Genomic DNA, 115,343 nt, shown 5'->3' with positions numbered 1-115,343 from the left:
AATTATTTGACAGCGCGAATACGGCTCCAGTGGTTCACTGCTCTCATCGAAGCAACCGATGGAGTATCGACATGCAAGCCACAAGCATCATCACCTCTTCCGAACAGGTCCACGCCTTCCGCAAGATTCGACGCTCATTTTTCTCGTCGTTGCTGGACCTTGCACGTACGGTCGTACGCAAGATGGTTGAGCGCAGGAACCGCAATGCGCTTCTGGGACTGTCGGACGATCAATTGAAAGACATTGGCCTTTCCCGCGGCCAGAATGGAAGCGATGTCCATATTTATAGCCGCTACTAAAAAGATGGCGCAGGATGTGTTAGGCTTCACTGGTGTGGCGGGCGTCAACGCCGGGATGGGGAAGTTCGGCATGTCAGAAATTACGACCGCCTTGCTGCTGAAGACGAAAACTGTCCTCATCCGCGATATCGTCTGCAATGGCGAATGCCGGCATAAGAGTGGTGAGGAATGCGCCCACAAGACGAGTCTCGTCTATCCCTATCGCGGCGTTTTCAAGCGCCACGTCGACCAGAGTGATGCCGTAGCGGAAGCAAATCAGGTGCTGTTTTTCAATAAGGGACAGGGATATCGAATCAGTCATCCTGTTGACGGCGGTGATTCCTGTCTCGATCTCAGTATAGATGAGAGCGTCCTTCACGAGCTCGCGCCAAAAGAACAGGTTCAGTCCGGCGAAAGCGTCATCTTCCGTCGGCAGCACCGACGCATCGATCCGCGCGCGCAGGCGCTCGTGGCGATGCTTCGCCACGGGCTTAGCCGCAATATAGCCGAGAGCCTCGAAGGCGAAACGCTGGCATTAACCCTGGTGCGCCGCTCTCTCGGCGAGCGGACATCGCATGCGGCCGGCGCAAGTTCCGGCCGGCAGAAGCTCGTCGATCGGGCAAAGCTCGTTCTGTCCTCCGATCTCGCACGACGCTGGACGCTCGCGGAGATCGCGAAAGACGTGGGAGTCTCGCCCGTTTATCTGACGCAAGTCTTCCAGCAGGTGGAAGCCATCCCTCTTTACCGCTATCAGCTACGGCTTCGGCTGGCACGCGCGCTCGATCTCCTCGCTTCCTATGACGACCTGACCATGCTCGGGCTCGATCTCGGTTTCTCCAGCCATAGCCATTTCAGCGCCGCGTTCAAACAGACCTACGGGCAGACCCCGGCGGAATTTCAGCGTTCGGCGCAATTGAAGCCGAAGCGCTACGCGGTTCGCTAAAGATTCCGACAGCGCCGACATGATGATCGGTGCTCTTATGATCCTGCCCCGGCAAGGGGATCGATCAGGAAAGGATCACGAGATGAAGAGAACCACATGTGCGGCTTGCGACTGCGAACTCGGCGCCGAGACCATCAAGGTCAATCTCGGCGGCAAATCGGTGGAGGTGTGCTGCGAGGAATGTGCGGTCGCGTTGAAGGAGGCGGATCAATCGACATCTGCTGCTTCCGGAAGCAGGGAATAGCAAACACCGTGGAGAGAACTGTCGCCGAGCGACAGCTCTCTCCATCTACGACCTGCGATTAGCCCCACACGCCGCTTGTTGTTACACCAGAGGCGAACTTTAAGGCGACAATAGAGGAAATTGTAATGAAGCATTGCTGTCAGGCTATCGGCAAACTTCGTTCGCAATATTCCCCTCGCGGGAAAAGTTAAGAAACATATCGACGTATTGCATTCATAAGGCCCCATTAGCTTTTGCTGCAGTTACTCGTAGCGAAGGCATTGATTATGAAGAAACGACTTATCGTCGCGGCTTTATTGGCAACAGCAATTGGCGGCGCAACCGCTTCGGCTTATGCAGCCGGTGCAGAAATCGCATCCGACCAGCAAAAGCCCGCAGGCGCCGAGACCGCGCAGCCGGGTCCGGTCGGCCCACCATCGGACGGCTGGTATTTCCAGGACCGTCATCCCGAAGGGCCGATGATGGCCTTTGGCGGCGGCATGCCCATGCCGCCGGGACCTCCGCACAGACCGAACCCGGCCCTAATGATCGCGGAAAAATTGTCGGCGCTCGAAACCTTGATCGGTGTCCGCAGTAACCAGCTCGATGCCTGGCGAGATTATACCAGCGCCCTGGTCGATCTCCTGAGGCCTGCGAAGAATGAGCTGCCAGACCCGCCGCCTATCGATGACGCCGCCGCGCCCCAGGCCGCCCGTCAGGGCGACGGGCAAGCTCAGCTTTTCGGAGAGCGCCTGGCCGATCGCGTACTGGATCGCGCCGCCAAGGCCAAGGCTCTCAAGGACAGCGCCGTCGCTCTGCACAACGTGCTGAACGCCGATCAACTCACCAAACTGGCGGACGCGGAGCGATCGCTCGTTCCCGGCCCGCATCCGTTCCACTGATCACCACGACAGACCATTTCCCCTCCGCTTCCAACCAACCGAGATCCCCCCGGACGCCCCTGTTGGTTGGAAGGAGCGGCCCTTCGCCGGGCCGAATGGTCCGGGAACGCCCCGCCCGGCGCTCCCGGACCGATGGCGTGTGCGCAGCGCCATCCTTCTTCGCAGAGGAAAAGCGATGGTCTTCCTCATGCTCCATGCCTTCCTGGCCTCAATCGAGGCCAGCGCATAGGATCAACAAGCCAGGGATGGAAATCTTGCCGATATGTTTGCGCTCAAACACGGGACCGTCGAATATTGCCATTGCCGCCATAGTCGTCGGAACATTGACAGGCTGCGTCGTAGGACCGGATTATAAGACGCCCGACCTTGCCGTGCCGGCGCATTGGGAGAGTAAGACGTCGAAGAAAATACAGCCGCCGCAATTGTCGCAATGGTGGAAACGGCTTCGTGATCCCACGCTGGATGCTTTGATTGAGGAGGCCGTCGCAGGCAGTCTCGATGTTGCAACAGCGAAAGCAAAGATACGCGAAGCTCGCGCGACCTATCGCGAGCAAAGTGGCGCACTTCTTCCGACCGTTGAGGGGACAGCATCGGCAACGCGCAACCGAACGGCTGCCTCTGACGGCACCCCTGCCAGCGTCTACAATGAGTACGAGCCGGGATTCGATGCAAGCTGGGAACTCGACCTGTTCGGCGGCAACAAACGTGCCGCCGAAGCTGCGAAATACGGCGTCGATGCCGCGGAAGAGGATTTACGCGATACGCTGGTAACGCTCGTCGGGGATGTTGCTTCCTATTATGTTCAGGCCCGTGAGTATCAGGCTCTGCGTGACCTGGCGCAGCGCACCGGCGTCTCACAGCGAAGGACGGCGGAACTGACACAAGCTGAATTCAAGGCCGGGACAGCGACAGCCATTGACGCTGCGAAAGCAGCAGGCGAGGCCGCCAGCACTGAGGCGGATATTCCAACCTATGAAACCTCCTATGCGCAGGCAGTTCACAAGCTTGCCGTACTCCTTGGCAAACCGCCAGCAGCCCTCGACGAACGTCTAAAGACCGGCGGTGCCATTCCCCGACCGAAGCTTGATGTCTCGACAGGTATTCCCGCCGATATCCTCTTGTCCCGCCCCGACGTTCGCAGTGCCGAGCGCCAACTCGCACAATATACCGCCAAGATCGGTCAGGCCGAGGCAGATCGCTATCCTTCAGTCTCGTTGACGGGCAGCATCTCATCATCTGCCACAAGCATTTCGGACCTTGGCAAGAAGTCAACGATCGGCTGGTCGTTCGGCCCATCGCTCACCGTACCGATATTCCAGGGTGGTCAGCTCAAGGCTGCGGTGGATATCGCCAAGGCACAACGCGACCAATATTATATCGCCTACCAGTCGGCGGTCTTGACGGCTATGCAGGATGTCGAAGATGGCATTGTGTCACTGACGCAAGAGAGACTGAAAAACGCCAAGCTTGTCGTTTCCGCCGCATCTTATCGCAAGGCGGCAGACTTGTCCCACGAGCTAAATCAGGCCGGCGCAGTCGATTACCTTAACGTGCTTGATGCGGATCGCTCAGTCTACAGCGCCGAAAGCTCGCTTATCCAAAGCACTGCAAATATTGCTTCAAATTACATTTCCCTCAACAAGGCGTTGGGTGGAGGCTGGGACGGACAGGTCGATGTCTCCGCGCCTGTCGTCGTTGACGCCGATATGGGTCCACATCTGGCCAAGGCCAAATAATCTCATGCTGAACACCCTAGAACACAATGCACCAGCGACCGTCAGCCCGAAACGGGCCAAGGACGCAAGCTCTCTTCCCGCCAGAGTGCTTCCAAAGCGGAGCATCAGACCGCGGCACATGCTCTATGCCGGTCTCCTTGCCCTTGCCGCAATCGGCATTCTCTCCTTCCGATACGGCTATTTCGACCGGCAGGCGACATCGGCCATCACGGCGCCGGTGACGCGAGGCAATGTCGAGGAAGCCGTGCTCGCATCCGGTACCTTCAGGCCGATCAAGCTGGTCGCGGTCGGCGCACAGGTTTCCGGTCGGATCACGGCACTTCATGTCAAGCTTGGCGATACCGTCAAGAAGGACAGCCTTGTTGCCGAAATCGACTCGACCACACAGAGCAACGACCTGAAGACCGCTCAAGCCTCCCTGGCGAACGTTAGGGCACAGCGCCAGGAAAGCGAGGCCGATCTTGAAAACGCGCAGACGACGCTCATTCGCCAGCAGACGATCTTCCATAACCAGGCAGGCTCCAAGGCGGACCTCGACAGTGCGCAAGCGAGCGTCAAGAAGATTACTGCCCAAATTGCCGCTCTCGACGCGCAAATCACATCGGCCGAAGTCGCGGTGGAAACCGCGCGCGCCAATCTTTCCTACACGCGCATCACGGCGCCGATGGACGGCACGGTGCTCGCCATCGTCAACCAGCAGGGCCAGACGGTGAACGCGGCGCAATCGGCGCCGACGATCGTCATCCTCGGACAAGTCGATACGATGATCGTTCGCACCGAGATCTCCGAAGCCGATGTCGTCAAGGTCAAGGTGGGGCAACCGATCTATTTCACCATACTTGGCGATCCGAGCAGCCGGTATGAGGCCACATTGCAGTCGATCGAGCCGGCACCTGAATCGATCACCAGCGACAGCAGCATCACCTCGTCGTCCACCGCGACGTCATCGAGCAGCAGTACGACGTCGTCATCTTCGACCTCGGCGATCTACTACAACGGTGTGTTTGCAGTGCCGAACCCCGATAATTACTTTCGCACCTATATGTCGGCGGAGGTTCACATCGTTCTCGGACAGGCCAAGAATGTACTCACCATCCCTTCCTCCGCATTGGGCGCCAAATCAAGCGAAGAATCCCGCATCGTTCAGGTCGTAAACGACAACGGCAAGAGGATCCGACGTAATGTCATGGTCGGCCTCAACAACAACGTCTCTGCGGAAATCCTGTCCGGCCTCTCTGAGGGAGAGAATGTCTTGGTCGGCGAGGCGAGCAATGCAGCCACCAAGAGCAGCAGTGGCGGCCCTCCCCCTCCAATGGGGTTCTGATGCATGCCTTCTCCGATTATCGAATTGAAGCGCGTGCGCCGCGAATATCAATCCGGGGATCGCACGATCGCGGTCCTGCAGGATGTCGATCTATCCATCGCCGAAGGCGAAATGGTCGCGATCGTCGGGCCTTCCGGCTCGGGGAAATCCACGCTGATGAACATCATCGGTCTATTGGACCGTCCGACTGCCGGCACGTATGCGATCGCTGGCGAAGAGACGCATCGCCTAGACAGCGATGCGCTATCCAAACTGCGCAGAGAGCATTTCGGCTTCATCTTTCAGCGCTATCATCTGCTTTCCGAGCTGACGGCGATCGGCAATGTCGAGGTACCGGCCATCTATGCCGGGCAACCGAGTGAAACAAGACGAGCGGGCGCGGCAGCGCTTCTTGAGCGGCTCGGCATGAGCGAACGAAACAGCCATCGCCCGGGCCAGCTTTCGGGCGGCCAGCAGCAGCGAGTTTCGATCGCTCGCGCCCTGATGAACAATGGCAACGTCATTCTTGCCGACGAGCCCACGGGCGCCCTAGACCGGCAGAGCGGTGAGGAAGTCCTGCGTATTCTGGGCGAGCTCCATGGCGAGGGCCACACGGTCGTGATCGTCACTCACGACATGAACGTCGCCGCGCGCGCCGATCGCATCATCGAGATCTCCGACGGACGGATCGTCGCCGATCGACGTACGCGCAGCGAAGTTCCGGCATCGCGGACTTCCGCTACCATGGCCAGCTTCGGCAAATCCGGCTGGCGAGAGATGGTCGGCCGGCTGACGGAGGCTTTCCGGATGGCGCTCCTTGCACTCAAGGCCCATCGGCTGCGTACGTTTCTGACGATGCTCGGTATCATCATCGGCATAGCCTCGGTCGTCAGCGTCATCGCGCTCGGCGAAGGATCGCAGCGCAAGGTTCTGGAAAATATCAATAGCCTCGGCACCAACACGCTCGAAATCTTTCCCGGCAAGAGCTTCGGCGATACGCGCTCGGGTCGCATCAAGACTCTGGTGGTCGCCGACGCCGATGCATTGGCGAAATTGACCTATGTCGCCGCCGTTACGCCGACCGTCTCGACGAGTAGCACCGTGCGGTTCGGCTCGACGGAGGCGAACGCCCTCATCAATGGCGTGGGAGATGCGTATTTTTCCGTGAAAGGATCGAAACTTATCACAGGAAGATTCTTCGATGCGGATAGCGTGACGCGCTTGTCGCAGGATGCGGTCATCGATCAGAACACTGCGACGACCTTGTTCGCCGACCGCGGGCTCGATCCGCTCGGGCAAACCATTCTCGTCGGCAAGGTTCCCGTGCGCATCATCGGCGTCATCGCCTCCCAGCAAGGCGGCTTCGGCTCAAGTGACAATCTTTCCGTCTATCTGCCCTATACCGGCGTCCAAGCCCGCCTGCTGGGCGACATGTCCCTGCGCAGCGTTACGGTACGGGTCGCCGACAATACCGAAAGTTCTGCGGCGGAGGCGGCCGTCACACAGTTTCTGGAGCGGCGCCATGGCACCAAGGATTTCTTTATCCTCAATACAGACGATATTCGCCAAACCATTACCAGCACGACCCGAACGATGACCCTGCTCGTCTCGGCAATCGCCGTCATATCGCTGCTGGTCGGAGGTATCGGCGTCATGAACATTATGCTCGTCTCGGTGTCAGAGCGTATCGCCGAGATCGGCGTGCGCATGGCAGTCGGCGCGAGACGCCAAGACATCCTCCAGCAGTTCCTGATCGAAGCCGTCCTCGTATGTCTGCTGGGTGGTGCTTTCGGCATCGCGACCGCGCTCGGCTTCGGCTTTGCTTTCAACTATTTCGGATCGAACTTCACGCTCGTTTATTCCGCAAGTTCGATCATTCTGGCCTTCGCATGCTCTTGCGCGATCGGCCTGACCTTCGGCTACCTGCCGGCCCGCAACGCATCGTTGCTGGACCCTGTCGCGGCATTATCAAGAGACTGATATTCTGGGAAAAAATCAACGACGGAGCCGGAAAGCAATCCGGCTTCGCCATTCGTGTTGGGGGCGTCATGGCGAAGCCGGGTATGCGGGGCGACCAAAGCCTGCTCGAGCCAAGCTACTGATCGATCACGATTTTACATCAGTTGCCAGCACTGACATTTCTGAATGTTGCTGAAACAAGGCATTTTGAGGAAATTTAATGTCTCGGCTTTTCCGCCGGCGCGAACTATTTGGTAAGTTCTGTAACCTTACTTTCAATATTGGTTTATGTAGAACTTTCGACAGTTCTACGCAAGTAAAGCCTGTTTGATCGCACGGACGTTCCGTCAGCTGGACCCCGTTCCTGCAAGGGACGGCCAAGCTGTTAAACCACGATGGTTTGGATAGCGTCGCTCGTGCTAGCTTGCGACCTTGGCTTCGGCGCTCTTGAACGACACGACCTGCTCCAATCCACGCGGCTGACGATTACGCACAGTGATCTCGCCCCCGAATCGGGTGACGATCTCACGCGCAATGGCCATGCCAAGGCCGGCTCCCGGAAAAGACCTTTGCCTTGCGATGTCGATCCGGAAGAAGGGTTCGAAGACCTGATTGAGCCGATCCTCCGGAATGCCAGGCCCGGTATCGACAATTCGCACAACGGCTCTATTGCCAAGATGCGTCACCGTCACCATCGCCGACTGGCCGTGCGTTGCCGCGTTGATGAGCAAATTTCGCAAGGCTCGGGTAACCGCGAGAGGCCCTGCGCTGATGGTTGCCTGCTCCAGTTCGCCGCTCGTGACGTTCATATCGATCGCTTTCAACTCGGTGACGATATCGCCGACGATCTTATCGAGCCTGACCTGCTCCAGACTGTCCTTGGAAATCTCTTCCCGAACCAGCCCTATCGCGCTGTCGGCGATCCTGTCGAGCTCCTCGAGGTCGGCAAACCACTTACGTCGCTCTTCATCATCCCGGATGAACTCGGCCCGCAGACGCATCCGGGTCATCGGCGTTCGCAGATCGTGTCCGGCGGCAGCAACGAGCCGCATACGGCTTTCCGTGGCGGCCTTCACCCGGGCCGACAGGCCATTGAGCGCCTGCGCGGTCGCCCGAATTTCTCCCGGTCCGCTTTCCGCTATATGCGGCAGGGTGCCGTCGGGATTGATCGCCGCCGCCGCCTCCTCCAGCAGACGCAGCGGTTTCATGATCTTCGAGGCGGCAAAGATGGAGACGAGCACGCTGCCGATGATAATGAGACCGAGCCACCCCACAAGGATTTTCCACCCGCCCGGCGGCGGGCCATGGTCCGGCATCGGCATGATCAGCCAGCTGCCGTCGGAGAGCTTCAGTGACGCGATCATCTCGCCCGTCGACTGGCGTACTATGGCGGCCTCGCGCATGCCTGATCTTCGAAGCAAGGCTTCCATCAGGAAGCGCGACAATTCTTCGTCACGTTGGCCTTCAGCAGGCCCAGGGGTAACCACCAATCCCGCCGATGCCGCGGTGGTTCTGTCCTTCTCTGCGAAAGTGGCAAGAATGGAAAGCTGGTGGGCCATCCGTTCGATCGTCATGTCCGGCCGCGGTCCGCGCATGACGAGGCTTGCCACGAAAGACGAGGAAATGACGACCAGAACGATGGCGGTCATCAAAAGTAACGCCAAGCGCGCGCCAAGCGACCTCATGAATCGCCCTTGATGGCCGTCACCGGAACGACGAGCTGATAGCCTCCATTGCGGATCGTCCTGAAGATGGGCTCCTCTACCGTTTCTCCAAGCTTGCGGCGCAGCCGGCTCATCAGGACGTCGATCGAGCGATCAGCCGGATCGCGGTCGCGCCCCTGGGTCAGATCGAGCAACTGATCACGCGACAGGAGCCGACCGGCACGTTCCAGGAACGCCTTCAGAAGGTCGAATTCAGCGCCCGTCAGCGAAATCACCTCGCCACTGTCTCTGCTGACCCGACGAAGCTGTGGGTCGAGCATCATGCTCGCGAACTGATAGCGCCTCTGCTCGGGCTCCAACGAGGAATCCTCGTTCGTGCGGCGCAGGACCGCACGGATGCGCGCGGCCAGTTCACGCGGGTTGAACGGCTTGCCGAGGTAGTCGTCGGCGCCGATCTCGAGACCGAGAATGCGATCTATGTCTTCTTTCAGGGCAGTCAGCAGAATGACCGGCACACGAGGGCGGCGGTTTCGCAGATCGCGGCAAAGATCGAGGCCCGACCCGTCGGGAAGCATGACATCCAGGACGAGAAGATCCGGATGACGTCGGTTGAGCGCATCGTTACATCCGCGCAGGTCGCTTGCCGTCGACACACGGAAACCCTGTTCCTCGAGATATCTGCTCAGGAGAGAGCGTATTTCGTGGTCGTCATCGACTATCAGAATATCGGGTGCGGCGCTCGCGTTCATGGGATTCATTCCGTTTTCTCAATTCTTATACAAACTATAGTTTGCCTGAAAAGAAGGGTTTTGCGGCGCCAATACGGAAAAATCCCACCGGGAAACATTCATTTACAAAATTCCCGACGCTGGAAATGTTGGGTAACAAAATAATGCGCAGAAGATGGAGTCCGCTGCCGATGACGTGTCAACGCGTCGAAGGGCGTTGCTCACCCGTGGTCATCAGAGCCACTCCGTCACCCGGCTATCAAGCCGCTCGCAGCCATTCGACGCTCCAGGCGGAAAGCCGCCCTTCAATGGCACCGCTGTCCATCATCAGCCGAATTTCGATCGGCGCACGTGGGTCGATAATATTGACCGGTACTGCCGCCTCGAAGGAGCCGGTGCCTTCGGGGCAGACACGCAGGCTCCCTAGCAATTCGGCAGCATGCACCTCCAGGGTGAAGATCTGCCCCTGACAATCTTCGTCGACATCGAAGGCAAATTTCGCATTCCACCGACCTGGCGGCAAGTGAAGATAAGGACCATAGATCAGGCACCGGGCTCCCCCGGTGAGGTCGACAAGATCGTCCAGGGCCTGCCCCAGGCTGTCGCCTGACAGAAATGTCTCCTGCGGCCAGAAAATCGTGGCGCGCGAGCTTTCCCGACGGTCGAATTCCAGAGGACGAAGAACCTTCCTTGCCGTATCGCGCAGTGCCTCGCTGACCTCCGGGACAGCCTCCTGCGGCATCAGATATCCTGCGATCACCGCCGCTGCAGCCTCCTCCAGTTTCGGCGGCTCGGCATGCGACGGCTGTCCGGCGGGCGCCATTCCGACATGAAGAAGCGCATTCGCGATTTGCTCAAATTTGAGATCAGTGCTGAAATGCCGGTCTATCGTCTTCAGAAGCAGATCTATGCTGCCCTTTTGAGCGATGTCGTTGCGACGTAAGACCAGCGCTCCGGAAGCGCCCGCCAGCGGCTCGAGGCAGGCAAGGCTGGCCGAGACGGCCCTGACCAAGCCGATATCCCGCTGCTCGGTCGCCCGAGCCAGATATGAGACCGCATCGAGCGGATCCTCGAGAAACAACAGAAACGGCACATTGACCCTGAGAATCAATTCCGAAAGCCGGGTTTCCGGAAATTGCGAGACGAGAACGGCATGCATGCCCTTTCGCGCCACGACATGCTGTTTGAGGTCCTCCACCGTATCGGTTGCAATGACCGCATAATCGCCGAAGGCTTCGCGAGCCAGGGCATGCACCGCGGCAACGCCCCAGGAGGACATGACGCCCGGCATCCCGAATGCAAAGAGGATGGTCATGATCCGCCCTTTCTGCGGTTATCCGTTGAAGAGGCTGTCATAAAGCGCGCTCACCTTCTGTTGATATCGATCCGTCGAAAAACGGGCGGCCTGCCTGGGGCCAGACTTGGCAAATGAGGTGCACAGCCCGTCGTCCTGATCCAGACTGACGATCGCCTTGCGCATCTCCTCCGTGTCATAAGGATCGACCAGCAGCGCGGCATCTCCGGCTATTTCGGGGATCGATCCCTCCGTGGAGCTCAGGACAGGCGTTCCAAGCTGCATGGATTCCAGCACCGGCAGCCCGAAGCCTTCATAAAGCGAAGGAAACAGCACCGCCCGCGCCCCCCTGATCAGGCTGATCAGCAACGGATAGGATACGAAATCGAAGCGCTGGATCTGCCGCTGCGGCAGGATGCGGTCTTCCGCGCGAAGATAGAAGCGAAACCGGTCGTCATCAATGAGCTGCTGCGTTTCCGCTCCCTTCCATCCCGGAGCACCCACGATGATAAGCGGCTTGGAAGTCTTTGCGGCGAGATAGGCCTCGATCAGACGTGAGATGTTCTTCTTCGGCTCGAAAGCACCGAAAAAGAGGAAATAGCCCTTCCAATCGAGATGGAAGATGCCGGCAACCTCATCGGCGACCACATCGGCCGGCTTCTCGCGAAGTCGCTCCGGCACGTGAACGGCCTGATAGGTATTGCTGACGCGCGCCTCGTCGACCCCAAGAACCTTGATGATATCGGCCCGCGACGTTTCGGATACCGTGACGATGTGATCCGCTCGCCGGACCAGGGAGCGCAGCATCTTGTAGTGATAGCGCTTGTCGTCCTCGGTCAGATAGGGCAGCCGCAAGGGAACAAGGTCATGGATCGTGTAGATATTCAGCGCCTTCCCAACCGCAATCGGCATCGGATAGGTGCAATGGAGAAGATCCGGCTGTGCCTCGAACTTCATTGTGAGATTATTGCCGTAGCGCTTAAAATGATGGCGCGCGAGATGGAACAGGTCGCTGGAAGCATAGGCCAGGGCTGCATCGCCGAGCTGCGTCTGAAGAGATTTAAGAATAACCGTTCCGCTGAGTGGAATCGGAACCGGCTTCACACCAAAGGGCGCGGCGATGCGACGACGCAGCCAATGCCGAACTTCGGATAATGCTCCGCGCGGGCGGGCGCCGGATGCATCGAAGAGAACAACCTCCCGCAATACCGGGTCCTTCGGAACCTTCCCCGGAATTCCGTAAACAACTCCGGTCTGATAACCAAGCGAACGGGCCGCCGACATCAGACTGCGGGTGTAGGTCGCAACACCCGTGCCCTTTTGCAGAGAAAGATTGAGGCCGTCGTAAAGGATCGTCTGGCTCACTCCCATCTCTCCTTCAGCATCTGGAAATCCCTCGTCGCTATCAAGCCGGCTTGTCGCGCGACAAGACGAGCAGCGAATCATCGGCCGCATATTTCGAAAGCAGGTCTTCGCTGGTGATGGGAACCGCCTCGCCGCTAAAATCGAGGCGCCGCATTGCCCCGTAGATGCCGACGAGCCGTTCGAGAAAACTGGATGCGTCGGCATAGCGGGCAGGATTGAATTCGACCACGAGCATCGGCTTATGGCGGGCAATGGTCTCGGCCATTCCTTCGAGTATCACCTCCTCCGCCCCCTCCGCGTCGATTTTTATGAAGTCGACGCGCGAGCAGGAGGCGCTCATCCCGTCGAGGGTCGTCACGGGGACCTTTATGACGACACCGTCCTGTGGGCGAGGTTGAAACACGTCCGAAACGATCTGCGCGTTCTTCGGTTCGCTGTGGGGAACATATAAAGACGCTTCTCCCGATATCGTTGCACCAAGCGCTGATGTTTCGATCCGCGTCCGTCCGAGCAACCCGTTGAGCTCGACGCTGCGACGCAGGAAATCGGCGGCATGGGGATTGGGCTCGACGGCGATCAATTCGCCCCTGATACCGACGAGTTCGGCAAGCAGAAGGGAGTAATAGCCAAAATTCGCACCGACATCGATCGCGGTCATGCCGCGCTTGACGTTGCGCGCGCAGAACAGCGTCAGCCAGATTTCCCAAAAGCCGTCCAGAAGAACATGGGATCCGAAACCTCTATCTCGGGTGTCTACATAAAGCTTGTAGCGACCGAGTACACGCACCAGGGCCGTGTGGTTTCCGAGGTAGGCGCTGTTCACGCGCTGCAAGATGGCGGTTTCGGCCTGATGCCGATCGAACGCCATCAATTCATGAAGATGTAGCAGTGCCGAAGAACTCATTGTACCTCTCTCGTTCCAGCATGCCCGTAACGCATTCCGCAGGCCGGGCAACATCAGGAAACTCCCTCGATCGCCGCGAGATTATCCGCCTCCGGCCTGTCCCTCGCCTTTGCTCCGCCGTTTTCAGTTTGCCGCCGACGCGGAGATGCCGACCGACGCCGCCGACAGAGCCGTCCCGGTAACCCCTTGGAAGAGGCCCATGAACTTCTGGATATCGATCGACGAGGCATTGGAGATATAAATTATATCTCGCGGCTGAACCTCGAAGTTCTGCATCGCAAGCAGCGTCGAGCCGTTTTTCAGGTTGAACCGATAGACGATCGGGACAGGTCCGCCACGGCGCAGCAACGGATTGCTCGGCGCAACAATGCGGCGGGCGACCTCAAGCGGTTCGTATCGGAAAAGGAAGACGCCCGAAGCATCGGCGCGGCTATCCTGCAAGCCTCCCGCCCGTGCAACGGCGTTCGCCATGGTCAAATGCTGAACGCTGAAGGGGACCTCGCCGCTCTGACCTGAGGCGCCAAGAATCGTATAGGTAACCGGCTCGCGCACCACAGTGACCACGTCTTCGGGCCGCAATCTCACGTTTTCGCGCGGATTTTGAACAATGGCCGTAAAAGGCAGATGCATCGTTCGCCCGCCACGCGTCAGGTAGACGACGCTGTCGTTGACGCCGGCGCGCAATCCTCCCGCCGCGGCAATAGCATCGAGTATTCGGCTGCCGGCGGGCGAAAGTGCGACGCGTGCACCACCGGCCACCTCGCCTGTAACCGTAACGGTGTTCGACGAGCTTTGCTGGACGGTCACCAACGCCTGCGGCTGCACCGCCTTGCCCGTCAGGCCGGAAACCACCGCCTTTTCGACCGACGCCGGAGTGCGGCCTGCAGCCGTGATCCGGCCTACATAGGGAATACTGATCGTGCCATCGCTGTTGATGGTTTGCGGCGGGATCGTCACCGAACTACCGGTCGCCTGTTGCTGCCCCGAAACGCTCGAGGCCATCCCGAACAGACTGCCGGGAGGCGCCTCCCAAAGGCTGACGGAAACGACATCGCCAACCGCGATCCTGAGGCCGGGATCCCGTGCGCCCTCACCGAAATATGCCGCAAAGCTGGCTTCCGGTCGCGCGACGCTCCTGACCAACGCCGTCGATGTCACATCGACCACCGCGAATGGCGGCATGGCACGCGCGGCCGCTTCCTCTAATATGCGGGAGGCCTTGGGGCCGGCCTCCGGTAATCCACAACCAGTAAGAACGCAGGCAAGAACGCACAGTAGTCCGAACTTCAACGGCATCGATGATCCTGATTGGCATGGAGGCAGTTTTGACGAGGCAACATCGTGCCAAGCAGGCTAGGCCGTTCCGGCATCGTCGCTACGCTCCCGGGAAAAACGAAGGATCGACGATGGGCTGGAGCCGTAGGCATGTTTGTAGAGAACGGAGAATCGCCCGGGGTTGGAGAATTGCAGGCTCATGGCAAGATCGGTGATGCTTTCGGCCTGACCACCCTTGATGGCGCCATGTGCTGCGGCCAGCCGGTAATTGCAAAGGATTCCCATCGGCGTATCGCCACGATAGGTCTTGAACATACGTTGCAGCGCGCGCGGGCTGCAGCTCGCCGCATGTGCGAGATCCTCCAGCATGATGGCATTATGCAGATTGTCGCGCATGAATGCCTCCGCCCGCAGGAGCTGCCGCGGCGCGTTATCCAAGGTGCCTCGATTGAAGGCGTCGGACAGATTGTGCGGCAGCTTGGCAAACAGCTTGACCAGCAGAAGCTCGCTGTAAGCCTTGGCGAGCATCATCCGCTCGGTTTGACGAGCTGTCGTCAAATCTTTCTCGGCCTGGCGCAGTGTCTGATAGAGCCCTTGTGCGCCGCCTTGACGAAAGCTCACCGGTGCAAGCGCAAATTCCTGCACATAGGGTTTCCCGGTCAGCTCCTCGAAATGCTGGCGGATTACCGATTCTGGGATCTGAAACAGCAGCCAGGAACTGCGCGGCTTGATCTCCAGCCGCTTTCCCGCCCGGTCGCTGATGCTGGCGACGTAGTTGGCAGGAATGCGCAAGGATTTGCGCATTCGCCGATGATTGATCTCTATTTCACCTGCGAGGACGAATACGATGCTGACGCGCGGCAAATCCTGCTTCGCTATCCCCTCGAGGCTGGCCGAATGCTCGGCGCTTATGATCGAGGCCGACTGAAGCGGTTGCTTGCTGAATTTGAAGGAATAATCGCCTGATGTTTCCGAGGGAACCGCCCATTTCCAGTTTGGTTCAAGCATGTCAAGGTTGCGAATGATTGCATCCCGGGAATACACCTCGAAAGTGCCAACGCATTGCTCGACAACTCTTTCCAACATCGCCATCCGCTAATCCTACTCAAAATCTCAGGTTGTATATTAGCCATCGCTAACGCTCGATTTCTATCTAGGCTACATTTTTCTAGCGTTCGTTTTTGACGACTCCATTACTTTGCTCCCGTGCCCACTTCGGGATGCAAGACGTTCATCGTAAGTTGCATTACCTATATTTAAATTAGCACGACGAATTTTAGCACGACAGTACAGATAGTGACGATGTTATACAGAATCCTACCTCTTCGTAGCGCGGCCACAGGTTGAGTATCCCGAGCGACGATATCGGACAAAATAATCGCTGCCGGCAAATATATTCGACATGCTTACGGGCAAAGGTTGCAAAAGTAGTTACTAATTTATCTTGATCGAATTATCGGAGGTTCGTTGCGTGCACAAGGCCTGCTGGTAAAATTGAGAAGTCATGCGACTACCCGGACTTGTGGCTGAAACAATCTGCGCGCTACGTTCATTTTAATTATTCTAATGCATGGTGAGGCTTAGGTAGGAGCCTGCGTCAGCACCCGGAATGCCGCTGTCCGTATATAGCCGGGTCCGGCAAAGCACAGAGACGCGGTGCATTCTATCGTTCTATATTGTGCCAATTTGCAAATACAGCGTGCACTATTGTTGCCGATCTACACGACCAACAGACGGCGGCTTTACAATGTGGAGTAGATACGAAACGCCGTTTCTATGTCGTCGAAGACGCGGCCGCGACCATTCTTCAATACGAGCGCCGACTTGCACAGATCACCGATCATATTGAGATTATGTCCCACAATGATCATCGAGCGATCCTTGCGCTTGACGAAAAGCTCTTCGAAACAACGGGATTGGAAGCGTTTGTCGCCAACGGCCAATACCTCGTCGATGAGATAGCAATCGAAATCGATGGCAAGCGACATGCCGAAGGCCAGCCGCGCCCGCATGCCCGAGGAATAAGTCCTGAGAGGCATGCGCAGATAGCGGCCAAGCTCACTGAAATCCTCTACCACATCGCGAATTTCATCGAATGGCTTGTCATAAATGCGCGATAGGAAGCGCATGCAGTCGTAGCCAGTCATCGAACCGCCGAAGCCACCGCTCAAGGCAATGGGCCACGACATCGACATGTTGCGTACGACCTTGCCCGACGTTGGCTCCTCTATCCCTGCGATCATGCGCACAAGCGTTGACTTGCCGGCCCCGTTGTGCCCAAGGACGGCAATCTTTTCACCGCGACCGATCTTGAATGTCACGCCGTCGACCACGCGACGCATCCGGCCATGCACCTCATATTCCTTGACGAGATCGAACACGCCGACAATGCCATCTTCATGCCAGGGTATTTCGCTCTTCGGCGCCAGCGTCCCCGGGGAGGCAATCTGCGTGAGACTGGAAGGGAGACCCGTCATTGCTGAGCCGCGTGCTCATATACCTGGATCGTGAAGAAGCGCACGATCCAGAATGTCGCGAAGCAAACCGCAAGCAGCATCAGAAACGAACCGAGGCGTTTCGGGTACAACGCATGATCGGGCAAATTCGGATCGGCGATTCGTTCCAGATACAATTGTTGCCGCTGCGCATCGATCCTGGCATTTTCCAGGGAGGTGGTCGCCGATGTCAGCATCTTCGCTGCCATTTCCCTCTCCAGCAGCAGCTGCTCATATTGCGCGATACGGGGCGCCATCGAGCCGTCATTGCCTACGATACGAGCCCGTTCATCGCTGATCTGCCGTTCCATCGCCGCCACGCGCGCTCTCAACGCCTCCCCTTGCGGACTTTGCGGCGCCTGTTCTTGCAGCGCCGAAAGACGCGCCTTGCTGTCGGCCAGATCATCCGAAAGCCGGGCAATCATGTCCAAGGCGGCAGACGATTGCTTGCTCGGGTCGACAAGCGCCTCCCGATTGCGAAAATCGGTCAGGCTTGTCTGCATCTTGGAGAGTCTCGTTTGGCTGTCATTTACCTCGATCTGAGCATAGCGAATGGCATCCTCACGGGCGCGATCGTTGAGCCGGTTGATGAGCTCTTCCGCATGCTGCACCAGGGCATTGGCCAAGCGATAAGCATCATCGGCGCGAAATGCACGCACATCCAGCGTGGTCACGCCGCTGCCGCTATCGGTGTGGACATTGATGGAACGGAGATAGTGCTGATACAGCTCCTCATTATTGGCTTCGGCCCAGGGTAGCGGATAGCGGCTGAGGAAGTCGCCTTCCGGCCGGGAAAGAATAGCTTTCAGATCGTCCCTGCTCACCAGCGCGTCGACAGCTGCGCGTGACTTGATGAACTCGGTGACGATGTAGCTATCATCCTGTGCGCGGACGAATCCGGTGCTCTGAAGGAAACCGCTGAGCAAGCCGGCTGCATTTCTATTAGGGCTGCGCACGACAAATTGCGTTTCGGAAGCATACTGATCGGAGCAGATGAAACCGTAATAGATCGCCCCGAACAGGCCAGGAACGACGACGATCAGCAATAGCAGCAGTTGAGATCGAGTCCATCGCGCGACAGAACGCGGCCAGGAAACCGGTTGACCTATGACGACACCGGATGAGCGTGCACTCACCAGCCTAACGAAATCAGTGAATTCCTTATTATTCTCGATGCGGCTCATTTGGGACCATCAAATCTCTCTTGGAATGGTCAGAACCACCCCACAGCTGCCCTTCCGGAGCTCCGATAAAGCAACCCCAGTCCGCCGGCCTCCATCGTTTCGGCTCGTCGTTCCGAACAACGCACATGACGATTTCGACGGCAATTTACTTTGCAAGAGATTCTCATATATCCTTTGAAAGTCAAATATATTTCTGGGATTTCGAAATTTTTACATACGGAAATAAGAATAATTTGCCTTATGTCGCAATTAATACTTTGGCGACGCGATCCGTATGGCGAGGCCGAATTGCGGCGGCAATAACTGCCATTCGATTAGCCGTTTCACCCTCATTGCTGGTTCAAGGAATTCGGTATGGGAAAGTTCGGGGGTATCTTGAAGCACGTCGGCAGTAACTTTGCCTCGGATGGTCGTGCAGACCTGTTCATCGGCCGTTTTTGCCGAAGCCTCTTGAAATTTCTCCTGAGTAGGCGTCGCAACCTCCCATTTTCGATACCGGAAGATGTCATCCAGCTACCGTTGCCCTTCATGCCCCAAAAGGCGGTTCCGCTCATGCAGCCAGCCGTGAGCGGACATGGCAGGCAGTTTCGTTCAGGCGCTAGTCATCGCTCCTAGCGGACATCTTTTTGGGGGGACTTGTATGCACATAGATTCGATGATCTTTCCCCAGGAGGCGCGGTCCTCGGCAAAGACAGACGAGCAGCCATCCTGGTTGCCCCCGACCAACGCGCGGCTGCTTGCTTTTCTTCCGACACGTCAGCGCTTTCCCCTCATCGGCCCAGCCTTCTCCGCATCCCTCAAGCCGATCGAATTGACGATGGGTGCCGCAGATGGCGTCGTCAGTTGGGGAGACGGGCCGCTTGCCCGCCTGGCACGCCTCTATGCTCAGGTGCTACATCTGCCCTTCTGGACAGTGGCGGGCGGCTTCCTACAATCGACCGGTCAGGACGCCACATCGCCCATCTCCATCGTCGCCGACGATCTCGGTATTCATTCTTCTGCCCGCCAGCCCTCGCGATTGGAGGCGCTGCTTCACAATGCGCCATCCGACACGGAGATTCAGCGCGCCCGCGACCTGCGTCGATGGATCATCCACGAGCGGTTGTCCCAAGACAATCAGCTGCGGGACGAGACCATTTCGCTTCGCCGAAGCCGTCGCAGGCGCATCCTGCTTGTCGACGAGGTGATGGGAAGTCACGCTGTGCAAAGCGCCGGTGCCGATGCAGCGACCTTCGCAAGAATGTGGACGGCGGCTCTTGCCGAGGAAAATGCCGATATCATCGTCAAATGCCATCCCGACGTCATCGCAGGCCAGGCCCAGGGCTTTCTTCAGTCCCGCGCCCGAGCGGCAGGCGTGCAGATTTTGGATCGCCCTGTCTCGACACACTCCCTGCTGGATATGGTGGATGAGGTCTGGACCGTATCTAGTCAACTCGGGCTGGAGGCGCTTCTGCGCGAAATACCCGTCGTCACCTTCGGCATGCCCGCCTATGCCGGCTGGGGACTGACTGCGGACCGCGCCGTGGGCGCGGTCGCAACGACGGCGCGCTCTCGTCGTGGACGCCGTGTCAGCATAGACGAATTTGCTGCAGCTGCGCTCTTTCAATACTCCCGTTATGCCGATCCCGTCTCGCGTAGCCCGATCACGGCCGAGCAGGCAGTCGAACGGCTGCTCGAATGGCGCACGCGCGCCCGAGCGCTCTCCGGCCGTTACCTTTGCGTCAATTTCTCGCTTCACAAGCGCGCGGTCATGCGCCGCTATCTGAGCGGCCCCCGGTCGCAGGTGCAGTTCGCCACCAATCCGAGCGCGTCAGAGATCCAGGGTGCCGACACCATCGTCCTTTGGGGGAACACCACTGCTCCCGATGAATCCATTCTGTGGAAGCAGGGCAAGAGATTGCCGATCATTCGGGTTGAAGATGGCTTCATTCGCTCCTCCGGCCTCGGCAGCTCGCTGGTGCCGCCATCTTCGCTCTGCTTCGATGACCAAGGCATCTATTTCGATGCCTCCGCTCCAAGCCGGCTGGAGACGATCCTGAAAGGGACGAATTTCGACGATGCGCTTCTTGCGCGTGCAAAGCGCCTGCGGCAAGCCATCGTCTCGATGGGCATCACCAAATACAATCTGCCGCCGCAGCCGGCGCCGGATTATCGCGCTCTCGCCGAAGGCCGCGATATCGTCCTCGTGGCCGGACAGGTGCCAAACGACGCCTCGCTGCGGTTCGGTATGGCAAGTCATCCATCCGATATCGAACTGCTCAAGGCCGTTCGGCGGGCGAGACCGACGGCATTCATCATCTACAAGCAGCATCCCGATCTTCTGGCGAAGGCGGCTGGCCGTCATCCGCCTCCATTGCCACCGGCGGAGGCTACCGATCTCGTCATCGGCAATGTCGATCTGGATAATCTCCTCGGCGTTGTCGACGAGGTTCACGTCGCAACATCCCAGATCGGGTTCGAAGCGCTGCTGCGAGAAAAGCCGGTATGGTGTCATGGTCTCCCCTTCTATGCCGGCTGGGGCCTCACGCAGGATTCAGTCGTTTCGTTGCGGCGAAAGCGCGCTTTAACGCTAGACGCACTCGTCGCCGGCACGCTCATCCTCTACCCCCGATACTGGTCGAACATCACCAATCTTCCGTGCGAAGCGGAAGACGTGGTCGCCGAACTCTATCGCTCCCGTCTGGGCACGGCTCCCAATCCATCACGGAGGCGCTGGCTGGCACAGGCCATCCACATGCTCGAGGCTAGAAAATTATGACCAAGCCCATCATTATGGATATTTCCAGATTGATGGAACGGGCGCATTGCCCGACGCCCACCGGTATCGATCGCTATGAGCTTCATTATGCGAACTGGTTGAACGAGCGTCGCAAACGGACTGCCTTGACCGATCTCGATGCGTTTCCGCCACCGTCGTGGTTTGTCGAAACTGGCCATAACGGCGCCGTCGCCATTCCGTCCGAGCGGGCGGACAAGTTGGTCTCCATGCTCAACAGCCGCTGGTCGGCAACAGAAATCTCGCCCGCGCAGGCCGCCCTTCTCGAGCGGATTTTCGCCGCCATCGATGGCAAGATCAGGTGGCAGGCTGCAGCGGAAGTGAAGGCAGGCGAAGCACATACGCAAAAACTGCGCAAGATCGTGCATGCTGTTGCCAATCGCTTCGCGCACGGTCTGATGCTACCGCCCAAGGCTTCCTTCGTCCACGTATCACACAGCCGCCTTGATCGGACTTCCGCTTTTTCCTGGCTGGGAGAAACCGGCCGTAACGGCGTCTTCTACGTTCACGATCTCATCCCGCTATCGCATCCGGAATTCGTCCGGCCGGAAGAGCCGGAGCGGCATCGCCGCAGGATGGAGACGGTGCTGAAACACGCATCGCTAGTGCTGTGCAATTCGCAGGTAACCGCACGTGCCCTGCGCACGTTTGCCCAGCAGAGTGACAGGACGCCCCCCTCCATCGCTGTGCTGCCTCCAGGCATCGAGCGCTGCTTCCTGTCTCCGCCAAACGACACACCGCGCCCGCGGACGCCCTACTTCGTGACGCTCGGAACGATCGAACCGCGCAAAAACCACATGTTGCTGCTGCACCTGTGGCAACATCTGGCCGAACGCGATGGGGCGACGGCTCCGCGGCTCGTCATCGTCGGCAAGAGGGGGTGGGAAAACAGCCACATCCTGGCAATGCTGGAGCGATGCCCTGCCCTGCCGGGACTTGTCATCGAGGTGCCGGGGCTGGAGGATGCGGCTTTAGCGCAGCTGGTCGCTGGCGCAGCTGGTCTTCTGGCTCCATCCTTCACCGAGGGTTATGGCATGCCTGTCGCCGAGGCCATCGCGCTCGGCACGCCCGTCATCGCCTCCAACATCAGTGCCCATCGCGAAGCCGCCGCCGGACAGCCCGCTATCTTTCTCGACCCGCTTGATGGGCTGAGCTGGAGAGCCGCGTTGGACATGATCACCGCAACGCCGCAACGCCGAATGAAGCCCGGCCTATCGAGCGGGTGGGATACGCATTTCGATGATTTGGAGGCGTTGATCGAGGCCGATTTTTCGGCCCGACGCCATGCTGCCCAGCGGGCTCCGAGGCGCATCGGGAGAATATCGACCTTGCCAGTTTTGCAGTGAGACGCAGCAGTGCAGGCACAACAAATAACAAAGTTGGTCAGCAGGACGTGGGAGCAGCGATGTGACAAGCTTTTACGACATCGAGAATTGCTACAAATTCATTCTCGGCCGTCCGATCAACGACGATGAGCGAAATGTCATCGGCCACCATCTCCTGCAAATCACCGACCTTCCGCTGGACGACCACCGCAGACGCTTTCTGACTTCTAACGAATTTCACCAACGTCATAGTGAATTGCTGTTTCACAATTTCGTGCCGAGGTCGATCGTCGTCCTTTTTGAAACCCGATACAATTTCAAATTGTATCTGGACCTTCGCCAATATCATATTTCTTTCGGTATCATGAACGGTGAGTATGAGAAGTTCGACCTCGAACTCGTGAAAGCCATCGTGCCCGATAACGGGCAATTCATCGATGTCGGCGGCAATGTCGGGTACTATTCCCTCTCTGTCGCAGCCCATCATTCGCCATTTAGAGGAACGGTTCTCGCCTTCGAGCCTTTGCCGAAGCTCTGCGAGTTGTTCAACCGATCGATCGCGGAGAACGGATTTGGAGACCGAGTGAGCGTTCACCAGCTCGCTCTTGCCGATGTTCCGGGAGAATTGCCGCTTGATGACGCGGGCGAAACGGTCAACGCGGGAGCCACGCGACTGATTACTACCCGCGCTGAAGCCAAGACCGATCGCATGGCCAAAGTCGAAACACTGGATCGTGTTATCGGCAATCTGCGGCCTGATGTCATGAAAGTCGACATACAGGGAGCGGAAGGCTTGTTCCTGAAAGGGGCGCAAAGAACCATCGCCAGATGTAAGCCTTCTCTATTGATGGAGATCAATCACCATATGCTCTCCATTGTCTCCAAAACCGCTCCAGGCGCGATCCACCGTCAGCTCGCAGATTTCGGCTACCACATCTGGACAAGTTCCGGGCATCGCCTGACGCGAATGGCGACATCCGAGGAATTCAACTCAAACTTCTCGGCCGGCACCGTGGCAAACATATTTGCGGTTCATGAAGATCGTGCAGAGGACGTCGACCGGCGGCTTCAGCAGCTGGAGTTACAACGCTCCCACGCTCCTTGGAATTCCAGAGCCAGGTGACAAACTATGCCAAACGTTAGCGCGCCCGCCGCAGCGTCATTCGAACTTGATGTGATTGCGTGCCACGTTGATCAGGAAGAGCCCGACAGCCGTCGTAAACAGGCAGCACTTCGCAAGGTAATCGATGTCATAGAAGGTTTGCACCGAATCGCCGAAGACGCCGGCGCGAAAAAGCTCGAAGCAATGAACGAGAGGGACATAGAGCGCCAGCTTCTGGGCGCCACTGGGAAGCCAGGCCACCATGAAGAACATGCCACAGATCGGCAATGTGAGATATTGAAATGGCGGCACCAGCTTCTCAACAAACTCGAACCGTTCCGAACCGGCGGCAAAGATGAGCGCCACCGCGAAAGAGAGCCAGGCCATGAACAACCAGCCCGCCAGCACCAGAGCGAGATTCTGATAGGGCGGAATGATGTTTGCCAAACGCGCAACCGTGTAGACGAGGATGAGAGCGGCGGTCGTGCCGGCGGTCTCCAGAAGCGCACGGGCGATTATGGCATCAGCCAGGCGGATTTGGCGATGGTACATCAAGGGCATGTTTTGACGCAGGCAAGAGACCGCGTGACCGGTTATGTGACGCCAGAGTGTCAGCGGCATGTAACCGCTCAAAACGAAAGCCGCAACCGTCAATCCGTGCGCCTCGTGATTGAGCAGCGTCCACATGATCATGACACCCGTGGTCAGGATCATCGGTTCCAGCGCAAGCCACAGGAAGCCGATGTTTTCCCGCCCGTAGCGTATGAGCATTTCGCGCATGATCAGCGCACCAAGGACGCGGCCCTGAATCTTCAATCCGGTAATGAACTGCGAACCCCCGCGCGCGTTTGCCGAGACCTGATGCATCCGAAGCCCTCCTGCTCGCCATCCCATCTCCATCGGACGGTCGGTCAACGATACCGGCGAAGGGCAACCGCTCAATCTTCATTGCGCCGGGCTTGGACAATTAGCGTCCATGGCGTCCGCTCGCAGATCTGCAACGGCAGACGATCACCAGAAAGGGCATGATCATGGCTCTGATTAACTCCGAGACCCAAAACAAGAAAGTCGATGCAGAGCAGCGGCCGCAGCCTTTCCGCCGCATGATTGCAACTTCGATTGCCGGACCTGCAAAAGCCCGAAAGCGTCGCAAGCGTTACGGCCGTCTAAGCGTTTATCTGCTAACGGTTATTGCCCCTACCCTGGCAGTCAGCGCCTATTACGCATTCATCGCCGCTCCAATCTATGTGTCCGAATCCTCCTTCGTCGTCCGCATGGCCGCCCCGCCATCCTCCAATGTCTTCGGCTCTCTGCTGCAGAACAGCGGGATAACGCGCTCGCAGGACGATACTTTTTCCGTGCAGGAATATATCCGCTCCCGTCAGGCGCTGAAGGAACTTGCCGAACGGCTTCCCGTACGTGCTATTTTCGGCAGTCCGCAAGCGGACTGGCTGACGCGCTTTCCGCGCTTCTGGGAAAACAACAGCGAGGAACAGCTCTTTAATTATTATTCGAGCCGTGTCTCCGTCATTCACAACGACACCACAGGCATCACCGTCCTGCGGACGACAGCTTTTCACGCGCAGGATGCCGCGGACTTGAACACCTCATTGCTGGCACTCGGCGGCGATCTTCTCGACCGGCTCAACAATCGCGCCCGCGGCGATGCGGTTCGCTTTGCCGATGGCGAGGTGCAGCAGGCGCAGCAGCGGGTCATCGACGCGCAGAGAAACATAACGAACTTCAGAAACAAGGAGCTGATGGTCGATCCGAATGCCAGCTCCATGTCGATGATCGATCTCATCAGCAATCTGACGTCCACTCTCGCCAATAGCCGGGCGCGGCTTGCGGAAACGCGCAAGACTGCGCCGGATAGCAGTTCCATTCCGTTTCTGACGAGCCAGATCGCTGCACTGGAGCAGCAGATCGAGAACGAACGAGCTAAGATGGTCGGATCGGATAAATCCGTCGCGCCCAGAATTGCGGATTACGAAAGTCTCGTCCTGATGCGGGAATTTTCCAACAAGGCGCTCGTTTCCGCTCTTGATTCGCTCGAAGCGGCCCGAGCCGATGCCCGCCGCCAACAGCTTTATCTTGAGGTCGTCGTTCCACCGCAGATGCCCGACGAGGCAGAGATGCCTTATGCGCTCAAGAACATTACAGTCGTTTTCCTGTCCTTGAGCCTTTGTTATCTGTTGGGCTGGCTCATGGTCACCGCCTTCAGGGATCATGAAAGCGGCTGACCTTGCCGGAGCTATGATCGAACCCGAATATGCCGACCTCGATATTAGTGCCTCTGAGAGGGTTGTCTAATCGCAGTTAGGCGTGCCGCATCGCTTTTGCAACCCATGCATTTATTGAAGTTCACTATCACATAGAAACGGAAATGGAGCACATTGTGATCGAAGAGCAATCGAAAACAAGCAATGCAAAGGACGTCATCATCGCGGCATATAGAGGCCTTCTAGGAAGAGATCCTGACAAGAACGGCATGAGTTCTTATCTCGATTTGCTGGAGAAGAACTCAATTTCATATGAAGATCTTATACGGCAAATCAGTGGTTCTGATGAATTTAAGACCATACATGGATACATTCACACATATGGTTCCTCCAGAAGAGAGGCAATGGATGTATTTCGGCAATTCAGAAAGTATGAGGGTCCGGGCCGAGCAGGCTTTGTGACCAACTTTCTCGGTTGCGTTTCCAACGTGAACCATGTCGGTCTTGCAAGCCATTCGGGACTGGTTGAATCATTTCCGTTTCCCGGTAATTTTCATGGGGCCGCCTTGGAATGGATCGCGGTATTGCGTTCAGTTCTCGACGCTCGGGAGCGATTCAGCATGATCGAGCTCGGCGCCGGATGGGCACCTTGGTCGGCAATCGGCTATGCGGCCGCCAAACAGAAAGGCTTAAGCGCTCACGTGATCCCGATCGAAGGGGATCGCGGTCATATCGATTATATTCACCATTCGTTTCGTGAAAACTCCATCCTCGATAGCGATGCCGACGTTATCCATGGGGTCATCGGCGTTGAGGACGGGATAGCCAGGTTCCCTCGGGCAGCGCAGGCCGGGCATGTCTATGGCGCCGCCGCTGCTTTTTCTGGCGAGGGCAATGATGGCGATGCATTCGGGACATTCGTGAGGCACCATGGCGGCCTTGTCGCGGAAATTGAAGAGGTTACATGTTATAGTCTCGCAACGATCCTGAACGGCAAAGGGACCATTGATCTCATCCATTGCGATATTCAAGGTGCCGAGGGCGACCTCTTTGAACACCATATCGATGTGGTGACGAAGCAGGTGAAGCGCGTATTCATTGGCACGCATTCCGCTGACTTGGATCGACGCCTCATCAGCTTGTTTCCCAAGCATGGCTGGGTCTGCGAAGGCATCGTTGCCGCAAAGATGAGGGACGATTCGCACGGAGATCCGATGCTTGTTGCGGATGGTGATCAGGTATGGCGCAATCCGGCGTTTTTCTGATCCAGGTCCTGGGACGGTGTTTCGAAGCCTACCTCGTGTCGGCGTTTTCGCAAGGATGCTTGATCATTCGGCATGCAGGCAGACGATCAGTGACCTGGCACAGCGAATTGATCTTCATCCATCATCACGACCGCTTTTGCGGCGAGGACACCACGTCGCCGCCAGGCGACAAGCTCACCTAAAATCGAAAATACATCGTAATGCTAGAGACCGATAACATTCACCCAGGCTACTGAGCTTTATTGCACTCAACGTCGAACTGAATTTGAGAGCTTGTGGTGAAATTGGCATCCGTTAGGACAACTTGACCAACGCTTGCATACTGGGTCAAGACGACGGTCGAGTCCGAGAGCATCTGCGCCTGTACACTGCTCACCAGCCCAGACATGTTGAGCAGGACCATCGGCGTGCCGCCACCTGGATCTCCTACGCCGGAGGTGCTGCACAGGTATGGGGAGCCGGACACATTGAAGCTCCCCGTCGCCGCGCCTCCTGCTTTTGCTGAGAAGGTGATCTCGCCATGCAACTTGAAGCCGCCGTTTGGCAACCTCGCCGCAAATCCGCTCGATGTATAGGTCCAGCCCGTGCTACTGCCGCCGCTTCCGCCAAACTTCACGACGGGAGTCCAGGCAATTTGCCCAAAACCGGATGCACTGATGTTCCCCGTCGCAGTGTCTGCTAGTCCGCCTACCATGTTGTCGGAGTTGACCAGATTGCCCCACGTCCCACTCAGCGTGAGTTTGCCGATGTCCGTGTTTTGATTGAGGAAAAGCGATGTGCTCGATCCTCCGGCCCACGAGACCGTTCCGCACCAAGTGTTATGCGTGAAGAAATTTGCCTCACCATAACTGGTCGATGCAGAGAAATCGATGCTTGTCCCGCTGCAGTTCCATGTGGTGTCCTTCATATGGAATTCTTGCAATGCGGTCGCTGAGTTGAAATTGAAGAGTCCCCCGGTCAAGCCGTTATCACCATCGACATTGTCAATCCAAAGCGCACGAATGGTGGGAACTGTATTATCGGAGCAGAAAAAGCCCTTCGCGTTCGATCCCGTGTAGGTGTGATATTCGACATGCGAGTTCGTGATCTTGAAAACTTGTTGCGCGCCGCCGGAGCCTGTATATCCGCCCCATTTGAAGGCGCAGCCGACGCCACCCACGCCCGGATTGAACTGAATGCCGTCTAGAATGACCGTATTTGGGCCGCCACCAGCACCGACAACCGTCGTCCGCGTGAACAGAACAAAATCGTCAGAGTTCGTAAAATCCCCAGCATTATTCATCCCCCAGCGGCCGCCATAAACATAGACCTCGGGAAAACCGTCAACGACCGAATAATGCGTCCGGCATCGGCCTTGGTTTAGGTTGTAGACATGCGCCGCAATGCCAGCAATGGTCGGACCCCATTTCGTGCAGGTATCGAAGTTAAAGACACTAAGATCTCTGATGGTTATGTTGTAGCCGTCCGTCATCTGATAACCGACCGCACCGGAATTCGGCACCGATGGCGAACCGACGATCGTGATCCGCTCAATTATTCCGGGGCTATGAGAGCCATCGGAAGCAGCCGACAGGACGCAAGTCGAGTTAGCAACAGCTACGCATTTTATCCATGACGTGCCGGCATATCCCGCGTTATAATTTCCAGGCGCGGTAGCGGAGCCTCGTAAGCATCTGCCCTGGGGGATCGTCAAAGCATCCACATAAAATCCGTTTGTCGAGGGCGGTACGAGGACACAGATATTTCCGGCAGCAAACGCGGCGTTGAATGCGGATGTAGCAAGGGTAGATCCGTCGGCTTTCGCCCCCCATTCTCGAATATCTGCGCCTTCTGCCGGAAATGTAGCGACCCAGCATTTCCCATCGGCACTCGGTACTTGCGCACCACCATCGCCGGAACCGGAATTCATCGAGCAGGGTGAAGATGATGCTATGTAAAGAAGGGCGGAGCATCACCTGCCGCTGCATAGCCGAGACGCATGACAGCAGGAGGCCCATCCGACACACTCATCGCCGACAGAGCAGCGGTATTCGTTGCTGTCTGCACGTTGTCGGCCTGCGCTGCGGTGGCAATCAGCAGAAATGCAATTACGTGTAAGATATATCCATGGATGCGGTTTCGCATTTTATAGTCTCCATTGACCAATAGAGATGACGCCGCCGCTGTTCCGTAGGGTTTATAGTTTTGTGATAATAAGAAGAACGGATGTGGCAACAAACCCTTGCATATAGAGTTTGATGTGATCGCGATTATGCATTCCGTACGGCGGATAATCGAACAAGCGATCTTCGTCGTCGTCTCCTAGCCTTAAATCCAATGGCGCAACATCAAATCCATTTTCTTCCAGCGTCTTCTTTAGGCGCCGCAGATCTTGGCCTCGATAAATCACGTCGACTGCATTATCGATCGTGATCTCGTCAGACAAGCAATTGAACTCCGTTGTATGAACGGCAACGCCGCCTTTTCGAAGCAACTTTGACGATTCTTCTACGAAGTTAATTCCAAGCGCCAAGTTCCCTAGATGCTCAAACGAGCAAGAGCTCCAAATAAAGTCGTAACTATCCGGAGTGAACCCCGACAGATCCCGCATATCTGCCGGGTGGAAAGATACTCTGCGTTGGAATAGTTCTTTGCTTAGCAAATAATCTTTATAAAGAGCGTCGAGACCGCTCGCATGCTGATTGGTTCCGGTCCAGTGATCGGCCTCCTCTCCGACAAAAAGATCGGTTGCCTCGATGGTTGCTCCTTGGCTGGCAAAAAGCGAGGATAGAGGTTCAGTTCCGACAGCGAAGCCGAGGCCCTTGGAGCCCTCAATGAGCTTCTTCCTCTCTTGGAGAGCCTGTATTATCGCACACCATTCCCAGAGCTTTCTGTGATGCTTCAGCTCGTAACTCCAGTTGGGGTCAATCGCCTTCGCCCATCTTTCGAACCAATCTTCATGGAAGTGCTCATGTCGACAAACCACAGAAGACGGAAGCTGGAATTGATAGAACGTTTCTGTGTCTCCACCCATAAAAACTCTCCATACACAGCATTAATCTCCGAGATCGAGATACTGATCAATTTCGGAATTGAAGCGGACCAAGCCGCCTAACGGGACGGCATCGATCAGTTTCGGCCTAGCTGCGATTGGAGCATGACTTTCTCCAACAAACCCACTCGTTCCAGTGGATCCGCCCCATCGCAGTACGCAACGGCTGAGAGCCCGAGATGGCATGACCGATCGCCGGTATCACCAAATCTGCCCCGCGTCAGCAGATTGACCGTAACTCTCCCGCGTGGCCCGACGATGCCCTCGAACGAAATATAGGTCGACCGATCGACGAGCTGGAAAGAACACGTTTCTCCCCCGGCATCGGCGATAACGGCGATATTCTCGCTGAGAGGCGGACATTTCACCTCAAGATAGACGCGCACGCTCTCGCCCTCGGCGAGTTCGCTATCGAACACAAGCCGCGAGCGGCGTTGGCTTGCCCAAACGCCCCAATCCTCCATAGCGAACCAGCCTGAATCCCGCGCTGCGCGAAACGTGAGAATCCGCCGGCCTTCGGCAGCGATGCGCAACAGTGCCTTGTCGCCACCTTCGATGATCGTGTTGCGAGGCAAGCGGCAATTCAAAAGCCCAGGCTGGTCTCCCAGACCAACGCTCATGTCGATCGCCGTCGAGAACAGCTCGGAGCAGAACGAATCCCATGATTTTGGCACGAAATTCTCTTTGATATCGCGCTGCCAGTCGGCCAGCTCATTGCGATCAACAATGACCTGTTTAAAGACGTTATAGCCGTCCTCGACGTTGTACGGATTGATGTAACGCACGAAATGCCCCCCAACCTCTGGCATCGAGGTGGCGTTGGAGGCGATGCAGGGCTTGCCGTAGTTCAGGCTCTCGCCAATGGGCAGGCCAAAGCCTTCGGCAAAGCTTGTATAGGTCGTAAACAGAGAATGCCGGTACAGATATTCCAGCTCGTCATCCGAAATGTCGTTGAAAATGTAGAGCCAGTCCCCGACATAGCCGTGAGTGGCCAGATGGTGGCGCAATTCGTCGATCTGCCAACCCCATTTGCCCACCCAGACGAGTTTCGGTGCCTTCTCCCCCAGTTCGCGGATCAGGCGTTCCCAGATGCGGATCTGGTACATATGATTCTTGCGAACCTCGATCGTTGCAACACAGAGGACATATTCCTCCTCTGCCATGCCGAGGATGTTGGTATTAAGGATCCTGCTCTTCTTCTGTGTCTTCCGCAGCTCCGTAGCAAGCGGAATTGCCTTGACGGGCAGCTCGAAGTTGAGACGCTCCTTGAAATAGGCCCTGATTTCGGATGCGACGAACTCCGAATTCGCCAGAACGAAATCGCAAACCGACAATACGTCGATCAGCTGTCTTTGAAACTTGTCGACGGCGGCCTGCTGGACATATTCCGGATTCCGGATCTGAATGAGATCGTGAATGAATACGCAGAAGCGCATGCCCTTTTCACGAAGCTTCCGCATGACATCGTAGTGCGGATAGATCCAGAAAGCGCCCGCAACGACGAATATATCATCCTGCGTGGGCCAAACTTCGAAGCGGGCGTCGAACACGGCTGCAATTGCCTTATCGACCATGCTGCGATCGACGATCGGGACATCGAACTGACGAACAAGCGTTGCAAGTGCCGCGGGGCTCGCGGCGAGAATACGATGGCGATCATATTCGGGGATTACCGGGATAACGCGGTAATCCTTGAAAATACCGGACTCGATATGAAGGACGAGGTTGGCAACGACGCGTTGAATTCCACTCAGGCTCTTGTTGTGCTGAGCATATTCCATGAGGTCGGTAACATCGAGCCAAATGGTCTTCACCGCTTTTTCGCTCTCGGCGCTGAAATCGGAAAAGACATCACCGGCGGCACCCGCTGCCACGAGTTCTATGACGGCATCGTGGTTGCCGGGGTTGCATTCTACCGAGCGCTTGTAGCTTTCGATTGCTTCGCCCGTGCGACCCATGACCTTCAGCAGGTGCCCGCGCTGCAGGTGAATGTCGGAATCATCCGGGCTGAGCTCGAGCGCCTTCTGGTAGCGCTTGGCTGCCTCACGGTAGTTACCCGCCTCCTTGAGGCAGTTTCCCGCCTGAACCCAGATCCCCGTGTCCTCGGGATTGGTCTGCAGATGCTCGTCATACAAGTCGGCCGCTTTCTGCCACAGTCTCGCATCCCGCGCCACGTCGGCCTCACGGACGACATTTCTCATTTCTTCCTTGCTGCGAAAAATGTTCATGAAATCTCGCCCGGTTTGTTGGGTCAGGTTGATCGCGATGGCTAAGGGGATTTCGGCGATGGTTCGTCGGCGCTCGCAACTCCGCCGGTTCCTGCCGGAGACGGATAGGTCTATCCCATCCGTCTCCGGCTGCTGAACAGCGCCTCACTCAGTCGGCGGCCCAAAGGTGGGCCGCCGCAAGGTGGGCTTTCCTCAAGCGGCGCGGAGCCCCGCGACGTCTGTTTCTTCCGGCGCCACCCAAGGTTGGCCGGCTTCCGCATAACCGGTCAGGCGCAGGATCACATGACCCTTGCAATCGGCCCACAGCGTGGCCGGCAGCTCGAGGTGACCATTGGTCCAGGACCAGTTGCAACCTGCGGCGAGCTCTTCCGGATGAAGGCCGACGAGGCCGTCCAAGGCAACGACATGATCGGTCTTGAGGCCATCCAAGATGCGCAGGCTCTCAAGCCGCACGCCGAGCGCACGAACCTCGCGGCCGGGAGAGAAGGTCCGCGACACCAGGCTCGCCGTCTTGGCGGAAGCGGGGAAGATGAACCGGGCGAGGTCGCCGTCGATTTGCCCCTCCACGCGTTTGCCGTCGACCAGCATGTGCAGGTCCATATCCGCAGCCCGGCTCCAGCCGAGTGCCTCCGCCCGCGCGATCAACCGCTCGCGGATCGCCTCGACGAGGACACCGCGGTCGACGAAGGGGCGGGAATAACGGGTCAGGCTCTCGGCAACACGCTGGGCGGCGTCGACCTCGACAAGGCGACCATAGGCTCTGCCGAAGAAGGCGCGATTGCCCACTTCCATGTAGCTCTCGCAGCCCATGCCCTCGGCCATCAGCACATCATGGCTTTCCAGCTCCACGTGCCAATATGTGACCTCGGGCCACTCCTCGCGCACGATCGTCGCGCCATTGGCCAACTCGCCGACCGGCACGAACACTTCGCCCATCAGGTCCACGCATACCGCATGGCCGCCGGACAGAAGCAGATCGCGAGCGGGCAGGTTATCGCCGAAAGCGCCCGCACGAACCCGGACCGGCCATTCGTTGCGCACCGGCCGTTCGACCTGTTTGCTGCCGATCCAAATGATTGGCCGAGCTTCGCCGGTCGCCGTGATCGCCAGGTCGCCAACTCTCAGATCTTCGACGGCGACCTCGCCGCGGGCGGTGAGGATACGCGTTCCGGAAACGAAGCAGGGTGTTGCCACCGGAGTAATGTCTATCGCCGCACCATTCGCAGTGATTGTCAGCGGACCTGCCTGGCCGGCTGTGAAAGTGCCGGTCGTGAAACTAGTGCCGGCAACGGTGACATTTCCGAGCGGATTGTTGCCGCTGTCGAAAAGGCTGATCGTCTGGGAGCCGCCGCTCGAAGTGATGGTGTAGTGATCGATCGATCCGACCAGCCCCTGGAATTCAATCTTGTCCGTCGCGGCATCGAAACTATTGATGGTCGTCGACGAAAGATCGAGAACAGCCCCACCGGCGTTCGCGACGAAGGTGCCCCCACCGGCTCCGAAGTTGATGGTCGTGCCGTTCAGCGCGCTTATCAAGGCCGTTCCGTTGGTGAACGTGCCGCCATTCTCGATATCGACAGTCAAGCCACTCAGCGCTCCGAGGACCGAGCCGCCGGCAGCGGTGGCGGTGCCGCCGTCAACGATGACGGTCATGCTGCTCAGGGCGCTAATACCGGAATTGATGGTAGCGTTGCCGCCCACATAGACCGTGGACGAGCCTGCTAGCGCAGCGGTAATGTTGACGGTTGCCGTTGCGCCGGGGGCGACCACATAGTTGGTGTTCCCGAGAACCGAGAGGATGGACAGCGAACTGGTGCCATTAACCGGCGTCGCGACATTGCCTGGCGCGATATTGGTTACCGTTGTTGTCGTAGCATCCGGGTTGGTGATGGTGAGGTTGTAATTTGCACCTATCCCACCTATGCCACCAGGGTTGTAGGTCAGATTATATTGTACGCCACTCGCTGTGGTGGCGCTATAATTGCCTTCCGCCATGTTTCTTGCTCCGTTGAAGTAAACGAGTTCAGAACTAGTCTATGCTGACCCTCATCGCGTAGGACGATGGAGCTTCGGTTCGCCCTTCGCACATCTCCTTCAACGCCGTAGCACGAGGAACTCCAGAGCATGCAAAGACCATCAGCACTCTTGTCCAGGCAATCCCGCCCCTGCCACACCATTCCCGTCACAACAGTATAAAACGCGACAAAATCTTTATGATCATAGTTTAACAGAGATTTTTTCTGATTTTCTCCGAAGCGTAATTGACTTTCCAAAGCGGAATCACACTGGTTGTGAGATGGGTGCAGCGTCCGCCGTGATGGAGATTCGGGGCGCCTCGCTTACCGTCTAAAGGCCGCCGATCGATCGTTCGCCAGCTTTTCTCAGCAAGATTTTGAGGTTTGAGAATGGGGTTCGCTCGGATTGAAATCGGCTACGCAGCGCGAGGTATTCTTGCTCTGCAGCAATGCTCGATTATTTCGCCATCGCCGAGCCGCGCACCATCAGGGTACTCGCGGAGATTGTCGTTTCCGATAGTGGGATGGACGTCCCTGAAGGCACCGATGTGCCGAAGTTGTGGCGTTGAGAACCACTGAAGGAAGGCATAGATTTGGCTATTTAACAATCTTAACGTGCATAAGCAGTGAAGATCTTGTGAGCGCATTATAGCCCTAAGATCGACACCTATCGTTATGCCGTCAGGTCGATGGGGAGTTGATGTGTATCCCCTTTGTAAAACAACAGGTAAGGATGAGTAGTCGTGACAATCGGCAGATACTCAAAACAGGGAGAACGCGGGATGGAAAAGGACCCGCGTGTTTTCGAGGCGACCGGTAGCTCTCTCGAAGCTCGTCCATTGACCGGATCCACATCCAGTAAATAGGACGAAACCGTCAGGATGCTTCAGCCTCGCGGACTCGATAGCCCATTTCCTCCGCCCGCCTTTCGATAGACATACGGGCCTGCTGGAGCACTCTGCCGGCATAGACTGGCGGATAGCACCAGTCGTTCCAGGTGCGCGTTGCCGTGCTTGCAAAGGAACCGAACCGCAATACACCAGGCTCAAGGAAAGACATACGACCACCAAGAGCGAGATATGTCTCGGTCTGTGCGCCTTCGGCAAGAATGATCGAATGCTGTTCGAGCTCGATATGGTAATACTCGAACGGCACTAAAGTCGTCTCCTGCGTGATCGTCGTCCCGTTGAGGAGGAACTTTGCTGGAATCAACGATTCCTCCAGAAACATGCAACGGTCCGGCGAAACGTAAAGATCCCGGGACGGGACGTTTTCGGCAAGGGCGCCCGCCTGTATGCGAACCGGAAGGGTATCGCGTGGCTTATCGATCGCCTTCGGATCAATCCGGCGCCGTCCGACCCATCTGATTTCCGCAACGCCTTTGTGGGTGACCACAAGATCGCCAGCCCGCAAATCCTCGACCGGAGTATCTCCCTCGGGTGTGCGGATGAGTGTGCCACGCAGGAAGCAGCTCGTAAAAGTCAGGCTATCCGTGTTGGCATCATAGGTGTAGGTGACACCCATGGGTATAGTATAGGAGCCGAACGGTATCGCATTCAGCAAACCGCCGAAGAAGGTGATGGTATTCCCTGCTTGAGAGACGACGTTCGAGCCTACCACCTCTATCCTGTCTCCTGATTGAACGTTTACGACGTTCGGCGGGGCCGAGAGGCTCAAATTGATGCCGCCTGGATCGTAGGCGAAAAGCCCACTGCCATTTGCATCGGCAAAATCCACGGTAGCTCCGTTCAAAAGATCAACGGTAAGCAGGCCCACATCCGCCGTAATACTCGAATTGGCACCTATCGCATAAGTATAGGTCGAAGCGGCCCCGACATTTGCGAGACCGGCATTGATTGTCACATTCGCACCACCAATCGCTTTGATCGTTGTATTTGAAGCCGCGCCGATGCCGACGATGCTACTGATCTCGACATCAACGCTGTCAACAATCACTGTGCCTTTGGCAACAAGATTGAGTTGGATGCTATCCGAGGGAGTGCCGGCATTGCTACTATCAATCCTGGTCGTGCCGTTGTTGATTAGGTTGATGCCAATCAAAGCCATGTTGTTATCCCCTCCGACAGATTGACATGTTGTATTTTAGGGCAAAGCTGCCGTCAGAACTTGTAGTTCAGACCCACCCGAACGGCATGGAAATCAAGGCTGGCTTTGGAGTTGAGCGCATCCCCGCCCATGTTGCTGCTGCCGAAATCGACATACTGATATTCGAGTTTTGCCGTCACATGGTCAGTGAAAGCATGTTCGACGCCCGCACCTATGGTCCAGCCAGTCTTGGTCTTGTCATCGTCGAAACTTACGCCGGCCAATGCACCCTTGTAATCGACATGCCCATAGGCGAGACCGCCGGTGCCATAGAACAAAGTATTGTCATAGGCATAACCGATGCGAGGACGGACGGTGCCGTACCAGTCGATCTTGGAAGATGCGCTTGCGGTGCCGTTTCTGAAGGAGTCACTGATGTCAGCACCCTGAAAATCGGCTTCGAGGCCGACTACCCAGTTGGGGTCGAACTGATAGTTGTAACCGATTTGACCGCCACCGAGAAAACCGGACCCTTCGAGCTTGCCGTATCTGCCGAGGTAATTTCCGAAGGAATGGAAACCAACATCATCGCTGCCGCCGAAACCGCCGCCGGCATTCACGCCCACATAGAAGCCGGTCCATGAAAATACCGGCGCAGCTTCAATAGGAGCTTGAGGCGGCGTGGAAACCGCAAGGTCTGCTGCATAAACGGTACTCCCCGCAACCGCCGCCATCAGGAAAACGGTGGATCCCAAAAACTTGCGCATTCGAAAATTCTCCTTAAAGGAATTCACGAGATTCAACATGTAACTTGTGAAAGTTCACGTTGAAGCCATAATATCGACGCGATTATAGCTGTAAATACGTAATTGCTAATAAATATTTTTATAAACTATACATTATTTGTATAATACTGTCGCAATATGTATTGAGGTAATTCTGATTCTATACTTTAGCGAGCATCCAAATTCCGGAATCTGCCATTGCCGATCAACGCGATTTAGAATCAGACTGAGGGCTCCGCGTCGCTGCATGCGGACAACTCGCTTCGTCGACGAAAGACCGCCGTCAATTCCGATGACGTAATCGGATGCAACCTGTCGTTTTCGATATAGACAGTCCACGCGCTGTTCTGCAGCTTTCGAGCGCTACCGCAGATACCAATCTGCTGCGCCGGGAGGCCTGACGGGGCGGACCCTTTGAAGGAACGTCTGGCCTCCCAACTGCGCTCAACGCCCTGAGCCATCAATCTTTTCGGAAAGAACCGGTCCGCAAAGCATGCGCTGAAGCAGACGTATATGGGCTGTGCTCGCGCTGCATTCACACGGGGAAGAACTCGGCATATCGAGCTGTAGCATTGCGGGACAAGTGGCGTGCCGGCGTTAGGCAACGGCTTACTTTGAAACCTGCTTTCCAACGTCAGGCGCAATCAGACCTCTACTGTCGCTTTGCGTATGGACGACAGGGCAGTGGCAAGCCACATCTTCGTAGCTGTCGCAACCGCCAATTTGCGATGGACGGGAGGCCCAGCCGCCTTGCTTCAAGAACCGGTTGGGCCTCCTCGTTTGTACCATGCGCAGTTCGCCATGCGCTTGCGTCTTTCTCGCACGCTGCGGGGGTTCTGTGAGTCCACGGGACGGGAAGCTTTGGCAGACTGGCGGCTTAATCGCCGGACGGAATGACGCGTATACTGGCCGCACCTGCTGCTTTGAGGAAAGCAGAGCGAACCCGTTCAGGCGAGGCTCTGCCTTTGACGCCGTCGATACAGGCTTGTAACGCTTCTTCGAAGGCATCTCCGCTACGGATCGGCCATTGCGTCGTAAGATACTCTACGGCTTGACTGATCGAACCGATGAATTGAATCTCGTCACCATCACGCGGTGCGATGCCGATAGGCGCGAATGCCAATTCTTCTGGATCGTTGGAGGCGTCACTTAGTGGCGCCTGATCTTGATCCTCGGTGCTTTCGGATTTGGCGTGTCGCCGTCTCGTCACGAGTGTGGCGAGCAATGTCATATCCCGAGCGATCCGGTCTAGGGCTGCCAGTTTGTCCTCTTCAGCTGGCGCACGACCCAAACTGCTCTCTTCGGCTTGTGTTCGCTCCGGGGGTAAAGCCAGGCGATAATCCGCGTTCGTTTGACGACTGGGAACTTCAACAGGGATCGAATTAACGAGCTGCTCGCCATGATCGAGGTCGGCGCCGCCATTCTTATCATTCCGCCCCATGCCTGTATGTCCCACTGAGCATTATCGAATACATCTCATCTACGGCAGGCGCTGCCGCATTATGCTGTTTCGATAAAAGTACGACTAATAAAACGTATTTGATTGGTACAGGTTAAAGCTTTGAAACGATTTTGACCAGTATCGCTACAGGAGAAAGAGCGATTACCTACAAAATCACACGGATATTGGCTTATTTTCGATGTATAATTACAGAAGTTTTCGCTTAAAAGCCGATAGACATCCGCGGCCGAAATGGGCTCTCTTCGGCATGGAGATCTCCCCTCATGAGCGCATAGCTCTCTTTAGAGCCATCATGCCAAACCGGAGCATGTGTCGCGCCAAAATCTGCAGTGTTTTGCGACGAAAAACCCGTCGGAAAGTTGAAGGGGCGCACCGAAGTGCGCCGCCTGCTCAGACGATGAAGAAAGTCGATGGAGGAACCTGCAATGCGGTAGCAATGCGGCGAAGCTTCGCTGGATCGGCCTCGGCACCAGCCTCGATTTCTGTGATTTCCTCACTGGTGAGGCCACAGGTCTCCGAGAGGTCGTCAATCGTGTAACCGATGGCTTCACGCGCCTGCCGCACCGCAGCAGCAATCTCACCATCAGGAACGGTAGAAACCTTTGAACTATCGATATTATTCGGAGTAATGGACATGAAATTTCTCCTTCCAAAGTCCGCCGGCCAATTCGTTGCCGGGTGAAGGCAGCTATTGCAGCCATGAGGCATATCGACCTAAACAGACACGGCCGAACGCTGCGTCAATATAGGCATCAATACGGCGAGGGCAAGCACGGAAGCGCATAGCTGCCAATCGCCTGGCTCTCGGCTAATGTCGCGATTTAATATTCTGTGATAGCGACAACACGTCACGGTTACAGAGGAATGAACGCTGGTGCGCACCGTCTTCCGACGACGGCCGCCGACCGGCCGACTGCGAACCACCCTGTAACGATGGCGATCACCTCCTGCCCTTTGCCTTGCGCGCCTTCCGCTCGGCCGCCAGCAGGAGCCCCTTGAGTTCCGGTTCACGCACACGATTGGCTGCCTCGATGAAGGAGACCCACTCGACGCGGCGTTGGCCTCGCTCCGGGAAGTCCTGCAAGGTCTGATCAACCTCAAGCAGATGCAGTCCGACAATGCAGGGGACGCGATTGCCGTCGGCAAGCTGTTTCAGATAGGTGAAATAGCCGAAAGGCTTTTTCTTCACTTTGCCGCGCACTCCGGCTTCTTCATAAGCCTCGATGGCAGCAACCTCGTATGGTTTCTTGCCCTTGATCGGCCAACCCTTGGGAACGACCCATCGGCCGCTTTCACGACTGGTGACGAGGAGCATCTCGGCATCCTCGCATTCGGGTACCTTCCTGTAGCAGATGGCCGCATATTGCTCATGGACCTGGCCGTGCAGCAACTCCTCCGCATGAGAGGCAAGCTCGGACAGAAAGCTCCCCGACCGTCGCAAGGCTCTTTGCTGTGCTGAGAGTGAGGAAGCCATGTGCGCTACTCGCGATATGGCCGATCGACGCACACGCCTCTCGAAACTGGCTGGCTGGCGCTCACAAAAATCGTCTGTGACACGCTGCCCTCCTATCCGCTCGGGTTTCGTCGAAATTCACAATTGTCAGTATGATGCTGTGAGCCGTTGCGGTGACAGTTTTATGAAGGCGGCTGTTGATGACACTGGAGGGATCAACCGTCTGGCGGTGGTACATGAAACTGTGATCGAACGGCACGAAAGCGAAAAACGGCCCCCGAAGAGGCCGTTTCATCCTTGGGAGGATGATGCGAAGTTTACTCGGCCGCCTGCAGGGCAGGCACCTCGATCTCTTCGCTCAATTGCCCCGCCATCGCGGCGGCAAACTTGGTCTGGTCGAGCTCGTTTTCCCAACGGGCGACGACGACCGTGGCTACCGCATTGCCAACGAAATTGGTCAGGGCGCGGCACTCGGACATGAAGCGGTCGATGCCGAGGATCAGTGCCATGCCGGCGATCGGAACCGACGGTACGACTGCAAGGGTCGCAGCAAGCGTGATGAAGCCTGCACCCGTGATGCCGGCAGCACCCTTGGAGCTCAACATGGCGACGAGCAGCAGCAGGATCTGGTCGCCGAAAGTCAGCGGCGTATCGGTCGCCTGCGCAATGAACAGCGCCGCCAGCGTCATGTAGATATTGGTGCCGTCCAGATTGAAGGAGTAACCCGTTGGAATGACGAGGCCGACGACGGAGCGCTTGCAGCCGGCACGCTCCATCTTGTTCATCAGGCCCGGCAATGCGGCTTCAGACGACGAGGTGCCGAGCACCAGCAGCAGTTCTTCCTTGATGTAGCGGATCAGCGCCAGGATCGAGAAACCGTTATAGCGGGCGACAGCGCCGAGCACGACGAGCACGAACAGCAGCGACGTGGCATAGAAGGTGCCGATCAGGAAGGCCAGATTGGCGATCGTGCCGATACCATATTTGCCGATGGTAAACGCCATCGCGCCGAAGGCACCGATAGGAGCGAACTTCATCAGCAGGGCAACCATGCGGAAAATCGGCGTGGTCAATGCCTGCAGGAAATCGGTCACCGGGCGGCCGCGTTCGCCGGCAGCGCCAAGCGCAATACCGAAGACCACCGAGAAGAACAGCACTTGGAGAATATCACCCTTGGCGAAAGCGCCGACGATCGTATCCGGAATGATGTTCATCAGGAAGCCGACGACCGACGCGTCATGGGCCTGCGCCGCATAGTTGTTGACGGCCTTCGTATCCAGCGTCGCCGGATTGATGTGCATGCCGGCACCCGGCTGCACGACGTTGGCAATGATGAGACCGACGATCAGCGCCAAAGTCGAGAAGGTCAGGAAGTAGATGAACGACTTGCCGACGACACGCCCGAATTTCTTCAGGTCCGACATGCCGGCGATGCCTGTCGTGACCGTCAGGAAGATGACGGGCGCGATGACCATGCGCACGAGCTTGATGAAGGCATCACCCAGCGGCTGCAACGACGTGCCGAGCTGCGGATAGTAGTGACCAAGCAGGATGCCGGCGGCGATGGCGGTGAGAACCTGCACGTAGAGATGCCGGTAGAAGGGAACTTTGGCGCGCGTTTCCGCGGCAGCGATGGGAGCAATCATGATGTCCTCCGTTAAGCCCAACCGATCTCTCGGCCCTCCGGGCGACGACTAGAATTCAACAGCCTCCGACTGTTTCATCATCCTTTGCAATGACCGTGCCAAATGCCCGCCATGATTTTAACACATTGCTTTTGTTGAGCTTTAATTTCCGGCGCGGATCGAAGATCTTCGATCTGTGCGACTATTCGCACAGATCGAATTGCGGCACGCGCGAAATCATGCACAATACGGCAATGCTGCAGCGCCCGGCCAACGAACGATTTCTAACGCCCGAGCAACTGGGCCGGCGCTCCCGCCGGGTCTGGCTCGTCTTCGCGTTTCTAAGTGCGGCGGTCATTGCGGCTGGTCTTTATGGCGCGAATTTCTATGGTCGGCTCTCGGCGATAGAAGCGCTAAAGCGGCAGGGGCACACGGATGCGAACCTCAAGGTTGCCCTGCTGCGTGCGGTCCTCGAACGTCCGCGCGCCTTGCCCCTCTTGCTCGCTGATGATCAGCAGGTGCGAGATGCGCTCGCCGAGAAGCACATCGACGATGTTGTCGCTCTCGACCGCAAGCTGGAAAGCCTTGTCTCGGGCACCAGCGCATCCGTCCTTTACGTCACCGGTAAGGACGGCGTTGCCATGGCCTCCAGCAACTGGCGCGAGCCCTTGAGCTTCGTGGGCAATGACTATTCCTTCCGTGACTACTTCCGCAAAGCCATGGAAACGGGAACCGCCGAACATTATGCGCTCGGCACGGTCAGCAACCGCCCCGGCCTCTACATTTCCCGGCGCGTCGGCGATGTCGGCTCCGCGCTCGGTGTCGTTGTCGTGAAGATGGAGTTCGATCAGCTGGAGGCTGACTGGAGCGAGACTGGCCGCCCCGCTTACGTGACCGACGAACGCGGTGTCGTGCTCATCACCAGCCTGCCCTCATGGCGCTTCATGACGACTGCACCCCTTGCGCGCGAGGAAGCCAACGCGATTCGAAAAAGCCTGCAATTCGGCGCAGCACCCCTTTCGCCGCTTCCGGTCAGCCATCCCGAAGAAGTTGGCCCGGATGCAACCATCGTGCGCGCCATTCTGCCCGGAAGCAGCGCTGCGGAATATTTGCAGCTGACAGTCGCGGTTCCATCGACGCCCTGGCGGCTCGGCTACCTGATACCGACCGATCAGGCGATCGCCTCATCCGTGCGCGAGACGCGCTTTCTTACCTTGACCGTCCTTCTGCCGATCCTTGCATTCGCCGCTTTCCTGCTGCGCCGCCGCGATGTATCGGCTATGCAGATTGCCGTCAGCAGGATCGCGCGTGAGGAGCTGGAACGCCGGGTTCTCGAGCGCACGGAGGATCTCAGCCAGGCCCGCGACCGGCTGGAGGCGGAAATTGCCGACCACCGTGCGACGGAAGCCAAGCTGCAAGGCGTGCAGCAGGATCTCGTGCAGGCCAATCGCCTTGCCATCCTGGGTCAGGTCGCCGCCGGCGTCGCCCATGAAATCAACCAGCCGGTCGCGACGATCCGTGCCTATGCGGAGAATGCGCATGTTTTTCTCGATAGGCAGCAGACGGAGCCGGTGAAGGAAAATCTTTCGGCTATCGCGGCGCTGACCGAGCGTATCGGCACAATCACCGAAGAACTGAAGGCCTTCGCCCGCAAGGGAAGGACTGCACCGGAGCCGGTTGACCTCAGAAGCGTGATCGAGGGAGCCGTCGTCCTGCTCAGGAGCCGCTTTGCCGGCCGCCTGGATGCGTTGAAGATTGAGCTGCCGCCAACGGGGCTCGGTGTTGTCGGCACCCGCATCCGGCTGGAACAGGTGCTGATCAATCTGTTTCAGAATGCTCTGGAAGCCCTGGAAGGTCGTGACGAAGCCAAGGTGGAGGTATCGGTGCGCGAAACTCCGGATGAAGTCGAGATCGTGGTTTCGGATAACGGTCCCGGTATTCCCGCGGCAATCCTCGACTCGCTGTTTACACCCTTCAACACGTCCAAGGAAAAGGGCCTCGGTCTTGGTCTCGTCATTTCGAAGGATATCGTCGTCGATTATGGCGGCCGGATCGACGTCGAGAGCAATGGCAGCGGCACCCACTTCACCGTCTATTTGCGCAAGGCTACACCATGAGTGAGAGTTCCCCGGTTTTCCTGATCGACGACGATAGGGATCTGTTGAGGGCGACAAAGCAGACGCTTGAACTGGCTGGCTTTGCCGTTTCCGCCTTCTCTGCTGCTGCCGAAGCGCTCCATGCTCTCAGGGCCGATTTTGCCGGTGTCGTCGTTTCCGATATTCGCATGCCGCAAATGGACGGGCAGCAGCTCTTCGCTCGCATCAAGGCGCTCGACGCCGATCTGCCGGTCATTCTGGTGACTGGTCATGGCGATATTCCGATGGCGGTTCAGGCGATCCAGGATGGCGCTTATGATTTCATCGCGAAGCCCTTCGCCACGGATCGGCTTGTGCAGAGCGTGCGGCGCGCGGCCGAGAAGCGACGCCTTGTGCTCGAAAATCGGGCGCTGCGGCAGGCGGCGGAGCAGGCCCAGAGCGATCTGCCGCTAATCGGCCAGACCCCCGCAATTGAACGGCTGCGGCATACGCTGCGACAGATCGCCGATACCGATGTCGACGTGCTTGTCACGGGCGAGACCGGCAGCGGCAAGGAAGTGGTGGCAAGCCTGCTGCATCGCTGGAGCCGTCGCGCAAACGGTAATTTCGTTGCGCTGAACTGCGGTGCACTGCCTGAAACCGTGATCGAGAGCGAGCTTTTCGGCCATGAGCCGGGCGCTTTTACGGGCGCCCAGAAGAAGCGCGTCGGGCGCATCGAGCATTCAAGCGCTGGCACCCTGTTTCTCGACGAGATCGAAAGCATGCCGCCGGCAATCCAGGTGCAGATGCTGCGCGTGTTGGAAATGCGCGAGGTGACACCGCTCGGCACCAATGAGGTCCGCCCCGTCGATCTTCGCGTCGTCGCGGCAGCGAAAGTCGATCTCGGCGATCCCCGCCAGCGGGGCGATTTCCGCGAAGATCTCTATTATCGCCTGAACGTCGTCACGCTTTCCATTCCGCCGCTGCGTGAGCGGCGCGACGATATTCCCCTACTCTTCGGCCATTTCGCCGATCGCGCCGCCGGCCGCTTCAAGCGCGAGGTGCCGGCCATATCCGACACGGTGCGCCGCCATCTGCGGGAGCATGACTGGCCGGGCAATGTTCGCGAACTCTCGCATTTTGCCGAGCGCTTCGTGCTCGGTCTCGAATCGGCAGCAACGGTAAAATCCGACGAAACGCCGGCGGCGGATGAGGGCTTGCCTTTGCCCCTTCGGGTAGAGCGCTACGAAGCCGAACTCATCCGCGAAACCCTGTCGCAGAACAATGGCGACGTACGCCGCACCATCGAAGCGCTCGGCATTCCCAGGAAGACCTTCTATGACAAGCTCCAGCGGCACGGCATCGTCAGAGGCGATTTTGCCGGCTTTGACGGAGATGATCGCCGAGGCTCATGATCCCATTGCCGATGAGCCACCACGCCAGCTGAAGCGCGTTTCCGTGATGCGCTTCAGGCGCTGCGGCGCATCTCCCTGGCATTGGGACCGTCGCTTAGTCGGGCTGCTGCCTCGGCGGTGCGATCCAGAACCAGCATCGCTTGCGCGACCACCGCCCCAAAGGCTTCATCGCTTCTGGAAGCGGCCACGACCAGCGGCGCGCTCAGGCAAATTCTAAGGGCACTCGCCGGCACATCACCAAAATCGGCGCAGCGAACGGGCTGCCCGAGACGCACCAACGCAACTCCATTGCCGCCGGCAGCCAAATCCTTGTAAACGGCAGCCATTTCCGTCGCCGTCAGCATCGCGCCACTCGTGCAATTGCGCAGGTAGAACGAAAAGATGGAGGGAATCTCGTCCCAGCGAAGAGCCGATGATGCGCCCCACAGCGCACGCCGTTCCAATGGCCGGCTCTGCAAAGGCTCGAAAGCCGGATCGTTCGCAAGACGATCAGAGACGGCGTCGGCAAAAGCGGACAAGACGGCAATCATGCGATCTTCGGCTACACCGACGAGGCGTTCGAGCTCGAACAACGCGGCTTTCCAGCGCAGCAGCAGGCCGAGATTGGCGCGGTCCGGCAAGGTATCGCGAGCGGCCCAGTCTTCTGGCCACTCCGCCTTTCCGCAGTAATCCGCCAGAGCGGCGGGCAGCATACGCGACTTGAAGCGCGCCGACATTTGCGGCGGGCACAGAAGCGCGCCGCTGAAAATCGGCCCGGCAAGGAATTTCGAACCCGTGAGCGCGACCATGAAACCATGTGCGAGATAGGCCCGGATCGTTGCCGCCGACAGACGAAACTGGCAGGCGTCGATCATGATATCCAGCACCGTCCCGAACCGCTCCTTCAGACGCAGAACGGTCTCGAGACCTGGCGCTAGGAGGCTGGTCTTCGATACATCGGTTACCACAAGCAGGCATCTGAGGCCGGCTGCGCGAGCAAGCTCGATAAGGCCGCGCAACTCCTCCTCCACCTGGCTATCGGCACGAAGAGAACCATCCTTGTTGCGCACGGCGATCGTGGCGTTGCGCGTGGCATTCCCCGGTCGCAATTCCTCGCCCTTGGCAACAGTCCGTGCGCTACTGACACGGCTCATGAAATGCCGCCCGGCCGACGCCATCATGACGCCGCTGCCCGTTTCGTTCCCCATCAGCGTGATGGTCATTAGGGCACGTTCGTCCTCTCCCGCCAGCAGCGCGGCCGAAAAAAGGTGGATGTCTGTGCCCGATGTGGCCAGGATCGCATCGATTCGGGCGGCCGAGTTTTGACTCAAGCCAAGTAAGCGCAGCAGATCGTCACGCACGTGCCTGATTTCGCGATCGTAGACAGCCGCCGACGATCCCGCTTCCATCGCCCTCATCAGATCCGCGTAATAGGATTCGACCGCGGCGAAGGCGGCGGCGGAGATGGTGGATGCCGTCGACGAGCCGAAAGCGAGATCTTCGGGCCGGGGTGCCGGACCATAGCCGTACATATTGAGCCCGCTGACCGGATCGCAATCCAGCCGTTCATCGCCACCCGACACCAGGTGTTTTAGCAGCGCATCCCTGGCCTCGCCTCGCTGCAGCGACGACGCACCCGCGGTCATGTTCTCATCCAGGGCACGGTCGTCAGCAATTTGCTGCATGGAGAAGTATTCCTCTTTCGCCAAAGTCGAAACGCTTCGCAGGATCGCGCCGCGTTCTATGCCAAGCGGGAGACCCTCGGCAGCCGAACATTACGCTTCACAAGATGGAGCGAGGCTGACTTGCCAAGGCCGGCAGCACCCGCAGTAAGCAAAATAAAAAAGCTCGCGATCCGGAGGGTCGCGAGCTCATTTCTGCAAAGCGAATTGGCGTATCAGCCGGCTGCTTCCAGCTTATCCTGCGTCTTCGTATCGAAGTCGCTGGCATCGTGGCGCTCACGCAGCTGCTCGGACGGATCGCCCGACATGCGGTTGACCATACGGCCGCGCTTGACGGCAGGACGCGAGTAGATTTGCTCGGCCCAGCGCTGCACGTTCTTGTAGTCCTGCACCTGCAGGAACTCGGCCGCGCCATACTGCCACCCCTTGGCCAAACCGCCGTACCACGGCCAGATGGCGATATCGGCAATCGTGTAGTCGCTGCCGGCTATATATTCGCTTTCGGCCAGGCGGCGATCGAGAACATCGAGCTGACGCTTCACCTCCATGGCAAAACGGTCGATCGCATATTCGATCTTCGTCGGTGCATAGGCGTAGAAATGACCGAAACCACCGCCGAGATAGGGAGCGCTGCCCATCTGCCAGAACAGCCAGGAGATGCATTCGGCACGAGCCGGCTGCTCGGTCGGCAGGAAGGCACCGAATTTTTCGGCGAGATACATCAAAATCGAGGCCGATTCGAAAACGCGGACCGGCTTAGGCCCGCTGCGGTCGAGCAAGGCCGGAATCTTGGAGTTCGGATTGACGTCGACGAAACCGCTGCCGAACTGATCGCCCTCACCGATCTTGATCAGCCAGGCATCATATTCCGCGCCGCTGTGACCAAGCGCCAGCAGCTCTTCGAGCATGATGGTGACTTTCACGCCGTTCGGCGTTCCAAGCGAATAGAGCTGAAGGGAATGGCGTCCCACAGGCAGTTCCTTCTCGTGGGTAGGGCCGGCGATCGGGCGATTGATATTGGCGAACTGGCCGCCATTGGCCTTGTTCCAGGTCCAGATTTTCGGCGGCGTATATTCGACAGAACCGGTCATGGGCATCCTCCTTTTTCGGGAATCGAATTTGGGCGATCTTCGATGTAGCGCGCTACATAGGTCGCACATAGGGGCCGCTCTTCATTTTTGCGAGAGGAGAATGCGCACTCTTTAACACGGAAGCGCACTTGCCACCTGGGTTGGAGCGCGGGCTCCTCGGTCAAGTTAGGCCATTGGCAAACGTCTGGAGGTTCATGAAACGAAAAAGCCTGCCGCGGGAGGAGGAGCGGCAGGCTTTTTACAAGAACCGAACAGCGGATGGGAGGAGGAGTTCCGCTATTCCTGCAGCCGTCCCTGGGAGGAGGATAAGGACGTCTGCCAAGCGAAGGGATGCGGGAGGAGGTGCATCGCTTCGATGAAGACAAACATACCAGTCTTTTGCTCAGTTCATAGGCATTTCTTTGCAAGGCAGTTATGCGCCATGCGAAAACCGGGCAGCTAGGTCGATCGCAATCTTCAACCAGCACGGCGAAGAATGAGCGGGATGCCCACAAAGCAAAAGCGCCTGCTCGGGGGAACAGGCGCTGGCATAATGCAGCTTTTATAAGGAGCCGTTGCGGCCGTTAGCGAGCGATCGCTGCGCGGGCAACGTTGCGGATTTCGCCGCGATCGATACCCAGATCATGCAGTTCGCGCGTGGACATACGGCCCAGTTCGGCCACCGTCTGACGATACTTGCGCCAGTTATTGAAAGAGCGTGCTACGTTCATGATGATCCCCTTTCCTTGGGCTTTCGAAGCTGAGCTGCCGTGCTTGGCGCTCCCGTCGCTTCGATGAGAAATATATAGTCGAAACCCTCGGCTTTTTGCAGAGCTAAGGAATCACTGCACCTATGCAAATTCTGCATATGTCGCCCGAAAAGCAGGCGGTCGTCATCCTGTCGATCACGCCTGCCTTTACGATTTGCTGATGACAGCGCCTCCTTTGTCTGCGAAAAGAAGAGAGATGAGAGACAGGGGCGTCCGCCATTCGGCGGGCTGAGAAGCACCCTTCGAACCTGAACCAGATCATGCTGGCGGAGGGAGTCGCTCGGGACCTCGCGAAACACTGCACGTCGTCCCCACGCGTCTCGCCCGCCCGAAAGAAGGGGCGATATGCAGAACCAAATCACAGCAGGTAGTCAGCTTCGCACCATGCGGGCCAATCCTCCGTTGGTGCAATGCATCACCAATTTCGTCGCCATGAATATCGCGGCCAATGTGATGCTTGCCGCCGGGGCATCGCCGGCAATGGTACATGCCGAAGAGGAAGCCGGCGAGTTTGCCGCTATCTCCGGCGCACTGACGATCAATATCGGCACGCTCTCGTCCGGCTGGCTTGCCGGCATGTTGAAGGCCGCGCAGTCGGCAAACGAGGTGGGCAAACCCTGGGTCCTCGATCCCGTCGCCCATTATGCGACTGCGTTTCGTCGCGGTGCCATCGCGCGCTTGCTGGAATTAAAGCCGACAATCATTCGCGGCAACGCATCCGAGATCATCGCGCTTGCCGGCGGCACGAGCCGCGGCCAGGGCGTCGATAGCAGGGATGCGGTCGAGCAAGCCGAAGATTCCGCCCGACTGTTCGCCGCAAGGCACGGCTGCATCGTCGCGGTCACCGGCGTTACGGATTTCGTGACGGATGGGCAGAAGGCGAAGCGCATTGCCGGCGGTTCGCCATTGATGCCGCAAGTGACCGCACTCGGATGCTCGCTAACCTGCCTTGTCGGTGCGTTTGCGGCGGCAGCTCCGGATGATCCTTTCGATGCGACCATAGCGGCGCTTGCCGTCTTTGCCGTCGCTGGCGCACGGGCAGGAGCGACGGCGGATGGCCCCGGCTCCTTCTCCTGGCGCCTCCTCGATGCCCTTGCCGCCCTAACCCCGGAAACGCTGGATCGCGACGCAAGGATATCGGCAGCATGAAGAAAGACTTCGATCTCTCGCTCTATCTCGTCCTCGATCCGCTGCTATGCCGTGATCTCGGCATGGTGGAGACGACGCGGGCGGCGGTGGCCGGCGGCGCGACTCTGGTCCAGCTTCGCGACAAGGAGGCTTCGACCGCTGCCATGATCGAGACGGGCCGCGCCCTCAAGCAAATCCTGCACGGAACGAATGTCCGGCTGATCGTTAACGACAGTGTCGAGGCTGCCATCGCCATCGGCGCCGATGGCCTCCATATCGGTCAGGAGGATATGAAGGCTGCCAATGCGCGTCGCATGATCGGCCCGGACATGATCCTCGGCCTCTCGGTGGAAACGGAGGCCCTCGCCTCCGCCATCGATGCCCATATCGTCGATTATGCTGGGATCGGTCCGGTCTTTGCCACGCCCACCAAGCCCGACCATAAGCAGCCGATCGGCTTCGACGGGCTTGCTCGCATCGTCAGGCTTTGCCCAGTTCCATCAGTCGCAATCGGTGGCCTGAAAGCAGAGCATGCTGCAAGCGTTTACTCGGCCGGAGCCGATGGTCTCGCGGTTGTCTCGGCCATTTGCGGCCAACCGGACCCGCAAGCCGCGACAACCATCATCGCGAAAGCCATCAAGGAGGCTCACCTATGATCCGCAATGTCTTATCCATCGCTGGCTCCGATCCTTCCGGCGGCGCTGGCATTCAGGCCGACCTGAAGGCTTTCTCCGCCCGCGGCGTCTATGGAATGGCAGCTCTGACCGCATTGACCGCGCAAAACACGCAGGGCGTCTCCGGTGTCCATCCCGTGCCCCCTCATTTCGTGGCAGACCAGATCAATGCGATCTTTGCCGACGTCCGTGTGAATGCCGTCAAGATAGGCATGATCGCCAATGCCGCCATCGCCAATGCCGTCGCGGACATTCTGGCGCGGCATCGCGATGTGCCCGTCGTCCTCGACCCGGTCATGATCGCCAAGGGTGGCGCAGCCCTGCTCGCCGCCGATGCCGTTGACGTGCTGACCACGCGGCTGCTGCCGCTCGCGACCGTCATTACACCGAACCTGCCCGAGGCAGCTGCGCTGTTGCATGACGTGGAGGCGAAAAGCCGCGAAGGCATGGCGCGTCAGGCGCTTGCGCTGGCAGCGCTCGGACCTTCGGCTGTCCTCGTCAAGGGTGGTCATCTCGAAGGGGATGAAAGCCCGGATGTGCTCGCAAGCGGCGATCATGTGACGTGGTTCGAAGCCGAGCGGCTGCCGACCAAGAATACGCATGGAACGGGCTGCACGCTCTCCAGCGCCATTGCTGCCGAGATCGCCAAGGGCCTGCCGCTCCCCGAAGCCGTTGCATCCGCCAAAGCCTATCTCGCTGCCGCGGTTGCTGCCGCAGGCCAGCTTTCCGTCGGAAGCGGTCATGGACCTGTGCAGCATTTCCATGCGCTCTGGCAGAAAAACAAGGAGTAGAGAAATGAGCCTGTTACTCAAGGATCAGATCGTGATCGTTTCAGGCGCTGGGCGCGGTCTTGGCGCCGCCATCGCGACGGCCTTTGCCCGGGAGGGAGCAAAAGTTGCCATCAACTATCGCGCAAGCCGCGAGCGGGCAGAAGCGCTCTCAGCGGGCCTCGGCGGTCATGCGAAAACCTTCCAGGCCGATATCCGCGATCTCGGAGAAACGAAGCGGCTTGTCGCGGAGGTGACCGAGCATTTTGGCGCACCCACGACCGTCGTCCACAACGCGCTTGCCGATTTCAGTTTCAATGGCGATGCGCGCTCGAAATTGGACACCCTGAGCTGGGCCGAGATGGCGATACAGCTGGAAACCGCACTGCAAGGCGCCTTGAACCTGATACAAGCGGCGCGCCCGGCGATGGCGCAGGCAGGCTTTGGGCGAATCGTGACGATTGGCACCAACCTCTTCAAGAACCCGGTGGTGCCCTATCACGATTATACCGCCGCCAAGGCGGCGTTGCTGTCATTGACTCGCACGGCCGCATCCGAACTCGGTCCGCTTGGGATCACCGTCAACATGGTCTCCGGCGGTCTTTTGCGCACGACGGATGCGAGCAGCGCCACGCCGGAAGCCGTTTTCGACATCATTGCCGCGAATACGCCGCTGCGCCGCGTCACCACGCCCGAAGAGGTTGCCGATGCGGTTCTTTTCTTTGCAAGCCCCTGGGCACGGGCCGTTACAGGACAGAACCTGATCGTCGATGGCGGTCTCGTCTTCGGATAGCGGCTCGAGAACAAAAAAGGCGCTGCCCGGAGAGGCAGCGCCAATTAAGCTTTCGCAGCCGATTAGGACTGTCTGTTCATGCCCAGCCCATGGTCAGCACGCCAAAGAGGATGACGGCGCCGAGCACAATACGATAGATGACGAAAGGCCAGGTCGAGAAACGCTCCAGGAAGCGCATCAGTCCCCAGATGGTAATGAAGGACGATATGCTGCCGACGATCAGGCCGACGAGCAAAACCGACCAGGCTTCCATCGGAATATGCGCCTTATGGAGCTCATACAGTTCCTTCAAGCCGGCGAGCGCAATGGCAGGCAAGCCGAGCAAGAAGGAGAATCGGGCGGCTTCCTCGCGCTTCAATCCGAGGAAGAGCGCGCCGGTCAGCGTCGAACCCGAGCGCGAGACACCGGGGATAAGAGCACCGACCTGCGTGATGCCGACAAAAAGGGCATCAATCAGCGTCATCTGCTCGATGTCTTTCCGATGGCGGCTATAGAGTTCCGCAATCGCCAGCAGCAAGCCCATGACCAGGCAGGCGATGCCGATCACCCAGAGGCTGCGCAACGACGTGCCGCAGGCATTCAGGGAGGACGACAGTAGCAGGCCGGCGATCACGATCGGTACAGTCGCGATCACGATGGCGATCGCAAGGCGGATGGAAGGGGAGCTCCAGTCCCTTTGCCTGACGGCATCGAGCGAGCCGAAGGTGACGTAGCGAACGTCGCTCCAGAAATAGGAAATGATCGCGGCTAGGGCGGCAAGCTGCATCGTAGCCGAGAAGGCGGAACCTGGGTCCTGCCAGCCGAGCAAGGCCGGCACCAGGCGCATATGGGCCGTGGACGAAACCGGCAGCAGCTCCGTCAATCCCTGCACGACGCCTAGAATTGCGATCTTGGCATAGCCCAGGGCGACAAAGCCCGTGTCCACGCCTTGCGTACAAACATCAGCCACGTTTTGATATCCTCAGTTGTTCATGGGGGCTTGCACCGGAGTGGTGCGACGAACTAGCTGTGAAACTGGTTCCCAGTTTGAAATCGGCAACACCTGGTGAAGGTGTCGCCGATTTCGCATCGGGACAGGGCGAGGATATAGCCGCGCAGGCTGAACTCTATCTGAAATTGCCGGCTCGAATTTCGGAGTTTGGCGTATTTCTAGCCTTCGTCATCGGGCAACGCCTGCATGTAGCGGATCATGGTGTAGAAGCCGGCGAGAAGGACCAGGGCGCCTGTCGCATGATGCAGATCGTGCAGCATCGTGTGGTGATGCCTGAGCAGAAGGCAGCTCAGATTGTAGAGGGTTATGGCCACCGCCGTCATGAGAGCGGCCAGGAAAAGCGCCATGTTTCGCTGAAAGAAATCAATCATCACGCACACCTCGTTTGAGTGCCAACAGATTCCGTAAGGATTGGGGAGGAATTACGACAAAGGCGGTGGGTATTGTGCCGTCGCAGGGCGAATACTAAGGGGTTCACTTCGTATAGAGCGCGCGTGATCTTTCCAGATGCTTGAGCATTGCCTGCTCGGCGCCATCGGCATCGTTTTCAGCCAGGCGTGCAAGGATTTCCTCATGTTCGACCAGCGTGAACTTTTCCTTGCCCGTCCAGATCAGCATGTCGGTGTGATAGGCTTTCAGCCATGCGAGCATCGCTTCGCTGACAGCGGCGAAGATCGGATTACCGGAAATCTGCGCAATGCGCGTGTGGAACTGCATATCGGCAGAAATGAAGTCCTCGGCATGACCGAGGGATGCGCGCTGCCGCTCGATGATCTCATTGAGATCGGCGACATCCTTCTTGCTCGCGCGCTGGGCTGCTTCGCGTGCCATGCCGCGCTCGAAGAAGATGCGCGCGCTCTTCAGCTGCTCAAGGGAGTCGGAGGATTGCGACAACATGATCTTTGCGGTGAGGTCGACCTGCCGGAAGATCGACTTCGCCGTCAACTGAAGCACTTTGGCGCGTTCGCCGTGGGAAATGTTGACCAGCCCCATATTGGCAAGTGCCTGCATGGCTTCGCGGATCGCCGGACGCCCGACACCGAAGCGCTCCATGAGAACGCGCTCGGACGGCATCTCGTCCCCGGGCTTGAGCTCTCCCGACGTGATCAACCGTTCCAGTCGGTCGAATACTTCATCGGATAGTTTTCGACGTACAATTTGTTCGACTGAGTGGCTCATGGAATCCCGCTTTCCCAAAGCTTTTCCTCCCTTATGCATTTTTGGCCGCCAGGGCGGAAGCCCATACGAGTCGCGTTATCGGCAACCGGACAAAAAAAATCGTTGCAGAAGTTGGAATACTCATTATACCAGATCACCAGTTTGCGCCACGCGAAAAATCGTCGGCGAGAGGAGCATTCATCCACTCATGACCATCACCATCACCTACCGTATCGAAACGCCGGGCAGCATCGAGGCGATGGCTCGCAAGATCGCCAGCGATCAGTCGACAGGCACCTTCGTCGCTGTGCCGGGCGAGACGGAAGAGCTCAAGGCGCGCGTGGCCGCGCGTGTCGTCGCGATCCGCCCCCTTGCCGACGCGGAGCGTCCGACCTGGACCGAGGTGGCTGAAGGCCATGGCCCGATCCGTCGCGCCGATGTCGACATCGCCTTCCCTTTGGATGCGATCGGCACCGATCTTGCGGCGCTGATGACGATCGCGATCGCCGGCGTCTTCTCGATCAAGGGCATGACCGGCATCCGCATCGTCGACATGAAGCTGCCGGAGGCCTTCCGCGATGCACATCCCGGCCCGCAATTCGGCGTTGCCGGCAGCTTGCGCCTGACCGGCGTCAGCGGCCGCCCGATCATCGGCACGATCGTCAAGCCGGCGCTCGGCCTTCGGCCAAAGGAAACGGCGGCACTGGTCGGCGAGCTGATCGGCTCGGGCGTCGATTTCATCAAGGACGACGAGAAGCTCATGAGCCCAGCCTATTCGCCGCTGAAAGAGCGCGTCGAAGCCATCATGCCGTTGATCCTCGATCACGAGCAGAAGACGGGCAAGAAGGTCATGTATGCCTTCGGCATTTCGCATGCCGACCCCGATGAGATGATGCGCAACCACGATCTCGTGCTGAAGGCCGGCGGCAATTGCGCTGTTGTCAACATCAACTCCATCGGCTTCGGCGGCATGAGCTTCCTGCGCAAGCGCTCCGGGCTGGTGCTGCATGCGCATCGCAATGGCTGGGATATCCTGACCCGCCATCCCGGCGCCGGCATGGATTTCAAGGTATATCAGCAGTTCTGGCGCTTGCTCGGCGTCGATCAGTTCCAGATCAACGGCATCAGGGTCAAATACTGGGAACCGGACGACAGCTTCGTCGAATCCTTCAAGGCGATCCGAACGCCGCTTTTCGACCCATCCGACTGTCCGCTTCCTGTTGCCGGTTCCGGTCAATGGGGCGGCCAGGCGCCGGAAACCTACCAGCGCACCGGCCGGACGACGGACCTCCTCTATCTCTGCGGCGGCGGCATCGTCAGCCATCCCTTCGGACCAGCTGCGGGCGTTCGCGCCATCCAGCAGGCCTGGCAGGCGGCGGTTTCGGACATCCCGCTTGAACAATATGCCAAGGATCATCCCGAGCTTGCCGCTTCGATCGCAAAATTCAGTGACGGCAAGGACGCCTGACAGCGATGTCCAATCTTCTTCTCAGCTATTACGGCGATGATTTTACCGGCTCCACCGACGTCATGGAGGCGCTTGCCTCGAACGGCGTGCCGACGGCTCTCTTCCTCGGCGTTCCGAGCAAAGCCATGCTGGAGCGGTTCAAGGATTGCCGCGCCATCGGCATTGCCGGCACCAGCCGCAGCGAAACGCCGCAATGGATGGACGAGCATCTGACGCCTGTCTTGACATGGCTGAAGAGCCTCGATGCCGCCATATGCCACTACAAGGTCTGCTCAACCTTTGATTCCAGTCCGAAGGTCGGCAACATCGGCAGGGCGATCGAGATCGGCAAAGCACTCTTTGCACAATCCGTCGTGCCGGTCGTGGTCGGTGCGCCGCAGCTGAAACGCTACACCGCTTTCGGTCATCTTTTTGCGGCCTATCAGGGCCAGGTCTTCCGCATCGACCGCCATCCTGTCATGAGCCGGCATCCCGTTACGCCAATGGATGAGGCCGATCTCACCTTGCATCTGAGCAAGCAGACGCCCCTCCCCGTCAGCGTCGTGGACCTCGCCACGATCCGAACAGCCGATGCCGACGCGCGGATCGATGCGCTGACGGGAGGCAAGGAGGGTATCCTACTGCTAGACGTCGATAGTGCGGAAACCCAGGCTGCCGCCGGTCACCAGCTATGGCGTCTCGCAAGCAAGGGCGACGCCTTCGTCGCAGGTTCATCCGGTGTCGAATATGCCCTTCTCGATGCCTGGCGCAACGAAGGTCTGATCGAAGAGAAGCCGGAGTTCGCTCCTCCCGGCAAGGTCGATCGCCTCGCGGTCGTTTCCGGCAGCGTATCGCCGACCACCGAACGGCAAATTCGCCGTGCCGTAGCCGATGGTTTTGACGGCCTCGATCTCGCCCCCCTTGAGCTTGTCGGCGAAAATGCCGGACCTGCCGTGGAAAAAGCCGTCAATGCCGGCATCGACAGCCTCAAGGCCGGCCGCAGCGTCATTCTTCATACGGCGCTCGGCCCATCCGCCGACCGCGGCGGCGATATCGACCGCATTCCTGGTGCCCGGCATCGTCTCGGCCAAGCCCTCGGCACGATCCTGCGACGGTTGATCGAGCAGGAAAATCTCGGTCGCGCTGTCATCGCCGGCGGTGACACATCGAGCCACGCGCTCAAGGAATTGCGGGTCGAGGCGCTGACGACACTTCTCCCATTACCGCAAACGCCGGGATCACCGCTTTGCACCGCCCATGGCAGCTACGCGCCCACCAATGGCCTGCAGATCGCGCTGAAAGGCGGACAGGTGGGCACCGACGATTACTTCGCGCAGATCCGCGACGGCAGGGGATCCTAGCCTCGCCATTTTCCGTTATGCCATTGGCATGCTCATTGACTCATCATACCACTTACGATACCACATTCTGAAAGTGAACGAGGTACTAACATGACTGCAATTGCTCTTTTCGGCGCCGGCGGCAAAATGGGCTACCGGCTCGCCAAGAACCTGAAAGGCTCGCGCTTCGATGTGCGCCATGTCGAGGTCAGCGATGCCGGCAAGGCCCGCCTGAAGAATGACCTTTCCATCGATTGCGTCCCCGTCGATACCGCGCTGGATGGCGCAGAGGTCGTGATCCTTGCAGTGCCGGATACCGCGATCGGCAAGGTTGCCGCCGTCATCGTCGACAAACTGAAGCCCGGCACGATGGTTGTTGCTCTCGACGCCGCCGCACCCTTTGCGGGCCATCTGCCGAACCGCAACGATCTTACCTATTTCGTCACCCATCCCTGCCATCCGCCGATCTTCAACGACGAGACCGACATGCAGGCCAAAAAGGACCATTTCGGTGGCCTCTTTGCCAAGCAGCATATCGTTTCGGCGCTAATGCAGGGTCCGGAAAGTGCCTATGCTCTCGGCGAGGAAATCGCCAAGGTCATCTGGGCGCCCGTCATGCGCTCGCATCGCGTCACCGTCGAGCAGATGGCGATGCTGGAGCCGGGTCTTTCCGAAACGGTTTGCGCCTCGCTGCTCGTCGTCATGCGTCAGGCCATGGATGAATGCGTCGCCCGCGGCGTTCCGGCGGAAGCTGCCCGCGACTTCCTGCTCGGCCATATGAACGTACTCGGCGCCGTCATCTTCAAGGAAGTCGACGGTGTGTTCTCCGATGCCTGCAACAAGGCGATCGAATTCGGCATTCCTGCCCTGATGCGCGACGACTGGAAAAAGGTTTTCGAGCCACAGGAGATCGCAGAAAGCATCCGTCGCATCACCTGATCGACACCCCGGGAGGGCAGTGCCCTCCCCTTGCCGCCCTGCCGGGAACAGGGCTTGTTTCATAACTGGGAGGAGACCATGAAACTGACACGCAGACTGACACTTGCAGCCTTTACCGCTGCACTGGCTCTGGGCACGGCAATGCCGGCTTTCGCAGCCGATCTGATCGCCATCATCACGCCGGCCTTCGACAATCCATTCTTCAAGGCAGAGGCCGTCGGCGCCGAAGCCAAGGCAAAAGAGCTGGGTTACGAGACGCTCGTCATGACGCATGACGACGATGCCAACAAGCAATCGGAAGTCATCGACACCGCGATCGGACGTGGCGCCAAAGCCATCATCCTCGACAATGCCGGCGCGGACGCAACCGTCGCTGCCCTGAAGAAGGCCAAGGATGCGGGCATCCCTTCCTTCCTCATCGACCGCGAAATCAACGTCACCGGCATTGCCGTCGCCCAGATCGTTTCCAACAACTACCAGGGCGCCCAGCTCGGCGCGCAGGAATTCGTCAAGCTGATGGGCGAGAAGGGCAATTATGCCGAACTCGTCGGCCGCGAAGCCGATACCAATGCCGGCATCCGCTCGCAGGGCTACCACGACGTCATCGACGACTATCCGGACCTGAAGCTGGTCGCCAAGCAGTCGGCGAACTGGAGCCAGACTGAGGCCTATGCCAAGATGGAAACCATCCTGCAGGCAAATCCCGATATCAAGGGCGTGATTTCGGGCAACGACACCATGGCGATGGGTGCGATTGCCGCACTGCAGGCCGCCGGCCGCAAGGACGTGATCGTCGTCGGCTTCGATGGCTCCAACGATGTCCGCGACTCCATCAAGGCGGGCGGCATCAAGGCGACGGTCATGCAGCCGGCTTACGCCCAGGCCCAGAAGGCGGTCGAACAAGCCGACGCCTATATCAATAACAAGACGGCGCCGAAGGATGAGAAGCAATTGATGGATTGCGTCCTCATCAACGCCGACAACGCCGACAAGCTTGAGACCTTCGCACTGAAGAACTGATGCCACTAGGTTGGAGAGCGCGAGAAACTCGCGCTCTCCCGATGTCTTTCCTGCGAGATCGAGGTGCATTGCATGTTGAGGACCAGAGGCGCGCTCGTGGCCCTTGTTTTGGCCGCGGCATTGCCCGGCTGCAAGATTATCAAGACGCCGACGCCCGAGGAGAAGGCGGCAGCAGCGGCAAAGAGTGCCTTCGACCCCGCAACCAAGGTGGAGGCGATCTGGCAATCGCAGGTAGTGCCCGGCATTGATAAACGCGCGGGCGACCTCAAGACGGTGTTGCAGGCGATAGCAACGAATCCCGATGATGCCGGCGCGAAATACGGAAACCCGCGAAAACAGGCTTCATCGCCCTGGACTTACGCCGTCAAGCTGAGCGGCAAGATCGTGGCTGCCGATACCGCCTCTCGCGCCGGAAGCCTCGATGTCGATGTGGATGGCGACGGCAAGGCGGATGCGAAGGTGCAGATCGGCACGGCGATCCGCGGCACGGCGCTGCGCGACGCGCTGGATTTCCTGGACTTCAACGAATTCAGGAACCAGATCGAATGGGCTCAATTCGGCAAGGCCTTCAATGAGAAAGCAAACTCATCCTTTCTGGCAGCTCTGCCTCGCGATGGGATGATCGGAAAGACGGCTACCGTAACGGGTGCGTTTCCGCTGCCCCCTTCCGGTCAGCTGCCTTTGATCACCCCTTCGGCCCTGACATTGGGGCAATGACCATGAGCGAAACCCCAAGCAACGACATCATTCTGCGCCTGGAGGACGTTTCCAAGGTCTATTCCGGCATCGTTGCCGTCAAGCACGCCAACCTCGAGCTGCACCGCGGGGCGGTCAACGTGCTCGTCGGCGAAAACGGCGCCGGCAAATCTACCCTGATGAAGATCATCGCCGGTGTCGAACGGCCGACCTCGGGCCGCATCCTGCTCGAGGGTGAGGAAGTCTCCTTCAGCAGCCCGGCCGACGCGCAGGCTCGCGGAATCGGCATGATCTTCCAGGAGCTCAATCTTTTCGCCAACATGACGGTGGCCGAGAACATCTTTGCCACACGTGAAATCACCCGCGGCATTTTCGGTATCGATCACAAGGCGCAAATCACAAAGGCCAATGTGTTTCTGGACCGGCTCGATGCCGGCATAGGCGCCGAAACCATGGTGGAGGATCTACCGATCGGGCAACAGCAACTTGTCGAGATCGCCAAGGCCATCTCGCTTGACGCCCGCATCCTGATCATGGACGAGCCGACATCGGCGCTATCTGCGGCGGAAGTCGATATTCTCTTCAAGGTCATCGCAGAGCTGAAGGCTCAAGGCGTGGCGATCGTCTATATTTCGCACCGGCTGGAGGAGCTGATGCGGATCGGTGATTACATCACCGTGCTGCGCGACGGGCAGATCACCGGCCAGGCCATGGTTCGCGATATCGATACGAAATGGATCGTCCGGTCGATGATCGGATCGGATGCCAAGGATTTCGCCAGGGACGGAGGCCATGCGATCGGCAAGGAAGCCTTCCGTGCCGAGGAGATCAGCCTGCCGCGACGCACCGGCGGCCTTGCCGTCGATCATGTCTCTTTGTCGGTGCGCGCCGGCGAAATCCTCGGCATCTACGGCCTGATGGGTGCCGGGCGCAGCGAATTCTTCGAATGCGTGATGGGCCGGCATATGCATTCGACCGGGCGGATCTATATTGATGGCGTGGAGGTTCGCGCCCGCGACACCACCCGGCGCATCCGGCACGGCCTCGCCTTGATCCCCGAGGACCGTCAGCGCGAAGGACTGGTGCAGGTCCTGTCCATCGCCAGCAATTTGACGCTTGCGAGCCTCGGCCGTTTCGCCCGGCTGTTTTTTCATATCGATCCGGGTGCCGAAAAGGACGCCATTCGCGACATGATCCGCGATCTCTCCATCAAGGCGCCCAATCCTGATTTCGAGGTCACCTCCATGTCCGGCGGTAACCAGCAGAAGGTCGTCATCGGCAAGGCGCTTATGACGGATCCCAAGGTGCTTTTGATGGATGAACCGAGCCGCGGCATCGATGTCGGCGCCAAGGCGGATGTCTTCCGCACCATGCGCAAGCTCGCCGGCAAGGGCCTGGCAATCTTGTTTTCAACCTCCGACCTTGAAGAGGTCATGGCACTTTCAGACCGCATCGCTGTGCTCAGCAACGGCAAGCTCGTGACCGTTCTCGACCGAAGCGAAGCGACGGAAGAGGCCATCATCGCGGCATCCGCCAAGGGACACGGACATACAGGGAAACTCGCGTCATGACCGCAGATACGTCCTCCGCCTTTGCGACCAATCGCTCGAACGGTTCCGTTCTCCTGACGCTGATGAAGCTCAGGACCTTCATCGCGCTGTTTGCCGTCGTCATCTTCTTTGCGATCTTCGCCCCGAACTTCACCTCGACCGCCAACATCATCCTGATGTCGAAGCACGTCGCGCTCAACGCCTTTCTCGCCATGGGCATGACCTTCGTGATCGTCACCGGCGGCATCGACCTTTCGGTCGGTTCGATCGTCGGCCTTTGCGGCATGGTCGCCGGCGCCCTCATCCTCAATGGCGTCGAACTGCCGATCGGCTATACCGTCTACTTCAATATCTATGAGATCATTCTCATCACGCTGGCTGTGGGTCTGCTGATCGGGCTCATCAACGGCCTGCTCATCACCAAGCTCAACGTCGCGCCCTTCATCGCCACGCTCGGAACCCTCTATATCGCCCGCGGCCTCGCACTCCTGTCTTCGGACGGTCAGACCTTCCCGAATCTCGTGGGCCGGCCGGAATATGATACGACGGGCTTCGACGTCTTTGGTGCGGGCCGTATGCTTGGTCTGCCCGTTTCCATCTGGATCCTGATCGTGCTGGCGCTACTTGCCGCCTATGTCGCCCGCTCGACGCCGATCGGCCGGCATATCTTCGCCGTCGGCGGAAACGAGCGCGCGGCGCGCATGTCCGGCATCCGCGTCGATGTGGTCAAGATCTTCGTCTACATGTTCTCAGGCCTCTGCGCCGCTATAGTCGGCATCGTCATATCGTCGGAGCTGATGGCGGCGCATCCGGCAACCGGCGAGAGCTTCGAGCTGAACGCCATTGCAGCAGCCGTGCTCGGCGGCACCTCGATGTCTGGCGGGCGCGGTACCATAGGCGGGACGATCATCGGCGCCTTCGTCATCGGCATTCTTTCGGACGGGCTCGTGATGATGGGCGTCTCATCCTTCTGGCAGATGGTGATCAAGGGATGTGTCATCATCATCGCTGTCGTCGTAGATCAGGCGCAACGGCGCCTCCAGCAGCGCGTAACTCTCATGCAAATGGCAAAGGCAGGCTGAAATGGCAGAACTCAAGGGCGCATTGATCGGTTGCGGCTTCTTCGCGATCAATCAGATGCACGCGTGGCAAGACGTTGAAGGTGCCAGCATCGTTGCGATCTGCGACCGCGACCCGGAGCGGCTGAAGCTCGTCGGCGACCAGTTCGGCATCGAGCGTCGCTACACGGATGCGGCCGCCATGTTCGCCGATGGTGGCTTTGATTTCGTCGATATCGCAACGACGGTGGCAAGCCATCGCGCCTTGGTGGAGATGGCCGCCTCCCACAAGATCCCGGCGATCTGCCAGAAGCCTTTCGCAAAGACGCTGAGCGACGCCAAGGCCATGGTCGAGGCCTGTGCGCAGGCCGGCGTGCCGCTGATGGTGCATGAAAATTTCCGCTGGCAGACGCCCATTCAGGCCGTCAAGCATGCCCTCCAGTCCGGCGCGATCGGCGAGCCCTTCTGGGGACGTTTCTCCTTCCGCTCCGGCTACGACGTGTTTTCCGGCCAGCCCTATCTGGCAGAAGGCGAACGTTTCATCATCGAGGATCTCGGCATTCATACACTCGACATCGCCCGCTTCATCCTCGGCGACGTTTCTTCACTGACGGCCCGCACCAAACGGGTCAATCCGAAGATCAAGGGCGAGGATGTCGCCACCATCCTGCTCGACCATGAGAGCGGCGCGACCTCGATAGTCGACGTCAGCTACGCCTCCAAACTCGCGACTGAGCCCTTTCCGGAGACGCTGATCGAACTCGACGGCACGAAGGGTAGTATTCGCCTCTCGCAAGGCTATCACCTCGAGGTCAACGGCCCCGATGGCGTGAGCATCACGGATGCGTCGCCGCGGCTTCTGCCTTGGGCCTCGCGCCCTTGGCACAACATCCAGGAGAGCGTTCTGGCGATCCAGCAGCATTGGACCGACCGCCTTGCCGACGGAGGCGAAACCTCGACGTCGGGCGCTGACAATCTCAAGACCCTGGCGCTTGTCGAGGCCGCTTATGAGAGTGCAGCGAGCCGGCGCTCCGTCGATGTCGGGGCCATGTTGCAATGACGACCGAGAACGACCCATTTGAGCTCTATGGCACAGGTGAGAGAGAAACGTCGCCCGTGCGGTTGACGGCGGGCAGACTGACCGCCGACTTCAAGGACGGCAATCTGCGGTCGATTTGCTATGACGGCATCGAGGTCCTACGGGCCGTTTCCTATCTGGTTCGCGATCGTGATTGGGGCACCTATGCACCCGTCATCGAGGACTTGCAGATCGATCAAGGCGACAATGCCTTCTTCGTCAGCTATCTCGCACGCTGTTCAGGTCCTGAAAATACCGAGCTTGCAATCAATGTACAGATCCGTGCCGAAGGGGGCGAAGGGCTGACTTTCGAGGCCGAAGCGCTTTCGGCCACCGGCTTCGAAACCAACCGCTGCGGCTTCTGCATCCTGCACCCGATCATGGGTCTAGCCGGCACGCCGGTATCGGTCGAGCATGTCGATGGCAGCCGAGAGAGCACGCATTTCCCTGATCTTATCGAACCCTGGCAGCCCTTCAAGGATATGCGGGCGATTACGCATGGCGTGATGGCGAACGTAACAGCCGAGTGCCGCATGGAAGGCGACACCTTTGAAATGGAAGACCAGCGCAACTGGTCCGATGCTTCGTACAAGACCTATGTTCGCCCGCTTGCCCTACCCTGGCCTTATCGAATTCCGGCTGGCGAGCCTATGCGGCAACGTATCATTCTGACCATCGGGGATATGCGCCGCCTGCCTCCTGCCTCCACCTACGGTTCGGAAGAGAGGTCCGCAGTCCGGCTGAATGCGGGAATAAGGTCTGGAATCATGCCGTCTATCGGCCTTGTCGTTACGCCCGAGGAGGCGAATGCGACGCTGGCTGAGCGCGAGTGCTTGGCTGAGATTGCCCCGCAAGAACTGCTGTTTCACTTCGATCCCGATGCCGGCCATGGCGCTGACGCCTTCAAACGCTTCGCAGCCGTCGCCGCACTCCATACCGGCAAATCGACGCTGGAAATCGCATTGCCCTGCCGCCAGGCACCTCTTGCTGAGGCGCGGCAAATAGCAGACTGGATGCGAGCGGGCAGCTTCAAGCCCGATGCAATCATGATCTCGCCTTCCGTCGATCGGCAATCGACGCCGCCGGGCAGCAAATGGCCGGAATGCCCGCCTCTCGAGGAAGTTTACGCTGCCGCGCATGCCGCCTTTCCCGATGTGCGTATCGGCGGCGGCATGCTAAGCTATTTTACCGAACTCAATCGCAAACGAGTTCCCGCCGGCACTCTCGATTTCATTACACATTGCACCAATCCCATCGTGCATGCAGCCGACGATCTCAGCGTCATGCAGACACTGGAAGCACTGCCATTCATCACGCGCTCGGTGCGCGCCATCTATGGCGACAAGCCTTACCGCATCGGTCCCTCGACCATACCGATGCGACAGAACCCCTATGGCAGCCGGACGATGGACAATCCCCACGGCGGTCGTATCGCCATGGCCAACACCGATCCGCGGCACAATGCCCGCTTTGGGGAAGCCTTTGCATGGGGTTACGCTGCCCGTGTTCTCGATGCCGCATTGGAATGCCTGACGCTTTCGGCGCTGACGGGGTCCTTCGGGCTGATCGCCGGAGAGAACGAACCGTCGGCGGCGGGCGCTAAACGACCGTTATTCAATACCATTGCGACACTGTCACGCCTCGCCGGCCAGCAATGGCAAGAGTGCCTGTCGTCCGATCCGAGCGCCGTGCTCAGCTTCATCACGGTACAATCCGACGGAGCGCGGTCGCTCCATCTGGTCAATATCACACCCATTCCGCAACTGGTGGAGCGGGGGGAGTTTCGGCTTAAGGAACAGACCGAAAGCAACAGGCTCATGCTTGACGCCTACAGCACTCTTTCGGCTGACTTGATGGATTGACCTTCAATCGTAGACGCGCATGTTAGTCCCAACAATCGCAATGATTTGGAGGACTGCGTGAAGACGAAGAAGCTGATCAACGACGGCGCGGCCGCCGTGGATGAAATGCTAGCTGGGATCTTAGCGGCTCATCCGCGCCATCTCCGCGCCGTTGAAGGATCGCCCCGCTCGATCGTGGCAAATCATGGGCCGCGAGCCGGCAAAGTCGGCCTGGTGATCGGGGGCGGGTCCGGGCATGAGCCGACATTTCTCGGCTTTGTCGGCAAGGGGCTGGCGGATGCCGCCGCTATCGGTAATGTTTTCGCCTCGCCGCCGCCCGATCCGATCATCGAATGCGCCAAGGCCGTCGATGGCGGTGCCGGCGTGTTGTTCATGTATGGCAACTATGCCGGCGACGTCATGAATTTCGACATGGCGGTAGAGATGCTGGCCATGGACGATATCGAGGTGCGTACCGTGCTGACGACCGACGATATAGCCTCGGCGCCGGTCGATCAGAAGGAGCGGCGCCGTGGAGTTGCCGGCAACGTTTTCATCTTCAAGGCCGCTGGTGCCGCCTGCGATCTGATGTACGGTTTCGACGATGTGGAACGGGTGGCACATTGGGCGAATGAACGCACCTATACGATGGGTGTGGCGCTTTCGCCCTGCTCGCTGCCACAGACCCGCAAGCCGAATTTCGAGATCGGCGCGGACGAGATGGAAATCGGCATGGGCATCCATGGCGAGCCCGGCGTCGCCCGCGGGCCGATGCGATCGGCAGACGAGGTGACAAGCGAACTCGTCGGCAAAATTCTCGATGAAATGAAGCCAGCGTCGGGTGACCGCGTCGCAGTGCTCGTCAATTCGCTTGGCTCGACGCCGCTGATGGAACTCTACATCATGATGCGCAAGGTCAAGTCGATGCTCGACCACGCAGGCATCGTCATTCACCTGTCGCTGGTCGGCAATTATTGCACGTCGCTCGAAATGGCCGGTGCCTCGATCACCCTCATGCATCTGGACGACGAGCTGCAGCGGCTGATCGACCATCCCTGCGATTGCGCCATGTTCCGCTCCGGCGAGGCGCTGTCATGACGACGATTACAACGGAAGACCTGAAGTCGCTTTTCGTGCGGATTGCTGATGCGATGGCCCGCGAGAAGGACCGTCTCTGCGAATTGGACGGCGTCATTGGCGATGCGGATCATGGCATCGCCATGGAGCTCGGCTTTACCGCTGCCGCAAAGGCCGCTTCGGAGCTGGATTCATCGACATCCGATCCGACGTTGGTCTTCAACACGGCAGCGAAGTCCTTCCTCAACGCCGTTGGCGCCTCATCCGGACCGCTCTATGCGACGGCCCTGATGCGTGCGGGGGCTTTCGCCAAGGGGAAGGCCTTGCTCAACGACGACGATATGGTGGAGATATTTTCGGCTTTCGCCAAGGGCATTCAGGATCGGGGCAAGGCGGAGGTCGGTGAAAAGACCATGGTCGATGCCTGGGCGCCTGCCGCCAAGGCCTGCCGCGCTGCCCGGGATCGAGGGCTTTCGCTTGACGATTGTTTCGCCGCCGCTTTCAAAGCCGGTGAAGCGGGTGCAGAAGCCACCAAAAGCATGATCGCCGCAAAAGGCCGGTCGTCGCGCCTCGGCGATCGAGCCTTGGGACACATGGATCCCGGCGCGGCGTCGGCCGTCGTCATCATGGCCTGCTTTCACGATCACTTCATATGATCCTGCTGATAAGCTCATCATACCAGTTGACATGTTGACAACGATTTGTCAAAACCGCCCTCAGCTTTGCTCAGAGGAGGAATGGGAGATGGCTGGCAACTTCAAATATGCGCGTTGGTTCGGCGCTGCTGCGATGGCAGCGGCGGCGTTTTCGGCAACCAATGCTGCCGCGGAAGACCTGACGCTGTGGACGCTGAACTTCGACAATGGCGCGGCAAACGGCGCGCTGAAGAAGGTGGCGAAAGACTTCGAGGCCGCCAATCCCGGCACCCATATCGAAATCGTCCAGCGCGGCGTCGATGAGCACAAGACCGCCCTTCGCGTGGCCGCGGGCTCCAGCAAAGGCCCGGATATCTATTTCAGCTGGGCCGGACTTGGCCTCGGCGGCGAATATGTGAAGGCCGGCCTCTCGCTGCCGCTCGACAAATATTACACTCAGTACAAGTGGAACGACGAACTGCTTCCGTCTGCCGCCGCTTTTGCGGATCTTTATCCAGGCGGCAAGCACGGCGTTCCCTTCACCTTCAAGGGCGAAGCGATCTACTACAACAAGAAGCTCTTCCAGAAGGCGGGCATCACCGGGGAGCCGAAAACCTATGAAGAGCTGCTGGCCGCAGCCGACAAGCTCAAGGCCTCCGGCATTCCGGCCTTCACCTTCGGCGGCTCGGTCAACTGGCACGTCATGCGCCTGATGGACGTGCTGCTGGAAACCAAGTGCGGCGCCGACAAGCATGACGCCCTGATGGCCATGAAGACCGACTGGACCAAGGAACCCTGCGCGACCGACGCCTTCACCGAATTCGCTAAGTGGACCAAGGACTACACGCTGAAACCTTTCATGGGCATCAGCAACCAGCAGTCCTATACGCTGTTCGTCGCCGGCCGCGCCGCGATGATGCTCGAAGGCGACTGGCTAGTCAGCCAGCTCACCGGCAGCAAGGTAAACCTCGACGATTACGGCATCGTGCCGTTCCCGACGAACACCGATCGCCTCTATGGCTTTGCCGAGTACAACTACGTCAGCACCAAGAGCAAGAGCCCGGATCTTGCCGCAAAATTCCTCGACTATTTCCTCTCGACCAAGGTGCAGCAGGATCTCGTCGGCCAGATCAGCTCGATCTCGGTCAACAAGAATGTCCAGTACACCGACCAGAAGCCTCTCGAGGCGAAATGGCTTGAGATCTTCAAGACCTACAGCAAGGTCTACATGAATGGCGACCAGGCATTTCCCCTGGACGTGACGACCGAATATTTCCGGGTGATCAACGACGTCGCCTCCGGCAATATTCAGCCGGCCGATGCCGCCAAGCAGCTGCAGACCTTCATTTCCGGCCGCACCTGATCGACTGAGGGAGGCTGCCGCGCCGATCGTCATCGCGGCGAACGGCCTCCTTCACTCTTATGCCCACGCGCCAGCTGCCGCCGGGAGCAAGCAGAATGTCATTCCACAATCGTACTCATGATCCCCGCGTCCAGGCAGCAATCCTGCTTGCCCCGGCCATGCTGATCTATGTGATTTTCGCGCTCTATCCGATGCTGAACGTGGTGGTGCTGAGCTTCCAGAAATGGAACGGCCTCGATCCGCAGCGCCCCTTCGTCGGCGTGGCGAACTATCAATATATCTTCACGCAGGATCCCGTCTTCTGGGTCGCCTTCCGCAACACCGTAATCTGGACGATCATGTGCGTGATCTTTCCGCCCATGGTCGGGCTGCTGCTGGCGCTGAGCCTCAATCAGAAACTCTTTGCCCGCAATACCTTCCGCGCCATCTTCTATCTGCCCGTCATCATCGCCCCGATCGCGGTCGCAACCATGTGGAAGTGGATGTACGATCCCTTCTTCGGTCTCTTCACCGAAATCCTGACTTCCATGGGCCTGCAGGACTGGATCCAGGACTGGCTCGGCGACAAGGATATCGCGCTCTATTCCGTCTTCATCGCCTATCTCTGGCAATCCGTCGGCTTCTCCATGGTCCTGTTTCTCGCCGGCCTGCAAAATGTCTCGCAGACGCTGGTGGAAGCCGCCCGCATCGACGGCGCCGGGCGTTGGAACATCTTTCGTTACGTGACTCTGCCCGCGCTGCGCACGACGCTGACCATCGTGCTGGTGCTGTCGGTCATTTCCTCACTGAAGGCCTTCGACATCGTCTACGGCCTGACCGGCGGGGGGCCTGCGCAATCCACGCAGATGCTGGCGCTCTGGGCCTTCACGCAGGCCATGCAGATCTTCGATTTCGGCCGTGGCGCTGCAATCTCGGTCGTCCTGCTGCTCATCACCATCGTCGTCGTCATTCCCTACCTGCGCTGGACGCAGAAGCATGAGGAGGCCGAGCAATGACGGCAGCATCGGCCACATCCACGTCGGACGACTTCGAAACGATTGCACCGGCAAAGCGCAAGCGCGACCCTGTTCTGATCGGCCTATGGATCGCGCTTCTCATCGTCGCTGCGATCTGGCTTGCGCCATTCATCTTCATCGTCTTCACCTCTTTGAAGACGCAAGCCGACGTGACATCGACCGGCGCCTTCATGCCGCCGCTCGATCCGGCCTTCGAGAATTATTCAAGCGCCTGGGGCCGCGGCAATTTCGCCAATGCCTTCCTGAACAGCGCCATCATCACCGTGATCAAGGTGCCGCTCGGGCTCATCCTCTCGGCGATGGCGGCCTATGCGCTTGCCAAGATCAGGTTGAGGTTCAGCAAGCTGCTGCTGCTCCTCGTCGTTTTCGGCACGATGATCCCCTTTCAGGTCATGCTGGCGCCACTGTTTACGCTGGTCAATTCGCTCGGACTGATCGATACCTATCCCGGCGTGATCCTGCCTTACATCGCCTTTGGCGTGCCCTACCAGGTGTTCATTCTGCACGGCTTCTTCAAAGGCATTCCGAAGGAGCTGTCGGAAGCAGCCCTGATCGACGGCGCAAGCCATTTCACCATCTTCCGCCGGATATTCCTGCCCGTCTGCCTGCCGGTGCTCGCCGCACTGCTGATCCTGGATTTCGTTTCCACATGGAATGAGTTCGCTATGGCGCTCGTGCTGCTGCAGGATCAGCACATGTGGACGCTGCCGCTGGGGCTCATGTCCTTCCAGGGCCAGTTTTCCAATGATTACGGGCAGTTGAACGCGGCGATCGTCATGACCGTGCTGCCGGCCACCATCGTCTATCTGATCTTCCAGCGCTACTTCGTTTCCGGTCTCACCTCCGGCGCGGTCAAGGGCTGAGCGGTCGGACCATCCATACATCTTCCGAGGAGAATATCATGTCCAACGCGTCCGTCGAAAAATGGGGAGTCTTCGAAGCGGCCTTCAACGGTCCTTCGAGCGGCAATCCCTATCTCGATGTGGCATTCGATGCCGTCTTCAGCCAGAACAGCCGCGAGATCCGCGTGCCCGGCTTCTACGATGGCGACGGCGTCTATCGCGTTCGCTTCATGCCGGACAATGAAGGCGATTGGTCGTTTCGCACGCGCTCGAAGACATCGGAACTGGACGGCAAGACCGGTTCTTTCGTCGCGACCAAGCCATCCGAGGGCAACCACGGCCCCGTGCATGTCCATAACAAGTTCCACTTCGCCTATGCCGACGGCAAGCCGTTCCTGTCGTTCGGCACGACCTGCTATGCCTGGACGCATCAGCCGCTCGAGATGCAGGCGCAGACGCTCGAGACGTTGAAGAAATCGCGCTTCAACAAGATCCGCATGGGCGTCTTCCCCAAGGACTATCCCTATAACGTCAACGAGCCGCTCTACGCCTGCTTCGCAAAGGGTACGGACGGCAAGGAAGACTTCAATCGGCCGAACCCTGTTTCCTTTCGCCATTTCGAAAGCCAGGTCGCAGCTCTTTGCGAGCTCGGCATCGAGGCCGATATCATCATGTTTCACCCCTACGACCGCTGGGGTTACGCCGATATGTCGGCCGAGCAGGATTTCCGCTACGTCGCCTATCTCGCGGCGCGCCTTGCCGCCTATCGCAATGTCTGGTGGGCACTTGCCAACGAGTACGACTTCCTTCTCGACACTAAGCCGCTGCAGCAGTGGGACCGCTATTTCCACATTCTCGAAGAGAACGATCCCTACGGCCATCTAAAGTCGATCCACAATGGCGAGCCGACGATGAACTTCGATCATCGCAAGCCGTGGGTGACCCATACCTGCATCCAGAACTGGGATGTGAAGCGCACGCAGGAATGGCGCGAGGCCTATGGCAAGCCTGTTGTCAACGACGAGCCGGAATATGAAGGCAACATTATCCAGTCCTGGGGCAATCTGACGGCGCAGGAACTGGTACATCGCTTCTGGATTACGGTGACGCGCGGCGGCTATGCCGGCCACGGCGAAACCTATTCGCATCCAGAGGATCTGATCTGGTGGGCAAAGGGCGGCGAACTGCGCGGCGAAGCCTGGAAGCGCATCGGCTTCCTGCGCGACCTGCTGGAGCAGGATGTCGTCAACGGCCTTGAACCGATGTCCTCTTATGGCGAATGGCCATGGACGCGCGTTTCCGGCGCGCGAGACGGTGATGTCAGCTACATCTATCTCGGCGAGCACCAGCCGGTCATCTGGTCCACCGGTCTGCCGAAAGACGGAACCGACTATGACGTCGACATCATCGACACATGGGAGATGACGATCACGCCTGCCAAGAAGGTGGAAGCGCCGGTCCCGCATCCGACGCGTCATGGCGCCATCGTGCGCGGCGGCAAGGCGGATGCCGCCTTCGGCGTGGAACTGCCGGGCAAGCCATACCAGGCGTTGCGCATCCGCAAGAAGCATTGATCCAAGGGAAGAATGTCATGTCCGGATTGACCATCAAGAACGTCAGGAAGTCCTACGGCGCGGTAAACATCATCCATGGCGTCGATGTCGAGATCTCGGACGGCGAATTCGTCATTCTCGTCGGCCCTTCGGGTTGCGGCAAGTCAACACTGCTGCGGATGATTGCAGGGCTGGAAGACATCACCGGCGGTGAGATTTCCATCGCCGGACGGGTCGTCAACGATCTGCCACCGAAAGATCGCGACATTGCCATGGTGTTCCAGAACTACGCGCTCTATCCGCAAATGACGGTAGCGCAGAATATGGGCTTTGCGCTGCAGCTTGCCGGCGCGAAGCGCACCGAAATCGATCAGAAGGTCGGCGAAGCCGCCAAGATCTTGGGCTTGCAGCCATTATTGGATCGCAAGCCCGCTCAGCTTTCCGGCGGCCAGCGCCAGCGCGTCGCCATGGGCCGCGCCATCGTGCGCGACCCCAAGGTCTTCCTCTTCGATGAACCGCTTTCCAATCTCGATGCCAAGCTGCGCGTCAAGATGCGCGCCGAAATCAAGGCGCTGCATCAGCGCCTGAAGACGACGATCGTTTACGTGACCCACGATCAGATCGAGGCCATGACCATGGCCGACAAGATCGTCGTGCTGCAGGGCGGAAAGGTCGAACAGGTCGGCTCGCCGCTCGAGCTTTACGACCGCCCGAGAAATGTCTTTGTCGCGGGCTTCCTCGGCTCTCCGGCTATGAATTTTCTCGAAGGCAAGCTTACCGGCGGTGCCTCGCCGGAATTGGTACTGCCAACCGGCACACGCATCCAACTCGCCAGCGCTCCGGCTCAATCGGAGGGTCGAGAGGTTGTTCTCGGCATACGTCCGGAAGATATTTCCTTCGCATCGGAGGCCGGCGTTACCGCAACCGTGACCGTCGTCGAACCCACCGGCTCGGAAACGCATGTGGCGCTTGACCTCGAAGGCAAGGAATTGACCTGGGTGATGAGAGAGCGAGCCGAACTCGTGCCGGGCCAGACAATTCAGATTTCGCTCAAGACGCCGAACCTGCACTTCTTCGACAAGGCCAGCCAGCAACGACTATAGAAGACGGCTCTGCTGACTTAAATCACTCAGCTGCGCGCCTTTGGGTACCATTCATGACCGAGAAAACGCGCTTGACGAAAGCCTCGCCGTCGAAGTGCCGCGCAGCTCCCTCGGTTACGTGATCGGGGCGATCGAATATGAAGGTCTCGATGTTGACGACCGGCAAGTTCAGCCGCCTCCGCACGTCCCCAATCATTGCGGTATGCGTCACCACCAGGTGACAGCCGGTTGGATCGAACTGTTCCTGAAGACCGGTCGTCGGCATCGCTGCGACCGTCAATCCCTGTTGCGACAGAAGCGAACTGATGCGCGAGGCAATTTGCTGATTATCCAGACAGATCAGCACATCGGTCTGCGAAGGGGACGGCGCATGGTTAGCCAGCATCAAACAACCTCTCGTTCACTCAGATGCCCAAATATAATGATTCGGCGGGTAACGGGGTGTTATAAGTTGTTACATTTTGTTTCAAAATTAAGGCGGCGCTGACAGCCTACGTCGTGGCAGTCGCAGAACTTCATTTATCACTTAAGATTTCTATTATATCGCATTGATTTAAATAGAATTTATGATGAAATCCGGCAGAGGCTAATGGTCGCCGGCTCACAGAAGCGAGCAATAACGCAACGCGTCGTAAATCGCTGCGTGGATATTACGGCTCGCGATCGCGTCACCGATACGGATCAAATCGAAGGAACCAGTTTCGTTCTTGACCGGCAGCGGCGATCGACGTGCGATCAATGCAGGATAATCGACCGCACCAAGATTGCGCGATGAGGCCTTTAGCTCAAGATAGAGCTCATCATTCGCGACGGTGCCGTGTTCGACGACCACCTGGGACACCCGCCGCTCCCATTGCGTCTCCTCCGAGAAATCGGATCCGAGGACTGCGACCAGCGCATTGCCATCGCGCCGCACTGATTTGAGCCTCGTATTGATCGTGACACGGACATTCTTCTCGGCGAAGGTCTTGGCATAGGGCACATGGTTCATGCCGCCCATCTCGGGCGCAAAAAAACGTTCCGGCGAGACGAGTTCCAGTTCGGCACCGCCATTGGCAATGACTTCGGCCGCCGACATGCCCGGATGTCCGCCATTATCGTCGTAAAGTAGCACCTGGCCCTCGGCCTTAACGGCACCGGCTAGAATGTCCCAGGAGGAGGTGACGAGGCTGTCGCCGCTCTCCAACTCGGGAGATTGCGCGATGCCACCCGTCGCCACGATGACGAGATCAGGCTCGAACGCCATAACATCGTCAGCTCCCGCGTAGACGTCGTAGTGGATCGTGACGCCCAACCGCTCCAGCTCCGCCAGCCGCCAGTCGATGATGCCGATCATCTCCTTGCGGCGCGGGTTGCGGGTAAGCAGATTCACCTGTCCGCCGGCCTTGCTGCTCGCCTCCAACACGTCGACCTTATGGCCGCGCTCGGCCAGCACGCGCGCGGCCTCAAGGCCCGCAGGCCCGGCACCGATGACGACAGCCTTGCGCGACGCCGCTGCACGCTCGATCCGATGCGGCATCTCGGCCTCGCGGCCGGTTGCCGCATTATGAATACAGAGCGCCTCGCCGCCCTCGTAGATGCGGTCGAGACAGTAGGTTGCGCCGACGCAGGGACGGATATTGGCCTCCTGCCCGGACATTACCTTGTTGACGATATGCGGGTCGGCGATATGGGCGCGCGTCATGCCGACCATATCGAGCTTGCCTTCCGCGATTGCATGACGCGCCGTCGCGACATCGCCGATGCGGGCGGCGTGGAAGACTGGGAACTTCGTCGCCGCCCTCACCTCGCCGGCAAAATCGAGATGCGGTGCCGAGGCCATGCCCTGGATCGGAATGACATTGTTGAGCGCCGCGTCGCTATCGATGTGGCCGCGAATGATATTGAGGAAATCGATGTTCCCCGACGCAACCAGCCGCCTGGCGATCTCGACGCCTTCCTCCCGCGAAAGCCCCTTTTCCCAATCCTCGTCAGCGACCATGCGCATGCCGACGATGAAATGCGGGCCGACCGCCTTGCGGATGGCCTCTGTCATCATCATCGAAAACCGCATGCGGTTTTCAAGCGAACCGCCGAATTCGTCGTCACGCCGGTTCGTTGCCGGTGACCAGAAGCCGTCGGTCAGATGGCCATAGGCCTCGATCTCGATACCGTCCAGGCCGGCGGCCTGCATGCGTTGCGCCGCCGCGGCAAAGTCTCCAATGATGCGCTCGATATCCCAATCTTCCGCCGTCTTCGGAAAGGCGCGATGCGCCGGCTCGCGGATCGGCGATGGCGCCAGTACCGGCAGCCAATCGCCCTTGTTCCAGCCGGTGCGACGGCCGAGATGGGTCAACTGGATCATGACAGCAGCCCCGAACTCGTGACAGTCGTCGGCAAGCTTCTTCAGCCAGGGCACAATCTCATCGCGATAGGCATGCAGATTGCCGAAGGCCGGCGGCGAATCCGCCGACACGATCGCCGAGCCCGCCGTCATCGTCAGCGCGATGCCTCCCTTTGCCTTCTCACGATGATAGAGCCTGTAGCGATCCGTCGGCATGCCGCCTTCCGAATAGGCCGGCTCATGCGCCGTCGACATGATGCGGTTCTTCAGTGTCAGGTGCTTGAGCTGATAGGGCTGGAGCAAGGGATCGTTGGAGGTCATGTCGCTTTCATCGCTTTTATGAAGTCGAGGCTCGAACCGTTATCTTTGCCGAGACAAGAAGTTATGGCTATAGCCGATTGACGGGAGTCCGACGGCGGCGGCTATGCCGGAGGTCGATGGCCGTGTGCCAGACGATCGTTGCGAAGATGATCGCCCCCCCGATAAAGGTGGCAACCGGCGGCATCTCCGAGAAGAAGAGCCAGACCCAGAAGGGCGTCAGCACGATCTCCATCGAGCTGATAAGCGCAGCGTCGGCAGCCGGCATTTTTCTCGAACCGAACAGGAAGAGGACAAAAGCGAGCGCGAAATTCGTCGCCCCGAAAGCGGCAAGCAGAAGCCAGTTGTGAACATCCACCGAGCTTGTCGAGGCAAAGGGCACGAAGACGACGAATGTCAAAAGCCCGCTGACGACACTCGACGGCAGGATCGGAATGCTCGTATCCATGCGTGGGATGACGATGATGAGGGCGAAGGTGACTGTCATGCCGAGCGCCAGCAGATCGCCGATGCCCGTGCCGCCGCCGATCGATGAGGCAACGATGACCGCCACGCCGACGAGGCAGATGCCGCCAGCGATCAAGGTCCGATTCGCGACCCGCTCCTTCAGCATGGCCCAGCTGAGAAACGCGGCGATGAACGGCGCGGTCGCGTAGATCATGGTCACATTGGCGACCGTCGTCATATAGAGCGCGCCGATGAAGCAGGCCTGGCTGATGGTCTGGCAGACCAGCATCGCCAGCCCGGCGGGATGAAAGATCGATGCCCATTGCCGCCGCGAAAACCCGCCCTCGAGGAAAAAGCTGGGTATCAGCAGAAACAAGCCGCCGAACAGCGAACGCCAGGCGATCGCCGTCCATATATCCGTGGTCAACAGGCGGGCATAGATGCCGCTGCAGCTCCACGCAAGCATTGCCGTTGCCACGAGTATAACGCCCCTCTCATATTCGCTGGCAAAAGCGGAGCGGGTTGGAAGCTGGAATGTCATGTACGGACTCGAGGAACGAAGCAGAAGGAACACCCTTGTGTGCGCCGATATTTGACATCAGGCAAACGAATAGTAGAGATAGTAGCTATCAGAAATATTTGTAACGTGTCATGCGCGACCCCATCGAAAGCGACCTGCTGCGGACGTTCCTCGTCATCACCGAGACGTCCAATTTTTCCACGGCCGCTCAAAGGATCGGCCGTACCCAATCGGCCGTCAGCGCTCAGATCAAGCGGCTCGAGGATACGATCGGTGAAACGCTCTTCGAAAGAAGTGCCCGTGGGGCCGTTCTCACCCGAGCCGGCACTCAATTGCTTCCCTACGCGCAGCGCGTGATCGAACTCCTGAACGAGGCGGCGGCGAATATCCGCACGAAGCCGCTCGACGGGCCGGTCCGGATCGGCATTCCGGAGGAATATAGCCAGACTGTGTTGCCGGCGGCACTGGCCGCTTTCGCTGTGAGGCACCCGGCGGTCGAAGTCACCGTCTCCTGCGATTATACGGCGCATAACCTGGCCGCTTTGGAAAAAGACGAACTGGATCTCGCCGTCGTCTTCGATTGGAGCAACCAGAACAAGGGCGAAGTTCTCTGCATCGATCCCACGGTCTGGGTGACATCCATGGTGCATCGCCTGCATGATGCCGTGCCGCTGCCTGTTGCCACCTATCGCAACTCGACATGGGCGCGCGACTTCGCCTTGCGCTCGCTGGAGCAGCAGGGCCGCGCCTATCGCATCGCCTTCATCGCCGATACGAGTTCGGGCTTGAAGAACGCCGTCTCCGCCGGGCTTGCCGTGACCACCTTGTCGCGCAGTAACATTCCGCATGGGTGCCGCGAGCTGACCAGTGACGATGGTTTTCCGCCGGTCGATTCCTCCCGCGTCGTGCTTCGCCGCAATCCCTATCATTCGAGCGAGGCGATCCGGGAACTGGCAGAGATGGTGCGCGAGGCCTTTCGTCCTATGTCGGCCCTGCTTCAGCCATAATGTGCCGGCGCAGCCTGCGGCGCGTGCCGGACGGACTTTCCGAAAAGCTGGCACGGTAACTGCGGGAAAAGGCCGATGCCGAATTGAAGCCTGTCATGGCGGCAATCTCGGCAAAGGAAGCTTTCGTCTCGATGACCTTGCGCCGCGCCGCATTGAGCCTCAGCGCCAGATAATGCACATGCGGCGGAGCACCGATGCTCTCCTGGAAAAGCGCCTGCAGATGGCGGGCGCTGACACCGACGCGGCGGGCGAGACGTGTCAGCACCAACGGCTGCTCGATATGGTCCTCCATCAGACGGATTGCTTGAGCAACTCGCGGATCGCGCATGCGCAGGCCGGCCGTCGATGGCGAAAGTTCCGCCGCGCTTTGCGTGCTTGCCGGCTCGTAGATGAACAGCCGGCTGACTTCCAGCGCCAGCGAATAGCCCTGCCGCCGCCGGATGATTTCGAGCATGAGATCGACCGTCGGCAGGGAGCCTGCGGTGGTGATCCGCTTGCCGTCGATCACATAGCGATCCTTGACCGCGTGCACCTGAGGATAGGCGAGCGCGAAATCGTCGTAGTCCTCCCAGTGGACGGCAGCGGAGACATTATCCAGCAAACTTGCTTCGGCCAGCAGCCAAGTGCCGGATTCAATGCCGGCGACCAGCGATCTATGGCGTGCGGTCTGTGACAGCTGCATCTTCAGCGCCTGCGTGGCGCTGCGCCGCCAATTGTAGCTGGCGAGCACGAAAAGCGGTGTCGCGTCCGATGTCGGGCGAAAGCCGGAGCAGGCGGGTACCGGGATAAGGCTCGTCGTCTCAGCGGGAGAGCCATCCGGAGTGAGGAGCCGCCAGCGATAAAGCTCCGCCCCGGAGATGCGGTTGGCCCCACGCAACGGTTCGATCACCGAAGCGATCAGGATCAGGTTCGTTTCCGGAAGGATCAGGAGGTCGATATCGAGTGTCTCGTTTGCCGCTGTCAGCATCACGCATTCCTCCAAGCGTTCCGAAACTGTATCGAATACTTCCGACAATGCAAAGCATGAAGGCACGTCATAGCTCGTAATGTCCTCAATACGAGGGAGAACAAAAGATGCCTCTTGCGATGAATCGCGATGTCTTCATCACCTGTGCCGTCACCGGCGCCGGCGACACGGTTTCCAAATCCAGCCATGTTCCGATCACTCCCAAGCAGATCGCGGAATCCGCGATCGACGCCGCCAAGGCTGGGGCGGCCGTGGTTCACTGCCATGTCCGCGATCCGGAAACGGGCGCTGCCAGCCGCTGCAACGAGCTTTACAGGGAAGTGACCGACCGCATTCGTTCGGCCGACGTCGATGTCGTCTTGAACCTGACCGCTGGCATGGGCGGCGACCTGATTTTCGGCGATGTCGAGAGCCCCCTGCCCCTAAATGCCAAAGGTACCGACATGGCCGGCGCCTCCGAGCGCGTCAGCCACGTGGCCGAATGCCTGCCGGAAATCTGCACGCTCGATTGCGGCACAATGAACTTCAATCTTGGCGACTATGTCATGACCAACACGCCCTCGATGCTGAGGGCCATGGCAAAGAAGATGACCGATCTCGGCGTCCGTCCCGAAATCGAAGCCTTCGATACCGGTCATCTCTGGTTTGCCAAGCAGCTTGCCGAGGAGGGCTTGATCGAGGATCCGGTCCTCATCCAGCTCTGCATGGGCATCCCCTGGGGGGCGCCCGATGACCTCAACACCTTTATGGCGATGGTCAATAACGTTCCCAAAAGCTGGACCTTCTCGGCCTTTTCCATCGGTCGCAACGCCATGGCCTATCCGGCGGCCGCGATCCTTGCCGGCGGCAATGTCCGCGTCGGGCTGGAAGACAATCTCTACGCTGGCAAGGGCATGCTGGCGACCAACGCGCAGCTCGTCGAAAAGGCGGTGCAGGTGGTCGAAGGCATGGGCGCGCGCATCATCGGCCCCGAAGATGTCCGCAAGAAGCTGAAACTGACGAAGCGCTGAGGCCCCGATGACCAAGATCAACAAGGCGGCCTGCATCGGCGGCGGTGTCATCGGCGGCGGATGGATCGCTCGCTTCCTGCTGGCTGGCATCGATGTCGATGTCTACGACCCGCATCCGGAGGCAACCCGCATCGTCGGCGAAGTTCTTGATAATGCCGAAAAGGCCTATGCAATGCTGACCGGCGCGCCGCTTCCGCCGCGCGGCAAGCTCACATTCAGGGACACGCTACAAGCCGCCGTCGCTGGTGCCGACTGGATCCAGGAAAGCGTGCCCGAGCGACTGGATCTGAAGCGCAACGTGCTGACGCAGATCGATGCAGCCGCAAAGCCCGATGCCCTGATCGGCTCATCCACCTCCGGCCTTCTGCCGACCGATCTGCAGCGCGACATGCGCCATCCCGAGCGTCTCTTCGTCGCCCATCCCTATAATCCGGTCTATCTCTTGCCGCTCGTCGAAATCGTCGGTGGCGAAAAGACCAGCGCCGCGACGATCCAGGCGGCGATGGAACGACTGCCGCCGATCGGCATGAAGGGCGTGCATATCGCCAAGGAGATCGAGGCCTTCGTCGGCGATCGCCTGCTGGAGGCGCTCTGGCGCGAGGCGCTGTGGCTGATCAAGGACGATATCTGCACCGTCGAGACATTGGACGATGTCATCCGTTACTCCTTTGGCCTGCGCTGGGCACAGATGGGCCTGTTCCAGACCTATCGCATCGCCGGCGGTGAAGCGGGCATGCGTCACTTCCTGGCGCAGTTCGGCCCTGCCCTGCAGTGGAACTGGACGAAACTGATGGATGTCGTCGATCTCGACGATGCCCTCGTCGAAAAGATCGGTCAGCAGTCGGACGACCAGGCAGACGGCCTGTCGATCCGCGAACTCGAACGCATCCGCGATGAAAATCTCGTTGGTATCCTCCAGAGCCTTAAAGGAAGCCATGGCGGCAAGGGCTGGGGCGCCGGCAAGCTGCTGAAGGATTTCGAGCACCAGCTTTGGGCCGAGGGTGGCGGCGAGAAGCAAGGCGTGGACATCTCAAAGCCGCTGCGCCTGATCGACACCAAGGTCAGCCCCGCTTGGGTCGACTATAACGGCCACATGACCGAGCATCGCTATCTTCAGGTCTTCGGCGACACGTCGGACGCGCTTTTGCGCCTGATCGGCGTCGATCTCGATTATGTCGAGCGCGGCCACAGCTACTACACGGTGGAAACCCATATCCGCCATCTCGGCGAAGCGAAGCTCGGACAGGCCATCCATTCGACGGCGCAGATTCTCGCATCGGATGAAAAGCGGCTGCATCTGTTCCATGCGCTGCACGACAGCGCGAGCGGCGAGGTGATCGCCACCGCCGAACAAATGCTGCTGCATGTCGACGCAAAAGCAGGCAGAGCCACGGCGGCACCGGAGGAGGTGCTGGCGAAGCTGAGGCCGATTTCTGCCGCGCACGCAGCCTTGGCCATGCCGGAGGGAGCCGGTCGTCATGTGGGACAAAAACGCTAGGAGGAAGCGATCGTGAATTTCGGGCTCAGCGAAGAACAAGAGATGATCGTTAGGACGGTCCGGGACTTCGTCGAGACGGAGATCTATCCGCACGAGAACGAAGTCGAACGCACCGGCTTTGTGTCGCCTGAAATCGGAGACGAGATCCGGCGCAAATGTATCGAGCTCGGCTTCTATGCCTGCAATTTTCCTGAGGAAATCGGTGGCGCCGGGCTCGACCACGTCACCTTCACGCTCGTCGAGCGCGAACTCGGCCGTGGCTCGATGGGACTCACCGTCTTCTTCGGCCGCCCCTCCGGCATCCTGATGGCCTGCGAAGGCGAGCAGCGCGAGCGCTATCTTCGGCCGGCGGTACGCGGCGAGAAAATCGATGCGCTCGCGATCACCGAGCCGGATGCCGGCTCCGACATGCGCGGCATGAAATGCGCGGCACGGCAGGATGGCGACGATTTCGTGCTCAACGGCACGAAGCATTTCATTTCGCACGCCGATGTCGCCGATTTCGTCATCGTCTTTGCCGCCACTGGCGAGGAGGACACGCATCGGGGCGTCAAGAAGAAGATCACAGCCTTCTTGGTCGATCGCGGCACGCCGGGCTTCGAGATCCTTAGGGGTTACGACTCGGTTTCCCATCGCGGCTACCACAATTCCATTCTGAATTTCACCGATTGCCGCCTGCCGAAGTCGCAGGTGCTCGGCGAAGTCCATCGCGGCTTCGATCTTGCCAATCAGTGGCTCTACGGGACCCGCCTGACGGTCGCCGCAACCTGCGTCGGCCGGGCACGCCGTGTCTTCGATCTCGCCCTGCCCTATGCGGCCGAGCGCAAGCAGTTCGGCAAGCCGATCGGCGCCAATCAGGGCGTATCCTTCAAGCTCGCCGACATGATTACCGAGATCGACGCGGCCGATCTGCTCACGCTATCGGCCGCCTGGAAGCTCGATGCCGGCATCCCGGCCAATCGCGAGATCGCCTCAGCCAAGCTTTATGCCTCGGAAATGCTCGCCCGCGTCACCGACGAGGCAATCCAGATCTTCGGTGGCATGGGACTGATGGACGACTTGCCGCTCGCCCGCTTCTGGCGCGACGCCCGCGTCGAGCGCATCTGGGACGGCACTTCGGAAATCCAGCGGCACATCATCAGCCGCGACTTGCTTCGGCCGTTCGGAGCATGAGCCCATGACCCAGCGCTCGCTCGACCGCCTCATTCGCCCCAGAACGATCGCCGTCTTCGGCGGCAGAGAGGCACGGCGCGTCATCGAGCAATGCGACCGCATGGGATTTTCCGGCGAGATCTGGCCGGTGCATCCGACACAGGAAAGCGTCCTTGGCCGCCGCTGCTATCGGTCGGTCGCCGACCTGCCTGATGCGCCCGACGCCGCCTTCGTCGGCGTCAACCGGACGCTTACCGTCGACATTGTTCGAGACCTCGCTGCCATAGGTGCCGGCGGTGCCGTCTGCTACGCCTCGGGCTTCAGCGAGGCCGTGGCGGAACTGCCTGATGGCGCGGACTTGCAGTGTGCGCTGGTCGAAGCGGCAGGTGGCATGCCGATCGTTGGCCCAAACTGCTATGGCATGATCAACGGGCTGGACGGCGCTCTGCTCTGGCCAGACCAGCATGGCATCGTCAGAACCGAGCGCGGCGTTGCCATGCTCACACAATCCTCCAATATCGCCATCAATCTCAGCATGCAGAGACGGGGCCTGCCGATCAGCTATCTGATGACGGCAGGCAATCAGGCGCAGACCGGCCTGTCGGACCTTGCCCAAGCCGTCCTTGAGGACCCGCGCGTCACAGCGGTCGGCCTGCATATCGAAGGCTTTGGCGATATCAGGGCACTGGAAGCCCTCGCCATGCGCGCCAGAGAGCTAAAGAAGCCCGTTGTCGCACTGAAAGTCGGCAAATCCGACCAGGCGCAACGCGCCACGGTGTCGCACACCGCATCGCTTGCCGGTAGCGACGCAGTTGCTGACGCCGTTCTCGAACGTCTCGGCATCGGCCGCGTCGCGACATTGCCGGAGCTGATCGAAACACTGAAACTCCTGCATGTTGCCGGCCCTCTCGAAAGCAATGCGATCTCCTCGATGAGCTGTTCGGGCGGCGAGGCATCGCTGATGGCCGACGCCGCCGTCGGCCGGACTATCGAGTTCCGCGCGTTGAAAGCCGAACAGCTTCCTGCCCTGCGCGCGACCCTCGGCCCGATGGTGACGCTTTCCAATCCGCTGGACTATCACACCTTCGTCTGGGGCGATCTGGGCCGCCAGACGGAGGCCTTCAGCGCCATGTTCGCCGGCGGCTATGCCCTCAATCTCCTCGTTCTCGACTTCCCGCGCGAGGATCGTTGTGATGGCGCCGACTGGATGATTACTGTTGCGGCGGTTGCCGCGGCGGCGAAGCAGACGGGCGCCCGCGCCGCCATTCTGGCGACCTTGCCTGAAAACCTGCCGGAGGCAACCGCGCAGCGGCTGATCGAAAGCGGCATTGTACCGCTCTGCGGCATCAGCGAAGCGCTGGCGGCGGCGGATATCGCCAGCGGCATCGCCGAGGCCTGGAATAGGCCGCAGCCATTGCCGCTCCTCAACGTCTCCATTGCCGAAGGCGAGGTCGAAACCCTGAGTGAAGCTGCCGCAAAGGCAGATCTTGCCGAAGCCGGCCTAGCCATCCCGCGCGGCAAGACAGTTGCCATAGCAACCGAGGCGGCCGAGTGCGCGGAGCAACTTGGGTTCCCGGTCGCGCTCAAGGCTCTTGGGGTCGAGCACAAGTCCGAGGTTGGCGCCGTTAAGCTCAACCTCTGGGATAGGCGCGCCGTTGTGGATGCGGCCGAAGGCATGGCCGGTGTCGCCCACGGGTTCCTCGTCGAGCGGATGGTCGACCGCCCCATCGCCGAGCTCATCGTCGGCGCTGTTCGCGATCCTGTCGCTGGCCTGACCCTGACAGTCGGTGCGGGCGGAATTCTCGTGGAATTGCTTGAGGATTCCGTCGTTTTGCCGCTTCCGGTTACGAAAGCTGAGGTCCTGGAGCGGATTTCACGGCTGAAAGTTCGCAAATTGATCGAAGGCTATCGTGGTAGCGCGGGAAGCAGCCTCGATATCATAGCTGATGCCATCCTATCAGCGGCAGAATATGTCGTAACGAATGCCGCACATCTGGAAGAACTAGACATTAATCCATTGATGGTCCTAGCAGAATCTCGCGGCGTCATTGCCGCGGATGCTCTCATCCGGCGAAGGAGGTAGCGGAAGTTGCAAGACCCCATTCGAACCCGCTCCGAAGACGGCATCCTCGAGGTCATCATCGACCGGCCCAAGGCGAATTCCGTCGATCTCGCGACCAGCCGCAAGATGGGGCTGATCTTTCGCGATTTCCGCGACAACCCGGATCTGCGCGTCGCCATCGTCACCGGCGCCGGCGAGAAATTCTTTTCCGCCGGCTGGGATTTGAAGGCTGCGGCAGCCGGCGACGCGGTTGACGGCGACTATGGCGTCGGCGGCTTCGGTGGTCTGCAGGAACTCCGCGACCTCAACAAGCCGATCATCTGCGCCGTCAACGGTATCTGTTGCGGCGGCGGGCTGGAAATTGCGCTGTCCACCGACCTCATCATCGCCGCCCCGCACGCGACCTTCGCTTTGCCCGAGATCCGCTCCGGCACCGTCGCCGATGCGGCATCGATCAAGTTGCCGAAGCGCATTCCCTATCATATCGCCATGGACATGCTGCTAACCGGCCGCTGGCTCAATGTCGAGGAGGCGCATCGCTGGGGCTTCGTCAACGAGATTGTCATCGCCGACAAGCTGATGGACAGGGCCTGGGAACTCGCCCGTCTGCTCGCAAGCGGACCGCCGCTGGTCTACGCTGCGATCAAGGAAATCGTTCGTGAAGCGGAGGGTTCGACGTTTCAGACTGCCATGAACAAGATCACCAAACGGCAGTTCGCAACCGTCGACCTCCTTTATTCGAGCGAAGATCAATTGGAAGGCGCACGGGCTTTTGCCGAGAAGCGAGCCCCCATCTGGAAAGGAAGGTAGAGGCGGCAGCAACCGCTCAATTTCCCGCATGCTCGCGGGCGACAGGCTTCAGGCGGAAGAGGAACCGTGACCTGAAGTGGCTTGCTCGATAGCTTTGTCAACACGGCAAGAAGAAGGAACAGGGGAATGAACGACTATACGAAATATCTTGCAAGCCGCGTCACCGCGGGCGGGCTCAGCCGCCGCGAATTCATGGGACGCGCAATGGCCGCGGGCGTGACTTTGACGCTCGCCGACAAACTCTTTACCGAAAGTGCAATGGCAGCCGAACCGAAGCGCGGCGGCCATCTGAAGCTTGGCCTTGAAGGCGGCGCTGCAACCGATTCCAAGGATCCGGCGAAATTCCTGTCCCAGGTCATGTTCTGCATCGGTCGCTGCTGGGGCGACATGCTGGTGGAATCTCACCCGCTGACGGGCGCTGCCGTTCCCTCGCTCGCCGAATCCTGGGAGCCGTCGAAGGATGCCGCCACCTGGACCTTCAAGATCCGCAAGGGCGTCAAATTCCACAACGGCAAGGATCTGACGATCGACGACGTTGTCGCCACGCTCAAGCGCCATACGGATGCGAAGTCGGAATCTGGTGCGCTTGGCGTCATGAAGTCGATCAAGGAGATAAAGGCCGATGGCGACAATCTCGTCCTGACGCTGACCGAAGGCAACGCCGACATGCCGTTGCTCCTGACTGACTATCACCTCGTCATCCAGCCGAACGGCGGCTATGACGATCCCCTCGCCTCGATCGGCACCGGTCCCTACAAGCAGGTCAGCTTCGAGCCGGGCGTGCGCGCCACTTTCGAACGCAACAAGGACGACTGGCGCACCGATCGCGGCTTCGTCGATTCGGTCGAGATCATTTGCATGAACGACGCAACGGCGCGTATCGCTGCTCTGTCGTCGGGTCAGGTCCACTACATCAACCGCGTCGACCCTAAAACCGTCGATCTTCTGAAGCGCGCGCCGACTGTCGAAATCCTGTCCACTGCCGGTCGCGGTCACTACGTCTTCATCATGCATTGCGACAAGGCGCCCTTCGACAACAACGACCTGCGCCTGGCACTGAAATACGCCATGGACCGCGAGACGATGGTCAAGAAGATCCTCGGCGGCTACGGCAAGGTCGGCAACGATTTCCCGATCAACAGCACCTATGCTCTCTTCCCCGAAGGGATCGAGCAGCGTACCTACGATCCCGACAAGGCTGCCTTCCATTACAAGAAGTCCGGCCACAGCGGCTCGGTGCTGCTGCGCACGTCGGAAGTCGCCTTCCCCGGTGCCGTCGATGCAGCCGTTCTCTATCAGGAAAGCTGCAAGAAGGCGGGGATCAACATCGAGGTCAAGCGCGAGCCGGGCGATGGCTACTGGACGAACGTCTGGAACGTCCAGCCCTTCTCCACCTCCTACTGGGGCGGTCGACCGACGCAGGACCAGATGTATTCCACCGCCTATCTGTCGACGGCGGACTGGAACGACACGCGCTTCAAGCGCCCCGACTTCGACAAGCTCCTTCTTCGGGCCCGCTCCGAATTGGACGACGCCAAGCGCAAGGAGCTCTACCGCGCCATGGCGATGATGGTGCGCGATGAAGGCGGCGTCATCCTGCCGATGTTCAACGATTTCGTGAATGCCTCCACCAAGCAGGTGAAGGGCTATGTCCACGATATCGGCAACGACATGTCGAACGGCTACGTCGCGACCCGCGTCTGGCTGGACGCCTGATGCCCGAAGCCGGGCGAAAACGCCCTCATCTCTGACACAGCCGGGACCGCGAAAGCTTTTCGCGGTCCTCCCGACGTTTCAAGCAATTCCCGGAAAAATGCACAGCTGTTTTTCGTCCGGAATTGCGTAAAACAACAAGATTGAGCGGCTTTGCGATTCCCATGAAACATGGAGCCGCTCTCAGTGCGAGGCATCGGCCATGTCCAATTCACCTCCCGGAACCGTTCTGCCGGGGCTGAGGTTCAAGCAGCGCTTTCCGCTGCTGGCCCTCATTATCGAGCGTTGCGTGCTCAGTATCATCCTGCTGTTTGCGGTCTCGGTCCTGATCTTCGGCGGGCTCGAAGCCCTGCCCGGCGATTTTGCAACCACTTATCTTGGCCAATCGGCAACGCCGCAGGCCGTCGCCAATATCCGCGAAGAGCTTGGCCTCAACCGGCCTGTGGTCACCCGCTATGTGCAATGGCTCGGCAATGCCGTCCAGGGTGATTTCGGCACCTCCTGGGCCAGCAAGAATTCCGTCGGCGAGCAGATCAGCAAACGGCTCGGCAACTCCCTGTTTCTCGCCGGCTTTGCCGCCTTGATTTCAGTGCCGCTGGCGGTCTGCCTGGGCATGCTGGCGGTCCATTTCAGGAGCCGATTGCCTGATAAGATCATCAATGTCATCTCACTGGCGGCGATCTCGCTGCCGGAATTCTTCATCGGCTATCTCCTCATCATGTTCTTTTCCGTCAAATTCGGTGTCGCGACCTTTCCCGCGACCGTCTTCGACGGCATGGGCTTAATCGATCGGCTGAGGGCTATCGCTCTTCCGACTGCAACTCTGGTTCTGGTCGTGCTTGCGCATATGATGCGTATGACGCGTGCGGCCATCCTTTCCGTGATGTCCTCGGCCTATATGGAAACGGCCGAGCTGAAGGGCCTCTCCGCCTTCCGCGCCATCGTCAAGCACGCAGCTCCCAATGCGCTGGCGCCGATTATCAATGTGATCGCGCTGAACCTCGCCTATCTCATCGTCGGCGTCGTCGTCGTCGAAGTCGTCTTCGTCTATCCCGGCATGGGCCAGTATATGGTCGACGCCGTGACGGTGCGCGACATGCCCGTCGTCCAGGCGTGCGGCCTGATCTTCGCTGCCGTCTACATCTTCCTCAATATGACGGCCGATATTCTCGCCATCGTCGCCAACCCCCGTTTGAGGCATCCGCGATGAGATTGAGAGATATCCCCATCACTGCCTGGATCGGCATCATCGGTATCCTGATTGCCTTCATCTGCGCCATCTTCGCGCCCTGGATCGCCCCTTTCGGCGAGACGGAAGTCGTCGGCAATGTCTGGCAGCCCGCCGATGCGCAATATTTCTTCGGGCTCGACAATCTCGGCCGCGATATCCTGTCGCGCCTGATCTACGGCACCCGCACGACGCTCTTCGTCGCGCTGGCGGCAACGATCATCTCCTTCTCGCTCGGCATCATCCTCAGCTTCACCGCCGCCGTCTCACGCGGATGGATCGATACGATCTTTTCGCGCTTCAACGACCTGATGATGTCGATCCCGACGCTGATCTTCGCGCTGGTTGTGCTCGCTGTCCTGCCGCAGAGCCTGATCGTGCTGATCCTCGTCATGGCGATCCTCGATTCCACCCGCGTCTACCGCCTCGGCCGCGCCGTGGCACTCGATGTCGCGGTCATGGAATTCGTAGAAGCCGCCAAGCTGCGCGGCGAAGGCAAGATCTGGATCATCTTCCGCGAGATCCTGCCGAATACGCTGTCGCCGCTGCTGGCGGAGTTCGGGCTGCGCTTCGCCTTCTCGATCCTATTCCTCTCCACCCTCTCCTTCCTCGGTCTCGGTATTCAGCCGCCGGCGGCCGACTGGGGCGGTATGGTCAAGGACAATAAGGACGGCATCATCTTCGGCATCTCTGCCGCGCTCGTGCCGGGTTCCGCCATTGCGGCACTCGCAATCTGTGTCAATCTGGTGGTCGACTGGCTTTTAAGGCGTACTTCCAGCCTCAAGGGAGGGCGTGGCGATGCCTGAGCTTCTTTCCGTTCGCGGTCTCAAGATCGAGGCGACTAGCTATCCGCTGGGCGAGCCACCGAAGCGCGTCACCATCGTCGACGGCGTCTCCTTCGACCTCCAGAAAGGCAAGGTGCTCGGACTGATCGGCGAGTCCGGCGCCGGCAAGTCCACCATCGGCCTTTCCGCCCTCGCCTACGGCCGTGGCGGCGCCGAAATCACCGGCGGCCAGGTATTGCTTGACGGCACCGACATCCTGCCGCTCGGTAAATCCGGCATCCGCAGGATTCGCGGCGCGCGGGTCTGTTATGTCGCGCAGTCGGCAGCGGCCGCCTTCAATCCGGCGCATCGCTTGGGTGATCAGGTCATTGAAGCAACGGTGAAGCATGGCTTGATGACGAAGGAGGAGGCAAGAAAGCGGGCGCTTTATCTCTTCCGCGTGCTTGGCCTGCCTAATCCGGAAACCTTCGGGGACCGCTATCCGCATCAGGTCTCCGGGGGTCAGCTTCAGCGCGCCATGACCGCGATGGCGCTCTGCTCCAATCCCGAACTGATCGTCTTCGACGAACCGACGACCGCGCTCGATGTCACCACGCAGATCGACGTGCTGGCGGCCATCAAGCACGCCATCGAGGAGACGCATACCGCCGCGCTCTATATCACCCATGACCTCGCCGTCGTCGCCCAGATTTCCGACGACATCATGGTGTTGCGGCACGGCAAGACGGTAGAATATGGCAGCGTCCAACAGATCATTGAGGAGCCGCGGCAGGATTATACCCGCGCCCTCGTCAACGTTCGCCAGGAAGTACGCGCAGAAGCCACCGATCAGACGAGCGCGCTTTTGAAAGTTGAGAACATCAGCGCGCAATACTCGAATGGCTTCAAAGTATTGCACGATGTTTCTCTACATGTTCCTAAAGGTCAGACTTTGGCAGTGGTCGGCGAGTCCGGTTCTGGCAAATCGACACTCGCCCGCGTCATCACCGGCCTGCTGCCCCCGAGCGACGGGCGGATTTCCTTTGACGGCAAGCCGTTGACGCCTGCATTGAAAGACCGCTCGCGGCAGGAGCTGCGGCGTATCCAGCTGATCTACCAGATGGCCGATACGGCGATGAACCCACGCCAGACCGTGCGCGATATCATCGGCCGCCCGCTGACCTTCTATGACGGCCTGCGTGGCGCTGCAAAGACGGCGCGCGTGAAAGAGCTGCTGGATCAGATCGAGATGGGCAACGGCTTCATCGACCGCTATCCGGCCGAGCTTTCCGGCGGCCAGAAACAGCGCGTCGCCATCGCCAGAGCGCTTGCGGCCAAGCCCGAACTCATCCTTTGCGATGAGCCGACCTCGGCGCTCGATCCGCTGGTTGCCGAAGGCATTCTGAAACTGCTCTTGAAGCTGCAGGAGGAGGCGCATCTTTCCTACGTCTTCATCACTCACGATATCGCCATCGTGCGCGCCATCGCCGATAGCGTCGCGGTGATGCATCGCGGCAAACTCGTCCGCTTCGGCCCGAAATCGCAAGCGCTGTCGCCGCCTTTCGACGATTACACCGACCTGCTGTTGAAGTCGGTGCCCGAAATGGAGATCGGCTGGCTGGAGCGCGTGCTGACGACTCGGAGGATGGCAAGCGCTGGAAATTGAAAGACCGGCATCTTTCACCTCTGCGGCTTAGCCTTCACTCGCGCTTTCATGCCGATGGAGACCTCAGCGCACAAGCCGCGCGCTGAGGTCGCGAGCGAGCGTGCCGGCGTTGCGGCCGACAATCATGCTCTGATGGTTGCCGGCAACATCGACCCAGTTCGCGTGCGTGAGAAAGCGCCCCCATATGGTCTTGGGATCGCAATCGACCGGCGAGCCTTGTAGGCTGCGGTAGAAGGTCAACTCGCCGTCGTAACAGCTTGGTTTGTAAAGGCCTTTCATGCGCAGAAGTTGTCTGGCAGCCGCATCGTAACGCGGCGGATAATCCCCCATCCATTGCGGTGCCAGCTCCGGATAATAGGCCGAATGCGGATCGGCGTAGCGGAAAGAAAGGGGCTTCAGTTTTTTTGCGAGGAGTTCTCGTCGCCCGATAACCGACCCGCCGGCCTGAGCCGATGCTTGGCGGCGTGGCTGAGCATCGGTTTTCCTTAGGTTCTTCTTTCTGGTTCGGGCTCGTCTCCAGCGCTGCCACATGAACCCACCCCAGGTCATCAGCGGCCACTCCTGCTCGCCAAACGGGGTATCCAGCATGCCAAGGAATGCAATCTTTTGCCTCTGCGCGCTCAAGACGCGAGCGAGCTCCAAGGCAAAAACACCGCCAAACGAATAACCGAGCAATCGATATGGCTCGCGGATCCCTGCTGCCTGCAGCGCTCTCAGCGTACTTTGGACCTCGTCTTCGACCGTTGCCGGATGGTGGCGATCGCGATTGAAGGCCGTCAACGCAACGCCGAGGATCGGCCCTGGAAAGCGGATTTCCTTGATCAGTTGCTGCATTTCCAGGAAGCAGCTTGCTCCGCCGGCAAATAGCAGCAACGGCGCGGTGCCCTCGCCGCCACGGAGCTCTATGATTTTCGGCGAGACTGAGAGATCTTCGTGATTGGAAATTGCAAGGCCGAGAGCATCAAGGGTGCGATGACGATAGAAGACATTGACATCCAGCTCCTCACCGCTTTCGCTCCACAAGCGCTTGATAAAACTCAACAGCCGATTGACTGAGACAGCATCGGGAATGTCTGCGTCGTGGCGTAAATCAACCTTTGCTTCTTGCCGAAGCAGATCGCTGACGTAGGTATGAGGGCTGGAATCTGCATCCGTTCTCGCAGAGAAAAGCATCTAACCGCCCCCGAATGTCAAAGCATGTGTCGCCAACCTCAAGATAAACTGCAATTATATAAAGCGACCCTTAATATATTCTGTAAAAGCACAACTTTCTATTGTATTTGAGGGTTTCGCTCTCGAACCGCCGAAGACTGACCCGACCGGTCAATCGGCTCCTTAATATTCTGCCGGCACCGCATATACTTCTGCGGATGGATCGGCGAGGAATGAGCGCACCGTCGGCGGCAGCCGGCGCGACGATAGCGGCAGAGGTCCGCAGCGCGAGAGAAGTTCACGAAGGTCCGGCTCGGTGCCGACATGGCGCCAGATCATCCGCGAGGCATAGGGGAGGTTTTCCTTTCGCCAGGAAACTCCCATTGTCGTGCCGCGCAGATAGACGCGCTGGTAATCGTCGAAGGGCAGGAGGATCGTCTGTGACAATATGGGATTCGGGCCGACGACACGCTCGGTAATGAAGATCCGGTTTCGATAGAAGGCGGCCAAACCCACATATTTGGAAAACTGCTGGATGCCGTTTCCGGGGTCCCGCAGGCGCTCCATCGACTTGACATGCACAAGACCGCCTTGCTCGACAAGACGACTGCAGGAACAGACGACCATCCCCGGCCAGGACGGTGAGCGATGGTAGGTCTGAAAATAGCCGATATGGCGCCGGAGCGCGCTTAGATCTCCGGGGAACGCCTTTAACAATTCGGAACTTTGATTGAGGTCCAGGGCCGGTTTGCGAAGCCGCTCGCGAAAGAGCCTGGGAGCGAGACCAAAGTCGGCGGCCTCAAGATCGAAATACTTGGCAATGCGCGCCAGATTATGGGCAGACGGCCTCGTCTGGCCGTTGATATATCGGTTGAATTGCTGCCGGTTGATATCGATTGCACGGCACAGATGCGAAATGGAGCGTTGGGTTGCGCAGGCAATTTTAAGGTTCTCGGCCAGGTGAGGCATCCGTAACTCCGTCTTGGAAGGAACTAGCGTAAACTCGCTTAAAGATGCGTCAAGTCGCGAAATTGCATGAGCCGATCCGCTCCCTAGGTTTCCACGCACAAAATGGAAACGAGGGAACTGTCATGACGCATCAAAAGGATCAATCTTCTCTGAGCATCGGCCGCCGCCACTTCCTGGGCGGTGCCGTCGCGCTGGGCGCATTGCCGGCCCTCGCCTCCGGCCTCCTGATGCCGCGCGATGCCCGCGCGCAGGAAGCAAAGCGTGGCGGTCATCTGAAGCTCGGCCTCAAGGGCGGCGCCACCAGTGACGCGCTCGACCCGGCGACTTATAGCGCCTCCGTCTTGTTCGTCATTGGCCGTCTCTGGGGCGACACGCTTATCGAATCCGATCCGAAGACCGGCGCTCCCCTGCCGTCGTTGGCGACTTCCTGGATGCCATCGGCGGACGCATCGGTCTGGACCTTCAAGATCAGGAACGACGTGCAGTTTCACGACGGCAGCAAGATGACGGTCGCCGATATCGTCGCGACACTAAAACGGCATGCGGACAAGAACTCGCAGTCGGGCGCCCTCGGGCTTATGGCCTCAATTACAGGCATTGAGGAAAAGGCAGGCGATCTTGTTCTGACGCTTTCCGAAGGTAATGCGGACCTGCCGCTCCTTCTCACTGACTACCACCTGATCATCCAGCCAAAGGGCGGCGTCGACAAGCCGGCGGCGGCCGTCGGCACCGGCCCTTACATTCTGAAGAGCTTTGAACCGGGCGTTCGCGCCACCTTCGAGAAGAACTCGAAGGATTGGCGCTCTGACCGAGGCTTCGTCGACAGCGTCGAAATCCTCGTCATCAACGACAACACCGCCCGCATTGCAGCACTCGCCTCCGGCCAGGTCCATTTCGTCAACAATGTCGACCCGAAGACCGTGCCGATGCTGGAGCGGGCACCGACCGTCGAGATCGTCCGGAATGCCGGCAAGGGCTTCTACTGCTTCCTGATGCATTGCGACACGGCGCCATTCGACAACGCCGATCTGCGGCTTGCGCTGAAATATGCGATCGACCGCAAGTCGATCCTGGACAAGGTTCTGGGCGGCTACGGGACGATCGGCAACGACTATCCGGTCAATTCCAACTACGCGCTTGCGCCGAGCGATATCGAGCAACGGCCATATGATCCGGACAAGGCCGCCTTCTATTTCAAGAAATCGGGCCTCGACCGTCCCGTTCAGTTGCTCACCTCAGACGCAGCCTTTCCGGGTGCCGTGGATGCGGCGATCCTGTTCCAGCAAAGTGCCCGCAAGGCTGGCATCGCGATCGACGTCAAGCGCGAACCGGAAGACGGCTACTGGACGAATGTCTGGAACAAGCAGCCCTTCTGCGCCTCGTTCTGGGGCGGTCGTCCGACCCAGGATTCGCGCTACTCCACCTCCTACCTGTCGACCGCAGAATGGAATGACACGCGTTTCAAGCGCCCTGACTTCGACAAGTTGGTGCTGCAGGCAAGGTCTGAACTCGATGAGGCCAAGCGCAAGGTGCTTTATCGACAGCTGGCGCTGATGGTGCGAGACGATGGTGGCCTGATCCTGCCCGTCTTCAACGACTACATCATGGCCTCTTCGAAAACGCTGAAGGGATATGTCGACGATATCGGCAACGATATGTCCAACGGCTACATCGGCAGCCGTGTATGGTTTAATGCCTAAACCTCTTCGGGATATATGACCATGTCAGACCGCAGCTTCACGACCATCGAAAATCAGTGGATCACCCTGAAGGACGGCACGCGGCTCGCCGCGCGCATCTGGATGCCGGATGGCGCGGAGAAGGATCCCGTGCCTGCCGTTTTCGAGTTCCTGCCCTACCGCAAGCGCGACGGGACAAGCCCGCGTGACGAATCCACCTACCCGGTTTTCGCTGCAGCCGGGATCGCCGGCGTGCGCGTCGATATAAGAGGCTCCGGCGAATCCAGCGGCATCATCGATGGCGAATATACCGAGCTCGAGCTTGCCAATGCCTGCGAGCTGATCGCCTGGATCGCGGCGCAGCCCTGGTCGAACGGCTCGGTCGGCATGATGGGCATTTCCTGGGGCGGCTTCAATTGCCTGCAGGTCGCGGCCCTGAAGCCTCCGGCGCTGAAGGCGGTCATTTCGATCGCCTCCACGGTCGACCGCTATAATGACGATATCCATTACAAGAACGGCTGCCACCTCTCCGCCCAGCTTTCCTGGGCGGCGACCATGCTCGGCTACCAATCGCGCTCGCCCGACCCGGCCATCGTCGGCGACGATTGGCGGAATATGTGGCTGGAGCGCCTGGAGCAGGAACCCTTCTTCATGGAGGAATGGCTCCAGCATCAGCGCCGCGACGACTTCTGGCGACACGGCTCGATCTGCGAGGATTTTGCGAGCTTCGATATTCCCGCCATCGTCATTGCCGGCTGGGCTGACGGTTATCGCAATACGCCACTGCTGGCGGTCGCAGGGCTCGGGGATAAGGCCAAGGCGCTGATCGGCCCATGGGTCCATAAATATCCGCATTTCGCCTGGCCGAAGCCGCGGGTCGATTTCCATGGAGAAGCCATCGCCTGGTGGAACCGCTGGCTGCGTGGCGAGCGCAACGGCGCCGAGACCATGCCATCGGTGCGTGCCTACATTCTCGATGCCATAAAGCCAGCCATGCGCCGCGATTTCGACCCCGGCTTCTGGATTGCCAAGAAAGAGTGGCAGCGGCCGGAGATGCAGTGCTTCTATGTCGAGCAATTCGGCGCGCTGATGGAAGGCATGCCGATCCCGCACGCGCCGGAACATCCCGTTTATCTGCGCTCACCGCTCGACACGGGCACCGCTTCGGGCGAATGGTTCACTCTGAAGCCGGATGCGGAAATGGCGATCGATCAGCGCGTCGACGACGCCGGGTCGCTGACCTTCCAGACCGCGCCCCTGGTCGAGGATTACGACTATCTCGGCCGCCCCGTTGTCACCTTGACGCTACGGTGCGATGCCGAAACCGCCAATCTCTGCGCGAGGCTCGTCGACATCCATCCGGACGGCACCGCAACGCGCGTCTCTTTCGGCGTGCTCAATCTCGCCCATCGCAATGGCAATGCCGCGCCGGAGCCCTTGAGCAAAGGCCAACAGGTTAGAGTGACCTTAACGCTTGATGCCTGCGGCTATCGTTTCCGCAAGGGGCATCGCATTCGCCTGTCGCTGTCGACGGCCTATTGGCCGATGGTGCTGCCGCCGCCGGAAGATCCTGGGCTGACGATCGATATCGCTTCCATCGGCCTTGCTTTGCCCAAGCTCGGCGCGCATGAGATCATCGACATCAAGCAGCCCGACAATCCCGATCCGTTGCCGAAATATATCGAACACGCACCCGCCTCCACAAAGCGGCAGGTGGTGCGCGATCTCTCGGCCGGCGTCACCCGCTATGAAATTCATGAGGATACCGGCCTTTCCGAGCATCCCAGAACGGGACTTTCCACACGGCAGCTGCGCGAAGAGGTCTGGTCGATCGCGCCAAACGATCCGCTATCGATGACGGGTGTTTCAACATGGACCTGCGATATGAGTCGCCCGGGCTGGTTCGTTCGCACGGTGGCGACATCCTCCATATCCTGCACGGCGAAGGACTGGGTGATCAGCGCCTCGGTCGTTGCCTATGAGGGCGAGACCGAGATCTTTCGGAAGACCTTCGAGGAAAAACGTATCGCCCGCGACCTGATGTAGCTCAGTGCGACCCCGCAAACCGGCTTGCCGCCGCGCATATGGCGGCAAAACCGGCGCGCGCGCCATCGCTCATATGCCGTGCCCGCAGCCAGGCATGCACCATCTGCGGCTCCTCGCGGAACCAGACTTCGACGCCCGCCTGTACGAGACGCGCCACATAGTTGCGGCCGTCGTCGCGCAGCGGATCGTAATGCGCAACGGTAATGAAGGTTGGCGGAAGGCCGGCCACGGAGGACGAGGCAAGCGGCTCGGAGACCGGATCGCCTTCCGGCGCCTGCAGAATAGTGCGGTAATAAGCGACATCGGCCGTCGTCAGGCCCGGCGCCTCGGCCATCTCCTCATAGGAGCCGGAGACAAGATCGCCGCCGAGCGCGGGATAGATCAGGATCTGACCGACAATGCCTGAAAGCCCCTCGGCATTCGCTCGCACGGCCAGCCCTGCCGCGAGATTACCGCCGGCGCTATCGCCGATCAGCACGACGGACTTCTCCTCGGCGAGCAGATGCTTGAGGACACTGAAACAGTCATCCGTCTGTGCCGGCCAGCGATATTCCGGTGCTAGACGGTAATCGACGGAGATCAGCTCGGCGCCGGCATGATCGGCAATCTCGGCGCAGATCGCATGATGGCTTTCAAGCGAACCGACGACGAAACCGCCACCGTGGAGATAGAGCAGCTTCGTTGTCGTGAGGATATTGGCGGGCTTGTAACGCCTGACGGGAATCGTTCCGGATACAAGATCATCCGCGGTCTGCATGCCCTCCGGTAAAGGGCGATCGAAACGAGCGCAGAGCGCGTCATACCATTGGCGCTGCTGTGCGATGGAGACCGTTACCGCATCCGGTGGATAGAAGGAATCGCAGATATCCATGAACTCCAGGATGCCGGCTTCACTCGGCATGGGACGGTCAACAGGGGTCATCGGATATCCTCGATTCGTGCCAATGGATCGAGACTAGGCGGCCGCGCAACCGAACGCTTATCTGCCCACGGCCAGCACCGCCGCGATGGCGACATCCTTACCGGAAGCTGCGAGGGTCAATCAGCCGCAAATACGCTACTTGACGGCAAGGAAAAGCCCGTCGGCATCTGCATGCATTGCGCGTTGGACCAAGTCAGCGCTGCGAGCGCGAGTGCCGCGCCAATCACAAGCCTAATCATAAGCTCTTCTTCCATCCCCGTTTGACGCGGCCCGCGAGGTCACAAATGCCTCGCGGGTCGGTTGCTTCATTTAGTAAACCTGTGCCGTCGGGCGAAACAGGATTTCGTTGATATCGACGTCTTGCGGCTGGCTTATGGCGAAGGCCACGGTGCTGGCAAATGCCTCCGGCGATATGGCGCCCTTATAGACTTCGGTGATGCGGGCAGCGACATCCGGATCGGTGATCGTGTCCGGCAGCTCGGTTGCGACCGCACCGGGCGAGATGATCGTCGTGCGGATATTGTAAGGCTTTACCTCCTGGCGCAGGCCCTCGGACAGCGCGCGTACGGCATGCTTCGTCGCCGAGTAGACGGCGCCGCCCGGCCCGACCTTGTGCCCGGCCACCGAGGCAACGTTGATGATATGCCCGCTCTTCTGCTCCTTCATGTAAGGAAGAACAGCGGCAATCCCGTAGAGCACGCCCTTGATGTTGACATCGATCATCCGGTCCCATTCCTCGATGTGAAGACGCTCAAGCATCGAACTCGGCATGAGGCCGGCATTGTTGATCAGCACGTCGACGCGACCGTTTCGCTGTACGGCATGGTCCACGAGCGCCTTGACCTGCGCGCAATCCGCGACGTCCGTCTGGACGACCGCATCTTCGCTCAGCGAAAGCTCTTTTGCGAGCGCGCGCAGGCGATCGATACGCCGTGCGCCGAGAACGAGTCTGGCTCCATCCTTGGCGAGGCGGCGAGCGGCTGCTTCACCGAGGCCACTGCTGGCGCCCGTGATGACAACGACCTTGTCCTGGATACCTTCTGCCATGATCTTCGACCTCATTTTCCCTGATATTGCGCGTCCGTCACATGCTCCATCCAATCCACTACCTTGCCGTCGACATGCTCCTGGATGGCGATGTGGGTCATGGCTGTCGTCGGCGAGGCGCCATGCCAGTGCTTCTCGCCCGGCTCGAACCAGACGACGTCTCCAGGGCGGATCTCCTCGATCGGCCCGCCCTCGCGCTGAACGAGACCGAAGCCGGCGGTGACGATCAAGGTCTGGCCGCGCGGATGGGTATGCCACGCAGTCCTAGCACCGGGTTCGAATGTGACGCTGCCGGCCGCAGCTCGCCGCGCGTCATTGGCGGCAAAGACCGGGTCGATGCGTACGGTGCCGGTGAACCAGTCCGAAGGACCTTTGCCGGATGGCTGTGTCCCGTTTCTCTTGATATCCATGATGACATCCTTTCCTGCGATGAGCCGCAATGGCTCGACCATATGAGGCTAATCTAGCCTCCAAATTTCAGAGCAGTAGTGGGTCACGCCCGCATAGACTTATGAACGGCAGCGATAAATGCCGTTTTTCGCTGTGACTGGCTGAAACACCGGAACGCCTGCTGGCGCAGGATATCAGCCCTTCGCTTCGTTGCTCGCGCTATGTTACTCCCTCATTCCGTGATAAGAGCATCGCCGGACATATGAGGGGTACTCATAGATGCTGCGCGAAAACGTCAACGACCTGCTGTTCTTCCTCGCGGTTGCCAGAGAGCGGAGTTTCACCCGGGCGGCGGCACAGCTGGGCGTTTCGCAATCGGCGCTCAGCCACACCGTGCGACAGCTCGAAGAGCGCATGGGCGTCAGGCTTTTGACGCGCACGACGCGCAGCGTCAGCCCGACACCGGCCGGAGAGCGCCTGCTGCAATCCCTGACGCCGCGTTTCCAGGAGATCGAAGCCGAGCTCTTCGCCGTTACCGAATTGCGCGAAAAGCCCGCCGGCACCATCCGGATCACCGCGGTCGACTATGCCGTCGATACCTATATCTGGCCGAAGCTTGCCCGCGTGCTGAAGGATTATCCCGACATCCATGTCGAGATCATCAACGATTACGGCCTGACCGACATTGTGGCAGAACGGTTCGATGCCGGCGTGCGTCTCGGCCAGACGGTCGCCAACGGCATGATCGCCGTGCGCATCGCTCCCGATCAGGCTTTCGCGGTGGTCGGCTCCCCGTCCTATTTCGGGGGACGCGACAAACCGCTCATCCCTCAAGATCTCACCGCTCATAAATGCATCAACCTCCGTCTTCCGACCCATGGCGGCAATTATATCTGGGAATTCGAAAAGGGCAGCGACGAACTGCGGGTGCGCGTCGACGGCCAGATGACATTTAACGGTATCCGACAGGTTCTGGCCGCCGCAGTCGCTGGCTATGGCTTGGCCTATGCGCCTCATGATCTGGTGCAGCCAGATATCGAAAGCGGTCGGCTCATTCGTGTGCTTGAGGATTGGTGCCCGCCTTGGACGGGCTACCATCTCTATTATCCGAGCCGCCGCCAGCCGTCCTCGGCATTTGCGGTGGTGCTGGAGGCGCTGCGCTATCGCGGCTGATGACCGGACTTACGACGCCATCAAGGCCCTGATGCTGCGATCTGCCGATTGTAGCAGCTCGAAAGCTTCGTAACGCCGCTCGTGCAACGCCCTGATGGCACCATCCGCCGGCTCGAACCTCTTCGCCAATCGCGACATGGTGGCCATGGCTTCCAAGAGCGAACCAGAATGCCCGCCAGCCGTGGCGCCGAGCATCGCCGCACCGAGAAGAACGGGCTCCTCCGTATCCGCGACAGCGACCGGCCGGCCTGTCGCATCCGCCAGAAGCTGACGCACGAGGCCGCTTTGGGCAGCGCCGCCGCTCGCTATGATGAGGTCGCAGGCGATGCCGTCCTGAGCCAGCTTTTCGAGCAGCTGCTTGAGGCCATAGCCGATGCCGCAGAGGCCGGCGATGTACAGAGCGACGAGATCGTCGATGCCAGTTTCCAGCCCGAGGCCGGAGATAACGGCGCGCGCATCGGGATCGGCATAGGGTGAGCGGTTGCCCATAAATTCGGGAACCACTTGGATGGATTGCGCGAGCTTCACGGCGTCGGACGCGTTTCCGCTTGCTTTCATGGCTTGCCGATCCAGCCAGGCGACCAGCGACAAGCCCTCGGCCTCCGCCTTCTGACGCGCTTCGCCGGATGCCGGATGCAGGGTAACGAGATGATCGATCGCCGCCCCTGCCGCAGATTGACCGCCTTCAGTCAACCAGAGACCTGGCACCATGGCCGAATAATAGGGTCCCCAAACGCCATCGACGAAGACGGCGCCATCACTCGACGCCATTGAGCAGGCCGATGTGCCGAAGATATAGGCGAGCCGGTTTCTGACATCCGCCTTGCCGTCCGGTCCCTGCCCGCCAAGCGTACCAACGCCGCCGGCATGCGCGTCGATGAGCGAGGCGCCGACGGGCGTGCCAACGGCAAGGCCAAGATCGCGGGCGGCGGTTTCGTTCAAGCCGTCGCCAAGCGCCGTACCCGGCTCGACGATCTCGGTGCCGATCCGCACAAAACCTTCGTCGGCCAGCTCACCAAGGCCGATATCCTTGAAATAATGCGCGTCCCAGCGCTTTTCGTGGGCGAGATAGGTCCACTTGCATGTCACCGTGCACATTGATCTCTGCAGCGAACCCGTCGCGCGCCAGGTCAGATAATCGGCGAGATCGAAGAAATGATCCGTTGCGGCGAAGGATTGCGGCAGGTTTCGCTTCAGCCAGAGCAGCTTCGGCGTCTCCATCTCGGGTGAGATGCGGCCGCCGACATAGCGCAGCACGGCATGGTTTCCGGCATTGATCTCCGCCGCCTCGCCGGCCGCGCGATGATCCATCCAGACGATGATGTTGCGACTGGCATCGCCCGATGGTCCCACAACCACGGGCCGACCATCCGCCTTGACCGCGACCAGTGAACAGGTTGCATCGAAGCCGATGCCCGAAACGTCATCGGCCGCTATCTTTGCCGTTGCGACAGCCTCTTTGACGCTGTCGCAGACGGCTCTCCATATCTGCTCGCTCGACTGCTCGACGATGCTGCCGGCTTCGTGCCAGATAGTGATCGACCGCTTCGCCGCAGCGAGGAGATGGCCACGCGCATCGAACACTCCAGCCCGGGCGCTGCCGGTGCCGACATCGATGCCGATGAAATAAGGTGTCGTCATCAGAGATCCGTACTCAAGGGCAGGATCACCAGATCCCGGATTACGATATTACGCGGTCTGGATAGCATGAAGACGACCGCCTCCGCCACTTCCGTCGCCTCCATGAGACCGCCCGCGGCGATCGCCTCGTCGAGCTTTGCCTGCGGCCAATCGCTGATCAGCGCCGTCACCACCGGCCCTGGCGCCACGGCGCCGACGCGGATGCCATGCTTGGCGACCTGACGCCGCACCGTGTGCGTGAATGCCTGAACGGCATGCTTGGACGCCGTGTAGATCGGCTCCCAGACCACCGGCACCAGGCCGGCGATCGAGCTGGTCATGATGATATCGCCCGTCTTGCGCTCGATCATGTGCGGCAGCACCATGCGGACCGAACGGAAGGCCGCGTTGATATTCAGATCCAGCATCCGGTCCCAGGCATCGGGATCGCCTTCCGCGACCTCTCCGCCGATATAGGCGCCGGCATTGGCATGGAAGATATCGAGTTTGCCAAACCTGTCGAGAATCTGCGGCAACATGGTCGCCACACTCTCGGGTTTCAGAAGATCGACGACGACGGGAAAGGCGTTCGGTCCTAGTTCGGCGCAAAGGCTTTTCAGGCTGTCCTCGGCCCGGTCGACGAGAGCGACGCTGGCGCCCTCGTTCAATAGCGATTTGGCGCATTCGAGGCCAATTCCGGACGCAGCCCCGGTGATGGCGGCAACCTTGCCGGCAAAATCCTGTCTCATATCAATCCTTACCTTCTTGAAGAAATCAGCCGCGCCCATGCGAGGCGCGGGAACGACGGGCGAGCGAGTCGACGATGACGGCAATGGCAAGAACTGCGCCAGTGATCATGTAGCGAAGTGCCGACGACAGATCGAGCATGGTGAGGCCGCTCGCGATCGACTGGATGACGATGATGCCGAGTAGTGCCGAATAGGCGCTGCCGCGGCCGCCGAAAAGACTGGTGCCGCCTATCACGGCCGCCGCGATCGCATTCAGATTGACATCGCCGGTGCCTGCCTGCTGGCTGGCCGAGGCGAGACGCGCTGCCGCGAGCACACCGCCAAGGGCTGCGAACATTGCGCAGAGAATGAAGGCGCTGGTATAGATCCTGCGTACATTGATACCGGCGCGGCGTGCCGCTTCGCGATTGCCGCCGACGGCAGACATCGACCGGCCCCATTGCGTGCGTGTCAGCGCATAATTCATGACGATGGCGAGCACAACGAACAGGGCGAACATCCAGGGAATGCCGCGATCCTGATTGAGATAGAAGGCGACGAATTCCAAGGCCACGGTGATCACAGCCGCCTTCGCCAGCAATCCGCCGATGGACGGTGCCGAAAGGTTTGCCTGCTTGCGTCGCCGCACGGCGCTCAAGCCGCTGACCAGCATGACCACGCCCGGAATAAGCGCGAAGACATAGGCAAGAGGACGGGGGATCACCAGAAGCTGGCCGAAATTCACGATGGCCGAGCCATAGGGCAAATTGATCGAGCCGGTGGCGCCGAGCAGATAGAGCTGCATGCCGAGCACGGCGAGAAGGCCGGCCAATGTGGCAACGAAGCTCGGCATACCCAACCGGTTGAACAGCACGGCATAGATGGCGCCAATCACGCCGCCGACAACCAGCGCCGCCAGGATCGCCAAGGCCACCGGCCAGCCCTCGTTCACCCAGAGCATGCCGACCATGGCCGAAGCGAAGCCACTGATCGAGCCGACGGAAAGATCGATTTCGCCGACCATCAGCACGCAGACGATGCCGAGCGAGATGATGCCGACGGTCGAGGCGTCGAACAGCAGGTTGGCGAGGTTGTTGCTGGAAAGGAAGGTGGGGTTCAGCGTGCCGAACACCGTCCAGATGATAACGAGGCCGACGACGACGGGCAGCGAGCCCAAATCGCCGGAACGCACCTTGTCGATGGAGGAGCGAATGGTCGCGCCAAGCCCGGTATCATGGTTGACGCGGACGTCGCTGCGGTCGAGCAGCAGGGTGGATTGCTTGCCATTCTCGCTCATGGCTGGCCCCCTTCTCTGTGTTCCTGTTGGGCCTGACGGCGCACAGCGCGCCGCGACACCGCGTTTTCCGTGGCTCCGGTGATGGCGCTGACGAGTTCCTGATTTGACGTATCGGGATAGAAGATCCCGTTGTTGCGGCCGAGGCGCAGCACGACGATACGGTCGGCGACGGCGCGCACATCCTCCATATTGTGGCTGATCATGATGACGCCGAGCCCCTTGTCGCGGACACGCTCGATGAGGTTCAGCACCTCGGCGGTTTGTGCCACGCCAAGGGCGGCGGTCGGCTCGTCTAGCATGATGAGTTTCGGCTCGAGCAGCAGCGAGCGGGCGATCGCCACCGTCTGTCGCTGGCCGCCCGAAAGCGATGCTATCGGGATGCGCACGCTTGGGATGCGCGCTGCAAGCTCGTTGAGCAATGTCCAGGCGCGAACCTCCATGGCGGTTTCGTCGAGCTTCAAAGGGCTCAGCTCCCGGCCGAGAAAGATGTTCGCGACGACATCGAGGTTCTCGCAAAGCGCCAGATCCTGAAACACCGTGGCAATGCCGAGATCAAGTGCGGTTGCTGGATCGCTGAGCGTCACCTGTTTGCCGCGGAATGTGATCGTGCCGGCACTCGGCTGATGGACGCCGGCCAGAACCTTGACGAGCGTCGATTTGCCGGCGCCATTGTCGCCGACAAGCGCCACGACCTCACCGGCATGCACATCGAGGTTGATATCCGTCAGTGCCGAGACGGCGCCGAAATGTTTGGAGATCCCTTTGAGGCTGAGCACCAGCTCGCCGTCAGGGGCTCTGTGATCGGAAGCGTCACTCATGACTCGCCACCTTCTCGGGTTAAAATGCTATGGGTCTCCGGCCGCCGAAGCGGCCGGATGGAGATAGGACAAGGCTCAGCTGCCGATGCCAAGCTTCTTGCAGCCATCGGCATAACGGTCATTGCAGAGCTGTGCTGGCGTCTGGATCGGCTTGCCGTTGACGCTCTTGTCGATGATCTCAGCCTTCAGGTTTTCGGAGGTGACCAGCGCCGGCGTAAAGAGCTTGGTCGGCGTGTCGAAGAGCTTCGTGTCGGCCTTCGGCGTTCCGCCCGAGAGCAGTTCGATCGCGACATTGGCGGCGGCGGCGGCAACAATCTCGCTCGGCTTGGAGATGGTGTTGTACTGATCGCCGGAAATGATGAGCTGCAGGCCGGCGATGGTGGCGTCGTTGCCTGTCACCGGCGGCACCGGATCGTAGCCGGCGGCCTTGAAGGCGGCGACAGCGGCACCACCGGTGCCGTCATTGGCAGCAACGACGCCGAGGATCTTCTTGCCGAAGCGAGTGATCTGGCCGCTTGCCCATTGCTGCGCCTTCGGCGGCGCCCATTCCGGCGTGTCGAACTCCGCAAGCACCGGATAGCCGCCGTCGGCGAGACCGGCGTGGATGCCCTTCTTGATCAGGCCCGCGGCAGCATCCGTCGGCGAGCCGTTGATTTCGAGAAGGCCGCCGTCGCCCGCCTTCACGCCCTTGGCTTTCAGATGATCGACCAGCGACTTGGCGATCATCTTGCCGATTTCTTCGTTGTTGAAGGAGACATAATAGTCGGCAGCGGCCGACGGGATCGGGCGATCGTAGGCGATGACGCGAACGCCCTGACTCTGCGCCAGCTTCACCAAGGAAGCGGCGGCTGTGGAATCCACCGGGTCGAGCACGATTGCCTTCGCACCCTGCGAGATCGCCGAATTGAACTGCTGCTGCTGACGCGAGGCGTCGCCATTGGCATTTTGATAGATGACCTTGCAGCGGGCGCAGAGCTTCTTCATTTCCGCCTGGAAGCCAGGAAAATCATGCTCTTCATAGCGAGTGGAGCTCTGGTCGGGCATCAGGAAGGCAACGGTCGCATCCGTCACCTTAGCGGATTGCGCGAAGGCGGACGTGCCGGCCAGACCGGCCGCGAGCACGGCTGCGCCGGCGATTTTCAGTGCGAAATGGTTCATTGGAATTTCTCCGTTCCAAATGGTAATGGTTTCCCTCGATCATCACGGCTGTCCGCACGCGATGCTCTTGTTTGATTGTCCGCAAACAACGGCCATCAGACCGACGCAGCGGTAATTTTGAACAAGCCTTCTCCTTCGGACGGCAAAGATGCCTGCCCGTTCGCCTGCCCTGAACTTTGTCTCTCCTCCCTGTCCTCCCTTTTTAGGCGGCCTCCACCGCGCGTGCGTGCTGTGCCAAGAGCGACCTGAACCGGGAGGGCGCCATGCCCTTCTGATCCAGAAAACGCCGATTGAAGTTCGAGATATTGTTGAAGCCTGCCGCAAAGCAGATGTCGGTGATCGTCATTTCGGCCTTGCTCATCAGCAGATGGCAAGCGAAGTTGATGCGCAGCCGGTTGACATATTGCACCAGCGCCATGCCGGTATGGCGGCGAAAGCTGCGCGAAAAGGCGCTCGGGCTTTGGCCGGTCAATTCGGCCAGATCGCATTCGCTGAACGGCTCGGTCAGGTGCGCATTGATGTAAGCCAGCGCTTGATTGACGCCCGCCGACATGAAGCCGGATGGGTCCGGCTGATAACCGGCGCTGGCGAGCGTGCGCGTGCCTTCGGCCCGGCTCATCGCGTCAAGAATATTCATGAAAAGTTCGATGCGGCGGATGCCTGACGCTTCGACCAGTTCGCCAAGGATCGGGCCGACTATCGACGCTGTCGCGGGCGTGAAGAGCGCACCGCGGCGACTCGTCTCCAGGATGCCGACACAGGCCGACAGTTCCGGAAAAACCTTGCTGGCATCGGCAAAGAAGGATTCGGAAAATTGCAGCACGCGGCAGCGCAGCGGCAGGGTGACACCGGCAGGCACGTCGCTGACCCAATTATGCGGCAGGTTTGGTCCCGTCAGCACCAGATTGCCCGGTTCGAACTCACCGATGAAGTCGCCGATGAAATATTGGCCCGTCGTCGCGACGACGTGGTGGATTTCATATTCGGGATGGAAATGCCAGCGAACCGTGCGGTAGGGATAGCCGTGTTCCCACGCCTTGAAGGATTCTCCGCTACCGATCGCGACCACTTCCAAATCCGGGTTCATCGGCAAGCCTCCTTTCATCCGTCCGCACTGCAACGGTTGCGGCGCCTCCTCCCAGAGGCCATCACGTCTTCTATGTGGTAAACCTACCCCTCATAAGCGCCTGCCGCTACTACGCCTTGTACGCTCGACTGATACTTTTTTGACTTGAAGGGTGACTTATTTGGCGAAATGTGCAGTGCGGCATTGGCGCAGCGATGCCGAAGGGTTGATATCCGGTATCGAGCGCCGAGATTTTCGCTTTAATCTGAGGCGTCAAGGGTGTGTTCGGCGGGCGCTTGGGGTCCGCCGGTTTCGTTATTTCTGCTTCCCTTGATCGTGATGCCACTTGATGGCGAAGAACATGCCCGTGCCTAACACGAGAACCTTGAAGAGAATGAAGACTATAGGGAACCAATCCCACATTTCAGATATTTCCAGGCTAGTTGACACTATTTATCGTGAGGAGCACCACCTCAAAACTGCTGCTCCAGCCGCTTTATTTTTTGTTCAAACCATCGTCGAATCCAACTTCGATCATAATATTCCCGTCCACATGACATAGTAGTGCTATCGTCCATCTCGCCGCGGCGGTCATCAATTCGAGATGAAGCCCACAGACCTTAGCTCGCTGAGTGCGGCGTCTCGGTTGCCGACAGGCGGACGAGCTTACCTTCCTCGGCCTTGTAGAAATATTGGCTCGCAACCAACCAGCCCTTCAGCGGCCTTAATGGCGGAATGCAGGTCGCCAGCATGAACGGTCCCGTCAGAAGGAAATGAACCCAGACCGGCGCCGAGAATGCGACCTCCAGCCAGACGCCGAGAAGGACGCTCGGGACGCAGGCAAAACAGATGACAAAGAAAGCCGGCCCATCGGCGGGATCCGCGAAGGAATAGTCGAGACCACATGCTTCGCACTGCTTGCGAAGGGTCAGAAACCCATCGAACAAACGTCCTTGCCCGCAACGCGGGCAACGACAACGAAGGCCGGTCTGCAGCGGGCTCAACGGGGGATAATCGGCATCCATGACAGCATCACTCCTGAATCATTTTCCAAGGGCAAGCAATCAATAGCCAGATTGCATGCATTCAATATAGATATAATGAATACATTCGATACGTCCATTTGGCAGAATGACGCAGCGGCAACCTCGGCAATGAAGGGAATGGGGGCGCTAAGGAGCCTGCGCCCCTCCGATCAATGGCAATATTGCGCTGGAGATTAGAAGAAGGAAGCGGTCAATTCCGGCGGCCCCTGCAGCGCATGTGCCATGAAACTCAACGCACCTTTCAAGGCTTCGCGGCCTATCGGGCCACCAAGACAAACGCGCACGGCCTCAGGTGCCACGCCGTCCACCGTGAAGGCGTCGCTTGCGACAACGCAGATACCTGCATTGCGCATATGGCTGCCAAAGGTGGCGCGCGTCCAGCCGCCACCAAGCGGCAGCCAGATGTTGAAACTGATGGGATCAGCCCGATAGCTGCCTGATGGCAATATGTCAGCAACCATCTCCTGGCGGGCGGCGGCCTCCGTGCGAATGAAACGCAGGATGCCATCGGCGGTACCATCTTCAATCCAGCGCGTCGCAAGCGCCATGTTGAGCGGCGACGCCATGACATTGTTGCTCCGCATCGCACTCACGAAGGGCCATATCGACCGGGTGTCCGGCGCTACGACAAAAGCGAGGCGCAACCCTGCACCAATGCACTTCGCCAATCCACCGATATGCCAGGTCAGATCCGGTGCGATTGCAGCCATTGGCGCTGGCGCATCCAGCGGAATGAAGCCATAGGCATCATCCTCGATGATCGGCACGCGATATTTGCGGGCAATCGCGGCAATCGCCTCGCGCCGCGCCTGCGGAATCGTCAGCGTCGTCGGATTCTGCAGTGTCGGGTTAAGGTAAAGCGCCTTCGGTCGCAGGCGTTCACAGCTTTCTTCAAATGCTTCCGGCAAGACACCTTCATCATCCATCGCCAGGCCCGAGAGATTGAGCCGGAGCTGCGCCGCAATCGAACGCATGCCGGGATACGTGATATTCTCCGAAAGCACGGTTTCGCCAGGCTTGGCCAAAAGGCCAAAGATCGCCAGCAAGGCCGGGTGCGCGCCCGGTGTTATGAAGATGCGTTCCTGTGCCGGGGTGAGGCCCCGGCGGCTGAGCCAGGTTGCGGCAGCCTCCTTGTCCACAGCCAGCCCGCCAAATCCCTGATATCGCAGCAAGGGAATAAGATCGACCGCTACAGCCGACATGCCCTCCTGCATGCGAGCAAGAAGATCCGGATCGCTCGGTTCCGGCGGGAGATTCATCGAAAAATCAATCGCGGAGGCACGGCGCGGATCGGAAGCGACGTCGAGAGCAAAACTTCGGCGCTCCCTCTCCTGTCTGCCGGTCACGAACGTCCCGCGTCCGACATGGGAATCTACAAGCCCACGCTTCTGCGCTTCGACGTAGCCGCGCGCAACCGTCGTAAAATCGATGTTGAGACGCCTGGCAAGCGCACGTTGCGGCGGGAGCCTGTCGCCGGCAACAAGAACGCCGCTGCGCAAGTCCATCTCGATCAGGTCGGCTATGGCAATGTAGCGGGGGCTGGAGGAGCGGCTGAGATCGGGATGCCAGTCTTTCATTTCATGCTCCGCACGAGACCGGACGTGAACCGAAACTCCGGCCGGCATTGATTGCATATCATTGCATACAATTCCCGCTATGTGGAGCTATTGGCCCCACTTTTTCATCCCCGCGAAGACTAAATTCCGCAATATTTTCGATCCGGGAATGCCTTGAACCAGCCGATGCTCCCGTATTGACAGCATGACAAAGCATTTGACCAACTCGGCAGTCATAAAACCCAGGAATCTATATTCCGGTTATCGCCATTCGTTCCTGCAAGCGCGGCACGCCGGTTTTGGGCCGGCGTGCCGATCATATGGCAAGGTTCCATCAAGGATGGGACGTCTCGCTCATTTTTCTTGAGCGCCGGCGGCTTTTGCTTTCGCTTGATCATCCATCAGTTCGTACCACATGGCGTTGAGGACGGCGAAGGCTGCGGCGAGAGGAAAGCCGAGAAGCCAGGCAAAGTACCACATACAAAATCTCCTTGTGGATCAGTAGGCGTGACCGCTCTTGTCGTTGACCGTCTGCTCATCAACCTTGCCCCACAGCACGCGATAGACCCACGCGGTGTAAGCCAGGATCATCGGCAGGAAGATGATGGTGACGACAAGCATGATGAACAGCGTCAAGTGGCTGGACGATGCATCCCAAACGGTCAGGCTTGAGCGCGGATCGAGCGAGGACGGTAAGAGGAAGGGAAACATCGATAGACCCACGGTCGAGATAATGCCGAAGATGGCAAGTTTGCTGAAGAGCAGCACGGTCACCTCACGGCGGCCAAGCATCGCAAGCAAAGCTGCCGCGGCACCGACGAAGCCGAGAACCGGAGCAATCATCATCCACGGATGGGCACTATAATTGACGAGCCATGCCCCGGCACTGTGCTCGACCGTCTTCAGGAGCGGATTGGACGGGCCTTCGACATCGACAGCGCTTGCAATGTGATAACCATCAATGCCCATCCACAGGAACAGGCCACCAAGCGCAAACAGCACGATGATTGCCAGGGCCGCCAAAGTGCCATAGCGGCGCGCACGTTCGGCAACGATGCCATCCGTCTTCACCTGCAGCCAGGCTGCGCCATGCATGACGAGCATCGCGACTGACAGAAGGCCACAAAGTAGAGCATACGGATTCAGAAGGGCGAAGAACGACCCCTCATAATAGATGCGCATATCATCATCGAAGCGGAAGGGCACGCCCTGCAGCACATTGCCGACGGCGACGCCGAAGATCAGCGACGGAATGAAGCCGCCGATGAACAAGGCCCAGTCCCAGCCCGCCTTCCAGCCGGCGCTATCGCGCTTGGAACGGTATTTGAACGCAACCGGCCGCAGGATGAGCGCGAAGAGGATGGCAAACATCGCCAGGTAGAAACCGGAGAAGGAGACCGCGTAAAGCGGCGGCCAGGCGGCGAAGATTGCGCCACCCCCGAGGATCAGCCAGACCTGATTTCCTTCCCAAGTCGCGCCGATCGAGTTGATGGCGATGCGCCGTTCCGTATCGGTCTTTGCGACGAATGGCAGCAGCGTGCCGACGCCGAGGTCGAAGCCATCGGTGACGGCAAAGCCGATCAAAAGCACGCCGAGAAGCAGCCACCAGATGATACGCAGGGTCTCATAGTCGATCAATTCATGCAGAATCATGGCAGGTCACTCCGCAGCCGGAACGAGGTTTTCGGAAATCAGCTTGGCCTCCGGCTCGTTGTCCGCTTCGGGACCATTGCGGATCGCCTTGATCATCAGCGTCATCTCGATGACGATGAGGACCGTGTAGAGCGCGGCAAAGCCGAGGATGGTGAGAAGCACCGTGCCGGCGCCAAGATTGGAGACGGCCGCAGCTGTCGGCAGCACACCTTCGATGATCCACGGCTGACGACCAAATTCCGCAACGACCCAGCCAAGCTCGATGGCGACCCAGGGCAGCGGAATGGCGAAGACCGCGATCCTCAACAGCAGCGGATATCGATCCAGTTTCCGCCGTGCCGAAAGCCAGAAGAAGACCGTCATCAGCAGGATGAAGAACATCCCAAGGCCGACCATGATGCGGAATGACCAGAAGAGCGTCGGCACATTCGGAATGGTGTCGCGAGCGGCTTGCGCGATCTGCTCCTCCGTCGCCTGGCGTGGATCGTCGACATAGCGCTTGAGCAGCAGAGCATAACCGAGCTCGTGGCCGATATCCTCGAAGGAGGTGCGTGCAGTGGCCACATCCTGCGAGGCCTCGCCGGGCGTCGCCGGCTTGGCAGCGCGAACCTTCATCAGCGCATCATAGGCCTTGATGCCCTGACGAATATGGTTCTTGGCCTGTTCCTCGAGCTTGTCGATGCCGGGGATTTCCGTCGTCAGCGATCGCGTGCCGATCAGACCCATGGCCCATGGAATGTGAATGGCATAATGGGTCTCGCGGGCTTCCTGATCTGGAAAGCCGAAGGCAGTGAAGGCGGCCGGCGCCGGTTCGGTCTTCCACATGGCTTCGATTGCCGCGAGCTTCATCTTCTGATGCTCGGTCGTCAGATAGCCGCTCTCGTCGCCCAGCACGACGACCGACAGCGCCGAAGCGAGACCGAAAGACGCGGCAACCGTCATCGAGCGCTTCGCGAGCTCGACGCTGCGGCCATTCACGAGATACCAGGCCGAGACGCCGAGCACGAAGACCGAGGCACAGACGTAGCCGGCCGAGACGGTGTGAACGAATTTCGCCTGCGCCACCGGATTGAAGACGACGTCGAAGAAACTGACGATCTCCATGCGCATGGTCTGCGGATTGAGCGCGGAGCCTGCCGGGTTCTGCATCCAGCCATTGGCGATCAGGATCCACAGCGCCGAGAAATTCGAGCCGAGTGCGACAGCCCAGGTGGCGACCAGATGGCCGACTTTCGACAGCTTGTCCCAGCCGAAGAAGAACAGACCGACAAAGGTCGCCTCGAGGAAGAAGGCCATCAATCCCTCGATCGCCAGCGGCGCGCCAAAAATATCGCCGACATAATAGCTGTAGTAGCTCCAGTTCATGCCGAACTGGAATTCCATCACGATGCCGGTGGCGACGCCGAGCACGAAGTTGATGCCGAAGAGCGTCCCCCAGAACTTCGTCATCTGCCGCCAAATCTGGCGGCCCGTCATGACATAGGTCGTTTCCATGATGGCAAGCAGCACGGAAAGACCGAGCGTCAGCGGCACGAATAAAAAATGATACAGCGCCGTCATGGCGAACTGCAGGCGCGACAGCGCCACGATATCGAGTTCCATAGTCTTTCTCCCACCCCCTACGGTGTGTCTGACAGGAATGCGGCGCCATTCGACGCGCCGCGGGCATGTTGATTGCCCCTCAATCCGGCCGCAGCCGATCGAGAAGCATTTCGAATTCAGGCGTTCCGCGTTGCGCCATGGCGACGATGCGCCCGTCGTCCAGAGCGACGATCCGATCGGCCAGAGCTGCCTCGCGACGAATGTGTGTTGCAATGACGAGACTGCGCCCATCGGCCACCGGGGCCAGTCGAGCAAGCACGGCACGGGCCGTAGCGGCATCGAGGCCTTCCGTCGGCTCATCGAGAAGCCAGAGCGGCGTATCGCGCAGCAGGAGCCTTGCAAGCGCCAGCCGGCGAAGCTGACCGCCGGAGAGGCCGCTGCCGCCTTCGCCGAGGCGCGTTGAAAGGCCATGAGGGAGTGCGTCGATGTCGTCGAGCAAGCCGACCGTTGCGAGAGCATCGCGCAGCCGGTTGTTGTCCGCATGAGGCGCTGCCAGCTTCAGATTGCCTCGCACCGTGTCTCGAAACACGTCGCTCCGTTGCGTCAGCGTCGCGGCAGCTTGACGAGCCACCGCGCCGCTCGTCGCGGCGATCTCGCCCGCCAGCAGAGCCAGCAACGTCGATTTGCCGACGCCGCTTTCACCCACGACCGCCAGCCGTTCGCTGACCGGCAGCGACAGGGAAAGATCGTTCAGGACCGGGCGGGAAGCTCCCTCGTGTCCGGCGACGACAGCGCTGAGCTGAAAGGCGTAGCCGGCGACCGGTTCAACCCGTGGCATGGGAGCGGCGGGCGGGCTCAATCGAGGCGCAATGCGCCTTGCGGCAAGCAAGGTTCGCCCGAGTTCGAGCGCCCCTCGTCTAAGAGCGGCAAAAGGTTCCGTGGCAGCGAAGGCGATGAGCAGCGCGAAGGCGGCGGCAGGAGCGCCAATCGTTCCCTGCTTGGCAAGCAGGGCAACCACAAGCAGCGTTATCGTCAACAGGAATGTCGAGCCAAATGAAAAGCCAGCTGCGACGCCACTGTCGATCCTATTCAAGGCGCTGTCAGCCTCCGCCAATCGCTGATCCGCTTCGACGATCGCCGCCTGTTGCGCCTGCAGCTGTCCAGCCATCGTCAGATCGGTTTGGCCGGCAACAAGATCGACAACCCGGGCACGCAATGCTTCCATCGCGTGGGCGCGGCGACGGCCCGGCTTCAGCGCCAGACGCGCCGCGACGAGGGAGAGACCGAGACAGAGCGCGACAAGCCACAGCCCTGCCATGACGCCGAACGATGGATCGATGAAACAGAGCGCTATCGTCACTGCAATAGCGGCAAGAATGGCGACAATAGCCGGCACCAGCACACGCAGATAGAGGGAATCGAGCGCATCGACATCATTCGTCAGGCGGAACAGCAGCTTTGCCGGCCGGCGGATCATGGTCGCAGCTGCGGAAGGCTCCGCCCAGCCGCGAAACAACCTCTCGCGCAAGGCGGCAAGAACCCTGAGGGCCGCATCATGCGTAATGAGCCGCTCGCCGTATCGCGCAGCTGTTCGGCCGATGGCGAGCAGGCGTATGCCGGCCGACGGCATAAACACGTCGAAAGCCGCGGCACTCGCGACCGTCAGGCCGGCAAAGGCCGAGGCGGTGATGAACCAGCCGGACAGCCCCAGCAATCCGCCGCCGGCAAGCATGGCCAGCACGGACAAGCCGGCACCGAGAGCAAGGCTCGCGCCACGCTCGACCCAGAATAGCGTGACCAACGGGAGGAGAGACTTGAAGGAGGTCTTCATCATGCCGCCGCCCTCCGCGCCGGCCTATCGAGCCGGACGATGCGATCCATTCGCGCTGCAAGCACGGGATCGTGCGTGGCAACGATCAGGATGCGGCCCTTGGCGAGCGCGAGCAGCGTATCCGTGACTGCGGCGGCAGTCTGCGCATCAAGATGAGCGGTCGGCTCGTCCGCTAGGATTATATCGGCTCGCTCATCAACCATCATCCGCGCCAGCATCAGCCTCAGCGCCTCGCCGCCGGAAAGACCGAGCCCTCCCTCGCCGACCGCAGCTACCCGCTCCGGCGTAAACACCTTATCGAGAGCAACGCCTTCGAGCGCTGAAGCAACGGCAGGAGCATCGATGCCGTCGCGTCTTAGAGCAATATTGCGCATGACGCTGCCGGCAAAGATATGCGGTGACTGACCTATCCAAGCCATGCGACGGCGCAATGCATCGGCTGTGTCGTCACGCAGCGGGACGCCGCCGATCCTGATGACACCGGCCTCGTATCGCGCAAGACCCGCAATCAGCGACAGAAGCGTGGTCTTGCCCGAGCCACTGGCACCCCAGAGCGCTACATGTTCCCCGGCCGTGATCGAGAGATCGAAATGATCGATTGCGGCGTCTCGTTCCGGCGTATGGCGGAAGGCCAGCGCTTCGATCTCAACACCGGCCTCGCCTGCCGGCATGGGTGACGGCATGTCTGTGCCGCCGAGAATGGTCTGGCGCGATGATGCGAGTTCCTTCAGTGCCGAAAGTGCCGCCTCCCCGCTGGCACGGTCATGCCAAACTGCGGACAGCTCCCGAAGCGGCTCGAAAAAGGCGGGCGCAAGCAGCAGAATGAAGAGCCCTTGCGTCAATGTGAGGCGACCGTCCCAGGTGCCGACTTCGATCGAGCCCAAGAGGCTGAAGCCGACATAAACGGCTGTCGCGGCAACGCCGAGCGCGGCGAAGAATTCGAGCACCGCCGAAGACAGAAATGCGATCCTCAACACAGCCATGGTACGCAGCCGCAGCGAGGCCGCATCGGCGCGCAGGCGCCGGGCCGTGAGATCGACGGCATCGAGCGCGCGAATGGTCGCGAGGCCGCGAAGACGATCGAGCAGGAAGGCATTGATGCCGCCGGTTTCGGCAAGCTGCTTCTCGCTGGCGGCTTTTGCGCGCCAGCCGATCAATGCCATGAAAATCGGGATGAGCGGCGCGCAAAGCGCGAGAATCAGTGCCGCCAGCCAGGAAATCGGCAGGATGCAGATGAGCATTACCAGCGGCACTAGGCTCGCTCTCATGCGGGTCGGCCGGAAGCGCGCGAGATAAGGAACGACCGCTTCGGCCTGCTCGCCCAGCACACTTGCCGCCAAACCGGATGCCGGCCTCGCACCATCGAGGGGGGAACGTGCAGCAAGCGCTGCAGCCGCCGCCGCACGCTGCGTGCTCAGCTCCCGGCGCGCAGCGACAAATGCGAGCCGCCCGCCCGCCGAATCTAGACAGGCCCGCAGGACGCCGATACCCGCAACGACGGCGGCGGGAACCGCGAC

At 59.4% G+C, this 115,343-nt stretch carries 96 protein-coding genes and 1 riboswitch (1 of these 97 running past the window's edge); of the genes, 47 read left to right on the top strand and 49 right to left on the bottom strand.

The window, feature by feature from the left end; genetic code table 11:
• Nucleotides 1-71: 71 nt before the first annotated feature.
• The 7 genes from PH562_RS06500 (at nt 72) to PH562_RS06470 (ending at nt 7,365) form a co-directional block, all read left to right on the top strand.
• Nucleotides 72-299, top strand: coding sequence for a DUF1127 domain-containing protein (locus tag PH562_RS06500; protein ID WP_285172112.1), 228 nt, complete (start codon nt 72-74; stop codon nt 297-299).
• A 70-nt stretch (nt 300-369) separates the two neighbouring features.
• Nucleotides 370-1,221: a helix-turn-helix transcriptional regulator gene (locus PH562_RS06495; RefSeq protein WP_285172111.1), complete on the top strand. Its 852-nt coding sequence runs from the start codon at nt 370-372 to the stop codon at nt 1,219-1,221.
• An 82-nt stretch (nt 1,222-1,303) separates the two neighbouring features.
• On the top strand, nt 1,304-1,465 hold the full coding sequence (locus PH562_RS06490) for a hypothetical protein (protein WP_285172110.1): 162 nt from the start codon (nt 1,304-1,306) through the stop codon (nt 1,463-1,465).
• A 266-nt stretch (nt 1,466-1,731) separates the two neighbouring features.
• Nucleotides 1,732-2,346, top strand: a complete 615-nt coding sequence (locus tag PH562_RS06485) for a hypothetical protein (protein WP_285172109.1) — start codon at nt 1,732-1,734, stop codon at nt 2,344-2,346.
• A 245-nt stretch (nt 2,347-2,591) separates the two neighbouring features.
• Nucleotides 2,592-4,082 carry an efflux transporter outer membrane subunit gene (locus PH562_RS06480; RefSeq protein WP_483315320.1) on the top strand — a complete coding sequence of 497 codons (1,491 nt, stop codon included), beginning with the start codon at nt 2,592-2,594 and terminating at the stop codon, nt 4,080-4,082.
• A gap of 4 nt (nt 4,083-4,086) precedes the next feature.
• Complete coding sequence (locus PH562_RS06475; RefSeq protein ID WP_483315319.1) at nt 4,087-5,406, top strand: efflux RND transporter periplasmic adaptor subunit; 1,320 nt, start codon at nt 4,087-4,089, stop codon at nt 5,404-5,406.
• Nucleotides 5,407-5,409: 3 nt separating this feature from the next.
• Nucleotides 5,410-7,365 carry a MacB family efflux pump subunit gene (locus tag PH562_RS06470; protein WP_285172108.1) on the top strand — a complete coding sequence of 652 codons (1,956 nt, stop codon included), beginning with the start codon at nt 5,410-5,412 and terminating at the stop codon, nt 7,363-7,365.
• A gap of 398 nt (nt 7,366-7,763) precedes the next feature.
• Here the strand turns inward: PH562_RS06470 and PH562_RS06465 are convergent, their stop codons facing one another.
• From PH562_RS06465 to PH562_RS06425, 9 genes are all read right to left on the bottom strand, one after another.
• Nucleotides 7,764-9,029, bottom strand: a complete 1,266-nt coding sequence (locus tag PH562_RS06465; RefSeq protein ID WP_113231229.1) for an ATP-binding protein — start codon at nt 9,027-9,029, stop codon at nt 7,764-7,766.
• Nucleotides 9,026-9,757, bottom strand: a complete 732-nt coding sequence (locus PH562_RS06460) for a response regulator (protein WP_113231278.1) — start codon at nt 9,755-9,757, stop codon at nt 9,026-9,028. The genes PH562_RS06465 and PH562_RS06460 overlap by 4 nt, the downstream gene beginning before the upstream one ends.
• A gap of 238 nt (nt 9,758-9,995) precedes the next feature.
• Complete coding sequence (locus PH562_RS06455) at nt 9,996-11,051, bottom strand: hypothetical protein (RefSeq protein ID WP_285172107.1); 1,056 nt, start codon at nt 11,049-11,051, stop codon at nt 9,996-9,998.
• A gap of 18 nt (nt 11,052-11,069) precedes the next feature.
• Nucleotides 11,070-12,401 (bottom strand): glycosyltransferase family 4 protein, encoded by a 1,332-nt coding sequence (locus PH562_RS06450; protein WP_285172106.1) that lies wholly within the window; start codon nt 12,399-12,401, stop codon nt 11,070-11,072.
• Between the two features lie 34 nt (nt 12,402-12,435).
• On the bottom strand, nt 12,436-13,299 hold the full coding sequence (locus PH562_RS06445) for an FkbM family methyltransferase (protein ID WP_285172105.1): 864 nt from the start codon (nt 13,297-13,299) through the stop codon (nt 12,436-12,438).
• A 123-nt stretch (nt 13,300-13,422) separates the two neighbouring features.
• Nucleotides 13,423-14,481 (bottom strand): polysaccharide biosynthesis/export family protein, encoded by a 1,059-nt coding sequence (locus PH562_RS06440; RefSeq protein ID WP_285172103.1) that lies wholly within the window; start codon nt 14,479-14,481, stop codon nt 13,423-13,425.
• A 171-nt stretch (nt 14,482-14,652) separates the two neighbouring features.
• The gene (locus tag PH562_RS06435; protein WP_285172101.1) at nt 14,653-15,582 is read right to left on the bottom strand and encodes a helix-turn-helix transcriptional regulator; all 930 of its coding nucleotides are present in this window, start codon (nt 15,580-15,582) and stop codon (nt 14,653-14,655) included.
• A gap of 734 nt (nt 15,583-16,316) precedes the next feature.
• On the bottom strand, nt 16,317-17,051 hold the full coding sequence (locus PH562_RS06430; protein ID WP_208409350.1) for an ABC transporter ATP-binding protein: 735 nt from the start codon (nt 17,049-17,051) through the stop codon (nt 16,317-16,319).
• Nucleotides 17,048-18,253, bottom strand: coding sequence for a KpsE/RkpR family capsule polysaccharide export protein (locus PH562_RS06425; protein WP_285172100.1), 1,206 nt, complete (start codon nt 18,251-18,253; stop codon nt 17,048-17,050). Before PH562_RS06425 ends, PH562_RS06430 begins: the two co-directional genes overlap by 4 nt.
• A gap of 640 nt (nt 18,254-18,893) precedes the next feature.
• Here PH562_RS06425 and PH562_RS06420 point away from each other — a divergent pair.
• From PH562_RS06420 to PH562_RS06410, 3 genes are all read left to right on the top strand, one after another.
• Complete coding sequence (locus PH562_RS06420) at nt 18,894-21,011, top strand: capsular polysaccharide biosynthesis protein (RefSeq protein WP_285172099.1); 2,118 nt, start codon at nt 18,894-18,896, stop codon at nt 21,009-21,011.
• Entirely contained in the window at nt 21,008-22,375 is a 1,368-nt protein-coding gene (locus tag PH562_RS06415; RefSeq protein ID WP_285172098.1) for a glycosyltransferase family 4 protein, read from the top strand. The genes PH562_RS06420 and PH562_RS06415 overlap by 4 nt, the downstream gene beginning before the upstream one ends.
• Before the next feature lie 343 nt (nt 22,376-22,718).
• Nucleotides 22,719-23,477, top strand: coding sequence for an FkbM family methyltransferase (locus PH562_RS06410; RefSeq protein ID WP_285172167.1), 759 nt, complete (start codon nt 22,719-22,721; stop codon nt 23,475-23,477).
• A gap of 36 nt (nt 23,478-23,513) precedes the next feature.
• Here PH562_RS06410 and PH562_RS06405 read toward each other — a convergent pair whose 3' ends face one another.
• A complete protein-coding gene (locus PH562_RS06405) occupies nt 23,514-24,323 on the bottom strand; it encodes an ABC transporter permease (protein WP_285172097.1) in 810 nt (269 codons plus the stop codon).
• A 164-nt stretch (nt 24,324-24,487) separates the two neighbouring features.
• Between PH562_RS06405 and PH562_RS06400 the strand changes: the two genes are divergently transcribed.
• Nucleotides 24,488-25,699 carry a KpsE/RkpR family capsule polysaccharide export protein gene (locus PH562_RS06400; protein WP_285172096.1) on the top strand — a complete coding sequence of 404 codons (1,212 nt, stop codon included), beginning with the start codon at nt 24,488-24,490 and terminating at the stop codon, nt 25,697-25,699.
• A gap of 143 nt (nt 25,700-25,842) precedes the next feature.
• Nucleotides 25,843-26,943 (top strand): DUF4214 domain-containing protein, encoded by a 1,101-nt coding sequence (locus PH562_RS06395; RefSeq protein ID WP_285172095.1) that lies wholly within the window; start codon nt 25,843-25,845, stop codon nt 26,941-26,943.
• A 229-nt stretch (nt 26,944-27,172) separates the two neighbouring features.
• On the opposite strand, the gene PH562_RS06390 is transcribed toward PH562_RS06395, so the two are convergent.
• The 11 genes from PH562_RS06390 to PH562_RS06340 all read right to left on the bottom strand — a co-directional run bounded on the left by PH562_RS06390 (nt 27,173) and on the right by PH562_RS06340 (nt 41,609).
• Nucleotides 27,173-28,414 (bottom strand): hypothetical protein, encoded by a 1,242-nt coding sequence (locus tag PH562_RS06390; RefSeq protein ID WP_285172094.1) that lies wholly within the window; start codon nt 28,412-28,414, stop codon nt 27,173-27,175.
• Nucleotides 28,415-28,872: 458 nt separating this feature from the next.
• On the bottom strand, nt 28,873-29,067 hold the full coding sequence (locus tag PH562_RS06385; RefSeq protein WP_285172093.1) for a hypothetical protein: 195 nt from the start codon (nt 29,065-29,067) through the stop codon (nt 28,873-28,875).
• 52 nt (nt 29,068-29,119) lie between these two features.
• Complete coding sequence (locus PH562_RS06380; protein ID WP_285172092.1) at nt 29,120-29,956, bottom strand: class I SAM-dependent methyltransferase; 837 nt, start codon at nt 29,954-29,956, stop codon at nt 29,120-29,122.
• Between the two features lie 95 nt (nt 29,957-30,051).
• Nucleotides 30,052-32,202 carry a tetratricopeptide repeat protein gene (locus tag PH562_RS06375; protein WP_285172091.1) on the bottom strand — a complete coding sequence of 717 codons (2,151 nt, stop codon included), beginning with the start codon at nt 32,200-32,202 and terminating at the stop codon, nt 30,052-30,054.
• Nucleotides 32,203-32,394: 192 nt separating this feature from the next.
• A complete protein-coding gene (locus PH562_RS06370; RefSeq protein ID WP_285172090.1) occupies nt 32,395-34,197 on the bottom strand; it encodes a Hint domain-containing protein in 1,803 nt (600 codons plus the stop codon).
• Nucleotides 34,198-35,093: 896 nt separating this feature from the next.
• Nucleotides 35,094-36,284, bottom strand: coding sequence for a Hint domain-containing protein (locus PH562_RS06365; protein ID WP_167078167.1), 1,191 nt, complete (start codon nt 36,282-36,284; stop codon nt 35,094-35,096).
• Nucleotides 36,285-36,337: 53 nt separating this feature from the next.
• Nucleotides 36,338-37,030, bottom strand: coding sequence for an outer membrane protein (locus PH562_RS06360; protein WP_113231209.1), 693 nt, complete (start codon nt 37,028-37,030; stop codon nt 36,338-36,340).
• Nucleotides 37,031-37,925: 895 nt separating this feature from the next.
• Nucleotides 37,926-38,489, bottom strand: a complete 564-nt coding sequence (locus PH562_RS06355; RefSeq protein WP_285172088.1) for a DUF982 domain-containing protein — start codon at nt 38,487-38,489, stop codon at nt 37,926-37,928.
• A gap of 411 nt (nt 38,490-38,900) precedes the next feature.
• The gene (locus PH562_RS06350; RefSeq protein WP_092706051.1) at nt 38,901-39,146 is read right to left on the bottom strand and encodes a helix-turn-helix domain-containing protein; all 246 of its coding nucleotides are present in this window, start codon (nt 39,144-39,146) and stop codon (nt 38,901-38,903) included.
• 304 nt (nt 39,147-39,450) lie between these two features.
• The gene (locus PH562_RS06345) at nt 39,451-39,984 is read right to left on the bottom strand and encodes an NUDIX hydrolase (protein ID WP_113231206.1); all 534 of its coding nucleotides are present in this window, start codon (nt 39,982-39,984) and stop codon (nt 39,451-39,453) included.
• Between the two features lie 296 nt (nt 39,985-40,280).
• Nucleotides 40,281-41,609: a dicarboxylate/amino acid:cation symporter gene (locus tag PH562_RS06340; protein WP_113231205.1), complete on the bottom strand. Its 1,329-nt coding sequence runs from the start codon at nt 41,607-41,609 to the stop codon at nt 40,281-40,283.
• 218 nt (nt 41,610-41,827) lie between these two features.
• Between PH562_RS06340 and PH562_RS06335 the strand changes: the two genes are divergently transcribed.
• Entirely contained in the window at nt 41,828-43,705 is a 1,878-nt protein-coding gene (locus PH562_RS06335) for a sensor histidine kinase (protein ID WP_285172087.1), read from the top strand.
• Nucleotides 43,702-45,078 (top strand): sigma-54-dependent transcriptional regulator, encoded by a 1,377-nt coding sequence (locus tag PH562_RS06330; protein WP_285172083.1) that lies wholly within the window; start codon nt 43,702-43,704, stop codon nt 45,076-45,078. The genes PH562_RS06335 and PH562_RS06330 overlap by 4 nt, the downstream gene beginning before the upstream one ends.
• Nucleotides 45,079-45,131: 53 nt before the next feature.
• On the opposite strand, the gene PH562_RS06325 is transcribed toward PH562_RS06330, so the two are convergent.
• The 3 genes from PH562_RS06325 to PH562_RS06315 all read right to left on the bottom strand — a co-directional run bounded on the left by PH562_RS06325 (nt 45,132) and on the right by PH562_RS06315 (nt 48,540).
• A complete protein-coding gene (locus PH562_RS06325) occupies nt 45,132-46,742 on the bottom strand; it encodes a hypothetical protein (RefSeq protein ID WP_285172082.1) in 1,611 nt (536 codons plus the stop codon).
• 212 nt (nt 46,743-46,954) lie between these two features.
• Nucleotides 46,955-47,830: a glutathione-dependent disulfide-bond oxidoreductase gene (gene yghU / locus PH562_RS06320; protein ID WP_285172081.1), complete on the bottom strand. Its 876-nt coding sequence runs from the start codon at nt 47,828-47,830 to the stop codon at nt 46,955-46,957.
• 563 nt (nt 47,831-48,393) lie between these two features.
• Nucleotides 48,394-48,540 carry a DUF1127 domain-containing protein gene (locus tag PH562_RS06315; RefSeq protein ID WP_015342994.1) on the bottom strand — a complete coding sequence of 49 codons (147 nt, stop codon included), beginning with the start codon at nt 48,538-48,540 and terminating at the stop codon, nt 48,394-48,396.
• A 234-nt stretch (nt 48,541-48,774) separates the two neighbouring features.
• A riboswitch (TPP riboswitch) is annotated at nt 48,775-48,871 on the top strand.
• A 53-nt stretch (nt 48,872-48,924) separates the two neighbouring features.
• On the opposite strand from PH562_RS06315, the gene thiM reads away from it, so the two are divergent.
• From thiM to PH562_RS06295, 4 genes are read left to right on the top strand one after another with little or no spacing between them, the layout of a single operon-like run.
• Nucleotides 48,925-49,728 (top strand): hydroxyethylthiazole kinase, encoded by an 804-nt coding sequence (gene thiM / locus PH562_RS06310; RefSeq protein WP_285172080.1) that lies wholly within the window; start codon nt 48,925-48,927, stop codon nt 49,726-49,728.
• Nucleotides 49,725-50,363, top strand: a complete 639-nt coding sequence (thiE, locus tag PH562_RS06305; protein ID WP_285172079.1) for a thiamine phosphate synthase — start codon at nt 49,725-49,727, stop codon at nt 50,361-50,363. Before thiM ends, thiE begins: the two co-directional genes overlap by 4 nt.
• A complete protein-coding gene (gene thiD / locus PH562_RS06300; RefSeq protein WP_285172078.1) occupies nt 50,360-51,172 on the top strand; it encodes a bifunctional hydroxymethylpyrimidine kinase/phosphomethylpyrimidine kinase in 813 nt (270 codons plus the stop codon). Before thiE ends, thiD begins: the two co-directional genes overlap by 4 nt.
• A 4-nt stretch (nt 51,173-51,176) precedes the next feature.
• Nucleotides 51,177-51,941 (top strand): 3-oxoacyl-ACP reductase, encoded by a 765-nt coding sequence (locus PH562_RS06295; protein WP_285172077.1) that lies wholly within the window; start codon nt 51,177-51,179, stop codon nt 51,939-51,941.
• A 76-nt stretch (nt 51,942-52,017) separates the two neighbouring features.
• Here the strand turns inward: PH562_RS06295 and PH562_RS06290 are convergent, their stop codons facing one another.
• The 3 genes from PH562_RS06290 to PH562_RS06280 all read right to left on the bottom strand — a co-directional run bounded on the left by PH562_RS06290 (nt 52,018) and on the right by PH562_RS06280 (nt 54,111).
• Nucleotides 52,018-52,890: an undecaprenyl-diphosphate phosphatase gene (locus PH562_RS06290; protein WP_285172076.1), complete on the bottom strand. Its 873-nt coding sequence runs from the start codon at nt 52,888-52,890 to the stop codon at nt 52,018-52,020.
• A 200-nt stretch (nt 52,891-53,090) separates the two neighbouring features.
• Nucleotides 53,091-53,303 (bottom strand): hypothetical protein, encoded by a 213-nt coding sequence (locus PH562_RS06285; protein ID WP_285172075.1) that lies wholly within the window; start codon nt 53,301-53,303, stop codon nt 53,091-53,093.
• Nucleotides 53,304-53,406: 103 nt separating this feature from the next.
• Nucleotides 53,407-54,111 (bottom strand): transcriptional regulator NanR, encoded by a 705-nt coding sequence (locus PH562_RS06280; RefSeq protein WP_285172074.1) that lies wholly within the window; start codon nt 54,109-54,111, stop codon nt 53,407-53,409.
• A 187-nt stretch (nt 54,112-54,298) separates the two neighbouring features.
• Between PH562_RS06280 and oiaX the strand changes: the two genes are divergently transcribed.
• From oiaX to PH562_RS06200, 16 genes are all read left to right on the top strand, one after another.
• Nucleotides 54,299-55,558 (top strand): 3-oxo-isoapionate-4-phosphate decarboxylase OiaX, encoded by a 1,260-nt coding sequence (oiaX, locus tag PH562_RS06275; protein WP_285172073.1) that lies wholly within the window; start codon nt 54,299-54,301, stop codon nt 55,556-55,558.
• A 5-nt stretch (nt 55,559-55,563) separates the two neighbouring features.
• The gene (locus tag PH562_RS06270) at nt 55,564-56,898 is read left to right on the top strand and encodes a four-carbon acid sugar kinase family protein (RefSeq protein WP_285172072.1); all 1,335 of its coding nucleotides are present in this window, start codon (nt 55,564-55,566) and stop codon (nt 56,896-56,898) included.
• 90 nt (nt 56,899-56,988) lie between these two features.
• A complete protein-coding gene (locus tag PH562_RS06265; protein WP_285172071.1) occupies nt 56,989-57,816 on the top strand; it encodes a phosphogluconate dehydrogenase C-terminal domain-containing protein in 828 nt (275 codons plus the stop codon).
• Between the two features lie 78 nt (nt 57,817-57,894).
• On the top strand, nt 57,895-58,836 hold the full coding sequence (locus PH562_RS06260; protein WP_285172070.1) for a D-ribose ABC transporter substrate-binding protein: 942 nt from the start codon (nt 57,895-57,897) through the stop codon (nt 58,834-58,836).
• 72 nt (nt 58,837-58,908) lie between these two features.
• A complete protein-coding gene (locus PH562_RS06255; protein WP_285172069.1) occupies nt 58,909-59,553 on the top strand; it encodes a DUF2291 family protein in 645 nt (214 codons plus the stop codon).
• Nucleotides 59,550-61,103 (top strand): sugar ABC transporter ATP-binding protein, encoded by a 1,554-nt coding sequence (locus PH562_RS06250; RefSeq protein ID WP_285172068.1) that lies wholly within the window; start codon nt 59,550-59,552, stop codon nt 61,101-61,103. Before PH562_RS06255 ends, PH562_RS06250 begins: the two co-directional genes overlap by 4 nt.
• Nucleotides 61,100-62,164 carry an ABC transporter permease gene (locus PH562_RS06245; RefSeq protein ID WP_113231190.1) on the top strand — a complete coding sequence of 355 codons (1,065 nt, stop codon included), beginning with the start codon at nt 61,100-61,102 and terminating at the stop codon, nt 62,162-62,164. The genes PH562_RS06250 and PH562_RS06245 overlap by 4 nt, the downstream gene beginning before the upstream one ends.
• 1 nt (nt 62,165) lies before the next feature.
• Nucleotides 62,166-63,200, top strand: coding sequence for a Gfo/Idh/MocA family protein (locus tag PH562_RS06240; RefSeq protein ID WP_285172067.1), 1,035 nt, complete (start codon nt 62,166-62,168; stop codon nt 63,198-63,200).
• Nucleotides 63,197-65,080, top strand: a complete 1,884-nt coding sequence (apnL, locus tag PH562_RS06235; RefSeq protein WP_285172066.1) for a D-apionate lactonase — start codon at nt 63,197-63,199, stop codon at nt 65,078-65,080. The genes PH562_RS06240 and apnL overlap by 4 nt, the downstream gene beginning before the upstream one ends.
• Nucleotides 65,081-65,137: 57 nt before the next feature.
• A complete protein-coding gene (locus PH562_RS06230; RefSeq protein WP_285172065.1) occupies nt 65,138-66,157 on the top strand; it encodes a dihydroxyacetone kinase subunit DhaK in 1,020 nt (339 codons plus the stop codon).
• Nucleotides 66,154-66,792 carry a dihydroxyacetone kinase subunit DhaL gene (gene dhaL / locus PH562_RS06225; protein ID WP_285172064.1) on the top strand — a complete coding sequence of 213 codons (639 nt, stop codon included), beginning with the start codon at nt 66,154-66,156 and terminating at the stop codon, nt 66,790-66,792. Before PH562_RS06230 ends, dhaL begins: the two co-directional genes overlap by 4 nt.
• Before the next feature lie 88 nt (nt 66,793-66,880).
• Nucleotides 66,881-68,134, top strand: a complete 1,254-nt coding sequence (locus PH562_RS06220; protein ID WP_285172063.1) for an ABC transporter substrate-binding protein — start codon at nt 66,881-66,883, stop codon at nt 68,132-68,134.
• A 95-nt stretch (nt 68,135-68,229) separates the two neighbouring features.
• Entirely contained in the window at nt 68,230-69,129 is a 900-nt protein-coding gene (locus tag PH562_RS06215; RefSeq protein WP_285172062.1) for a carbohydrate ABC transporter permease, read from the top strand.
• A complete protein-coding gene (locus tag PH562_RS06210) occupies nt 69,126-70,013 on the top strand; it encodes a carbohydrate ABC transporter permease (RefSeq protein WP_285172061.1) in 888 nt (295 codons plus the stop codon). The genes PH562_RS06215 and PH562_RS06210 overlap by 4 nt, the downstream gene beginning before the upstream one ends.
• Nucleotides 70,014-70,051: 38 nt before the next feature.
• Nucleotides 70,052-71,566 (top strand): DUF5060 domain-containing protein, encoded by a 1,515-nt coding sequence (locus PH562_RS06205; protein ID WP_285172060.1) that lies wholly within the window; start codon nt 70,052-70,054, stop codon nt 71,564-71,566.
• A gap of 17 nt (nt 71,567-71,583) precedes the next feature.
• On the top strand, nt 71,584-72,648 hold the full coding sequence (locus PH562_RS06200; RefSeq protein ID WP_285172059.1) for an ABC transporter ATP-binding protein: 1,065 nt from the start codon (nt 71,584-71,586) through the stop codon (nt 72,646-72,648).
• A gap of 22 nt (nt 72,649-72,670) precedes the next feature.
• Here PH562_RS06200 and PH562_RS06195 read toward each other — a convergent pair whose 3' ends face one another.
• From PH562_RS06195 to PH562_RS06185, 3 genes are all read right to left on the bottom strand, one after another.
• Nucleotides 72,671-73,033: a hypothetical protein gene (locus tag PH562_RS06195; protein WP_113231180.1), complete on the bottom strand. Its 363-nt coding sequence runs from the start codon at nt 73,031-73,033 to the stop codon at nt 72,671-72,673.
• A 216-nt stretch (nt 73,034-73,249) separates the two neighbouring features.
• Nucleotides 73,250-75,292: an NADH:flavin oxidoreductase gene (locus PH562_RS06190; protein ID WP_285172058.1), complete on the bottom strand. Its 2,043-nt coding sequence runs from the start codon at nt 75,290-75,292 to the stop codon at nt 73,250-73,252.
• A gap of 67 nt (nt 75,293-75,359) precedes the next feature.
• On the bottom strand, nt 75,360-76,277 hold the full coding sequence (locus PH562_RS06185) for a DMT family transporter (RefSeq protein WP_285172057.1): 918 nt from the start codon (nt 76,275-76,277) through the stop codon (nt 75,360-75,362).
• Nucleotides 76,278-76,387: 110 nt separating this feature from the next.
• On the opposite strand from PH562_RS06185, the gene PH562_RS06180 reads away from it, so the two are divergent.
• The gene (locus PH562_RS06180) at nt 76,388-77,263 is read left to right on the top strand and encodes a LysR substrate-binding domain-containing protein (RefSeq protein WP_285172055.1); all 876 of its coding nucleotides are present in this window, start codon (nt 76,388-76,390) and stop codon (nt 77,261-77,263) included.
• Here PH562_RS06180 and PH562_RS06175 read toward each other — a convergent pair.
• On the bottom strand, nt 77,238-78,230 hold the full coding sequence (locus PH562_RS06175) for a GlxA family transcriptional regulator (RefSeq protein ID WP_285172053.1): 993 nt from the start codon (nt 78,228-78,230) through the stop codon (nt 77,238-77,240). The two genes, PH562_RS06180 and PH562_RS06175, sit on opposite strands and share 26 nt — an antisense overlap.
• A gap of 107 nt (nt 78,231-78,337) precedes the next feature.
• On the opposite strand from PH562_RS06175, the gene bcoG reads away from it, so the two are divergent.
• The 9 genes from bcoG (at nt 78,338) to PH562_RS06130 (ending at nt 90,133) form a co-directional block, all read left to right on the top strand.
• On the top strand, nt 78,338-79,240 hold the full coding sequence (gene bcoG / locus PH562_RS06170; protein WP_285172052.1) for a 3-dehydrocarnitine:acetyl-CoA trimethylamine transferase BcoG: 903 nt from the start codon (nt 78,338-78,340) through the stop codon (nt 79,238-79,240).
• 7 nt (nt 79,241-79,247) lie between these two features.
• Nucleotides 79,248-80,738, top strand: coding sequence for a carnitine 3-dehydrogenase (locus tag PH562_RS06165; RefSeq protein ID WP_285172050.1), 1,491 nt, complete (start codon nt 79,248-79,250; stop codon nt 80,736-80,738).
• Nucleotides 80,739-80,750: 12 nt separating this feature from the next.
• Nucleotides 80,751-81,911, top strand: coding sequence for an acyl-CoA dehydrogenase family protein (locus PH562_RS06160; RefSeq protein WP_285172049.1), 1,161 nt, complete (start codon nt 80,751-80,753; stop codon nt 81,909-81,911).
• Between the two features lie 4 nt (nt 81,912-81,915).
• Nucleotides 81,916-83,973, top strand: a complete 2,058-nt coding sequence (locus tag PH562_RS06155; RefSeq protein ID WP_285172047.1) for an acetate--CoA ligase family protein — start codon at nt 81,916-81,918, stop codon at nt 83,971-83,973.
• Between the two features lie 6 nt (nt 83,974-83,979).
• Nucleotides 83,980-84,762 carry a carnitinyl-CoA dehydratase gene (locus tag PH562_RS06150; RefSeq protein ID WP_285172046.1) on the top strand — a complete coding sequence of 261 codons (783 nt, stop codon included), beginning with the start codon at nt 83,980-83,982 and terminating at the stop codon, nt 84,760-84,762.
• Nucleotides 84,763-84,888: 126 nt separating this feature from the next.
• Nucleotides 84,889-86,478, top strand: coding sequence for an ABC transporter substrate-binding protein (locus tag PH562_RS06145; RefSeq protein WP_285172045.1), 1,590 nt, complete (start codon nt 84,889-84,891; stop codon nt 86,476-86,478).
• A gap of 199 nt (nt 86,479-86,677) precedes the next feature.
• Nucleotides 86,678-87,685, top strand: a complete 1,008-nt coding sequence (locus tag PH562_RS06140; protein ID WP_285172044.1) for an ABC transporter permease — start codon at nt 86,678-86,680, stop codon at nt 87,683-87,685.
• The gene (locus PH562_RS06135) at nt 87,682-88,509 is read left to right on the top strand and encodes an ABC transporter permease (RefSeq protein WP_285172043.1); all 828 of its coding nucleotides are present in this window, start codon (nt 87,682-87,684) and stop codon (nt 88,507-88,509) included. Before PH562_RS06140 ends, PH562_RS06135 begins: the two co-directional genes overlap by 4 nt.
• The gene (locus tag PH562_RS06130) at nt 88,502-90,133 is read left to right on the top strand and encodes an ABC transporter ATP-binding protein (protein ID WP_285172042.1); all 1,632 of its coding nucleotides are present in this window, start codon (nt 88,502-88,504) and stop codon (nt 90,131-90,133) included. Before PH562_RS06135 ends, PH562_RS06130 begins: the two co-directional genes overlap by 8 nt.
• Before the next feature lie 63 nt (nt 90,134-90,196).
• Here PH562_RS06130 and PH562_RS06125 read toward each other — a convergent pair whose 3' ends face one another.
• Together PH562_RS06125 and PH562_RS06120 are read right to left on the bottom strand one after the other, a co-directional pair.
• A complete protein-coding gene (locus tag PH562_RS06125) occupies nt 90,197-91,306 on the bottom strand; it encodes a thioesterase domain-containing protein (protein WP_285172039.1) in 1,110 nt (369 codons plus the stop codon).
• A gap of 162 nt (nt 91,307-91,468) precedes the next feature.
• Entirely contained in the window at nt 91,469-92,254 is a 786-nt protein-coding gene (locus PH562_RS06120; RefSeq protein ID WP_285172038.1) for a helix-turn-helix domain-containing protein, read from the bottom strand.
• Between the two features lie 122 nt (nt 92,255-92,376).
• Here PH562_RS06120 and PH562_RS06115 point away from each other — a divergent pair, with 122 nt between their 5' ends.
• Together PH562_RS06115 and PH562_RS06110 are read left to right on the top strand one after the other, a co-directional pair.
• The gene (locus PH562_RS06115; protein WP_285172037.1) at nt 92,377-93,954 is read left to right on the top strand and encodes an ABC transporter substrate-binding protein; all 1,578 of its coding nucleotides are present in this window, start codon (nt 92,377-92,379) and stop codon (nt 93,952-93,954) included.
• 21 nt (nt 93,955-93,975) lie between these two features.
• Nucleotides 93,976-95,979, top strand: coding sequence for a CocE/NonD family hydrolase (locus tag PH562_RS06110; RefSeq protein ID WP_285172036.1), 2,004 nt, complete (start codon nt 93,976-93,978; stop codon nt 95,977-95,979).
• A 1-nt stretch (nt 95,980) separates the two neighbouring features.
• Here PH562_RS06110 and PH562_RS06105 read toward each other — a convergent pair whose 3' ends face one another.
• The 3 genes from PH562_RS06105 to PH562_RS06095 form a co-directional block, all read right to left on the bottom strand.
• Nucleotides 95,981-96,901, bottom strand: a complete 921-nt coding sequence (locus PH562_RS06105; protein ID WP_285172034.1) for an alpha/beta hydrolase — start codon at nt 96,899-96,901, stop codon at nt 95,981-95,983.
• A 309-nt stretch (nt 96,902-97,210) separates the two neighbouring features.
• Nucleotides 97,211-97,948 (bottom strand): SDR family oxidoreductase, encoded by a 738-nt coding sequence (locus PH562_RS06100; protein WP_285172033.1) that lies wholly within the window; start codon nt 97,946-97,948, stop codon nt 97,211-97,213.
• Nucleotides 97,949-97,959: 11 nt separating this feature from the next.
• Nucleotides 97,960-98,358 (bottom strand): (R)-mandelonitrile lyase, encoded by a 399-nt coding sequence (locus PH562_RS06095; protein WP_285172032.1) that lies wholly within the window; start codon nt 98,356-98,358, stop codon nt 97,960-97,962.
• A 259-nt stretch (nt 98,359-98,617) separates the two neighbouring features.
• On the opposite strand from PH562_RS06095, the gene PH562_RS06090 reads away from it, so the two are divergent.
• Nucleotides 98,618-99,511, top strand: a complete 894-nt coding sequence (locus PH562_RS06090) for a LysR family transcriptional regulator (RefSeq protein ID WP_285172031.1) — start codon at nt 98,618-98,620, stop codon at nt 99,509-99,511.
• Between the two features lie 9 nt (nt 99,512-99,520).
• Here PH562_RS06090 and PH562_RS06085 read toward each other — a convergent pair whose 3' ends face one another.
• The 13 genes from PH562_RS06085 to cydD all read right to left on the bottom strand — a co-directional run.
• A complete protein-coding gene (locus PH562_RS06085; protein WP_285172030.1) occupies nt 99,521-101,152 on the bottom strand; it encodes an FGGY-family carbohydrate kinase in 1,632 nt (543 codons plus the stop codon).
• Nucleotides 101,152-101,880: an SDR family oxidoreductase gene (locus PH562_RS06080; RefSeq protein WP_285172029.1), complete on the bottom strand. Its 729-nt coding sequence runs from the start codon at nt 101,878-101,880 to the stop codon at nt 101,152-101,154. Before PH562_RS06080 ends, PH562_RS06085 begins: the two co-directional genes overlap by 1 nt.
• Nucleotides 101,881-101,905: 25 nt before the next feature.
• Entirely contained in the window at nt 101,906-103,156 is a 1,251-nt protein-coding gene (locus tag PH562_RS06075) for a sugar ABC transporter permease (protein WP_285172028.1), read from the bottom strand.
• Nucleotides 103,153-103,974, bottom strand: a complete 822-nt coding sequence (locus tag PH562_RS06070) for an ATP-binding cassette domain-containing protein (RefSeq protein ID WP_113231160.1) — start codon at nt 103,972-103,974, stop codon at nt 103,153-103,155. The genes PH562_RS06075 and PH562_RS06070 overlap by 4 nt, the downstream gene beginning before the upstream one ends.
• A gap of 75 nt (nt 103,975-104,049) precedes the next feature.
• Nucleotides 104,050-105,132, bottom strand: a complete 1,083-nt coding sequence (locus PH562_RS06065) for an ABC transporter substrate-binding protein (protein WP_285172027.1) — start codon at nt 105,130-105,132, stop codon at nt 104,050-104,052.
• Nucleotides 105,133-105,334: 202 nt separating this feature from the next.
• A complete protein-coding gene (locus PH562_RS06060; protein WP_285172026.1) occupies nt 105,335-106,219 on the bottom strand; it encodes an AraC family transcriptional regulator in 885 nt (294 codons plus the stop codon).
• A gap of 599 nt (nt 106,220-106,818) precedes the next feature.
• Nucleotides 106,819-107,223 (bottom strand): DUF983 domain-containing protein, encoded by a 405-nt coding sequence (locus PH562_RS06055; RefSeq protein ID WP_285172025.1) that lies wholly within the window; start codon nt 107,221-107,223, stop codon nt 106,819-106,821.
• A gap of 194 nt (nt 107,224-107,417) precedes the next feature.
• Entirely contained in the window at nt 107,418-108,821 is a 1,404-nt protein-coding gene (locus PH562_RS06050; protein WP_285172024.1) for an aminotransferase-like domain-containing protein, read from the bottom strand.
• Between the two features lie 333 nt (nt 108,822-109,154).
• Nucleotides 109,155-109,280, bottom strand: coding sequence for a cytochrome bd-I oxidase subunit CydX (gene cydX, locus PH562_RS06045; RefSeq protein WP_285172023.1), 126 nt, complete (start codon nt 109,278-109,280; stop codon nt 109,155-109,157).
• A gap of 18 nt (nt 109,281-109,298) precedes the next feature.
• Nucleotides 109,299-110,453, bottom strand: a complete 1,155-nt coding sequence (cydB, locus tag PH562_RS06040) for a cytochrome d ubiquinol oxidase subunit II (protein WP_285172022.1) — start codon at nt 110,451-110,453, stop codon at nt 109,299-109,301.
• A gap of 6 nt (nt 110,454-110,459) precedes the next feature.
• On the bottom strand, nt 110,460-112,055 hold the full coding sequence (locus tag PH562_RS06035; protein ID WP_285172021.1) for a cytochrome ubiquinol oxidase subunit I: 1,596 nt from the start codon (nt 112,053-112,055) through the stop codon (nt 110,460-110,462).
• Between the two features lie 79 nt (nt 112,056-112,134).
• Nucleotides 112,135-113,826, bottom strand: a complete 1,692-nt coding sequence (gene cydC / locus PH562_RS06030; RefSeq protein WP_285172166.1) for a thiol reductant ABC exporter subunit CydC — start codon at nt 113,824-113,826, stop codon at nt 112,135-112,137.
• Nucleotides 113,826-115,343: the 3' portion of a thiol reductant ABC exporter subunit CydD gene (gene cydD, locus PH562_RS06025; RefSeq protein WP_285172020.1), read on the bottom strand. The gene runs 132 nt beyond the window's last position; 1,518 of the gene's 1,650 nt are visible here — the last part of the coding sequence; the start codon falls outside the window, past its right edge; the stop codon is at nt 113,826-113,828. Before cydD ends, cydC begins: the two co-directional genes overlap by 1 nt.

The sequence above is a fragment of the Rhizobium centroccidentale genome (assembly GCF_030182565.1).
Taxonomy (GTDB): Bacteria; Pseudomonadota; Alphaproteobacteria; order Rhizobiales; family Rhizobiaceae; genus Rhizobium.
This window is presented reverse-complemented; position numbering and strand designations above follow the sequence as displayed.

Coding starts and splice junctions, on each gene's coding strand:
- PH562_RS06500 (WP_285172112.1), top strand. CDS start 72: ATGCAAGCCACAAGCATCATCACCTCTTCCGAACAGGTCCACGCCTTC.
- PH562_RS06495 (WP_285172111.1), top strand. CDS start 370: ATGTCAGAAATTACGACCGCCTTGCTGCTGAAGACGAAAACTGTCCTC.
- PH562_RS06490 (WP_285172110.1), top strand. CDS start 1,304: ATGAAGAGAACCACATGTGCGGCTTGCGACTGCGAACTCGGCGCCGAG.
- PH562_RS06485 (WP_285172109.1), top strand. CDS start 1,732: ATGAAGAAACGACTTATCGTCGCGGCTTTATTGGCAACAGCAATTGGC.
- PH562_RS06480 (WP_483315320.1), top strand. CDS start 2,592: ATGGAAATCTTGCCGATATGTTTGCGCTCAAACACGGGACCGTCGAAT.
- PH562_RS06475 (WP_483315319.1), top strand. CDS start 4,087: ATGCTGAACACCCTAGAACACAATGCACCAGCGACCGTCAGCCCGAAA.
- PH562_RS06470 (WP_285172108.1), top strand. CDS start 5,410: ATGCCTTCTCCGATTATCGAATTGAAGCGCGTGCGCCGCGAATATCAA.
- PH562_RS06465 (WP_113231229.1), bottom strand. CDS start 9,029: ATGAGGTCGCTTGGCGCGCGCTTGGCGTTACTTTTGATGACCGCCATC.
- PH562_RS06460 (WP_113231278.1), bottom strand. CDS start 9,757: ATGAACGCGAGCGCCGCACCCGATATTCTGATAGTCGATGACGACCAC.
- PH562_RS06455 (WP_285172107.1), bottom strand. CDS start 11,051: ATGACCATCCTCTTTGCATTCGGGATGCCGGGCGTCATGTCCTCCTGG.
- PH562_RS06450 (WP_285172106.1), bottom strand. CDS start 12,401: ATGGGAGTGAGCCAGACGATCCTTTACGACGGCCTCAATCTTTCTCTG.
- PH562_RS06445 (WP_285172105.1), bottom strand. CDS start 13,299: ATGAGTTCTTCGGCACTGCTACATCTTCATGAATTGATGGCGTTCGAT.
- PH562_RS06440 (WP_285172103.1), bottom strand. CDS start 14,481: ATGCCGCCATTCGCGGTGGTCGATGTGACATCGACGGCGTTGGTCAGG.
- PH562_RS06435 (WP_285172101.1), bottom strand. CDS start 15,582: ATGCTTGAACCAAACTGGAAATGGGCGGTTCCCTCGGAAACATCAGGC.
- PH562_RS06430 (WP_208409350.1), bottom strand. CDS start 17,051: ATGACGGGTCTCCCTTCCAGTCTCACGCAGATTGCCTCCCCGGGGACG.
- PH562_RS06425 (WP_285172100.1), bottom strand. CDS start 18,253: ATGAGCCGCATCGAGAATAATAAGGAATTCACTGATTTCGTTAGGCTG.
- PH562_RS06420 (WP_285172099.1), top strand. CDS start 18,894: ATGCACATAGATTCGATGATCTTTCCCCAGGAGGCGCGGTCCTCGGCA.
- PH562_RS06415 (WP_285172098.1), top strand. CDS start 21,008: ATGACCAAGCCCATCATTATGGATATTTCCAGATTGATGGAACGGGCG.
- PH562_RS06410 (WP_285172167.1), top strand. CDS start 22,719: ATGAACGGTGAGTATGAGAAGTTCGACCTCGAACTCGTGAAAGCCATC.
- PH562_RS06405 (WP_285172097.1), bottom strand. CDS start 24,323: ATGCATCAGGTCTCGGCAAACGCGCGCGGGGGTTCGCAGTTCATTACC.
- PH562_RS06400 (WP_285172096.1), top strand. CDS start 24,488: ATGGCTCTGATTAACTCCGAGACCCAAAACAAGAAAGTCGATGCAGAG.
- PH562_RS06395 (WP_285172095.1), top strand. CDS start 25,843: ATGGAGCACATTGTGATCGAAGAGCAATCGAAAACAAGCAATGCAAAG.
- PH562_RS06390 (WP_285172094.1), bottom strand. CDS start 28,414: ATGACGGACGGCTACAACATAACCATCAGAGATCTTAGTGTCTTTAAC.
- PH562_RS06385 (WP_285172093.1), bottom strand. CDS start 29,067: ATGCGAAACCGCATCCATGGATATATCTTACACGTAATTGCATTTCTG.
- PH562_RS06380 (WP_285172092.1), bottom strand. CDS start 29,956: ATGGGTGGAGACACAGAAACGTTCTATCAATTCCAGCTTCCGTCTTCT.
- PH562_RS06375 (WP_285172091.1), bottom strand. CDS start 32,202: ATGAACATTTTTCGCAGCAAGGAAGAAATGAGAAATGTCGTCCGTGAG.
- PH562_RS06370 (WP_285172090.1), bottom strand. CDS start 34,197: ATGGCGGAAGGCAATTATAGCGCCACCACAGCGAGTGGCGTACAATAT.
- PH562_RS06365 (WP_167078167.1), bottom strand. CDS start 36,284: ATGGCTTTGATTGGCATCAACCTAATCAACAACGGCACGACCAGGATT.
- PH562_RS06360 (WP_113231209.1), bottom strand. CDS start 37,030: ATGCGCAAGTTTTTGGGATCCACCGTTTTCCTGATGGCGGCGGTTGCG.
- PH562_RS06355 (WP_285172088.1), bottom strand. CDS start 38,489: ATGGGGCGGAATGATAAGAATGGCGGCGCCGACCTCGATCATGGCGAG.
- PH562_RS06350 (WP_092706051.1), bottom strand. CDS start 39,146: ATGTCCATTACTCCGAATAATATCGATAGTTCAAAGGTTTCTACCGTT.
- PH562_RS06345 (WP_113231206.1), bottom strand. CDS start 39,984: ATGGCTTCCTCACTCTCAGCACAGCAAAGAGCCTTGCGACGGTCGGGG.
- PH562_RS06340 (WP_113231205.1), bottom strand. CDS start 41,609: ATGATTGCTCCCATCGCTGCCGCGGAAACGCGCGCCAAAGTTCCCTTC.
- PH562_RS06335 (WP_285172087.1), top strand. CDS start 41,828: ATGCACAATACGGCAATGCTGCAGCGCCCGGCCAACGAACGATTTCTA.
- PH562_RS06330 (WP_285172083.1), top strand. CDS start 43,702: ATGAGTGAGAGTTCCCCGGTTTTCCTGATCGACGACGATAGGGATCTG.
- PH562_RS06325 (WP_285172082.1), bottom strand. CDS start 46,742: ATGCAGCAAATTGCTGACGACCGTGCCCTGGATGAGAACATGACCGCG.
- yghU (WP_285172081.1), bottom strand. CDS start 47,830: ATGACCGGTTCTGTCGAATATACGCCGCCGAAAATCTGGACCTGGAAC.
- PH562_RS06315 (WP_015342994.1), bottom strand. CDS start 48,540: ATGAACGTAGCACGCTCTTTCAATAACTGGCGCAAGTATCGTCAGACG.
- thiM (WP_285172080.1), top strand. CDS start 48,925: ATGCAGAACCAAATCACAGCAGGTAGTCAGCTTCGCACCATGCGGGCC.
- thiE (WP_285172079.1), top strand. CDS start 49,725: ATGAAGAAAGACTTCGATCTCTCGCTCTATCTCGTCCTCGATCCGCTG.
- thiD (WP_285172078.1), top strand. CDS start 50,360: ATGATCCGCAATGTCTTATCCATCGCTGGCTCCGATCCTTCCGGCGGC.
- PH562_RS06295 (WP_285172077.1), top strand. CDS start 51,177: ATGAGCCTGTTACTCAAGGATCAGATCGTGATCGTTTCAGGCGCTGGG.
- PH562_RS06285 (WP_285172075.1), bottom strand. CDS start 53,303: ATGATTGATTTCTTTCAGCGAAACATGGCGCTTTTCCTGGCCGCTCTC.
- PH562_RS06280 (WP_285172074.1), bottom strand. CDS start 54,111: ATGAGCCACTCAGTCGAACAAATTGTACGTCGAAAACTATCCGATGAA.
- oiaX (WP_285172073.1), top strand. CDS start 54,299: ATGACCATCACCATCACCTACCGTATCGAAACGCCGGGCAGCATCGAG.
- PH562_RS06270 (WP_285172072.1), top strand. CDS start 55,564: ATGTCCAATCTTCTTCTCAGCTATTACGGCGATGATTTTACCGGCTCC.
- PH562_RS06265 (WP_285172071.1), top strand. CDS start 56,989: ATGACTGCAATTGCTCTTTTCGGCGCCGGCGGCAAAATGGGCTACCGG.
- PH562_RS06260 (WP_285172070.1), top strand. CDS start 57,895: ATGAAACTGACACGCAGACTGACACTTGCAGCCTTTACCGCTGCACTG.
- PH562_RS06255 (WP_285172069.1), top strand. CDS start 58,909: ATGTTGAGGACCAGAGGCGCGCTCGTGGCCCTTGTTTTGGCCGCGGCA.
- PH562_RS06250 (WP_285172068.1), top strand. CDS start 59,550: ATGACCATGAGCGAAACCCCAAGCAACGACATCATTCTGCGCCTGGAG.
- PH562_RS06245 (WP_113231190.1), top strand. CDS start 61,100: ATGACCGCAGATACGTCCTCCGCCTTTGCGACCAATCGCTCGAACGGT.
- PH562_RS06240 (WP_285172067.1), top strand. CDS start 62,166: ATGGCAGAACTCAAGGGCGCATTGATCGGTTGCGGCTTCTTCGCGATC.
- apnL (WP_285172066.1), top strand. CDS start 63,197: ATGACGACCGAGAACGACCCATTTGAGCTCTATGGCACAGGTGAGAGA.
- dhaL (WP_285172064.1), top strand. CDS start 66,154: ATGACGACGATTACAACGGAAGACCTGAAGTCGCTTTTCGTGCGGATT.
- PH562_RS06220 (WP_285172063.1), top strand. CDS start 66,881: ATGGCTGGCAACTTCAAATATGCGCGTTGGTTCGGCGCTGCTGCGATG.
- PH562_RS06215 (WP_285172062.1), top strand. CDS start 68,230: ATGTCATTCCACAATCGTACTCATGATCCCCGCGTCCAGGCAGCAATC.
- PH562_RS06210 (WP_285172061.1), top strand. CDS start 69,126: ATGACGGCAGCATCGGCCACATCCACGTCGGACGACTTCGAAACGATT.
- PH562_RS06205 (WP_285172060.1), top strand. CDS start 70,052: ATGTCCAACGCGTCCGTCGAAAAATGGGGAGTCTTCGAAGCGGCCTTC.
- PH562_RS06200 (WP_285172059.1), top strand. CDS start 71,584: ATGTCCGGATTGACCATCAAGAACGTCAGGAAGTCCTACGGCGCGGTA.
- PH562_RS06195 (WP_113231180.1), bottom strand. CDS start 73,033: ATGCTGGCTAACCATGCGCCGTCCCCTTCGCAGACCGATGTGCTGATC.
- PH562_RS06190 (WP_285172058.1), bottom strand. CDS start 75,292: ATGACCTCCAACGATCCCTTGCTCCAGCCCTATCAGCTCAAGCACCTG.
- PH562_RS06185 (WP_285172057.1), bottom strand. CDS start 76,277: ATGACATTCCAGCTTCCAACCCGCTCCGCTTTTGCCAGCGAATATGAG.
- PH562_RS06180 (WP_285172055.1), top strand. CDS start 76,388: ATGCGCGACCCCATCGAAAGCGACCTGCTGCGGACGTTCCTCGTCATC.
- PH562_RS06175 (WP_285172053.1), bottom strand. CDS start 78,230: ATGCTGACAGCGGCAAACGAGACACTCGATATCGACCTCCTGATCCTT.
- bcoG (WP_285172052.1), top strand. CDS start 78,338: ATGCCTCTTGCGATGAATCGCGATGTCTTCATCACCTGTGCCGTCACC.
- PH562_RS06165 (WP_285172050.1), top strand. CDS start 79,248: ATGACCAAGATCAACAAGGCGGCCTGCATCGGCGGCGGTGTCATCGGC.
- PH562_RS06155 (WP_285172047.1), top strand. CDS start 81,916: ATGACCCAGCGCTCGCTCGACCGCCTCATTCGCCCCAGAACGATCGCC.
- PH562_RS06145 (WP_285172045.1), top strand. CDS start 84,889: ATGAACGACTATACGAAATATCTTGCAAGCCGCGTCACCGCGGGCGGG.
- PH562_RS06140 (WP_285172044.1), top strand. CDS start 86,678: ATGTCCAATTCACCTCCCGGAACCGTTCTGCCGGGGCTGAGGTTCAAG.
- PH562_RS06135 (WP_285172043.1), top strand. CDS start 87,682: ATGAGATTGAGAGATATCCCCATCACTGCCTGGATCGGCATCATCGGT.
- PH562_RS06130 (WP_285172042.1), top strand. CDS start 88,502: ATGCCTGAGCTTCTTTCCGTTCGCGGTCTCAAGATCGAGGCGACTAGC.
- PH562_RS06125 (WP_285172039.1), bottom strand. CDS start 91,306: ATGCTTTTCTCTGCGAGAACGGATGCAGATTCCAGCCCTCATACCTAC.
- PH562_RS06120 (WP_285172038.1), bottom strand. CDS start 92,254: ATGCCTCACCTGGCCGAGAACCTTAAAATTGCCTGCGCAACCCAACGC.
- PH562_RS06115 (WP_285172037.1), top strand. CDS start 92,377: ATGACGCATCAAAAGGATCAATCTTCTCTGAGCATCGGCCGCCGCCAC.
- PH562_RS06110 (WP_285172036.1), top strand. CDS start 93,976: ATGTCAGACCGCAGCTTCACGACCATCGAAAATCAGTGGATCACCCTG.
- PH562_RS06105 (WP_285172034.1), bottom strand. CDS start 96,901: ATGACCCCTGTTGACCGTCCCATGCCGAGTGAAGCCGGCATCCTGGAG.
- PH562_RS06100 (WP_285172033.1), bottom strand. CDS start 97,948: ATGGCAGAAGGTATCCAGGACAAGGTCGTTGTCATCACGGGCGCCAGC.
- PH562_RS06095 (WP_285172032.1), bottom strand. CDS start 98,358: ATGGATATCAAGAGAAACGGGACACAGCCATCCGGCAAAGGTCCTTCG.
- PH562_RS06090 (WP_285172031.1), top strand. CDS start 98,618: ATGCTGCGCGAAAACGTCAACGACCTGCTGTTCTTCCTCGCGGTTGCC.
- PH562_RS06085 (WP_285172030.1), bottom strand. CDS start 101,152: ATGACGACACCTTATTTCATCGGCATCGATGTCGGCACCGGCAGCGCC.
- PH562_RS06080 (WP_285172029.1), bottom strand. CDS start 101,880: ATGAGACAGGATTTTGCCGGCAAGGTTGCCGCCATCACCGGGGCTGCG.
- PH562_RS06075 (WP_285172028.1), bottom strand. CDS start 103,156: ATGAGCGAGAATGGCAAGCAATCCACCCTGCTGCTCGACCGCAGCGAC.
- PH562_RS06070 (WP_113231160.1), bottom strand. CDS start 103,974: ATGAGTGACGCTTCCGATCACAGAGCCCCTGACGGCGAGCTGGTGCTC.
- PH562_RS06065 (WP_285172027.1), bottom strand. CDS start 105,132: ATGAACCATTTCGCACTGAAAATCGCCGGCGCAGCCGTGCTCGCGGCC.
- PH562_RS06060 (WP_285172026.1), bottom strand. CDS start 106,219: ATGAACCCGGATTTGGAAGTGGTCGCGATCGGTAGCGGAGAATCCTTC.
- PH562_RS06055 (WP_285172025.1), bottom strand. CDS start 107,223: ATGGATGCCGATTATCCCCCGTTGAGCCCGCTGCAGACCGGCCTTCGT.
- PH562_RS06050 (WP_285172024.1), bottom strand. CDS start 108,821: ATGAAAGACTGGCATCCCGATCTCAGCCGCTCCTCCAGCCCCCGCTAC.
- cydX (WP_285172023.1), bottom strand. CDS start 109,280: ATGTGGTACTTTGCCTGGCTTCTCGGCTTTCCTCTCGCCGCAGCCTTC.
- cydB (WP_285172022.1), bottom strand. CDS start 110,453: ATGATTCTGCATGAATTGATCGACTATGAGACCCTGCGTATCATCTGG.
- PH562_RS06035 (WP_285172021.1), bottom strand. CDS start 112,055: ATGGAACTCGATATCGTGGCGCTGTCGCGCCTGCAGTTCGCCATGACG.
- cydC (WP_285172166.1), bottom strand. CDS start 113,826: ATGAAGACCTCCTTCAAGTCTCTCCTCCCGTTGGTCACGCTATTCTGG.